Raw genomic sequence first — 115,343 nt, 5'->3', positions numbered from 1 at the left:
CTGCGCACCTCGCTCGCCGCGGCACCGCAGGCGGGCGTGCTGATCGCTCCGAACTTCTCCATCGGCGCGGTGCTGACCATGCGGTTCGCCCAGCAGGCGGCCCGGTTCTTCGAGTCCGTCGAGGTCGTCGAGCTGCACCACCCGAACAAGGCCGACGCGCCCTCCGGCACCGCGGCGCGCACCGCCCAGCTGATCGCGAAGGCCCGTGAGGAGGCCGGCTGCGCCCCGCAGCCGGACGCCACCGCCACCGCGCTGGACGGTGCCCGCGGCGCGGACGTCGACGGCATCCCGGTCCACTCGGTCCGCCTGCGCGGCCTGTTGGCCCACCAGGAGGTCCTCCTCGGCGGCGAGGGCGAGACCCTCACCATCCGCCACGACTCCCTCCACCACAGCAGCTTCATGCCCGGCATCCTGCTCGGCGTCCGCCGCGTGGTGACCACCCCGGGCCTGACGGTGGGCCTGGAAAACTTCCTCGATCTGGGCTGAGGCCGGCAGTCATGGGCGGAAAGTTCACCTACTTCTTCCTCGCCACCGTTCTGGTCCTCGTCTTCGGCGTGGTGGCCATGGAGGGCGTACTGCTCCTGCTGACCGGCGAGCCGGCCGCCATGGGCATGGGCGCGGTGGCCTTCGTGCTGCCCTGCCTCGGCGGCTGGTTCCTCTGGCACAACACCCGCTTCGCGCGCAACGCCCACCGGCTCGCGGCCGTACTGGAGGCGGAGGGCGGCCTCCCGGCCGACGAACTGAAGCGGACCCCCGGCGGCCGCATCGACCGGGACTCCGCCGACGAGGTCTTCACCCGCCGCCAGGCCGAAACCGAAGCCGCCCCCGGCGACTGGCGCACCTGGTTCCGCCTGGCCGTCGCCTACCACGACGCCCGCGACACCCCCCGCGCCCGCAAGGCCATGCAACGCGCGATCACCCTGTACGAGGCCGGCGCACCGGCCTAGCCACGCACCGGCGATACACGAAACGAGGAGGGGCAGGCCGGGGCAGGTCGTGCGGGCCCGGGCCGGCCGGGCGACGAACACCGGCCGCCCCGCCCTGGCCCTCCCCGCAGCCGCTCACACGGGCCCGGCCCTGCAACGACCCACCGCGACCTGCCCCTTTCCGGCACCGGAAGCGCTGGACCCCTCGCCCCGCCGCCACCCGTAGCATTCCGCTACCGGCCGCCCCGGCGTAGCCCCATACCGCGCCGGGACACCCGCCGGGGCACCGCCCGCCGGGACACGGGGCGGGACACCGCCCCGCCGGGGCATCCCCTTCGCTGGGGCACCGCCCGCCGAAACACCCGTCGGAGCACCGCCCGTCGGGGCATCCCCTCGCTGGGGCACCGCCCCGCCGGGCACCGCCCCGCTGGGGCACCGCCCACCGGCGCATCGCCCCGCTGGGGCACCGCCCCGCTGGGGCACCGCCCCGCTGGGGCACCGCCCCGCTGGGGCACCGCCCACCGGCGCATCTCCCCGCTGGGGCACCGCCCGTCGGGGCATCTCCCCGCTGGAGCACCGCCCGCCGGGGCATCCCCCCGCTGGAGCACCGCCGTCGGGACACCCCCGTTGGGACACCCCCGCCGGAACACCTTCCGTCGGGACACCCCCCGTCAGGACACCCCCGACGAAATACCCCCCGCCGGGGCACCCCCGCCGGAATACCCTCCGCCCCCCACCGGTTGCGGCCCGCAGGGGGCGTTTGCGTCCCCTAGGGAATCTGTTCCCCCGCCCCCTAAGGCCCGCCCTCCGCCCCCTACCGCCCGGCCCCTACCCCCGCCGGTACTCCGCCGCCCAGGCCTCCAGCACGTCCGCGGCGCGTTCGAAGGATTCCGGGCGGCCGAGGAAGTCGCCGTTGTGGTCCGTGACCAGGGTCCGCAAGGGTTCGCCCTGGCGCCGCTCGACGAGGAGGGCCTGGCCCTGCACGGTCCGCGGCAGGCCGAGCCAGCGCACCGGCTGCTGGACCGTACGGACCGAAGCGATCGCGCTCCACGGTTCCGTGGCCGTCCGCAGCAGGTTCACCTGGCGCAGGCCCCGGGCGCTGACCCACACACCCACCCGCAGCAGCCGCAGCGCGAGCGCGATGAACAGGGCGCCGATCGCCGCCACCGCGGCCGCCCCGGGCAGCGAGCCGGCCATCGCGATGATCATCGCGGACAGGAACACGAACGACGCGAGCAGCAGAAACACCGCCGCCGCCCCCACCCGCCACGGTCCGGGGCGGTAGGGACGGCGCCAGTGGTCGGGCTCGTCATATGGGAGTGCGGCCTGTTCGGCGGCACCGTTGTCGAGATGGCGGTCGGCCGTCAGAAAGGGCAGGGGCACGGCTGATCCTCACTGGTGGCTGCTCGGCACGCGGGGGCGTACCGATGGAAGCTGTGACCGGTGAGGCTATCGGGACCGGCGGGGCGGAACCACTTGGTCCGCCCCGGCCCCTGACGATCAGCGGTGGGCGGCCTCGGACTGATGCACCCGGTTGGAGGCCGAGCTGTCCTGCTGCAGTGCGGGAACACCGAACAGCAGCGCGCCGGCCAGGCCGCCCACTACTGTCAGTGTGATCAGTGACTGGCCGACGAGCTGGCTACGTGAGAGACGCGCACGCGGCGGGGGAGTGACATTGCTGCGGAACCGGTCTGCCTCTGCGACGAAGGCGAACGGGACGGGCTCGCGCCGGCGGAACATGAGGGGGCTCTCCTAGGAACCTCGTAGTGGGCACTGTCACAGGGATAGACGTCTGCGCCGCCCGTTTGGTGCCCGTTTTCCAAGACTTCTGTGAAAAATATCAACTGCCGCGCGCCGCGCTGCTATAGAGCGTCCCTTTTGCGGCTAACGCGGCATCACGCCGCATTTCCTGGACTGTCAGTGGCGGGTCGTAGGCTGGTCGCGCACGAGGATCGAACGGAAGGAACCGCCGGTGTCGCACACCCCCGCCGAGAGCGCTGAGAGCCCCGAGGCTGCAGCCGTCAGCTTCCGGAGCGAGGTGACGGTCGAGCTGGTCAAGCACAGCGCCGCGGACAGCGACGTGCTCTGGGCGGCCCGGGTCTCCACGGCCGGCGAGCAGTCCCTCGAGGAGCTCCAGAAGGACCCCGAGCGCTCCAAGGGCCTGATCAACTTCCTCATGCGCGACCGGCACGGCAGCCCGTTCGAGCACAACTCCATGACCTTCTTCATCAGCGCGCCGATCTTCGTCTTCCGCGAGTTCATGCGCCACCGCGTCGGCTGGTCGTACAACGAGGAGTCCGGCCGCTACCGCCAGCTGGAGCCGGTCTTCTACGTTCCCGCAGAGTCCCGCAAGCTCGTCCAGCAGGGCCGCCCGGGCAAGTACGAATTCGTCGAGGGCACCCCCGCGCAGTACGAGCTCACCGGCCGCGTCATGGAGGACTCCTACCGCCAGGCGTATGCCGCCTATCAGGAGATGCTCGCCGCCGGCGTCGCCCGCGAGGTCGCCCGCGCGGTCCTCCCCGTCGGTCTGTACTCCTCGATGTACGCGACCTGCAACGCCCGGTCCCTGATGCACTTCCTCGGCCTGCGGACGCAGCACGAGCAGGCGAAGGTGCCCTCCTTCCCGCAGCGCGAGATCGAGATGGTCGGTGAGCAGATGGAGGCCCACTGGGCCAAGCTCATGCCGCTCACGTACGGCGCATTCAATGCGAACGGCCGGATCGCGCCGTAAGGCCCAGGCCGCCGGCCGGACGCCGGGGTGCACGGAGCAGACGTGCGAGGTGTCCGGATTGCGGCATTTTGAGAAGTTCATCTACGCTGAACAGACGGACCCGGCACTGCTTGAACCCCCGAGCAGGCAGTGCCGGAGTCCACATCCCTGCTCCCCAGAGGCGCATCCCACGGTGAGCTACGAGTAGCGTGGGACCCATGGCTCCGACTTCCACACCGCAGACCCCCTTCGGGCGGGTGCTGACCGCCATGGTCACGCCGTTCACGGCGGATGGCGCTCTCGATCTCGACGGCGCGCAGCGGCTCGCCGCCCATCTGGTGGACGCCGGCAACGACGGCCTCGTCGTCAACGGCACCACCGGTGAGTCCCCGACCACCAGTGACGCGGAGAAAGCCCAGCTGGTACGGGCCGTGGTCGATGCGGTCGGCGACCGTGCCTTCGTCGTCGCCGGAGCCGGCACGAACGACACCCACCACAGCCTGGAGCTGGCCCGCGCCGCCCAGGACGCCGGCGCCCACGGCCTGCTCGCCGTGACGCCGTACTACAGCAAGCCCCCGCAGGAGGGCCTGCTGCGCCACTTCACGGCCATCGCGGACGCCACCGACCTGCCGGTGATGCTCTACGACATCCCCGGCCGCAGCGGCGTCCCGATCAACACCGAGACCATCGTCCGGCTCGCCGAGCACCCCCGGATCGTCGCCAACAAGGACGCCAAGGGCGACCTCGGCCGCGCCAGCTGGGCCATCGCCCGCTCCGGCCTCGCCTGGTACAGCGGCGACGACATGCTCAACCTCCCGCTGCTCTCCGTCGGAGCCGTCGGTTTCGTCTCCGTGGTCGGCCACGTCGTCACCCCCGAGCTGCGCGCCCTCCTGGACGCCCACCTCAACGGCGACGTCACCAAGGCCACCGAGATCCACCAGAAGCTGCTGCCCGTCTTCACCGGCATGTTCCGCACCCAGGGCGTCATCACGACCAAGGCCGCCCTCGGGCTCCAGGGTCTGCCCGCCGGACCGCTGCGCCTGCCGCTCGTCGAGCTCTCCCCCGAGGAGACCGAGCAGCTCACGCGCGATCTCGCCGCCGGCGGGGTACAGCTCTGATCAAAGACTTCACAACTGAATACGGACCAACAACCGCCTTATAGCAAGTGCACGAATGTCATGCGCGCCACGTGCCTCTACGGCAGCGTGGCGTGTGTGGTGAGGAGAGTCTTTTGAGTCATCCGCATCCTGAGCTCGGCGCCCCGCCGAAGCTTCCCAAGGGCGGCCTGCGCGTCACCCCCCTCGGCGGCCTGGGTGAGATCGGCCGCAACATGACGGTCTTCGAATACGGCGGCCGGCTGCTGATCGTCGACTGCGGAGTGCTCTTCCCCGAGGAGGAGCAGCCCGGAATCGACCTGATCCTGCCGGACTTCTCGTCCATCAGGGACCGCCTCGACGACATCGACGGCATCGTGCTCACGCACGGCCACGAGGACCACATCGGCGGCGTCCCCTACCTCCTGCGCGAGAAGCCGGACATCCCCCTCATCGGCTCCAAGCTGACCCTCGCCCTGATCGAGGCCAAGCTCCAGGAGCACCGCATCCGCCCGTACACGCTCGAGGTCGCCGAGGGCGAGCGCGAGCGTCTGGGCCCCTTCGACTGCGAGTTCGTCGCGGTCAACCACTCCATCCCGGACGCCCTGGCCGTGGCCATCCGCACCCCCGCGGGCATGGTCGTGCACACCGGCGACTTCAAGATGGACCAGCTCCCGCTGGACCGCCGCCTGACCGACCTCCCGGCCTTCGCCCGGCTCGGCGAGGAAGGCATCGACCTCCTCCTCGTGGACTCCACGAACGCCGAGGTCCCCGGCTTCGTCCCGCCGGAGCGCGACATCTCCAATGTGCTGCGCCAGGTGTTCGCCAACGCCCAGAAGCGCATCATCGTCGCCAGCTTCGCCAGCCATGTGCACCGCATCCAGCAGATCCTCGACGCGGCGCACGAGTACGGCCGCCGGGTCGCCTTCGTCGGCCGCTCGATGGTCCGCAACATGGGCATCGCCCGTGAGCTGGGCTATCTGCGGGTCCCGGCCGGTCTGGTCGTCGACGTCAAGACCCTCGACGACCTCCCGGACGACGAGGTCGTGCTGGTGTGCACCGGCTCCCAGGGCGAGCCCATGGCGGCGCTCTCCCGCATGGCAAACCGCGACCACCAGATCCGCATCGTCCAGGGCGACACCGTCATCCTGGCCTCGTCCCTGATCCCCGGGAACGAGAATGCGGTCTACCGCGTCATCAACGGCCTCACCCGCTGGGGCGCCAACGTCGTCCACAAGGGCAACGCCAAGGTCCACGTCTCGGGCCACGCCTCGGCCGGCGAACTGCTGTACTTCTACAACATCTGCAAGCCCCGGAACCTCATGCCGGTGCACGGCGAGTGGCGCCATCTGCGCGCCAACGCCGAACTGGGCGCCCTGACCGGCGTTCCCAAGGACCGCATCGTCATCGCCGAGGACGGTGTCGCGGTCGACCTGATCGACGGCGTCGCCAAGATCGCCGGCAAGGTCCAGGCCGGTTACGTCTACGTCGACGGGCTGTCGGTCGGCGATGTCACCGAGACCTCCCTCAAGGACCGCCGCATCCTCGGCGACGAGGGCATCATCTCGGTCTTCGTGGTCGTGGACTCCAGCACCGGCAAGATCGTCGGTGGCCCGGACCTGCACGCCCGTGGCTCCGGCATCGACGACGCGTCCCTCGCGGCCGTCGTACCCAAGATCGACGAGGCGCTGGCCAAGTCCGCCCAGGACGGCATCGCCGAGCCCCACCAGCTCCAGCAGCTGGTCCGCCGCGCGGTCGGCAAGTGGGTCTCGGACAACTACCGCCGCCGCCCGATGATCCTCCCTGTGGTCGTCGAGGTCTGACGCGCCGGCACGTAGGCCGTACGAAGGTCCTCAAGTCGGAGCGGGGCGCCCGGATTTGCATCCGGGCGCCCCGCTCCAGTAGGTTTACGGCTCCGCCTGGACGGGAAGCGCCGCACGCCTCGTGCGTAGGACGCCTCTCACCACGGAGCGGAATTCCGGCCCAGAGCAATCTGATAAAGTCGGATCAGCCGAAAGGCAAACCCCCTCCGACGGGAAATCGGACCGAATTCGAACCGGAAACGGCAAGGAATCGGATCTGATAGAGTCGGAACCGCGAAGAAGCCGAAAGGCCGAAACGCACCGGCGAAAATCAGGACCGCGAGGATCTGATAGAGTCGGAAACGCAAGACCGAAGGGAAGCGCCCGGAGAGCCTGGTGAAACAGGCACAAAGGAAGCGTCCGTTCCTTGAGAACTCAACAGCGTGCCAAAAGTCAACGCCAGATATGTTGATACCCCGTCTACCGGACCGGATGGTCTGGTGACGAGGTTCCTTTGAAGAAAAACACAGCGAGGACGCTGTGAACCGAGGGATTATTCCTCCCTCTGGTTCCGCTCAACGCGAGTGTTCACCGGGAGTACCCGGAAGCATTCACGGAGAGTTTGATCCTGGCTCAGGACGAACGCTGGCGGCGTGCTTAACACATGCAAGTCGAACGATGAACCTCCTTCGGGAGGGGATTAGTGGCGAACGGGTGAGTAACACGTGGGCAATCTGCCCTTCACTCTGGGACAAGCCCTGGAAACGGGGTCTAATACCGGATACGACACGGGGTCGCATGACCTCCGTGTGGAAAGCTCCGGCGGTGAAGGATGAGCCCGCGGCCTATCAGCTTGTTGGTGGGGTGATGGCCTACCAAGGCGACGACGGGTAGCCGGCCTGAGAGGGCGACCGGCCACACTGGGACTGAGACACGGCCCAGACTCCTACGGGAGGCAGCAGTGGGGAATATTGCACAATGGGCGAAAGCCTGATGCAGCGACGCCGCGTGAGGGATGACGGCCTTCGGGTTGTAAACCTCTTTCAGCAGGGAAGAAGCGAAAGTGACGGTACCTGCAGAAGAAGCGCCGGCTAACTACGTGCCAGCAGCCGCGGTAATACGTAGGGCGCAAGCGTTGTCCGGAATTATTGGGCGTAAAGAGCTCGTAGGCGGCTTGTCGCGTCGGATGTGAAAGCCCGGGGCTTAACCCCGGGTCTGCATTCGATACGGGCAGGCTAGAGTTCGGTAGGGGAGATCGGAATTCCTGGTGTAGCGGTGAAATGCGCAGATATCAGGAGGAACACCGGTGGCGAAGGCGGATCTCTGGGCCGATACTGACGCTGAGGAGCGAAAGCGTGGGGAGCGAACAGGATTAGATACCCTGGTAGTCCACGCCGTAAACGTTGGGAACTAGGTGTGGGCGACATTCCACGTCGTCCGTGCCGCAGCTAACGCATTAAGTTCCCCGCCTGGGGAGTACGGCCGCAAGGCTAAAACTCAAAGGAATTGACGGGGGCCCGCACAAGCAGCGGAGCATGTGGCTTAATTCGACGCAACGCGAAGAACCTTACCAAGGCTTGACATACACCGGAAAACCCTGGAGACAGGGTCCCCCTTGTGGTCGGTGTACAGGTGGTGCATGGCTGTCGTCAGCTCGTGTCGTGAGATGTTGGGTTAAGTCCCGCAACGAGCGCAACCCTTGTTCTGTGTTGCCAGCATGCCTTTCGGGGTGATGGGGACTCACAGGAGACTGCCGGGGTCAACTCGGAGGAAGGTGGGGACGACGTCAAGTCATCATGCCCCTTATGTCTTGGGCTGCACACGTGCTACAATGGCCGGTACAATGAGCTGCGATACCGCGAGGTGGAGCGAATCTCAAAAAGCCGGTCTCAGTTCGGATTGGGGTCTGCAACTCGACCCCATGAAGTCGGAGTTGCTAGTAATCGCAGATCAGCATTGCTGCGGTGAATACGTTCCCGGGCCTTGTACACACCGCCCGTCACGTCACGAAAGTCGGTAACACCCGAAGCCGGTGGCCCAACCCCTTGTGGGAGGGAATCGTCGAAGGTGGGACTGGCGATTGGGACGAAGTCGTAACAAGGTAGCCGTACCGGAAGGTGCGGCTGGATCACCTCCTTTCTAAGGAGCACTTCTTACTCGGACTTGTCCGGGTCAGAGGCCAGTACATCAGCGAGTGTCTGATGCTGGTTGCTCATGGGTGGAACGTTGACTACTCGGCACACTTGAGAGAACGAGCGTTAGTACTGCTTCGGCGTGGAACGCGGTTCGTTGGTCAAGGGTGTCGGGCACGCTGTTGGGTATCTGAGGGTACGGACTGTGAGTCCGGACCTTCGCGATGCCGGCCCCAGTGAACTCAGCCTTCGGGTTGGGGTGGTGGGTGGCTGGTCGTTGCTTGAGAACTGCACAGTGGACGCGAGCATCTGTGGCCAAGTTTTTAAGGGCGCACGGTGGATGCCTTGGCACCAGGAACCGATGAAGGACGTGGGAGGCCGCGATAGGCCCCGGGGAGCTGTCAACCGAGCTTTGATCCGGGGGTGTCCGAATGGGGAAACCCGGCAGTCGTCATGGGCTGTCACCCGCTGCTGAACACATAGGCAGTGTGGAGGGAACGCGGGGAAGTGAAACATCTCAGTACCCGCAGGAAGAGAAAACAACCGTGATTCCGGGAGTAGTGGCGAGCGAAACTGGATGAGGCCAAACCAGTCACGTGTGATACCCGGCAGGGGTTGCGTGGTTGGGGTTGTGGGATCTCTTTTCTGCAGTCTGCCGGCTGTGGGACGAGTCAGAAACCGTTGATGTAGGCGAAGGACATGCGAAAGGTCCGGCGTAGAGGGTAAGACCCCCGTAGCTGAAACGTCAACGGCTCGTTTAAGAGACACCCAAGTAGCACGGGGCCCGAGAAATCCCGTGTGAATCTGGCGGGACCACCCGTTAAGCCTAAATATTCCCTGGTGACCGATAGCGGATAGTACCGTGAGGGAATGGTGAAAAGTACCGCGGGAGCGGAGTGAAATAGTACCTGAAACCGTGTGCCTACAAGCCGTGGGAGCGTCGGAACAAGGCTTGCCTTGTTCTCGTGACTGCGTGCCTTTTGAAGAATGAGCCTGCGAGTTTGCGGTATGTTGCGAGGTTAACCCGTGTGGGGAAGCCGTAGCGAAAGCGAGTCCGAATAGGGCGTTGAGTAGCGTGCCCAAGACCCGAAGCGGAGTGATCTAGCCATGGGCAGGTTGAAGCGGAGGTAAGACTTCGTGGAGGACCGAACCCACCAGGGTTGAAAACCTGGGGGATGACCTGTGGTTAGGGGTGAAAGGCCAATCAAACTCCGTGATAGCTGGTTCTCCCCGAAATGCATTTAGGTGCAGCGTCGTGTGTTTCTTGCCGGAGGTAGAGCACTGGATAGGCGATGGGCCCTACCGGGTTACTGACCTTAGCCAAACTCCGAATGCCGGTAAGTGAGAGCGCGGCAGTGAGACTGTGGGGGATAAGCTCCATGGTCGAGAGGGAAACAGCCCAGAGCATCGACTAAGGCCCCTAAGCGTGTGCTAAGTGGGAAAGGATGTGGAGTCGCAGAGACAACCAGGAGGTTGGCTTAGAAGCAGCCACCCTTGAAAGAGTGCGTAATAGCTCACTGGTCAAGTGATTCCGCGCCGACAATGTAGCGGGGCTCAAGCACACCGCCGAAGTCATGTCATTGCAGCATTAGGACCAACGTCTGCTGTGATGGGTAGGGGAGCGTCGTGTGCCGGGTGAAGCAGCCGTGGAAACGAGTTGTGGACGGTTCACGAGTGAGAATGCAGGCATGAGTAGCGATACACACGTGGGAAACGTGTGCGCCGATTGACTAAGGGTTCCTGGGTCAAGCTGATCTGCCCAGGGTAAGTCGGGACCTAAGGCGAGGCCGACAGGCGTAGTCGATGGACAACCGGTTGATATTCCGGTACCCGCTTTGAAGCGCCAAACATTGAATCAGGCGATGCTAAGTCCGTGAAGCCGCCCTGAGCTCTTCGGAGCGTAGGGGAGTGGTGGAGCCGACGAACCAGACTTGTAGTAGGTGAGTGATGGGGTGACGCAGGAAGGTAGTCCAGCCCGGGCGGTGGTTGTCCCGGGGTAAGGGTGTAGGCCGTGTGGTAGGCAAATCCGTCACACGTTAAGGCTGAGACCTGATGCCGAGCCGATTGTGGTGAAGTGGATGATCCTATGCTGTCGAGAAAAGCCTCTAGCGAGTTTCATGGCGGCCCGTACCCTAAACCGACTCAGGTGGTCAGGTAGAGAATACCGAGGCGTTCGGGTGAACTATGGTTAAGGAACTCGGCAAAATGCCCCCGTAACTTCGGGAGAAGGGGGGCCATTGCTGGTGATGGAATTTTCTTCCTGAGCTGGTGGTGGCCGCAGAGACCAGCGAGAAGCGACTGTTTACTAAAAACACAGGTCCGTGCGAAGCCGTAAGGCGATGTATACGGACTGACGCCTGCCCGGTGCTGGAACGTTAAGGGGACCGGTTAGTCATGATTCGTCATGGCGAAGCTGAGAACTTAAGCGCCAGTAAACGGCGGTGGTAACTATAACCATCCTAAGGTAGCGAAATTCCTTGTCGGGTAAGTTCCGACCTGCACGAATGGCGTAACGACTTCTCGACTGTCTCAACCATAGGCCCGGTGAAATTGCATTACGAGTAAAGATGCTCGTTTCGCGCAGCAGGACGGAAAGACCCCGGGACCTTTACTATAGCTTGATATTGGTGTTCGGTTCGGCTTGTGTAGGATAGGTGGGAGACTTTGAAGCATCAACGCCAGTTGGTGTGGAGTCATTGTTGAAATACCACTCTGGTCGTGCTGGATGTCTAACCTGGGTCCGTGATCCGGATCAGGGACAGTGTCTGGTGGGTAGTTTAACTGGGGCGGTTGCCTCCTAAAGGGTAACGGAGGCGCCCAAAGGTTCCCTCAGCCTGGTTGGCAATCAGGTGTTGAGTGTAAGTGCACAAGGGAGCTTGACTGTGAGACTGACGGGTCGAGCAGGTACGAAAGTAGGGACTAGTGATCCGGCGGTGGCTTGTGGAAGCGCCGTCGCTCAACGGATAAAAGGTACCCCGGGGATAACAGGCTGATCTTCCCCAAGAGTCCATATCGACGGGATGGTTTGGCACCTCGATGTCGGCTCGTCGCATCCTGGGGCTGGAGTCGGTCCCAAGGGTTGGGCTGTTCGCCCATTAAAGCGGTACGCGAGCTGGGTTTAGAACGTCGTGAGACAGTTCGGTCCCTATCCGCTGTGCGCGTAGGAGTCTTGAGAAGGGCTGTCCCTAGTACGAGAGGACCGGGACGGACGAACCTCTGGTGTGCCAGTTGTCCTGCCAAGGGCATGGCTGGTTGGCTACGTTCGGAAAGGATAACCGCTGAAAGCATCTAAGCGGGAAGCCTGCTTCGAGATGAGGGCTCCCACCTCCTTGAGAGGGTAAGGCTCCCAGTAGACGACTGGGTTGATAGGCCAGATATGGAAGCCGGGTAACCGGTGGAGTTGACTGGTACTAATAGGCCGAGGGCTTGTCCTCAGTTGCTCGCGTCCACTGTGTAGGTTCTGAAGTAACGACCGTTGAGTCATGCTCCGGTTGGTTAACTTCATAGTGTTTCGGTGGTCATAGCGTTAGGGAAACGCCCGGTTACATTCCGAACCCGGAAGCTAAGCCTTTCAGCGCCGATGGTACTGCAGGGGGGACCCTGTGGGAGAGTAGGACGCCGCCGAACAATTCTTCAGCTCCGGTCCCTGAACCCTCGTGGTTCAGGGACCGGAGCTTTTTTGTTCCGATTTTCGGGTGGTGGACGTAACTCGACGTTCACTTCATCTGACAAGGATCCGCCTCATGCGGACTGTGGGAACGCTCAAGTCGGCCGGCGTGCGGGCCGGGGATGAGGTCGTGGTGCCGGCGTACGGTAACGCCGAAGTGGCCCGGGCCGTCGTGGAGTTGGGTGCGGTGCCGGTGTACGCCGAGGTGGATGCGGACAGCTACTGCCTGGACCCGGCGTCGGTGGCCGACGTGGTGTCCAGTCAGACGGTGGCGGTCGTCGCGGTCCACAAGTTCGGGCGGCCGGCGGATGTCGGACGGCTGCGTGAAGTGGCGCAGCGGCACGGGCTGTTGGTGCTGGTGGAGGACGAGGCCGGGGCGGATCCGGCGGGTACGGAGCTGCGGCGGGCGCATGCGGCGTACCTGGACGACCGGCTCAACGGGGTCCGGACGCCGGCGCCGGCGTCGGGGCATCTGTACGCGCAGTACGTGGTGCGGGTGCCGGGGAACGGCCGGCCGGACCGGGACGCGTTCGCACGGACCTTGCGGGCCAAGGGGGTTGGGTGCCGGGTGCCGGTCCAGGCGCCGGTGTACCGGCTGCCGGGGTTGCGGCGGGACGTGTTCCTGCCGGAGACCGAGCGGGCGGTGGACGAGACCCTGTCACTGCCGGTGCACGCCGGGATGTCGCGGCGGGAGCTGCAGAAGATGGTCAGTGCCTGCAATGCGCTGGGGGGATTGCTGCAGCCGGCGTTTTAGCTGCGGGCCGGGGATGGTTCGTGAACGCCGCGGAGTTGGGGTAATATTCTTTCTGTTGCCGGCCCCAATAGCTCAGTCGGCAGAGCGTCTCCATGGTAAGGAGAAGGTCTACGGTTCGATTCCGTATTGGGGCTCAAGAAACAAAGGCCCCCGCCTCATGGCGGGGGCCTTTGTCGTATGGGGCGGCGGGTGAGGGGGTCTCAGTTCGTGCTCAGTTCCGTGCGGCCTCGATATAGGCCAGGCCGTGGGCGCCGGAAATGCCGGTGCGCTCGGGGGCGAGAGTGGCCACCGTCCGCAGGGTGCCCAGGTCGATGACGGTGATGGTGCTGGAGGCGTTTCCGGAGACGTAGGCGTGACGGCCGTCGGGGGAGGAGGCCACGGTGAGGGGGAAGCGGCCCACCTCGACCTCGCCGATCGGGGTGAAGGTTTCCGGGGCGTGGACGGTGAGGATGCCGGGTTCGGGGTCCGGGCGCAGGGCACCGGTGAGCAGTGTGCCGTCGGTGGTGACGTGGACGGGCATGACGTGGCCCTTGGTGGGCAGGGTGCGGACGGTTTCGTCGGTGGCGGTGTCGATGATGTGGAGGGCCGGTTCGGCCGGGTTCCGGGGGGTGACGTCGGCCTTGGGGGTCGCGACGATCAGGTGGCGGCCGTCGGGGGTGAGGGCCAGGCCTCGCTGCCGGGGACCGGGATGCGGTTGATGAAGACGCCGCGGTCGAGGTCGAGGACGGAGACGTACGGGGCCTCCTTGTTGGTGGTGTAGCCGTGCCGGCCGTCGGGGGTGAGGACGAGCCAGTGCGGGCCGGGTGCCATGGCGGGGATGCGGCCGAGGCGGGCGTGGGTGCGGGTGTCGAGGACGACCACGCCGCCGGGCTCGGTGTCGGTGGCCTCGACGCTGACGTAGAGGCGGCACCGGCGGCGGTCCAGGGCCAGGCCGTGCGGGCCGTGGTCGGGGCGGAGGTCGAGGGTCGTGACGACGGTGTGGGTGTCCACGTCGATGACGGTGAGCTCGTGGGAGCGGCCTTCGTTGGCGTCGTAGTAGCCCGAGCGGTAGGTGCTGGTGCAGTACAGCAGCCGGTGGTCCGGGTCGTAGCAGAGTTCGTGGGGTTGCGGGGGGACGTTGAGGACGTCGAGCAGCTCATGGCTGGTGGCGTCGAAGAAGGTGACGGTGGAGCCGGTCTGGCTGACGGCGGCGAGCTGATCCCCGGTGGTGGTGGTCATGGGGCGATCGTGCGCGGGCCCGGGGGAGGACTCCAGTGCAGGGCGGTCAGGGGAGCCCTGCACCGCGCGCAAGGTCGCTGGTGGCCCTGGGCGGGTGTCTGTGGGGGTGTGGGGCGGGTCACAGCGGTGGTGGCCCGCCCCGGGGTCAGCCGGCCTGGGGCTGGGGCTCGGGGACGCGCATGGCGAGGATGGCCATGTCGTCGGAGGCCGGTTCGGCGGCGAAGCGTTCCACGGCGCGCAGGACGCGGGCGGCGACGGCGCCGGCGGTCAGGCCGGTGCAGGTCGTCAGGACGTCGGTGAGACCGTCGTCGCCGAGCATGCGGGCGCCCTCGCGGCGCTCCGTGACGCCGTCGGTGACGCACAGCAGGACGTCGCCCGGGTCGAGGGTGACGGTCTGCTCGTAGAGATCGAGGTCGTCCATGACGCCCAGCAGGGGCTGGGGTTCGGCGGCCGGTTCGACCGTGCCGTCCTGGCGCAGCCGGAGCGGCAGGGGGTGGCCGGCGCAGACCACCTTGAGGAGCGCGCTGCCGTCGTCCTGGGGCCAGAGCTCGCCGTAAAGGAGGGTCAGGAAGCGGCTGCGGGCTCCTTCGTCGAGGATCGCGGCGTTGAGCCGCTCCAGGACGGCGGGGCCGCCGAAGCCCTCGCGGGCGAGCAGGCGGAGGGCGTGCCGGGCGAGGCCGGTGACGGCGGCGGCTTCCGGGCCGGTGCCGCAGACGTCGCCGATGGCGAAGCCGTAGGCGCCGTCGCGGATCGGGAAGAGGTCGTAGAAGTCGCCGCCGACCTCGTTGCCCTCGCCGGCCGCGCGGTAGATGACCTCGACCTCGACGCCGGCGATGTCGGGCAGCTCCGGGGGGAGCAGGCTGCGCTGGAGGGACTGGCTGATGGCCGTGCGCTCGGAGTAGAGGCGGGCGTTGTCCAGGGCGAGGGCGGCCCGGCGGGAGAGGTCCTCGGCGAGTTCGAGGATCTCCTGGCGGAAGTGTTCCTCGGTGGGCTTGCCGAGGGTGAGCATGCCGATCACGCGGTTACGGGCGACGAGGGGCAGCACGACGGTCTCGCCGCCGACCGCGGAGGCGGTGGCGAGGGTGGCGCCGGGGCCGCTGGAGGGGCGGGCGGCGTTGCCCAGGCCCAGGCTGCGCATGGAGGTGCGCAGCGCGGCGTCGTGGGCGGCGTCGCTGGGGCGGTCCAGACGCGGGCGCCGGGGGTGGTGACCGGCTCGGGCGGGTCGACCTTCATCAGGAGGGTCTTCAGTCCGTCGATGCGGTCCTCGTCCTCGTGCAGGACGTACGACAGCTCCGGTTCGGAGGCCTGGTCGGCGACGGTGTAGACCGCGCACCACGTGGCGAGGGTGGGGACCGTCATCTGGGCCATCAGGGCCAGGGTCTGGTCGCGGTCGAGGGTGCCGGCCAGCAGGTCGGACGCCTCGACGAGGAAGGACAGCGAACCGCGGCGGAGCTTTTCGAGCTCGGTCAGGCGGGCGCGTTCGACGGCGAGGGCGATGCGGTCGGCGGCGAACTGGAGGCGGAGGGCCTCTTCGTTGGTGTAGCGGCCGGGGTTCTCGGCGGCCACGCCGAGGGAGCCGGTCAGCCGTCCTTCGACCTTGAGGGGGACGGTGACGACGGAGCGCATGCCCGTGCCGCTGAGCAGGGGGACGGCGCCGGGGACGGCGGTGAGGTCCTCGTGGACGGCGGGCATCCGGGCGGAGCCGTAGCGTCCGGAGCCCGCCTCGACGGGGACGCGGGCGAAGCGCTGGCGGGCGGAGGGCAGGCCGGTGGAGGCGCGGACCTCGAGTTCGGTCTCGTCGTCGGTGGCGAGGAGGAGGTAGGCGGCGTCGCCGTCGAGCATGTCGCGGGCGCGCTCGACCGTGCGCTGGAGCAGGCCGTCGAGGTCGTCGGGGGCCGGGGAGCCGATGAAGACCTCGAACGGGTCGGAGGGGTGGGCCGCCGACGGGGCGCCCTGGCCGGGCTGCGGGGCGGTGTCGCCGACGGGGGCGCGCTGGGGGCTCTGGAGGATCGCGCGTTCGTGGTCGCGGACCAGCAGGCAGACCGTGGAGGCCTCGCCGTCGGCGTCGCGGACGCGCAGGTGGGAGGCGTAGACCGGGACGACCCGGCCGTCGGCGCCGCGCATGCCGTAGGAGCCCTCCCAGCGGGAGAGCTGGAGTGCCTCGGCGATGCCGGTGCCGGTGCCGGGGGTGTGCGGCCAGGCGGCGAAGTCGGTGAGGGGTTTGCCGACGACCTGTTCGGGGTCGTAGGCGAAGAGGTCCTGGGCGTCCTCGTTCCAGAAGCTGATGCAGCCGCCGCGGTCGATCTGGATCACCGCGACGCGGACCCGGCTGTCGGTGACCGGGAGGGCGTCGACGGGGAGGGCGGGGCCGGCGGAGCGGGTGCCGGCGGGGCGCTCGGGGAGGTCGAGCTGGAACCAGACGTATTTCTGGGCGGCGCTGTATTCGACACCCCAGCGGGCGGCCAGGGCGCCGCACAGGAGCAGGCCGCGGCCGCCCTCGCGGTCCGGGTGGACGATGACCTGTCCGGCGTTCTGGAGCGGAATTTCCCGTTCGGGGTAACGATCTGCGACGGAAATCTTCACGCCGACGTCGTTACGTTGACACAGGACGTCCGCGGCGGTGCCGGCGTGCACGACGGCGTTGGTGACCAGCTCGCTGGTGAGGACGACGGCGTCGTCGATGATGTCGGCGCAGCCCCAGCCCTGGAGGGTGTCACGGACGAACGCACGGGCGGTGGCGACCGAGCGCCCGACCGGTTCGAAGGTTGCGGCGGCCCGCGCGGTGATCACTGGTCTCCTCATGCGTGTGTCGGTGATCTGCTCCCCCATGGTCGCGGCGCCCCTCCGGAAATACCTGGTCTGCTCGTGCCACCGCCCGTACGCGAGGTCACGGGGCCGGTGGACAGCCGTATGCCAGGTTACTTACCTTCGCCGCGGCCGAGGATGCCGGTCACGTGTGTTTCCGCCCCAATCGTGCCGTGGGACGGTGTGCGATGCTGCCGAACTGTTATGGCCTGGTTGGGCCATGGTGAAACACTGGGCAAGTATCAAGAGAAAGCCCGGGTAGAACGGTCGACCCTGCGGGAGGGACACGGTGGAGTCTGGCGCAGCGGCGCGGGGCGCAAGCACGCGCGCGAAAGGCGGACGATCCCGGAGCAACGGGACGACCGAGGTGGATACGGCTGCGCTGAATCGGCTGTTGGTCGCTCTGGTTGCCATGCGGGACGGGAACTTCCGCAAGCGGCTCACGGTTTCCGGCGACGGCGTCATGTCGGAGATCGCGGCGGTCTTCAACGAGGTCGCGGACCGCAATCTGCATCTGACCGGCGAGCTGGCGCGGGTGCGCCGGGTCGTCGGACGTGAGGGAAAACTCACCGAGCGGCTGGAGGTCGGCGCCGCCGAAGGCTCCTGGGCCGCGGCCATCGACGCCTCGAACGCGCTGGTCGACGACCTGGTGCGGCCGGTTTCCGAGGTCGGCCGGGTGCTCTCGGCGGTGTCCGAGGGCGATCTGGAACAGCGGATGGATCTCCGCTCGCGCAGTTCGGACAGTTCTTCGGAGCATCCCCTGCGCGGTGAATTCTTGAAGGTCGGCCGGACGGTCAACGGGCTGGTGGACCAGCTCTCCGCCTTCACCGACGAGGTCACGCGGGTGGCCAGTGAGGTCGGTACGGAGGGCAAGCTCGGCGGCCAGGCCCGGGTGCGCGGAATGTCGGGTTCGTGGAAGGACCTCACGGAATCCGTCAACACCATGGCGTCCCGGCTGACCGCACAGGTCCGGGACATCGCGCTGGTCACCACGGCCGTCGCCAAGGGCGATCTGTCGCGCAAGGTGACCGTCCATGTCGCCGGCGAGATGCTGGAGCTGAAGAACACCGTCAACACGATGGTGGACCAGCTGTCGTCGTTCGCCTCCGAGGTGACCCGGGTCGCCCGCGAGGTCGGTACGGAGGGCGAGCTCGGCGGTCAGGCCCAGGTCCCCGGTGTGGCCGGGTGTGGAAGGACCTGACGGATTCGGTCAATCTCATGGCCGGCAACCTCACCGCTCAGGTGCGCGGGATCGCCCAGGTCACCACGGCCGTCGCCAATGGTGACCTGTCGCAGAAGGTGACGGTCAGCGCACGCGGCGAGGTTGCCCAGCTCGCCGACACGATCAACACCATGACCGAAACGCTGCGCACCTTCGCCGACGAAGTGACGCGGGTGGCGAACGAGGTCGGGGCCGAGGGGCAGCTCGGCGGGCAGGCGCAGGTGCCGGGTGCGGCGGGGACGTGGAAGGACCTCACCGATTCGGTGAACAACGCCTTCCGCAACCTGACGGCCCAGGTGCGGGACATCGCGCAGGTGACGACGGCGGTCGCCAACGGCGATCTGTCGCAGAAGGTCACCGTCGATGTGGCCGGGGAAATGCTGGAGTTGAAGAACACCGTCAACACGATGGTGGACCAGCTCTCCGCGTTCGGTGCCGAAGTGACCCGGGTGGCGCGGGAGATCGGCGTCGAGGGTGAGCTGGGCGGCCAGGCGGCGGTGCCCGGGGCGGCGGGGACGTGGAAGGACCTCACGGACTCCGTCAACACCGCGTTCCGCAACCTCACCGGTCAGGTGCGCAACATCGCGCAGGTGACGACGGCGGTCGCCAACGGCGATCTGTCGCAGAAGGTCACCGTCGACGTCTCCGGCGAGATGCTCCAGCTGAAGAACACCGTGAACACCATGGTGGATCAGCTGTCGTCGTTCGCCGACCAGGTCACGCGGATGGCCAGGGACGTGGGCACGGAGGGCCGGCTGGGCGGTCAGGCCCGGGTCGACGGCGTCAGCGGCACCTGGAAGGAGCTCACCGACTCCGTCAACTTCATGGCGGGGAACCTCACCTCGCAGGTGCGGCAGATCGCCCAGGTGACGACGGCGGTGGCGCGCGGTGACCTGTCGCAGAAGATCGACGTGGACGCGCGCGGCGAGATCCTGGAGCTGAAGAGCACCATCAACACGATGGTCGACCAGCTCTCCGCGTTCGCCGAGCAGGTCACCCGGGTCGCCCGGGAGGTCGGTACGGACGGCCGGCTGGGCGGTCAGGCACAGGTGCCCGGCGTGGCCGGCGTCTGGCGCGATCTGACCGACTCCGTGAACGGCATGGCCGGCAACCTCACGGCCCAGGTCCGCAACATCGCCCAGGTCGCCACGGCCGTCGCGCGCGGTGACCTGTCGCAGAAGATCGACGTGGACGCCCGGGGCGAGATCCTGGAGCTGAAGAACACCCTCAACACCATGGTCGACCAGCTCTCCTCCTTCGCGGAGCAGGTCACCCGGGTCGCCCGCGAGGTGGGCACCGAGGGCATCCTGGGCGGTCAGGCCGAGGTGCAGGGCGTCAGCGGCACCTGGAAGGACCTCACCCAGTCCGTCAACTTCATGGCGAACAACCTGACGTCGCAGGTGCGCAACATCGGCGAGGTGACGACCGCGGTCGCCCGCGGTGACCTGTCGAAGAAGATCACCGTCGATGCCAAGGGCGAGATCCTCGAACTGGTCACGACCGTCAACACGATGGTCGACCAGCTGTCGCTGTTCGCGGAGCAGGTGACCCGGGTCGCCCGTGAGGTCGGTACGGAGGGCCAACTGGGCGGCCAGGCCCGGGTTCCGGGCGTCACCGGCATCTGGAAGGACCTCAGCGACAACGTCAACCTGATGGCCAACAACCTGACCATCCAGGTGCGGAACATCTCGCAGGTCTCCGCGGCGGTCGCCAACGGCGACCTCACGAAGAAGGTCACGGTCGAGGCGCGCGGCGAGGTCGCGCAGCTCGCCGACACGGTCAACACGATGGTCACGACGCTGTCGTCGTTCGCCGACGAGGTCACGCGGGTGGCCCGCGAGGTGGGCACCGACGGCATCCTGGGCGGGCAGGCCCGCGTCCCCGGCGTCGCCGGGACGTGGAAGGACCTCACCGAGTCCGTGAACTCCATGGCCAACAACCTGACCGGCCAGGTCCGCAACATCGCGATGGTCACCACCGCCATCGCCAAGGGTGATCTGACCAAGAAGATCGACATCGACGCGCGCGGCGAGATCCTCGCGCTGAAGACCACCATCAACACCATGGTCGACCAACTGTCGTCCTTCGCCGAGCAGGTCACCAGAGTGGCCCGCGAGGTGGGTACGGAGGGCCAGCTGGGCGGTCAGGCGCAGGTGCGGGGCGTGGCCGGCACCTGGCGGGACCTGACCGAATCCGTGAACGAGATGGCCGGAAACCTGACCCGGCAGGTGCGCGCCATCGCCGCGGTCGCCGCGGCGGTCACCCTCGGCGACCACAACGTCCGGATCGACGTGGACGCGGCCGGCGAGATCCTGGAGCTCCAGGACAACGTCAACACCATGATCGCCACGCTCCGCGAGACCACCCTCGCCAACGAGGAGCAGGACTGGCTCAAGGGCAACCTCGCCCGGATCTCCGGTCTGATGCAGGGCCGGCGCGACCTCAAGGACGTCGCCACGCTCATCATGAGCGAGCTGTCGCCCGCGGTCTCCGCGCAGCACGGCGCGTTCTTCCTGGCGGCGCAGCCGGACAGCCAGGAGATCGGCGCGGACGGCGGTGAGTCGGGCGAGTACGAGCTGCGGCTGATGGGCTCGTACGGCTACACCGGGGGCAACATGCCCACCACCTTCAAGCCCGGTGAGACGCTGATCGGCACGGCCGCCGAGGAGAAGCGCACGATCCTCGTGGAGAACGTGCCCTCCGGCTACCTCAAGATCGCCTCGGGACTGGGCGAGGCGCCGCCGGCGAACGTGATCGTGCTGCCGGTCCTGTTCGAGGACAAGGTGCTCGGCGTGATCGAGCTGGCGTCGTTCCAGCCGTTCACCCAGATCCAGAAGGACTTCCTCAGCCAGATCGCCGAGATGATCGCGACCAGCGTCAACACCATCTCGGTCAACACCAAGACCGAGGTACTGCTCAAGCAGTCGCAGGAGCTGACCGAGCAACTCAAGGAGCGCTCGGGCGAGTTGGAGAGCCGGCAGAAGGCGCTGGAGCTGTCCAACTCCGAACTGGAGGAGAAGGCCGAGCAACTGCGGGCGCAGAACCGCGACATCGAGGTGAAGAACACCGAGATCGAGGAGGCCCGGCAGGTCCTGGAGGAGCGCGCCGAGCAGCTCGCGGTCTCGATGCGCTACAAGTCGGAATTCCTGGCCAACATGTCGCACGAGCTGCGCACGCCGCTCAACTCGCTGCTGATCCTGGCCAAGTTGCTGGCCGACAACGCCGAGGGGAACCTCTCCCCGAAGCAGGTCGAGTTCTCCGAGACGATCCACGGCGCGGGCAGCGACCTGCTCCAGCTGATCAACGACATCCTGGACCTGTCGAAGGTCGAGGCCGGCAAGATGGACGTCAGCCCGACCCGGATCGCGCTGGTCCAGCTCGTCGACTACGTCGAGGCCACCTTCCGGCCGCTGACCGCGGAGAAGGGACTCGACTTCTCCGTACGGGTCTCGCCGGAGCTGCCGGCCACGCTGCACACCGACGAGCAGCGGCTGCTGCAGGTGCTGCGCAACCTGCTGTCCAACGCGGTGAAGTTCACCGACACCGGCGCGGTCGAGCTGGTCATCCGGCCGGCCGGCGCGGACGTGCCGGTGGCCATCCGCGAACAGCTGCTGGAACACGGTTCGCTGCGCGACCCGGACGCCGAGATGATCGCGTTCTCCGTGACCGACACCGGCATCGGCATCGCGTCCAGCAAGATGCGGGTCATCTTCGAGGCGTTCAAGCAGGCGGACGGCACGACCAGCCGCAAGTACGGCGGTACGGGGCTGGGCCTGTCCATCAGCCGGGAGATCGCCCGCCTGCTGGGCGGCGAGATCCACGCCCAGAGCGAGCCCAACCGCGGCTCCACCTTCACGCTCTACCTGCCGCACAACCCAGGCGGACTGCCGCCGCAGGGCTACCCGCAACTGGTCGCCGGCGGCCTGGCGATGGACGCGGAGGCACGCGAGACGGAGGCCGGGGCCCAGGAGGCGGAGGAGCCGCCGCGCCGCGAGTTCGGCGGCGGAAGCCTCAACCGGCGCCGTCGGCGGGCGATTTCCGGGTCCCAGCGGCGGTTCGCGCTGCCCGGCCAGCAGCCGTCCGGCCCGCCGCAGCCGGCCCCGCAGGCGCCCGCGCAGCCGGAGCGGCCGGCCGCCGAGGAGCCCTGGCTGGGCAACGGCCAGGACCTCGTCGAGCCGGGCTTCGAGGGCGGCTTCCACGGCGAGAAGGTGCTGATCGTCGACGACGACATCCGCAACGTCTTCGCGCTCACCAGCGTCCTGGAACAGCACGGGCTGTCGGTGCTGTACGCGGAGAACGGCCGGGAGGGCATCGAGGTCCTGGAGCAGCACGACGACATCGTGCTGGTACTGATGGACATCATGATGCCGGAGATGGACGGCTACGCGACCACCGCGGCGATCCGCCGGATGCCGCAGTTCGCCGGGCTGCCCATCATCGCGCTGACCGCGAAGGCCATGAAGGGCGACCGGGAGAAGAGCATCGACTCCGGGGCCTCCGACTACGTGACCAAGCCGGTGGACACCGACCATCTGCTGCTGGTCATGGAGCAATGGATGCGCGCGGAGTGAGGGGGCGTCCAGTATGGACCCGGAATGAGGATCATCGCGTGCTGACGGAGTGTGGCGGCGGACGTGTGGAGGCCCCGGATCCGGGGAACCTTCTCGTCTCTGTCTGCGTTTCTGCTAAGTGCACAGTGACATCGCGGTGACAGGGTGTGGCGACAGGCGGGGTGCAGCTACCATGACCGGCACAAGGACGGGCGGCATGACGGAGTCGTCCCCTGGGGCGGCGTCCGGTTCACTGCCGGGGCGAGGAGGACGGGCCATGGTGCAGAAGGCCAAGATCCTCCTGGTCGATGACCGGCCGGAGAATCTGCTGGCGCTGGAGGCGATCCTCTCCGCGCTCGATCAGACACTGGTGCGGGCATCGTCCGGGGAGGAAGCGCTCAAAGCACTGCTCACGGACGATTTCGCGGTGATTCTGCTGGATGTGCAGATGCCGGGCATGGACGGCTTCGAGACCGCCGCGCACATCAAACGGCGTGAGCGCACCCGTGACATCCCGATCATCTTCCTCACGGCCATCAACCACGGCCCGCACCACACCTTCCGCGGCTACGCGGCCGGCGCGGTGGACTACATCTCCAAGCCGTTCGACCCGTGGGTGCTGCGCGCGAAGGTCTCGGTCTTCGTCGAGCTGTACATGAAGAACTGCCAACTGCGCGAGCAGGCCTCCCTGCTGAGGCTGCAGCTGGAGGGCGGCCGGCCCAGCGCCGACGAGGCGAGGGAGTCCGCGGGGCTGCTCGCCGAGCTGTCCGCGCGGCTGGCGGCGGTCGAGGAGCAGGCGGAGGCGCTGTCCAAACAGCTGGACGAGACCGCGGACGCCGCGGCGGTGGCCACCGCGGCCCATCTGGAGCGCAAACTCACCGGGCTGCGCCGTGCGCTGGACGCCCTGGAGCCGGGGGCCGGGACCCCCGCGGGATGAGCGCGGGGCGGCCGCCGGGCAGCTGACGCCCCTTCATGAGACGGGCGCGCGACACGGATGGGTGAAGGGCCGTGCGCTCGTGTCATGCCCGCGATCGCCTGTAATCTCGTCGCCATGGCCTCACGTACGTCCGGCAAGGGAACCCAGAGCACGGCGGGCCCCTCGAAGCAGCGCGCCGGACAATCCGGGGGCGCGGCCAAGAAGACCGCAGCGAAGAAGGCGCCCGGGAAACCGCCCGCCAAGAAGGCCGCGGCGAAGAAGGCCCCGGCCAAGAAGGCCCCGGCCAGGAAGGCGCCCGCCAAGAAGGCCCCGCCCAGACCGGCACCGTCTCCGACCGGCGGGGTGTACCGCCTGGTCCGTGCCTGCTGGCTGGGGATCGCCCACGCCATCGGGGCGGTCTTCCGCGGCATGGGCCGCGGCGCGAAGAACCTCGACCCGGCGCACCGCAAGGACGGCCTGGCGCTCGGCCTGCTCGGTCTGGCACTGGTCATCGCGGCCGGCACCTGGTCCAACCTCTCGGGTCCGGTCGGCGATCTCGTCGAGCTGCTGGTGACCGGCGCGTTCGGCCGCCTCGACCTGGTCGTCCCGATACTGCTCGGCGGCATCGCGGTGCGGCTCATCCGGCACCCGGAGCAGCCGGAGGCCAACGGACGGATCGTCATCGGACTGTCGGCGCTGGTCGTCGGCGTCCTCGGGCAGGTCGCGATGGCCTGCGGCTCGCCGGGGCGCGGCGACGGCTTCGCGGCCATACAGGACGCCGGCGGCTACCTCGGGTGGGTCGCCTCCAAGCCGCTGATCTTCACCGTCGGCCAGACCCTGGCCGTGGCGCTGCTGGCGCTGCTGACCGTCTTCGGTCTGCTGGTGGTCACCGCGACCCCGGTCAACGCGATCCCGCAGCGGCTGCGGGCGCTCGGCGTGCGGCTGGGCGTGGTGCACCCCGTGGAGGACGTGGCGGGCTTCGACGAGGGCGAGGAGTACGCCGAGGACTGGCGCGAGCAGCCCGCGCGCGGCGCCCGTCGCCGTACCGCCGCGGCGTCCGCGCCGGACGACCCGGACGACATGGAGGAGGCGGCGCTGGCCAAGCGCCGCCGGCCGCGCCGGAGCTCCGTACAGCCCGCCGCGGACCGGCCGATGGACGCGGTGGACGTGGCCGCCGCGGCCGCCGCGGCGCTGGACGGTGCGGTGCTGCACGGGGTCCAGCCCTCCCCGCTCGTGGCCGGGCTCAGCAGCGGCATCTCCACCGAGCACCGCGAGCACGAGGGCACGGAGACCTCGGGGAGAGCGGTACGGTCCCGCCGGCCCGCGGCGCCGGGCCGAAGCCGGAGCCGGCACCCGCCGAGGAGCCGTCCACCGCGTCCGTACCGGACTTCACCAAGGCCCCGCCCGAGCCGTCCGGCGAGCTGCCGCCGCGCGCCGAGCAGCTCCAGCTGTCCGGGGACATCACCTATGCGCTGCCGTCGCTGGACCTGCTCTCCCGGGGCGGGCCGGGCAAGACCCGCAGTGCCGCCAACGACGCCATAGTGACCGCGCTGACCACGGTCTTCCAGGAATTCAAGGTCGACGCCGCGGTCACCGGATTCACCCGCGGCCCGACGGTCACCCGCTACGAGGTCGAGCTGGGCCCGGCCGTCAAGGTCGAGAAGATCACCGCGCTGGCGAAGAACATCGCGTACGCGGTGGCCAGTCCCGACGTCCGGATCATCAGCCCGATCCCGGGCAAGTCCGCGGTCGGCATCGAGATCCCCAACACCGACCGCGAGATGGTCAACCTCGGCGACGTGCTGCGGCTCGCCGACTCCGCCGAGGACGACGACCCGATGCTGGTGGCCTTCGGCAAGGACGTCGAGGGCGGGTACGTCATGCACTCGCTGGCCAAGATGCCGCACATGCTGGTCGCGGGCGCCACCGGCTCCGGCAAGTCGTCCTGCATCAACTGCCTGATCACCTCGGTGATGATGCGCGCCACCCCGGAGGACGTCCGGATGGTGCTGGTCGACCCCAAGCGGGTCGAGCTGACCGCCTACGAGGGCATCCCGCACCTGATCACGCCGATCATCACCAACCCCAAGCGGGCCGCCGAGGCGCTGCAGTGGGTGGTGCGCGAGATGGACCTGCGCTACGACGACCTGGCGGCCTACGGTTTCCGGCACATCGACGACTTCAACGAGGCGGTGCGCGACGGCAGGATCAGTTCGCCCGAGGGCAGCGAGCGGGAGCTGGCGCCCTACCCGTACCTGCTGGTGATCGTCGACGAGCTGGCGGACCTGATGATGGTCGCGCCGCGCGACGTGGAGGACTCCATCGTCCGCATCACCCAGCTCGCCCGGGCCGCCGGCATCCATCTGGTGCTCGCCACCCAGCGGCCTTCCGTCGACGTCGTGACCGGCCTGATCAAGGCCAATGTGCCCTCCCGGCTCGCGTTCGCCACGTCCTCGCTGGCCGACAGCCGGGTCATCCTCGACCAGCCGGGCGCCGAGAAGCTGATCGGCAAGGGCGACGGACTGTTCCTGCCGATGGGGGCGAACAAGCCGACCCGTATGCAGGGCGCGTTCGTCACCGAGGCCGAGGTCCACGCCGTGGTCCAGCACTGCAAGGACCAGATGGCCCCGGTCTTCCGGGACGACGTCACGGTGGGCAGCAAGCAGAAGAAGGAGATCGACGAGGACATCGGCGATGACCTCGACCTGCTGTGTCAGGCCGCTGAGCTGGTGGTTTCCACCCAGTTCGGGTCGACGTCGATGCTCCAGCGCAAGCTGCGGGTGGGCTTCGCGAAGGCCGGCCGGCTGATGGACCTGATGGAGTCGCGGAACGTCGTCGGGCCCAGCGAGGGCTCGAAGGCTCGTGACGTTCTTGTGAAACCTGACGAGCTGGACGGAGTGCTGGCGGTGATCCGGGGGGAGGCTACGGAGTAGCACAGACATCCGGGTCACCCGTACGGAAGAAGCAAGCAACCGTTTCTCCTGCCGACACGTCAAGTTGAGGGAGGCGAGGGAGCGATGCTTCATGATCAACCCGCATGGCACCCCACGGGGCGTTCTGATGGCGTACAAACCCGGCTCTCCCGCTTGCCCGACCCTTTCGCCCCACCCCTAGACTGAACTTCCAGCAGGTGGCTACACGCTCGAAAGGCGCCGCCCGTGTCCATCGGCAACTCCCCCGAAGCAGACCGGCCTTCCGTCGGTCGCGCCCTCCAGCAGGCCCGTATCGCCGCGGGACTGACCGTCGAAGAGGTCAGTACGACGACACGGGTGCGCATCCCCATCGTGCACGCGATCGAGCAGGACGACTTCTCGCGCTGCGGCGGTGACGTCTACGCCCGGGGGCACATCAGAGCGCTCGCCCGCGCCGTCTCGCTCGACCCCGGCCCGCTGATCGCGCATTTCGACGCCGAGCACGGCGGCCGGCCGACGCCGACCGATCTGGCCGCCCCGATCTACGAGGCCGACCGGATCCGCTCCGAGCCGCGCCGCCCGAACTGGACGGCGGCGATGGTCGCGGCGATCGTCGCCGTGGTCGGTTTCGCCGGCTTCACGCTCTTCACCGGCGGCGACAAGAGCGACAACAGTCCGCTCGCCTCCGATTCGCACGCCAAGCCCGCGCCGGCGCCCACCCGTCATCCCTCGACGATCAAGCCACCGCTGCCGGAGCCGTCCGACAGCGCGGTCGCCGGGCTGCCGAAGGACAAGGTGACGATCAAGGTCACCGCCAAGGACGGCCAGAGCTGGGTCTCCGCGAAGGACGCCAACGGCAAGCTGCTGGAGGACAGCCTGCTCAAGCAGGGCGAGTCCAAGACGATCACCGACAAGAAGCGGATCGACCTGGTCCTCGGCAACGCGCCGGTCGTACAGCTGTACGTCAACGGCAAAGAGGTCAAGCAGATCGGTGAGAAGGGGCCCGTCGAGCGGCTCAGCTACACGCCGGGGGATCCCCAGGCGGGCTGAGCGCCGCGTTCCTGAAGTGCGTCCGCCGCCGGGCCCGGGGCTCCTGGACCGGGCGGCGGAGACCTGCGCGAAGGGGGTGTCCGGGACGAAGTAGGCTGAGCCCTATGCCCGAACGCCGTACCGTCGCCCTTGTCACCCTTGGCTGCGCCCGTAACGAGGTGGACTCGGAGGAGCTCGCAGGCCGCCTGGCGGCGGACGGCTGGGAGCTGGTCGAGGAAGCCGCCGATGCCGATGTCGCCGTCGTCAACACCTGTGGGTTCGTCGAGGCCGCCAAGAAGGACTCCGTCGACGCCCTGCTGGAAGCCAATGATCTGAAGGACCACGGCAGAACCCAGGCCGTGGTCGCCGTCGGCTGCATGGCCGAGCGCTACGGCAAGGAGCTCGCCGAGGCGCTGCCCGAGGCCGACGGCGTGCTCGGCTTCGACGACTACTCCGACATCTCCGACCGGCTGCAGACCATCCTCAGCGGCGGCGTCCACGCCTCGCACACCCCGCGCGACCGCCGCAAGCTGCTGCCGATCAGCCCGGCCGAGCGGCAGGGTTCCGCGGGGGTCGCGCTGCCCGGTCACGCCCAGGCCGCCGAGGCACCGGCCGCCCCGCCCGAGGACCTGCCGGAGGGCATCGCGCCCGCCTCCGGGCCGCGCGCCCCGCTGCGCCGCCGGCTCGGCAGCAGCCCGGTGGCCTCGGTGAAGCTGGCCTCCGGCTGCGACCGGCGCTGCACGTTCTGCGCCATCCCGTCCTTCCGCGGCTCCTTCATCTCCCGCCGGCCCTCCGACGTGCTCGGCGAGACCCGCTGGCTGGCCGAGCAGGGCGTCAAGGAGATCATGCTGGTCTCCGAGAACAACACCTCCTACGGCAAGGACCTCGGCGACATCCGCCTGCTGGAGACGCTGCTGCCCGAGCTGGCGGCCGTCGACGGCATCGAGCGGATCCGGGTCAGCTATCTGCAGCCGGCCGAAATGCGACCGGGTCTGATCGACGTCCTGACCGGGACGGACAAGGTCGCGCCGTACTTCGATCTTTCCTTCCAGCACTCGGCGCCCGGTGTGCTGCGGGCGATGCGGCGCTTCGGCGACACCGACCGCTTCCTGGAGCTGCTGGAGCAGATCCGCACGAAGGCGCCGCAGGCCGGTGTCCGGTCCAACTTCATCGTGGGCTTCCCCGGGGAGAGCGAGGGCGATCTGGCGGAGCTGGAGCGCTTCCTCACCGGGGCCCGGCTCGACGCCATCGGCGTCTTCGGCTACTCCGACGAGGACGGCACCGAGGCCGCGTCGTACGAGAACAAGCTCGATCCTGACGAGGTCGCCGAGCGGCTGGCGCGGGTGTCGCGGCTGGCCGAGGAGCTCACCGCGCAGCGCGCCGAGGAGCGGATCGGCGAGACGGTGCGGGTGCTGGTCGACCGGGACGACGAGGAGGACGGTCTCGTCGGGCGGGCCGCGCACCAGGCGCCGGAGACCGACGGTGTCACCCTGCTCTCGACCGGCCAGGAGCTGTCGCCCGGTCGTATGGTCGAAGCAAAGGTGGTGGCGAGCGAAGGCGTGGACCTGGTGGCGGAGGTGCTGTCGGTGGACGGCACGTCGTGTACCGAGGAGGCGGCCAGATGACCGGAGTCCCGGCTTCCGCAGCTGGTGGCCCGCGCACGGCGCCGGCCGTCCGGCCGGCCGGGCTGTGGAACATCGCCAACGTCCTGACGATGCTGCGGCTGGTGCTGGTCCCCGCCTTCGTGGTGCTGCTGATGCACGACAACGGGACCGACCGGGCCTGGCGCGCCTTCGCCTGGGCCGCCTTCGCGATCGCCATGATCACCGATGTCTTCGACGGGCATCTGGCGCGCACGTACAACCTGGTCACCGACTTCGGCAAGATCGCCGACCCGATCGCGGACAAGGCGATCATGGGCGCCGCGCTGGTCTGCCTGTCGGTGCTCGGGGACCTGCCCTGGTGGGTGACGGGCGTGATCCTCTTCCGCGAGCTCGGCATCACGCTGATGCGCTTCTGGGTGATCAAGCACGGGGTGATTCCGGCCAGTCGTGGCGGCAAGATCAAGACATTGGCGCAGGGCACCGCGGTCGGCATGTACGTCCTGGTGCTGACCGGGCCCCTGGCGACCTTCCGCTGGTGGGTGATGGCGGCGGCCGTGGTGCTGACCGTCGCGACCGGACTCGACTACGTCCGGCAGGCCGTCGTGCTGCGCCGGGCCGGGCTGGCGCGGGAGCGGGCCGCCCGGGCCGAACAGGACACCGCCCGGTGACCGGGCCGGGTTCTGCCGCGGCCGGGGCGCTGGAGCTGCTCGCGGGTCGGGGGCAGAGCCTGGCCGTGGCGGAGTCGCTGACCGGCGGCCTGGTGGCCGGCACGCTGACCGCGGTCCCCGGGGCCTCGCGGTCGCTGCGCGGTTCGATCACCGCGTACGCCACCGACCTCAAGCGGGACATACTGGGCGTCGACGGCGCCCTGCTGGCCGCGCGCGGGGCCGTGGACGGTGAGGTCGCCCGCCAGATGGCGGCCGGGGTGCGGCGGGCGCTGGGCGCCGACTGGGGCATCGCCACCACGGGCGTCGCCGGACCGGACCCGCAGGACGGGCAGCCGGTGGGCACCGTTTTCGTCGCGGTGCAGGGGCCGGGCGGTGCCGGCGAGGTGCGCCGGCTGGCGCTCACCGGTGATCGCGACCGGATCCGCCGGGACACCATTGACGCGGTGCTCGCACTGTTGTTGAGCGAACTGACAGAAAATGCGCGGGCACAGGATACGGAACAACACGGGGGGAATGGATGTTTGCAGCCATGAGTGAACACGTACTCGCTCCCGGCACGGCCGCGGCCCGAGGCGGTACGGTGGGGCGAGAAGGATCCGGATCCGAGGTCCGAGGAGGGAGCCAGCGATGATTCTGCTTCGTCGCCTGCTGGGTGACGTTCTGCGCCGACAGCGTCAGCGCCAGGGCCGAACCCTGCGCGAGGTCTCGTCCTCCGCCCGGGTGTCGCTCGGCTATTTGTCCGAGGTCGAGAGGGGGCAGAAGGAGGCGTCCTCCGAGCTGCTCTCGGCGATCTGTGACGCGCTGGACGTGCGCATGTCCGAGCTGATGCGGGAGGTCAGCGACGAGCTGGCGCTCGCCGAGCTGGCCGCTTCCGCGGCCGCGAGCGACGCGGTGCCGGCACCGGTGCGGCCGAAGCTCAATTCGGTGTCCGTCGCGTCCCTGGCCGGAGTACCGGAGGAGCGCGTGACGATCAAGTCCCCGGCCGACGTCGTGGATGTCGTCGCGGCCTGACACACCTGTTCACAGGCGTTCCGGAGCCCCGGCGGGCAGCAGCCCGCCGGGGCTCCGCGCTGTCCGGGGGTTGCGGCGGATCGCCCCGACCCGCTCGGAACGTGCGATTCATTTGTACGATGGCTAAATCGGACAAATGGTCCGAATTGGTGTCGGGATCGTCGCCCGCGGGATGCGCTCACCTGGATCGATCACCCGGACCGGTCGTCATCGGTCACCCGGACCGGTCATCCGGACGGTGCACGGCCCGATCGGGTGCGGTCAGGCTCGATCCCCGTTCGAACAGGAGTATCTGGATGTCTGTCGTCAAGAGCACGCTGTCCGACGAAGCCCGCGGCATTGTGGGGAACGCCCTGCAGGGCGCCCTCGTCGACCTGGTGGACCTCTCCCTCGTCGCCAAGCAGGTCCACTGGAACGTCGTCGGCCCGCGCTTCCGCTCCGTGCACCTCCAGCTCGACGAAGTGGTCGCCAGCGCACGGACGCACATGGACACGGTGGCCGAGCGGGCGGCCGCGATCGGGGTGTCCCCCGACGGCCGGGCCGCCACCGTCTCCAAGACCAGCGGCATCAACGAGGTGCAGGACGGCTGGATCAAGGACGGCGACGTCGTGCGGGCCATGGTGAACGCCCTGGGCGCGGTCATCGGCCGGATGCGCGAGCGGATCATCGCCACCGACGAGCCGGACCCGGTCACCCAGGACATCCTGATCGGCCTCACCGCCGACCTGGAGAAGCACCACTGGATGTTCCAGGCCGAGGCCCACTGACGGTGCCCGTGGTGGCTCCGCGCGCCGCAAACGCGCCGGTGCGCTCTCCCCGCCGACGGCGGGCCCGTCTAGCGTCGGCCGGAGGAGGCAGCCATGGCGTGGCGTGGAACCACGGCCCGCGGACCGGCCGGCCGGCTCCCGGAGGGTGAGTCGGCCGTCCGCCGTCCGCGGGCCGTCCCGGGGCGCCGGATATCCGCGGCCCTCGTCGGCGGGTTGTGGTGGTGTGCCGTGCTCCGGCTGGCGTTCTGGCCGCAGACGGCGGGCCTGGTCGAGGGTGCCGTGGTGCTCGGCGGCTGGGGTCTGAGCCTGTTGCCGGTGCACTGCGTGCCATGGACGGGACGGAACGAGTCCCGGCGCCGGCGGGCCGTGCTCCGGCGGGCCCGGATGATGTTCACCACGGCATGGCGACGCCGCCGTTCGGGCGGAGGATCTGGCCGGTCGTGAAGGACGAGGCGTCCGACGCGAGGTACAGCACGGCGTGCGCGACGTCCGCCGGCTCTCCCACCCGTCCCAGCGGCGACATCCGGATCATCGGTGCCTCCGCCCGCTGCTGCGCCTCCGCGGTGGGGCGGTCGGTCATCGGGGTGCGTATCCAGCCGGGTGCGACGGCGTTGACGCGGATGCCGTGCCGGCCGACCTCGGAGGCCAGCGTCCTGGTCAGCTGCACGACGGCGGCCTTGGCGGCCCCGTAGCAGAGCAGGCCCGGTGCGCCGGTGTCGATCGCGCCGGAGGCCATGGTCACGAGGGAGCCCCGGGTGCCGGTGGCGATCATGGCCCGGGCGGCCTCCTGGCAGCCGTACAGCACCCCCTTGAAGTTGGTGTTCCACACCCGGTCCAGATCCGCGTCCGCGGTCTCCAGAACGGGGGCGGAGTGCATGATTCCGGCGATGTTCGCCATCACGTCGAGCCGGCCGGAGGCCGCGCGGGCCGCCTCGACGACGGCGGCCACCTCGGCCCGGTGGGTGACGTCGACGCGGTGGGCGTACGCGGTGCCGCCGGACGCGGTGAGTGCCGCGGCGGTCGCCCGCGCGCCCCGTTCGTCGAGGTCCGCGCAGTGCACCGTGGCGCCGGCCTCGGCGAGGAGCGCCGCGGTGGCACGGCCTATTCCGTTCGCCGCGCCGGTCACGATCGCGGTGCGGCCCGTGAGGTCGTACGCGGGCAAGGGCATGCGGGGAGGGTAGGCCTGAGCTGACGGGTCGTCAATTCCCTGTGGGGTCGGGCTGGCAGCGGGGGCACCAGTAGGTGACGCGTTCCTCGGCCGCGGGGTCCTGGTCGGCGGAGCGGACCGGCGTACCGCAGCGCAGGCAGGGGCGGCCGGCCCGGCCGTAGACCCACAGCCGGCGGTCCGGGCGGGCGCTGGGCGTGGTGGTACGCGCCGGGCGCCGCTTGTTCGCCTCCAGCAGCTTCTTGGCGAGCGCCGGCGCCCGCTCCGGCGCGGGCAGCTCCCCGACGGGCAGCCAGGGCGAGGCGCGCAGCAGGAAGCACAGCTCCGACTTGAAGACGTTGCCGATGCCGGCCAGATTGCGCTGGTCGAGCAGGGCCTCGCCGAGCGGCCTTTGCGGCGCGTCGAGCAGCCGGCGCAGCGCCTCGGCGGCATCCCAGTCGGGGCCCAGCAGATCGGGCCCCAGATGGCCGACGACCCGCGGCTCCTCGGCGGTCGGCAGCAGATCGAGGACCGGGAGGCGGTAGCCGACCGCGGTGTGCTCCGCCGTGCCGAGGACCGCCCGGATCTGATGGGCCGGCCCGCCCCGCCAGCGCTCGGCGGGACCGTAGATCTGCCAGGCGCCGTCCATCCGCAGATGGGAGTGGAGGGTGAGGCCGCCCTCGAAGCGGGTCAGCAGATGCTTGCCGCGGGGGACCACCGCCAGGACCCCGCGGCCGGTCAGATCCACCGTCGCCAGCCGGGGCACCCGCAGGTCGCAGCGGGTCAGCGGCCGGCCGGCCAGCGCTTCGTGCAGCCGCTGCGCCAGCCGCCAGACCGTGTCACCTTCGGGCATGCCCCCATCATGCCGGTCCGCCGGCGCCGTCAGCCGCGCAGCCGCAGCCCCCGCGGCGTCGGGTGGAAGCCGGCGGACTCCAGGGCGGCGGCGAACGGGGAGGTCAGGGCGGCGGTGCCGTTGATGCGCTCGGTGGTGATCGTGCCCAGCGCGCCGGCGCGGGCGGCGTCGACGAGCGCCTCCACCGCCGTCCGCAGCCGCGGATCCGTCGCACCCCCGGACGGGTCCTGGCCCAGCGGCCACATCAGCAGGGTCTTGCCGCCGCGCTCCATGTAGAGCGTCAGCTCACCGTCGACCAGGACCACCACGGAGCCCGCCTTCCGGCCGGGCTTGTGCGTCGAGCCCTCGGGCGGATCGGGCCAGGACAGGGCGGCGCCGTAGGCATTGGCCGGATCGGCGGCGGCCAGCACCACGGCCCGCGGCGGACCGCCGCGCCGCTGCGGACCGCCGTCCGCCAGCGCGTCGTCGACGGTGCGCTCCCGCTGGGTGTTCACCGCGCGCAGCCGGTCCACCGCACCGTCCATCGCGAACTGGGCGGCGCCCAGCCCCTCGACGACATAGCCGCGGCGGGCCTGGCCGGACTCCTCGAACGCGGCCAGGACGCGGTACGCGGCGGAGAAACCGCCCTCGACCCCCTCGGCCGCGACCGCCCCGCGGGTGACGATGCCGTGCCGGTCCAGGAGCGTACGGGCCAGGGCGTGCGCGCGGTGGGTGGGGTCCGGCTCGGGAGTGGGCAGCAGCGACCAGCGGCCGCCGACGGTCGGCGGACCCGACCGGGACGCCGTGGGGCGGACGCCGCCGTGCCCCGCGGCCATGGCCAGCGATCCGTACCGCCCGCGCGGAACGGCGCGCCGGGCGCGGTGCGCCGTCGAACCGGCCGTACGGCCCGAGCCGAGCAGCGCCCGCAGCGGGGCGAGGGTGTCATTGGTCAGCCGGCCCGACCAGGCCAGGTCCCAGAGCGCATCGGCCAGTTGGGGATCGGTCACCTCGGGGTGGGTGGTGGCCCGGACCTCGTCGGCGAGCTGGCGGAAGAACAGGCCGTACCCGGGGGCGAGCGCGGCCAGCAGCGACTCGTGGAGGGCGCTCGGCTCCAACGGGAGCGGCGGCGGCAGCAGCAGCGGAGCCGCGTCGGCGAGATGCAGCGAGAGCCAGCCGTCCTTGCCGGGCAGCGCACCGGCGCCGGCCCACAACACCTCGCCGGTGGCGGTCAGTTCGTCCAGCATCGCCGGGGTGTAGCCGCCGACGCGGGACGGCAGCACCAGCTTCTCCAGGGCCGACGCCGGCACCGGCGCGCCCTGCAGCTGCTCCACGGCGCGCACCAGCCCGTCGATCCCGCGCAGGCTGTGCGACGCGCCGCCGGACGGCGCCGGCTGGCCGCTCACCGGGGCCGGACGCGGCGCGGAGACGTGCTGCCACTGGGGCAGGAACGCGGCGAGCGCCGCCGGAGGCACCGGCTCCAGCTCCTCGCGCAGCGCGGCCAGTGAACGGCGGCGCAGCCTGCGCAGCACCTGGGCGTCGCACCACTCCTGGCCGATGCCCGCCGGATGGAACTCGCCCTGCACCACCCGGCCGGCGGCGGCGAGGCGGTGCAGCGCGCCGTCCGTGACGGCGGTGCCCAGCCCGAAGCGGGCCGCCGCCTGCTCGGAGGTGAACGGCCCGTGCGTACGGGCGAAGCGGGACAGCAGATCGCCGAGCGGATCCTTGACCGGTTCCGTGAAGGATTCCGGGACGCCGACCGGCAGTGCCGTGCCCAGGGCGTCCCGCAGCCGGCCGGCGTCCTCGACCGCGGCCCAGTGGTCGGCGCCGGCGATCCGGACCGAGATGGCGCGCCGGGCGGCGGCCAGCTCCCGCGGCCACGCCGGATCCGCGCCGCGCTCGACCAGCTCGGCGTCGGTCAGCGGCCCCAGCAGCCGCAGGACGTCGGCCACCCCCTCGGCGTCCTTGACCCGGCGGTCCTCCGAAAGCCACTGCAGCTCGCGCTCCAGCTCGGCCAGCACCTCGGCGTCCAGCAGCTCGCGCAGCTCGGCCTGGCCCAGCAGCTCGGCCAGCAGCCGCGAGTCCAGCGACAGCGCGGCGGCCCGCCGCTCGGCGAGCGGAGAGTCGCCCTCGTACAGGAACTGGGCGACGTAGCCGAACAGCAGCGAGCGGGCGAACGGGGACGGCTCGGGGGTCGTGACCTCCACCAGGCGGACCCGGCGGGCCTCGATGTCGCCCATCAGCTCCGTCAGACCGGGCACGTCGAAGACGTCCTGCAGGCATTCGCGGACGGCCTCCAGCACGATCGGGAAGGACCCGAACTCACTGGCCACCTGGAGGAGTTGGGCCGCGCGCTGCCGCTGCTGCCACAGCGGGGTGCGCTTGCCGGGATTGCGGCGCGGCAGCAGCAGGGCGCGGGCGGCGCACTCGCGGAACCGGGAGGCGAACAGCGCCGAGCCGCCCACCTGGTCCGTGACGAGCTGATCGACGTCGCCCGGATCGAAGGCGACATCGGCGGCCCCCACCGGGGACTGCTCCGGGTCGTACTCCGCGCCGCGCGCACCCAGCCCCGGATCGTCGGCCGCGCCGAACCCGCCGTCCCCGTCGAGGAGGTCGAGGCCCATCAGGTCGGCGTCCGGCAGCCGCAGCACGATGCCGTCGTCGGCGTGCATCACCTGGGCGTCCAGGCCGTAGCGCTCGGCCAGCCGGGAGCCCAGGGCCAGCGCCCAGGGGGCGTGCACCTGCGCGCCGAACGGGGAGTGGATGACCACCCGCCAGTCGCCGAGCTCGTCGCGGAACCGCTCGACGACGATCGTGCGGTCGTCGGGGACATGGCCGCAGGCCTGCCGCTGCTCGGCGAGATAGCCCAGCACGTTGGAGACCGCCCAGTCGTCCAGCCCGGCCGCCCTCAGCCGGCCCCCGGCCTCCTCCGGGTCGGCGGCCCCGATCTCCCTGAGGAACGCGCCCAGCGCCCGCCCCAGCTCCAGGGGACGGCCCAGCTGGTCGCCCTTCCAGAACGGCAGCCGGCCGGGCACGCCGGGGGCCGGCGTGACCAGCACCCGGTCCCGGGTGATGTCCTCGATCCGCCACGACGTCGTACCGAGCGTGAAGACGTCGCCGACCCGGGATTCGTAGACCATCTCCTCGTCGAGCTCGCCCACCCGGCGACCCCCGCCCCCCTTGCCGGAGTCACCGCCGGCCAGGAACACCCCGAACAGGCCGCGGTCCGGGATCGTGCCGCCGGACGTCACGGCCAGCCGCTGGGCCCCGGGCCGGCCCGTGACCGTCTGGGCGACCCGGTCCCACACCAGGCGCGGCCGCAGCTCGGCGAACGCGTCCGAGGGATAGCGGCCCGCGAGCATGTCCAGCACGGACCGGAACGCCGACTCCGGAAGCGCGGCGAACGGGGCCGCGCGCCGCACGACGGCCAGCAGCTCCTCCACGTCCCAGGTGTCCATCGCCGCCATCGCCACGACCTGCTGGGCCAGCACGTCCAGCGGATTGGCGGGCACCCGCAGCGCCTCGATGGCGCCGGTCCGCATCCGCTCCGTCACCACGGCCGCCTGCACCAGGTCGCCGCGGTACTTCGGGAAGACGATGCCCGTCGAGACCGCCCCGACCTGATGGCCGGCCCGGCCCACCCGCTGCAGACCGGACGCGACCGACGGCGGCGACTCCACCTGCACCACCAGGTCGACCGCGCCCATGTCGATGCCCAGCTCCAGACTGGACGTGGCGACCACGGCCGGCAGCCGGCCCGCCTTCAGGTCCTCCTCCACCTGGGCGCGCTGCTCCTTGGACACCGAGCCGTGGTGCGCCCGTGCCAGCAGCGGCGGCGCGCCCTTCGCGGCGCCGGCCTCGGCCATCAGCTCCGCGGGGGAGTGGTGCTCGGGCAGCGCCGTCCCCGTCGTCCGCTCGTAGGCGATCTCGTTCAGGCGGTTGCACAGCCGCTCCGCCAGGCGGCGCGAGTTGGCGAAGACGATCGTGGAGCGGTGCGCCTGCACCAGATCGGCGATCCGCTCCTCGACCTGCGGCCAGATGGACGGCTTCTCACCGGCCTCGCCCTCCCGGACCGGGGCGCTGCCCAACTCGCCCATGTCCTCCACCGGGACGACCACCGTCAGGTCGAAGCGCTTCCCCGACGGCGGCTGGACGATCTCCACCCGGCGCTGCGGCGACAGATAGCGGGCCACCTCCTCCACCGGGCGCACCGTCGCCGACAGCCCGATCCGGCGCGCCGGACGGTCCAGGAGCTCGTCCAGTCGCTCCAGGGACAGCGCCAGATGCGCCCCGCGCTTCGTGCCGGCGACCGCGTGCACCTCGTCCACGATCACCGTCTCGACGCCCGCCAGCGCCTCCCGCGCCGAGGACGTCAGCATCAGGAACAGCGACTCGGGCGTCGTGATGAGGATGTCCGGCGGGCGGTTGGCGATCGCCCGGCGCTCCGCAGGAGGCGTGTCCCCGGAACGGATCCCGACCCTGATGTCCGGCTCCGGCAGGCCCAGCCGGACCGACTCCTGCCGGATGCCCGTCAGCGGGCTGCGCAGATTGCGCTCCACATCGACGGCCAGCGCCTTCAGCGGTGACACGTACAGCACCCGGCAGCGCTTCCGCGGCTCCGCGGGCGGCGGCGCGCTCGCCAGCGCGTCCAGCGACGCCAGGAACGCGGCGAGTGTCTTGCCGGAGCCCGTCGGCGCCACCACCAGGACGTCCGAGCCCGCGCCGATCGCCCGCCAGGCGCCCTCCTGCGCGGCGGTGGGCGCGCGGAACGCCCCGGCGAACCATCCGCGGGTCGCCGGCGAGAACGAGTCGAGCGCTGACTTGGCCATGTTCCCCATCGTGCACCGGACCACTGACAACGCGGCCCCGCCCGGGCGTCGGCGGACCGCCCCCGCCCGCCGTCCGCCCCTCGGACCCCCAGGTCACGGGCGTACGGAGCGGACGCAGAATGGAGACATGATCACGGTCAGCGGCGACGGCGCGGCCGCGGACGGCGCACCCGGCGCGGACGTCACGCCGCGGGCGCGCGGGGAGTGGGCCCGGCACTGGCGCTACCCCGGCCTGCCCGGCCTCGATCTGCTGCGCGCCCGGTACGTACGGCACGCCTTCCCCGCCACGCCCACGCCGGCTACGTCGTCTGCGCGGTCACCTCCGGCATCGAGGAGGTCGGCCTCCAGCAGGGCACCGTCCGGGCCGGCCACGGCGGCATCATCATGATCAACCCCGAGGTCGCCCACACCGCGCGGGCCGGCGCCCCCGAAGGCTGGACCTACGCCACCCTCTACCCGTCGTCCGAGATCGTCGGCGAGATAGCCGATGAGACCACGGCCCTGCGCGGTACCCCGGCCTTCACCGAAACCGTCGCCGACGCCCCCCTGCTCGCCCGCATGATCACCGACGTCCACCGGGCCGCCGAGGCGGGCAACGCGCTCGCCGCCGACAGCCTGCTGCGCCTCACCGTCGCCCGGCTGCTGCGCCGCTACGGAGGCCCCCTCCCGGCCCGCACCCCGCGCAGCGCGGGTACCCGCAACGCGGCCCGCGCCCGTGCCGTACTGGAGGAACGGATGGCCGACCCGCCCTCCCTGGAACAGCTGGCACACGACCTCGGCACCAGCCCGTTCGCCCTGCTGCGGGCCTTCAAGGCCGCCTACGGGATGCCCCCGCACGCCTGGCTCACCGACGCCCGGGTCCGCCGGGCCCGCAGCCTCCTGGAGGCCGGCCGCCCGCCCGCCGACACCGCCGTCGCGGTCGGCTTCACCGACCAGCCGCACCTGAACCGCCACTTCACCCGGATCGTCGGGGTACCGCCCGGCGCGTACCGCAAAGAACGCGCCCTCTGAGCGGCTCGCACCCGGCAGGAGGCGCAAGAACGTACAAGACCACCGGGAGTGCCCCCGCCTACGGTCCCGGACGTGGCAGAACAGACAGACATACGCACCACCGAGGAGGCCGCGCCGCCGGAACCGGCACGGCCCGCCAAATCCGACTCCGCCGTCATCAGGGACGCCCTCGGCGTCGGCATCGCCGTCGGCCTCTCCGGGTTCGCGTTCGGCGTGACCTCGGCCGGCGCCGGCCTCAGCCTGCTCCAGACCTGCGCGCTGAGCCTGCTCGTGTTCACCGGCGCCTCGCAGTTCGCCCTGGTCGGCGCGCTCGCCGCGGGCGGCAACCCGCTCACCGCCGCGGCCGGAGCCTTCTTCCTCGGCGTGCGCAACGCCTTCTACGGACTGCGGCTCTCCGCCGTCCTCGGCTACCGGGCGACGGCCCGGCCCTTCGCCGCCCACTGGGTCATCGACGAAACCACCGCCGTCACCCTGGCCCAGCCCGACCGCCGCAGCGCCCGGCTCGGCTTCACCGTCACCGGCCTGAGCCTGTACGCCCTGTGGAACCTCACCACCCTCATCGGCGCCCTCGGGGCCGAGGCGCTCGGCGACACCGAAGCCTGGGGCCTGGACGCCGCCAGCCCCGCGGTCTTCCTGGCGCTGCTCGCCCCGATGCTGCGGAGCACCGTCGAGCGGGTGGCGGCCGGCCTCGCCGTCGTCCTGGTGATGACCACGCTGCCGCTGCTGCCCACCGGAGTGCCGGTCCTGCTCTCGGCGCTCGCCGCCCCCGCCGTCCTCGTCGTACAGGGCCGCCGCCAACGGGCGCAGGGCACCGGGAACGACACGACACCCACGGCGGACGGCCACGCGCACGACCGCCCCGCCACCGAGGAGAAGCGGGCATGAACGTCTGGATCGCCATCGCCGCCACCGCCGTCGGCTGCTACCTGGTCAAGTACCTCGGCCTCTCGGCGCCCGCCGGCGTCCTGGAGCGCCCGCTCGTCAAACGGCTGGCCGCGCTGCTCCCGGTGGCCCTGCTGGCCGCGCTCACCGCACAGCAGACCTTCAGCGACGGCCACCACCTGGTGCTCGACGCCAAGGCCGCAGGAGTGGCCGCCGCGGCCGTCGCCCTCGTCCTGCGCGCGCCGTTCCTGCTGGTCGTCGGCGTCGCCGTGGCGGTCACGGCAGGCGTACGGGCGCTGGGCGGCTGACGCCCCACTCCCGCCGACGCCCCGCCCCGGTGGATGCCCTCCCCGGCGCGGCTGAGACCGAAGCAGCAGCGGGCGGCCCCCGAGGGAGGGGCCGCCCGCATGCTCACCCAAGAGGTCCGGGCCGGGGGGACGACCGGCCCGGACCAGCCGCTCAGTCCCGCCGCTCAGTCCAGCCGCCGCCCGTACGCCCGCAAGGTCCGCAGCGCCTTCAGCGTCACCATCGGGCGGCTCTCCAGCGCCGTTCCCGGCGCCCAGATCCGCCAGTTCACCGGCCAGCCGCCGTCCTCCTCCTGGAGCGCCAGGAGGTGGTCCAGCGCCCGGTCCATCTCCTCATCGGAGAACCAGCCGCGGGCCAGGGAACCGGGCGACGGCGCATAGTCGTAGGCGAAGTGATGCTCCCCGGGGGCGTACCCCGGCGCCACCGGGACATCCGCCGCCCGCCCCGGATCCAGCAGCACCAGACCCTCCTCCCGCACCACCCGCCCCAGCCGCTCGGCCGCCGCGGCGGCCCGCGGCCGGTCCGGCGCCCCGTCCAGGAACGCCAGCGCCGCCTCCACCTCGTACGGATGGGTCCCCTTCAGCGACTCCACCGCCGCCCAGCAGTAGTCCGTCGCCCGGAAGAGCCAGGCGTGCCACACCTCGTTGCGGTGCAGCGTGCCCACCACCGGGCCGGTCGCCAGGAGGGCGCTCGGCGGATCGTCGACCACCGGGATCCACGGTGCGGCCGGGTAACCGCGCTGGGAGGGGTGCAGCGCGGGCAGCGCTCCCTCGGGAGTCGAGATCTTCGTCAGATAGCGGCAGATCCGCTCCACCTGACGGCCGTCACAGCGCCCGATCAGATCCAGGACCTTCAGGGCGTGCGCGGTGTGCAGCGGCTGGCTCACGGGTCCGCGCAGATCGGGCTCCAGGGCGTGGCCGAAGCCGTCGTCGTCGTTGCGGTACGCGGCGAGCGCGGTCTCCACCGGGTCCGCCCCGCCGCCGAGGAAGTCGTACTCGAAGAGCCGCTGCTCGAGCACCCGGGCGGTCAGCCAGAGGAATCGCTCCGCACGCGCCAGAGGGGTCGAAGGAGGGCTTGCGTTTTCGGCCATGGCCCGACCGTAGGGCCGAATTCCTCCGGCGGCACCGGGTCGCGCACCCCTGCCAGCCCAGGGCGGGATACTGGAGGCATGCGGTTGACGGTCTTCTGGCAGCGGATGGCGGATCATTTCGGCGCGGCGTACGCCGACTCCTTCGCGCGTGATCACGTGATGTCGGGCCTCGGCGGCCGGACCGTCCAGGAAGCACTGGACGCCGGGTGGAGCGCCAAAGAGGTGTGGCGGGTGGTCTGCACCGTCATGGACGTGCCGCCCGAGAGGCGCTGAAGCGGCTGATCCCGAACGTGGACGGAGTTGTCCGCGCGGTGCGCGACACTTGGCCTCGTGCCTGTGTCTGAAGAGATCACCAGCAACGACGTCCCCCGCCCCGAGGACCGGCCGGACGCCCGGTCCGACGCCCGGATGCCGCGCTGGCTGCCGCGCGCCATGGTGCTCGCGCTCGCCCTCGTGGCCTGCTTCCAGCTCGCCACCTGGGGATTCCACCAGCTCATCTCGCTGCTGCTGAACGTGCTGATCGCGTTCTTCCTGGCGCTCGCCGTCGAACCGGCCGTCTCCTGGATGGCGGCCCGCGGAATGCGGCGCGGTTTGGCCACCGGCCTGGTCTTCCTCGGCATCCTCGTCGCCGCGGCAGGCTTCTTCACGCTGCTGGGCTCCATGCTCGCCGGCCAGATAGTCACCATGGTCGAGGAATTCCCGCAGTACCTCGACTCCGTCATCAGCTGGATCAACAGCACCCTGCACACCCACCTCTCCCGGGTCGAGGTGCAGAACAACCTGCTCCGGTCCGACTGGCTGCAGAAGTACGTCCAGGACAGCGCCAACAACGTGCTCGCCGTCTCCGCGACGGTGCTGGGCAGCCTGTTCAACCTCCTGACCGTCGCCCTCTTCTCGTTCTACTTCGCCGCCGACGGCCCCGGCTGCGCCGCGCGCTGTGCTCCGTCCTCCCGCCCCGCCGCCAGGAGGAGGTGCTGCGCGCCTGGGAGATCGCCGTCGCCAAGACCGGCGGTTACCTCTACTCGCGCGGCCTGATGGCGCTCATCTCCGGCCTCGCCCACTACGTCCTGCTGGAGCTCATGGGCGTGCCGTACGCCCCCGCGCTGGGCATGTGGGTGGGCCTGGTCTCCCAGTTCATCCCCACCATCGGCACGTACCTCGCGGGCGCGCTGCCGATCCTGATCGCCTTCACCGTCGACCCCTGGCACGCCCTGTGGGTCTTCGCCTTCGTCGTGATCTACCAGCAGTTCGAGAACTACCTCCTCCAGCCGCGGATCACCGCCAAGACGGTGGACATCCACCCCGCCGTCGCCTTCGGATCGGTCGTCGCCGGCACGGCTCTCATGGGCGCGGTGGGCGCACTGATCGCCATCCCGGCCACGGCCACCCTGCAGGCCTTCCTCGGCGCGTACGTCAAGCGCTACGCCGTTCCCGACGACCTCCGGGTCCACGGCAAGGCCCGCCGCCGACGCGCCGCCGACATCCTCGCCCGGGTGCGCCACGCCGCCGATCGCGAGGACGCCCGGCACCGCGGGAAGGACGCGGCGGAGCAGGACACCTCAGCCCAGCAGGACGCCGCCCGGCAGGGCACGCCGGACGCGGACTGACGCCGAGGACTGCGCCCGGACGCTGCCGGAAGGCCCGACGCGCGCGGACACGGCGCGGCGTGGCGCTTGACACGAAAATCGAACAGCTATTCTCATGAGAGATCCGGCCCGTGATTTCGGGGATTCCGCGAAGTTATCCACAGGCCGGAGCCGGGTCCGGGCGCATTGTCAGTGGCAGGCGTTAGCGTCATGGACGTGAAGCGATCGACTCAAGCAAATCGGGTGGAACCCATGGCAGGCACTGACCGCGAGAAGGCGCTGGACGCCGCGCTCGCACAGATTGAACGGCAATTCGGCAAGGGCGCAGTGATGCGCATGGGGGAGCGGTCGAAGGAGCCCATCGAGGTCATCCCCACCGGATCCACCGCCCTCGACGTCGCCCTGGGCGTCGGCGGCCTCCCCCGAGGCCGCGTCATCGAGGTCTACGGCCCGGAATCCTCCGGTAAGACGACCCTGACCCTGCACGCGGTCGCGAACGCCCAGCGGGCCGGCGGCTCCGTCGCGTTCATCGACGCCGAGCACGCCCTCGACCCCGAGTACGCCAAGAAGCTCGGTGTGGACACCGACGCCCTGATCCTCTCCCAGCCGGACAACGGCGAGCAGGCCCTGGAGATCACGGACATGCTGGTCCGCTCCGGCGCGCTCGACCTCATCGTGATCGACTCCGTCGCCGCCCTAGTGCCGCGGGCCGAGATCGAGGGCGAGATGGGCGACTCCCACGTCGGCCTCCAGGCCCGGCTGATGAGCCAGGCCCTGCGCAAGATCACCAGCGCGCTCAACCAGTCCAAGACCACGGCGATCTTCATCAACCAGCTCCGCGAGAAGATCGGCGTGATGTTCGGCTCGCCGGAGACCACGACCGGTGGCCGGGCCCTGAAGTTCTACGCCTCGGTGCGCCTGGACATCCGCCGCATCGAAACCCTCAAGGACGGCACCGAGGCCGTGGGTAACCGCACCCGCGTCAAGGTCGTCAAGAACAAGGTCTCGCCGCCCTTCAAGCAGGCCGAGTTCGACATCCTCTACGGCCAGGGCATCAGCCGCGAGGGCGGCCTGATCGACATGGGCGTGGAGCACGGCTTCATCCGCAAGTCCGGCGCTTGGTACACCTACGAGGGCGACCAGCTCGGACAGGGCAAGGAGAACGCCCGCAACTTCCTCAAGGACAACCCGGATCTCGCCAACGAGATCGAGAAGAAGATCAAGGAGAAGCTCGGCATCGGCGTCAAGCCGCAGGACCCGGCGACGGAGCCCGGCGCGGACGCCGCGGGCGCGACGACCGACGCGGCCCCGGCGGCTCCGGCCGCGGCGACGAAGAGCGCCAAGGGTTCCAAGGCCGCAGCGGCCAAGAGCTAGCCCGCCATGACACGGCGAACGGAATGGCCGGACAGCGCGGACGGGATCAGCAGCGCTGCCGGTGACGCCGAGACCCGTAGCGGCCGCAGGGGCGGACGTGGCCGTGGCCGTGAGAACGGCGGTGGTTCCGCCCTCGCCTTCGGTGAGGGCGAACCCGCCTCGTCGAGGGCCGAGGCGGGACCACCGCGTACGCCCGAGGAGCAGGCGCGGGCCATCTGCCTGCGCCTGCTCACCGGGAGTCCGCGTACCCGGAAACAGCTGGAGGATGCCCTGCGCCGGCGCGGCATCCCCGAGGAGGCCGCACAGGAGGTGCTGTCCAGCTTCGAGGACGTCGGGCTGATCGACGACGCGGCCTTCGCCGACGCCTGGGTGGAGTCCCGCCACCACGGGCGCGGCCTGGCCCGGCGGGCCCTGGCCCGGGAGCTGCGGACGAAGGGCGTGGACTCGGCACTGATCGATGAGGCGGTCGGCCGCCTCGATTCCGAGCAGGAGGAGTCCACCGCCCGCGAACTGGTCGACCGCAAGCTGCGCACGACCAGGGGCCTGGACCGCGAGAAACGCCTCCGCCGCCTGGCGGGAATGCTGGCTCGCAAGGGCTACCCCGAGGGTCTGGCCCTCCGCGTGGTCAGACAGGCCCTGGAGGAAGAGGGCGAGGACCCTGACCTCCTGGAAGAGCATCTGCCGGGGGACTGACCGGGACCGGTACGAGGGCTACGTCTGTCCTGCCCTTGAGCCGAGGCGGGTGCTCTCCTTGAGCCGAGGGCGGGTGAGCTCCTTGCGCTGAGGTGGGTGAGCTCCTTGAGTCGAGGAGGATGCCCTCCTTGAGTCGAGAGGGGCCCCTTGAGTCCAGGCGGGGGTTCCCTTGAGCCGAGGTGGGTGTGCGGCGGGGACGGCCGGGCTCCGGATGTGGTTGGCGCTAAGGGGGGCACGGGCTTTGGCACCGTCCACGGCCGGCGTTCCGGGACGGTCTGCGTCCGGCACCGCCGGCGGCCGGGCTCCGGCGTGGTCAGCGGTCAGCGGTCAGCGTTCGGACTCCGGCAACGTCGGCGTCCTGGGGCGGTCAGGGCTGGGCGGAAGCGGGGCGGGGGAGTGGGGTGGGTGGGGGCGGGGGCGGGGCCCCGGGGGGAGAGGAAACCCCACTCCGCCCTGAGGGGAGAGGAAACCCCACCCCGCCCTGGGGAGGAAGCCCCACCCCCCATGGCCCACCTCACCGTGGTTTCTCGCCCCCGACCGGCAGGCCCGCTGCGCGCCAGGCCTGGAAGCCGCCGGTGAGGTCGGTGGCTCGGTGGAGGCCCAGCTGGCGGAGGGAGAGGGCGGCGAGGCTGGAGGCGTAGCCCTCGTTGCAGATCACCACGACGGGCAGATCGTGGTGGGTCGCTTCCGGCGCGCGGTGCGCACCGGTGGGGTCCAGACGCCACTCCAGTTCGTTGCGTTCCACGATCAGGGCGCCGGGGATGATGCCGTCGCGGTCGCGTAGTTCCGCGTAACGGATGTCGACGAGCAGGCCGCCCGCCTGCTGGACGGCGGCGGCCTCCTCCGGGTCGACCCGTCGGCCCAGTTGGCGGCGGGCATCGGCGAGGAGGGCGTCGATGGCGCTCATGTCCACTCCTCCGGGCGCTCGACCTCTTCCAGCCGGAGTACCTGGCCGGTGCGGCTGTAGCGGCGCATCAGCGGCAGCGGCGGGTAGTAGGCGTGCACGGAGACCGCGTGGGTGTCCGGTGAGGTGTTGAGGACCTGGTGGACGTGGTGCGGGCCGAAGGCCCGGCCGCGGCCGTCGCGGAGTGTGCGTTCCCGGTCGACGCCGTCGGCGAGTTCCAGGGTTTTCCAGCCCTCGGTGGGCAGTTGGGCGGCGAGCGACTGCTCCGTCAGCTCGCCCGTCGCCGTGGCGAAGGCACCGTGTGAGCCGCCGTGGTCGTGCCAGCCGGTGCCGGTGCCGGGCGGCCAGCCGATCAGCCAGGCCTCACTGCCGCCCGGCCCGTCCAGCCGGATCCACGTCCGCCCTTCCGGGTCGAGCGGCAGCGAGGCGATGAGCGCCGGGTCCGCGGCGGTACGGCGGACGAAGTCGAGGAGTGCGGAGGCGCTGGGCCCACCGTCCTTGCCGGCGGTGTCATTGCCGGGGGCGTGCGGGCGCGCGGGAGTACGTACGTCGGGCACGGAAACCGTCCTGAGTGATCGCGAAGAGGCGCGGCTGCCGGAGAGGGGCAGGCGGCCGCGCGGGAAGAAAATGCGGATCAACAGGACGGACGACACATGCAGCCCGCATAGCGGACCAGGTCCAGATGGACCCTCCGCCAGAACCGCGAGCTGTGGTCAGTCATTCTCGGAGTGAAACACGCTGGTTCGTAACGGGTCAACTGGACGCGACAGCCGACGAGGCAACGGGACGGATCAACGGAGCAGGCCAGCGGAGCAGGCCAACTGGGCGGATCAACTGGACGGGCCAGCGGAGCAGGCCAGCGGAACAGGCCAACGGGACAGATCAACTGGGCGGGTCCGACGGGAGGTCGGGGCCGGGCTCTGTGTCGGTGCTCAGCCAGCGGCTTCCCGGGGAGCCCGCTCCAGCGTCCACGCCGGTGCCCGCCGCGTGGTCCCCTGCGCTCGTTCCCGGGTCGGCGCCGGCGCCGCTGCCCGGCTCGCCCCAGTTCCAGCCCAGTCCTCGTCCGCCCCTCCCTCTTCGTCCCTCTCTTCGTCCTCGTACCGCTCCCGGCCCCCCTCGTCAGCCCCAGACCCCTCGCCAGCCCCGGCATCCTCACCAACCCCAGCACCAACCCCAGCACCAATCCCCTCACCCTCGCCAACCCCAGCACCCTCCCCAGCCCGTGCACGCTCCCGTGCACCCTCCCGGGCGTCACCCCCAGCCCCGTCAGCGCCCCCGGCACCCGCACCACCCCCGGCAAGCCTCGCGTCCCCGGCAAGCCCCGCGTCCCCCGCAAGCCCCGAAAACCCCGCGCCCCCCAGGCCCCCGCCCGCCCATACGCCCCAGGGATCCCTGGGATCCCCGGACCCCCGACGCGTCGTCAGGTGTGCCGCCCGTACCGCCTCCGCGCAGGCGTGGAGTTCCGTCGGGCGGATGCCGGGGGCGAGGGCGGTGACCAGGTGGCCGTCGGGGCGTACGAGGAGGACGGTGTGGGCGGCGGCGCCCGGGTAGGACTCGGTGACCAGGACCTCGGCGGGCATCGGGAGCGCCGCGGCGGCGCTGCTCAGCCGGGGCATGAGGCCCGCCGACTGCCAGTGCCGGCGGTCCCAGACGGTGGTGCCGGGCGCCACCAGCACCACCAGCAGCCCGCGCCCGAGGCGGGTCCGCAGCCGTACCACCGAACCGTCCGGCGCGGTCACCGGGACGTCCGTCACCGGCGCTCCCGGTGGCGTCTCGACGAGCGGTCCGCCGGTGTGCGCGGCGGGCGGTGCCAGCGGCGTGCGGGCGTACACCGGTGGGCGCCCAGCGGGCCGCGGCCCAGGTGGCCGTCGGTCAGCAGCGTGCTGCGGCCGCGTGCGGCGCCGGGCAGGACGGTGCGCCAGCGGGCCGAGCGGCCGTCCCGCAGCAGCGGCAGTGCCTGGTCGGCGGCGCGCAGCCGGGCCGCGACCGCGCCCCGCCGTTCGGCCTGGTAGCTGTCGAGCAGCGTCTCGGTGGCGCCGTGGTGCCAGGCCAGCCCCAGCTTCCAGGCGAGGTTCTCGGCGTCCCGCAGCCCCTCGTCCAGGCCCTGGGTGCCGAGCGCGCCCAGCAGGTGTGCGGCGTCCCCGGCGAGGAAGGCGCGGCCCTGCCGCCAGCAGCGGGCCAGCCGGTGGTGGACGGTGTGCACGCCGGTGTCGAGGAGTTCGTACGGGGGGACCGGCCGGCCGTGGCCGGAGTGCCGGGCGCCGTCCCCGTCCGTGCCGGTGCCGTCGCCGGCCTCGACCGGGTACTCGGTGGTCCAGCCGGCCAGCGAGTCGCGGATCCGGGCGACCAGGGCGTCCGGGGTGACCAGTTCGCGGCCCGGGGGCAGCAGCCAGTCCAGCCGCCAGACACCGTCGGCCAGCGGGCGGGCGGAGACCTCGCTGCCCGGGGCGCCGCCCTGCCGGGGCGGTGAGCGGTGCAGCAGGGCCTCGCCGGGCCAGGGGAGTTCGCAGCGCAGCGCGGCCACCGCGTGCCGCTCGACGGCCGTACGGCCGGGGAAGCGGATGTCCAGGAGCTTGCGCACGGTCGACCGGGGGCCGTCGCAGCCGATGAGGTAACTCCCGCGCCACCACGTCCCGTTGGGGCCGCGGGTGCGGGCGCTGATGCCGTGCTCGTCCTGTTCGAGGTCGGTCAGCCGGCTGCCGGTAACGACCTCGGCGAGCTTCTCCCGCTCCAGTGCCGCGCGCAGCGCGCGGGTGAGGGCGTGCTGGGGGAGGTGGACCGGGAGGTGGCGGCGGGCCCGGCCGCGCCGTCCGTGGGGTGCGGGGCGAAGGCGACGCGTTCCACCAGGCGCCGGCGGCGCATGATCCGCCAGGCCGTCCAGCGGGTGCCGGCGGACTCCAGGGTGGCGGCGCAGCCGAGCCGGCCGACGAACGCCGCGGTGTCCTCGCGGAGGACGGCGGTGCGGGCGGGCCGGGTGTCCTCCTCGCCGGTGGTCTCGTCGAGGACGATGGAGGGGACGCCGAGCCGGGCGAGGGCGAGTGCGAGGGAGAGACCGACCGGCCCGCCCCCGGCGACGATCACCGGGTCCACGGCGCCGCTCCCCGAGGCCGCTGGTACGTACGGGACGTGCGGGAACTGGCAGTTGGAGCCCGGTGCGTGATCACACAGCGTATGCAACCCACTGCGGCCGCTCGCGTCAAGTGACGGAGGCGGTGGCGCCGTTGCCACCGCCTCCGGACGGTTCCGTACCGGCCGCGCGGGCCGTCGTACCGTCAGTCCTTCGCGTCCGCCGGGACGTCGGCCGGGGGTGCGGTCTCCAGGGCGTCGGTGGCGGTCACCGGCTCGCCGGCCGCCGCCACGCCGATCCCGGTCTTCGCCCGCCGGCCGCGCCGCTCGATCCAGTTGGCGAGGGCGGACAGCGCCAGGCACATCGCGACGTAGAGGGAGCCGGTGACGATGATGAACGGGACGTAGGTGTCCTCACCGTTGACGAGGATGTTGGTGCTCATCAGACGGGCGGTGTAGAGCAGTTCCTCGAACGTGATGATGTAGCCGAGGGAGGTGTCCTTCAGCGTCACCACGAGCTGGCTGATGATCGTCGGCAGCATCGCGCGGACGGCCTGCGGGATCAGCACGGTCGTCATGACCTGGGTCTTGCTCATGCCCAGGGCGTAGGCGGCCTCACGCTGGCCCTTGGGCACGGAGTCGATACCGGCCCGCAGCACCTCGGCCTGGACCGAGCCGTTGTAGACGGTCAGCCCGATGACCAGGGCCCAGAACTGCGGCTGGTCACCGCTCAGGCCGAGCGCGTCGCGGTTGGTGAGCAGCAGGACCCAGATCACGTAGATGGTGATCAGCAGCGGGACGGCGCGGAAGAGTTCGATGAACCCGGTCGCCAGCCAGCGCACGGGCTTGTGGTCCGACAGCCGCCCGACCGCCAGCAGGATGCCGAGGACCAGGGAGAGCACCGCGGCGACCGCGAAGACCTCGAGGGTCGTCAGCAGGCCGTTGCGGATGTTGGTGCGCACCCCCGCGTTGTTGAAGATGTCCCACCGCTCGGGCTCGAACTGGCCCGTCGCGTTGAGCCGCATCACCACGAACCCGATCAGGGCGAGTACCGCGAGCCCACCGAGGACGGTGTAGACGCGGTTGCGCATCTTCGCCTTCGGCCCGGGACGTCGTAGAGAACGCTGGCCCCACTCATGCCGTTACCTCACTTCGTTCCGCCCCGCGTGCGCGCGGCCCCCACGTGCTGTCGTTCCGCTCCCGGCCTTCGGCCGGGGGGACCCCCATGTCGCGTCCGTTCACCGGGCGACCCCCATCCGGCGCTCCAGCAGCCGGAAGGCGCCGCTGATGGCGAAGGTGATGACGAGGTAGGCGAGCGCGACCCACAGGAAGATCCAGGCGATCGCATACCCTGGTCGCTGAGCAGCTTGGCGAAGCCGAACAGCTCGGTGACGCTGAACGCACCCGCGATGGCGGAGTTCTTCGTGAGTGCGATGAAGATGCTGCTCAGCGGCGGCAGCACGGTGCGGGTGGCCTGCGGCAGGACGATCAGCCGCAGGGTCTGCGAGAACGTCATCCCGAGGCTGCGCGCGGCCTCCGCCTGGCCCAGCGGCACGGTGTTGATGCCGGAGCGCACCGCTTCGCACACGAACGAGGAGGTGTAGAAGCCCAGCGCCAGCATGGCCAGCACGAAGGGGCTCAGTCCCTTGAAGAGCACCTGGGGCACGACGAACATCGCGATCAGGAAGAGCAGCGTCAGCGGGGTGTTGCGCAGCAGCGTGACCCAGGCCGTTCCGAACGCGCGCAGCGGCGGGATCGGAGAGACCCGGAATCCGGCTATGAGGACGCCGAGCACCAGGGCGATCACCGCGCTCGCCGCGGTGATCGCCAGGGTTCCGAGGAACCCGTCACGGAACGCGGGCAGATGATCGAGGAGTACGTTCATGGGTCTCCGCGGTAGCGGTCATCGGGTCGACGGCGGGCAGGGAAGAGACGGGGTGAAGACAGCGCGCCCCGCACACCCGGCCACGGCGGGCGTACGGGGCGGCGCGGTCAGGAGAAGCGGTCCGGCGCCTCAGTACCGCGGCAGCGGCGTCTTCGGGGCGACGTAGGCCGACCCGGACTTGCCGAGGGTGCCTTGGTACGCCTTCTTGTAGTCGCCGTTCTTGATGTGGTTCTCCAGCGCGGTGGTGATCGCGTCGCGCAGGGCCTTGTCGTTCTTGTCCATGCCGACGCCGTAGGGCTCCTTGGTGAACGGCTTGTTCACCACGCGGAGCTTCGTCGGGCGCTGGGCCGCGTAGCCCTTGAGGATCGCGTCGTCGGTGGTGACCGCGTCGACGTCGCCGTCGATCAGCTTCTTGACGCAGTCCGAGTACTTGCCCAGTTCCAGGGTCTTGGCGCCGTACTTCGGCTTCTTGATCTCCTGGAGCGGGGTGGACCCGGTAATCGAGCAGACCGTCTTGCCGCGGAGCGCGTCCGGGCCGGTGATGGCCTTGTCGTCCTTGCGCACCAGGAGGTCCGCACCCGCGGTGTAGTACGGGCCCGCGAAGCCGACCTGCTTCTTGCGCTCGTCGTTGATCGTGTAGGTGCCGACGTAGTAGTCGACGTCGTGCCCGGAGATCTTGGTCTCACGGACGTTGGAGTCGACCGTGCTGAACTTGATCTGCTTCTCCGAGAAGCCCAGGTCGGCCGCGACCATCTTGGCGATCTCGATGTCGAAGCCGGAGTACTTGCCCGACGAGGGGTCCTGGTAGCCCAGGAACGGCTGGTCGGCCTTGACGCCGATGACGATCTGGCCCTTCTGCTGGGCCTTCTTCAGCACCGCCGAGTTGACCTTGACGTCCTTGGCGACCTTGTACGTGCCGCTGTAGACCTCGCCGCCGGCCGGCTTGTCGCCGGCCGTTCCCGACTCGCCGCCGCAGGCGGTCGCCGTGGCCGCCAGCGCGAGCACCACCGCACCGGCCGCGGCCGTCTTGAGCATCCTCATGGTGAACATCCTTTGGTTCAGCAAGTGTTGGCAATAATGGTGGCCCAACTGCGGCCTCAGTGGTGGAGGATCTTCGACAGGAAGTCCTTGGCGCGGTCGCTGCGCGGGTTGTTGAAGAACTGGTTCGGCTCGGCCTCTTCGATGATGCGGCCGTCCGCCATGAAGACCACTCGGTTCGCCGCGGAGCGCGCGAAGCCCATCTCATGGGTGACCACGACCATCGTCATGCCGTCCGGGCGAGCTGCTGCATCACGTCCAGCACCTCGTTGATCATCTCCGGGTCCAGCGCGGAGGTCGGCTCGTCGAACAGCATCACCTTCGGGTCCATGGCCAGCGCGCGGGCGATCGCCACCCGCTGCTGCTGCCCGCCGGAGAGCTGTGCGGGTACTTGTCCGCCTGGGTGCCGACACCGACCCGGTCCAGCAGGGCGCGGGCCTTCTGCTCGGCGGCCGCCTTGTCCGCTTTGCGGACCTTGGTCTGGCCCAGCATCACGTTCTCCAGCACCGTCTTGTGTGCGAAGAGGTTGAACGACTGGAAGACCATGCCGACGTCCGCGCGGAGCCGGGCCAGTTCGCGACCCTCCTGCGGCAGCGGCTTGCCGTCGATGGTGATGCTGCCGGAGTCGATGGTCTCCAGGCGGTTGATCGTGCGGCAGAGCGTCGACTTGCCGGAGCCCGAGGGCCCGATCACGACGACGACCTCGCCCCGGTTGATCGTCAGGTCGATGTCCTGGAGCACGTGCAGCGCGCCGAAGTGCTTGTTCACGTTGTCCAGCACGACCAGCTGGTCACCCGCCGGCGTGGAACCCTCGGCGTTCTTGGTCACCGATACTTCACTCATCGGCGTACAGCTCCGTCCTCCTCGGTTGGGGAGGACCCTAGTGACGGCTCGCGACCAGCGTCATTACATCTGAGGGGAACTTGAGCATAACGATCCGGTCGCAGCGGGCCACTCACGGTGAAGGGGTGGGGGAGGGGGTGGCCGGCCGGGTTCCGTCGTGGCGCGGTGCCACCGGCGTACCGGCTGGGTAACGGATGGCGGCCGGGAGGTGGCCTGCTCTTGACGCGCGCACCCGCCATCGCCGTAGATGCCCTGTGGCCTGTCCGCACGCACCCGGGAAGGAGGCCCGATGAGACTGCTGCTGGTCGAGGACGACGATCACGTCGCCGCGGCGCTGGCCGCCGTGCTCGCCAAGCACGGCCTGTCCGTCGTCCACGCGCGCAGCGGTGAGGAGGCGCTCAAGGCCCTGCTGCCCGATGCCGCCGAGCCCTTCGCGGTGGTGCTGCTCGACCTCGGGCTGCCCGACCAGGACGGTTTCGAGGTGTGCGGCCGGATCCGCAAGATCAGCGCCACCCCGGTCATCATGGTCACCGCGCGCTCCGACGTGCGCTCGCGCATACACGGCCTCAACCTGGGCGCGGACGACTACGTGGTCAAGCCGTACGACACCGGAGAGCTGCTGGCCCGCATCCACGCGGTGAGCCGGCGGAACGCGGTGCCGCCGGCCGGCGGTGCGGAGCAGCCGGCCGAGGAGGGCGTGCCCGAGGCGCCGCTGCGGCTCGGCGCGGTGACCGTCGAACTCCCCACCCGCCAGGTGTCCGTGGACGGCACCGCGGTGCCGCTGACCCGCAAGGAGTTCGACCTGCTGGCGCTGCTCGCCCAGCGGCCCGGGGTGGTCTTCCGCCGGGAGCAGATCATCAGCGAGGTGTGGCGGACGAGTTGGGAGGGCACCGGCCGGACCCTGGAGGTGCACATCGCCTCGCTCCGCGCCAAACTGCGCATGCCCGCCCTGATCGAGACCGTGCGCGGCGTCGGCTACCGCCTGGTCGTGCCGGCCGCCCCGGCCGCCCCGGCTCCCTGAAGGCCGCCGCGGGCCCGTGCGCACCCGACTCCTTCCGCTCCTCATCGTCCTGATGGCCGGTGTGCTGCTCGCGCTCGGCATCCCGCTCGGCGTCATCACCGCCGGCGTGGAGCAGCAGAAGGTGGTCGTCGACCGGATCGACGACGCCGCCCGGTTCGCCTCGCTCGCCCAGTTCGTCACCGCCCGCCCCGATGCCGACGCCGGGCACAAGACGCCCGAGGAGGACGAGCGGCGCGCCACCCTCCGCACGGAGCTGGCGCGCTACTACGGCCTGTACGGGATCCGGGCCGGCGTCTTCTACCGCGACCGCTCCCAGATGGCCGCCGCCCCCGAGGACATGCCGGTGCCCGGCGACGGGGAGGGCGCCCGGGCCTTCAGCGAGGCACTGGCCGGCCGCCGCAGCCACGACCCGCACCAGATCTGGCCGTGGGACGACGACGGCCGCATCCCGGTCGCCTCACCGGTGATCCGCGACGGCGACGTGGTCGCGGTGGTCATGACCGATTCGCCCACCGGGCAGATGCGCGCCCGGATCCTGCACGGCTGGCTGCTGATCGCGGCCGGCGAGTGCGCGGCGATGCTCGTCGCGGTCGGCGCGGCCTTCCGGCTCACCGGCTGGGTGCTGCGGCCCGTACGGGTCCTGGACGCGGCCAGCCACGACATCGCCACCGGCCGGATGAAGTCCCGGGTCGCCAGCACCGCCGGACCGCCCGAACTGCGCCGGCTGGCCCGCTCCTTCAACGAGATGGCCGACCACGTCGAGGAGGTGCTGGAACAGCAGCGCGCCTTCGTCGCGGACGCCTCCCACCAGCTGCGCAACCCGCTGTCCGCGCTGCTGCTGCGGATCGAGCTGCTGGCCCTCGAACTCCCCGAAGGCAACGAGGAGATCGCCTCGGTGCGCACCGAGGGCAAGCGGCTGGCCCGGGTCCTGGAGGATCTGCTCGACCTCGCCCTCGCCGAGCACACCGCCGCCGACCTCCAGCTCACCGACGTGGCCGCGCTGGCCGCCGAGCGCGTCGACTCCTGGCGCCCGATGGCCGACGACAAGGGCGTCCGGCTGACCTACGAGGGGCAGCCCGCGGTCACCGGCTGGGCCGATCCGGTCGCCCTCTCCAGTGCCCTGGACGCCGTCGTCGACAACGCCCTGAAGTTCACCCCGGCCGGCCGGCCGGTGACCGTACGCGTGGCACCGGACGGCGAGCAGGTGCGGATCATCGTGGCCGACCGCGGCCCGGGGCTGACCGAGGACGAACTGGCGCGGGTCGGTGACCGCTTCTGGCGCAGCAGCCGCCACCAGAACGTCTCGGGCTCCGGGCTCGGCCTGTCGATCACCCGTGCCCTGCTCACCGCGGGCGGCGCCACCATCGCCTACGCCCCGCACCCGCCGAACGGGCTGGAGGTCACCGTGACCCTGCCGCGCACCGCGCCCTGAACAGGCGGGCCGGTCGGCGCCGTGTGCTACCGTCGAAGGACGTTGCAGTTGTGGTACCCATGAACGTTGTGTGCGCCCGGAGGCTGGTAGCCCCGGGCGTTCCTGTTTTCCGGAGCTTTCCGGGCCGTTTCCGGTGTGGGGCGATCATCGCGGCGAAGGGGACCGCACGGTGCGGTTCCCGGTTTGCCCCATGAATGGAGAAAAACATGGCTTCCGGCACCGTCAAGTGGTTCAACTCGGAAAAGGGCTTCGGCTTCATCGAGCAGGACGGCGGCGGCCCCGACGTCTTCGCCCACTACTCGAACATCCAGGCTCAGGGCTTCCGTGAGCTCCTGGAGGGCCAGAAGGTCTCGTTCGACGTGACCCAGGGCCCGAAGGGCCCGCAGGCGGAGAACATCATCCCCGCCTGACGCCCCGCGCGTCCGCCCTGGCCTGCGACGGCACCGTCCGTCGCAGGCCAGGGCGCTTTTTTGGGCCAGGGCGCGCTTCGGGGGTGCCGGAGGGCCTCAGGGCTTCACGGACACGTAGTAGCGCCGGGCGCCCTCGTGCAGCTGCAGCGGATCGGTGAACACCGCCGTCCGCAGGTCCACCTTCTGCGCGGCATGCACCTGACGCCCGATCCAGTCCCGGCTGTCGATCACCGTCCGGGTGATGCCCTGGGTCAGCGCCGCGTCCTCCCGGTCCGTCGTGACCAGCAGGTTCGCCACCGCGATCGTCTTCACCGCCTGCCCGTCCTGGGCCGCGGATAGGCGTCGGCGGGCATCACCGCCGCCCGGTAGTAGCGGGTGCGCTCGCCCTGCCGGTGCAGGCCCTCCGTGAGGTCACCGAGCTGCACCAGCCGTACGGGGAACCGCTCCGCGAGCCGCTGGACCGCCGTCGTCGGCAGTCCGCCCGACCAGAAGAAGGCGTCCAGCTTCCCCTGCTCCAGCAGCTTCGGCATCCGGTCGATGCCCACACGCACGGGCTTGATGTCCCGGTCGAAGTCGAGTCCGGCCGCCTCCAGCAGCCGCCGGGTGATCAACTGCACGCCCGAGCCGTCGGTCCCGACGCCCACCCGTAGGTGCCGCAGGTCCTTGGTCGAGCGCACCGCCGACCGCTTGGGCACCACCAGCTGCATGTAGTCGTCGTACAGCCGCGCACAGGCCCGCAGCCGGTCCGCGCCCGGTTCGCCCCGGAACTGGTAGGTGGCGACCGCGTCAGCCGTGGCGATGCTGAACTCCGCGCGCCCGGATACCAGTTGGCGCAGATTGTCGATCGACCCCTCGCTGCGGACCAGCCGCAGCCGTAGGTCCGGCATGTCGTGCGCCAGGTCCTGCTGCAGCAGCTCGCCGTAGCGCGCGTACACCCCCGTCGGCACGCCCGTCGCCATCGTCACCTGGCCGCTCGGCGCGGGTGTGCTCCCCATGGACAGCAGCCACCACAGCGCCAGCCCGAGCACGACCAGCGCCGCGACGCCTGCCTGGGACGCCCGGTGACCCGGGCGGGGGAGTGCGGTGACCATGGGCGGGATCCTGCCAGGTGCGGGGCGTCGGCGGGAGGGGGCCGGGGCTCCGGTCGACTACGCTCCGCTCGGCCCGTGATCCTTTACGGCGGGCCGCCGGTGGGCGCGCGGGACGCGGAACGGGGGACGAGACATGGGCGACGGGGCACTCATCGCGGCCGTACGGAGCGGGGACGTGGCGGCGGTGGACGCGCTGCTCGATGCCGGTGCCGATCCGGACACCGTCGACGGGGCCGGCACGCCCGCACTCTGTCTGGCGGTGGATGCCTTCGACCTGCCGGTGGTGGAGCTGCTGAGCGGGGCGGCGCGGTTGGACCGGGTGGCCCCCGACGGCCGCACCGCCCTGCTGCGGGCGGTCGACCGCGGGGCGTACGAGATCACGGAAGCGCTCGTCTGCCGCGGCGCGCAGCTCTGGCACAAGGACGGCGCGGGGCGCGACGCCCTGGCGCTGGCCCGCTACTGGCACGAGACGGGAGCCGTGGACGAGTTGCGGCGCAGGAGCGGGCGGACCGGGAGAACTGGGGGGACCGGGAGGAGCGGGCCGGCGGAGCCGGTCCGGCGCAGGACCGTCCGGGGCGCGTTCGGGACGACCTGTGAGGAGCTGTCGCTGGGCGGGCGGCGGGTCCGCACCGGGCACACCGCGATCCTCACCGTGCTGGAGCCGCGGTACGGGGTCCGGCCCGCCTTCGAGGAGTTGCTGTCCCGCGCCCTGGCCGAACCGGACGTCGATCACGAGGTGTGGTGGGCGACGACGTCCGCGGCCCAGCAGCGGCACGATCCGGCCGTCCGGGAGGCGGCGGCCGCCCTACGGGACCGGCCGGATGCGCGGGAGCGGTACTTCGGGGCGGAAGTACTGCGGCTGATCGACCTCTTCGAAGGGAGCGATTCCGAGGAGGGCGACTTCGCGGGGAGTGACGTCGAGGGTGCGTGACGAGGCCCCGCCCGCCGGTCAGGGGCGGGCGCGGACGGGCCTCCCGGCCCGCGGGGAGAAGGCTTCTCCGGCTGGCCCTTACCCTTGAGGAATGACCAGCAGCACCGACCTCAGCCACGTCGTGGGCGTGCCGAAGACCTATGAGATCCGCACCTACGGGTGCCAGATGAACGTCCACGACTCCGAGCGGCTGTCCGGGCTGCTGGAGGAGGCCGGGTACGTCCGTGCGCCCAAGGGGGGCGAGGAGGCCGACGTCGTCGTCTTCAACACCTGCGCGGTGCGGGAGAACGCCGACAACCGCCTCTACGGCAACCTCGGCCAGCTCGCCCCCAAGAAGGCGGCGCACCCCGGCATGCAGATCGCCGTGGGCGGCTGCCTCGCGCAGAAGGACCGCGACACCATCGTCAAGAAGGCCCCCTGGGTCGACGTGGTCTTCGGGACGCACAACATTGGCAAGCTGCCGGTCCTGCTGGAGCGGGCCCGCGTCCAGGAAGAGGCGCAGGTTGAGATCGCCGAGGCGCTGGAGGCGTTCCCCTCCACGCTGCCGACCCGCCGCGAGAGCGCGTACGCGGCCTGGGTGTCGATCTCCGTCGGCTGCAACAACACCTGCACCTTCTGTATCGTCCCGGCGCTGCGCGGCAAGGAGAAGGACCGCCGGCCCGGCGACATCCTCGCCGAGGTCGAGGCGCTGGTCGCCGAGGGCGTCAGCGAGATCACCCTGCTCGGGCAGAACGTCAACGCCTACGGCTCCGACATCGGCGACCGCGAGGCCTTCAGCAAGCTGCTGCGCGCCTGCGGGAACATCGAGGGCCTGGAGCGGGTGCGTTTCACCTCCCCGCACCCGCGCGACTTCACCGACGACGTGATCGCCGCCATGGCCGAGACGCCCAACGTGATGCCGCAGCTGCACATGCCGCTGCAGTCCGGCTCCGACCAGGTCCTCAAGGCCATGCGCCGCTCGTACCGCCAGGAGCGGTTCCTCGGCATCATCGAGAAGGTGCGCGCCGCCATGCCGGACGCCGCGATCTCGACGGACATCATCGTCGGCTTCCCGGGCGAGACCGAGGAGGACTTCGAGCAGACCCTGCACACGGTCCGCGAGTCCCGCTTCGCCCAGGCGTTCACGTTCCAGTACTCCAAGCGCCCCGGCACCCCCGCGGCCGAGATGGACGGCCAGATCCCCAAGGCCGTCGTCCAGGAGCGCTACGAGCGGCTGGTCGCCCTCCAGGAGGAGATCTCCTGGGAGGAGAACAAGAAGCAGGTCGGCCGCACCCGCGACGTCATGGTCGCCGAGGGCGAGGGCCGCAAGGACGACGCGACCCACCGCCTCTCCGGCCGGGCGCCGGACAACCGCCTGGTGCACTTCACCCGGCCCGAGGAGCCGGTCCGCCCCGGCGACGTGGTGACCGTCGAGGTGACCTACGCCGCTCCGCACCACCTCCTCGCGGAGGGCCCGGCGAAGGCGGTCCGCCGCACCCGCGCCGGCGACGCCTGGGAGAAGCGCACCGCCGCCCCGGCCGAGAAGCCCAAGGGCGTCCTGCTGGGCCTGCCCACCATCGGTGCCCCGGCCCCGAGCCCGGCGCCCACCGCGGGCTGCGGCTGCGACTGACCGCGAAGACGGCGGGCCGGGGGCGTTACGCTGCGTGGCATGCTCGTAGCCGCCGCCATCTGCCCCTGCCCGCCGCTGCTCGTCCCGGAGGTCGCCGCCGGGGCCGCGCCCGAGCTGGAACCGCTGCGCGCCGCCTGCCTCGACGCGATCGGCGTGCTCGCCGCGGCCCGCCCGGACCGGCTGGTCGTCGTCGGCCCCGCCGACGAGGTCACCCGCGGCCCGCACCCCGAGGGTGCCGTCGGATCGTTCCGCGGCTTCGGGGTGCCGCTCGACGTGACGCTGGGCGCCGCGGAGGCCGCCGCCGAGCGGCCGCTCCCGCCGTCCCTCTCCATCGGCGCCTGGCTGCTCTCCCGTGCGGACTGGGCCGACGCCCCCGTGGAGGGCCTGGGCCTGGACCCGGCGCAGCCCGCCGAGCGGGCCCTGGCGGCCGGCCGGGAGGTCGCCACCCGCGCGCCCCGGGTCGCCCTGCTGGTGATGGGCGACGGCAGCGCCTGCCGGACGGTCAAGGCGCCCGGCTACCTCGACGACCGTGCCGAGCCCTTCGACGCCGCGGTGGCCCGCGCGCTGGACGCCGCCGACGTCGCCGCGCTGAGCGCGCTGGACGCCCAGCTCGCCGCCGCCCTCCAGGCCTCCGGACGGGCCGGCTGGCAGCTCCTGGCGGGCGCCGCCGAGGGCGCGGGGCTGGGAGGCCGGCTGCTGCGCGAGGAGGCCCCGTACGGCGTGGGGTACTTCGTCGCCACCTGGTCGTAGCCGCTGCGGCGGGTAAGCCACTACGGCCGGGTAAGCCGCTGCGGCGGTGAGCCACTACGGCCGGTCGGTCGGTCACCGGCAGCCCGGTGGCGCGGCCCGCCCTCCTGAGGGGCCTGAGGGGTCGGGCCGGCGACGCCCGCCCCGTAGTGGACACGACACGACGGCCGCGAGGTGGTGAGCCACCCCGCGGCCGTCGTGCGCTGCCCGTCTTTCCGACGCGCGTGAATCACTCCGGCGTCATTTCCGTGCGCCCTCGCCGGACTCGCTGTCCGCCGCGGCCCGGACCGACTGCTGCCGGGGAATCCCGGCGCCCTCCGCGGTCTGCTCCGCCGCGCCGTGCGCTTCCCCGTCGGCGGCCTGCTCGGCGGCCGGTCCGGGTGCCGTCTCAGCGGCCTCTTCGGCGGCCGTCTCGGCGGTCTCCGCACGCTGTCCGTCACCCGTCCCGTCATCGGACACCTCCGGGGCCGCCGCTTCCGCCGCGTCGTCCGCCACGCCTTCGGCCACCGCGTCCGCCGCGGACCCGTCGCCGGCCGCGGCCTCCTCGGCGCCCGCGGACTCCTCGGCCTTCCCGGCCTCCCCGGCCCCCCGGGCTTCGTCGGCGCCCTCGGCCTCCGCCGAAGCGGCCGACTTCGCCGGCTCCTCCGCCTCGGCCGTCACCGACGTTGCGGCGCTCTCCTCCGTCAACGCTTCGGACTTACGGCGGCGAAACCGCGAAAACACGCCCATAACTGCTCCTACGCTCTTCATGTGGGCGAAATCCCCTGCCGCCCGGAGCGGACCGTCGCGCCGCCCACGGGCGCCGGTGCTGCACCGGTTCTCTCGGGACCTCGCAACAGGCAACGACCTCATCGGTGGCCCGTCACGTCGCTCGTTCGAGATGGGTCCGCGATGTTTGGGAGACTGACGTGGTGAACACCGCCGTCCCCGCTCCGCGGGTCATCGCCGTCGTCGGCCCCACCGCGGCCGGAAAGTCCGATCTGGGCGTCGCGCTCGCCCGACACCTGGGTGGCGAGGTCATCAACGCCGACTCCATGCAGCTGTACCGCGGCATGGACATCGGGACCGCCAAGCTCACGCCCGAGGAGCAGCAGGGCGTACCGCACCACCTCCTGGACGTCTGGGAGGTCACCCGCGCCGCCAACGTCGCCGAGTACCAGCGGCTGGCCCGCGCCGAGATCGACCGGCTGCTCGCGGAGGGCCGCACCCCGGTCCTCGTCGGCGGCTCCGGCCTGTACGTACGCGGCGCCATCGACGCCCTGGAGTTCCCCGGCACCGACCCTGCGGTGCGCGCCCGCCTGGAGGCCGAACTGGCCGAACTGGGCAGCGGCGCCCTGCACGCCCGGCTGGCCACCGCCGACCCGGAGGCCGCCCGCGCCATCCTGCCCGGGAACGGCCGCCGCATCGTGCGCGCCCTGGAGGTCATCGAGATCACCGGCCGCCCCTTCACCGCCAACCTCCCCGGTCACGAGGCGGTCTACGACACCGTGCAGATCGGGGTCGACGTCGCGCGCCCCGAACTCGACGAGCGGATCGCCCGGCGGGTCGACCGGATGTGGGAGGCCGGCCTCGTCGACGAGGTGCGCCGCCTGGAGGCCGAAGGGCTGCGGGAGGGCCTGACCGCTTCCCGGGCGCTCGGTTACCAGCAGGTGCTCGCGCAGCTGGCGGGGGAGTGCACGGAAGCGCAGGCGCGTGACGAGACGGTGCGCGCCACCAAGCGCTTCGCGCGCCGTCAGGACTCGTGGTTCCGCCGGGACCCGCGCGTCCACTGGCTCAGCGGTGCGGCCGAGCACCTGGCGGAACTCCCTGAGCAGGCGCTGGCCTTGCTCGAACGACCGGTCACAGCCTGATCACGTCATGGCATCGGGACGCTCCGGCCGTCATCCGGGCCCCTGAGGGCGTGTCATCATCGACCTTCGATCGAGGCGTGCATGCGGCAGTGGGGAGGGCACGTGGCAATGGAGGCCGGCCCTCGCAACCGAGCCCAGCAGCCGGACAACGGCGCTGACACGGACACCGACACGAACACCGACACGGCACCGCTGACCGTCGACGGCCCGCACGGCGACCTGTCCCACGACGGCTTCGCCGAGGACGGTCCGTCCGACGGCGACGCCCTCGGCAGCGACCCGCTCACCCCGTCCGACCCCCTGGGGACCTCGGTACCCCTGGGTCACCCCGATGCCCTGGACGCCACCGGGGCGCTGGACGACGCCGACGGGCCGGACGCCGCCGACGGGTCCGGTGAGGGCGGCGAGTCCTTCCGTGAGCTGCGTCCGCCGCGCCGGCTGCGGCTGTGGCAGCTCGCACCGATCGTCGGGCTGGCGGCCCTCGGCTCGCTGATGTTCGCCTTCCCGCTGGCCTTCGAGTTCGGCGGCGACGGCGGCGCGGTGATCGCGATGCTCGGCCTGCTGCTCTGCTGCTGCGCGGCCGGCTGGGGCATGATGGCCGCCCGCCGCGTCGGCCACACCTGGCCAGGACTCCCCGCCCGCGGCTCCGGCCGCCGCGCCAGCTGGCGGGTGGTGCTCCTGTACGCGCTGGTGGTGGCCGTCCCCGCGGCCCTGGCCATCTGGCGCGTGGCACGACTGCGCTGACGCGCTCCGGCCCGGGCGGCGGTGAGCCCGTCCCTCTCCCGGTGGCGGTGAATCCGTTCCCCTCCGGGTGGGCGAGAACCCGCCCCTCTCCTGGCGGCGGTGAACCCGTCCCTTTCCGGGCGGCGGTGAGCCCGTCCCTCTCCGGGTGGGGGAGAATCCGCCCCTCTCCGGCTGCACGGCGCCCCTGTCCCGGCTGCGTGGCGTCCCTGCCTCGGCTGCACGGCGTCCCTCTGACGGCTGCGCGGAATGCCACGTGTCTCTCCTGGTCTCTCCCGGCTGCTCGGAATGACGCGCTCCTCTTCTCCCCTGCCGCTTTTTCCCCGCCGCCCACCCCCCTTCGGGGGGTGGGCGGGTCAGGAGCGCACCCCCCGGGCGGGTCAGGAGCGCACCCCCCGGGCGGGTCAGGAGCGCACCCCCCCGAGCGCACCCCTCCGAGCAGACCCCCTCCGAGCAGCTCCCTCCACCCCGCCCCCGACCACCCCGCCCCCGACCACCCCTGTCACCCCCGCCCCGTACGATGCAAGGGTGACCAGTACGCAGCGGGTGCCGTTCCTCAAGGGGCACGGCACCGAGAACGACTTCGTGATCGTCCCCGACCCGGACGGCCGGCTCGACCTGCCCGCGGCCGCGGTCGCCCGGATCTGCGACCGGCGGGCCGGCCTGGGCGGTGACGGCGTGCTGCGCGCCGTACGGGCCGCCGCGCACCCGGAGGCGCGCGATCAGGCCGACGAGGCCGAGTGGTTCATGGACTACCGCAACGGCGACGGCTCGATCGCCGAGATGTGCGGCAACGGCGTCCGGGTCTTCGCGCGCTACCTCCTCCACGCCGGCCTGGTCGAGGCCGGCGACCTCGCCATCGCCACCCGAGCCGGCGTGCGCCGCGTCCACGTCGCCAAGACCGGCGACGTCACGGTCTCCATGGGGCGCGCCGAGCTGCCCGAGGAAGGCGTCGTGGTCACGCTCGGCGGCCGCAGCTGGCCGGCCCGCAACGTCAACATGGGCAATCCGCACGCGGTCGCGTTCGTCGAGGACCTGGCCCACGCCGGGGACCTGCTGGCCGTACCGCCGTTCAGCCCCGCCGCGGTTTATCCCGACGGCGTCAACATCGAGTTCGTGGTCGACCGCGGCCCCGGCACGTGGCGATGCGGGTCCACGAGCGCGGCTCGGGCGAGACCCGGTCCTGCGGCACCGGCGCCTGCGCGGTGGCCGTCGCGGCCGCCCGGAGGGACGGTCTGGACCCGGCGACGACCGGAACCCCCGTCACGTACACGGTCGATGTGCTCGGCGGCAGCCTGAGGATCACCGAGCTGACGGACGGCACGGTCGAGATGACCGGACCGGCCGAGATCGTCGCCGAGGGCACCTTCGACCCCTCCTGGCTGGCCGCCGCGCTGGCCTGACTCGGCCCACGGCAGGGAGGTCGGGCGGGGACGCTCCCCGGCCCCTCTGCAAAAACGATTCAGGCCAAAAGATTCGCTCGAACGGGTGATCCGTATCACTCTGAGCGAGAGGTGGACAGCGCTGCGTGATGGGCTCGATAGCATCAAGCACCGGCCCGGGACGCCGGAACTGGCGCGTCCCACCGCCGGTCGACGCTGCCGGAGGTGCCCATGAGCGCAGAGGCCACGAACCCTGGTAACCCTGGAGCAGCGGGCCGCGGGCGCGGCCGCCGCCGACTGGAGCTCAGAGGGCTGCGCCGCATCGGCCGCGCCGCACTCGGCCCGGCCCCCCGCGACGGCCTCCCGCACGCCCTGGAACACGTCGCCAAGGTGCACCGCCGCCACCACCCCGACGCCGACCTGGACACCCTCGCCCGGGCCTATCTGCTCGCCGAGTCCTCGCACCGCGGGCAGCTGCGCAAAAGCGGCGAGCCGTACATCACCCACCCGTTGGCCGTGACCCTGATCCTCGCCGAACTGGGCGCGGAGACCACGACGTTGACCGCCTCGTTGCTCCACGACACCGTCGAGGACACCGATCTGACGCTGGATCAGGTACGGGAACGGTTCGGCGCCGAGGTCTGCTACCTGGTCGACGGCGTCACCAAGTTGGAGAAGGTCGACTACGGCGCCGCCGCCGAGCCGGAGACCTTCCGCAAGATGCTGGTGGCGACCGGCAACGACGTCCGGGTGATGTCCATCAAGCTCGCCGACCGGCTGCACAACATGCGGACCCTCGGCGTGATGCGGCCCGAGAAACAGGCCCGGATCGCCAAGGTGACCCGCGACGTGCTGATCCCGCTGGCCGAACGCCTCGGCGTCCAGGCGCTGAAGGCCGAGCTGGAGGACCTGGTCTTCGCGATCCTGCATCCCGAGGAGTACGCCACCACCCAGGCCCTCGTCCTGGAGTACGCCGGCCGGCCCGACCCGCTCGCCGACATCGCGGAGCGGATGCGCACGGTCCTGGCCGAGGCCGGCATCGACGCCGAAGTCCTCGTCCGGCCACGGCACTTGGTCTCCGTGCACCGCGTACGGCTGGCCCGCCGCGAGCTGACCGGCGCCGACCTGGGACGGCTGCTGGTGCTGGTGGCCGAGGACGCCGACTGCTACGCCGTCCTCGGTGAGCTGCACACCTGCTTCACGCCGGTGGTCTCCGAGTTCAAGGACTTCATCGCAACGCCGAAGTTCAACCTCTACCAGTCGCTGCACACCGCCGTCACCGGCCCCTCCGGGGAAATCGGCGAGACCCTGATCCGCACCCACCAGATGCACCGGGTCGCCGAGGCCGGCGTGATCGCGCTGGGCAACCCGTACGCCCCCACGGACGGGCCCGACGCCCCCGAGGGCGAGCGGGCCGACCCGACCCGCCCCGGGTGGCTCTCCCGCCTGCTGGAGTGGCAGCGCACCACCCCCGACCCGGACACCTTCTGGACCTCGCTGCGCGACGATCTCGCCCAGGACCGGGAGATCACGGTCTTCTGCGCGGACGCGCCCTCGGACGGGGCGGAGGCCACGGACGGGGCGGCCGGCGAGGCCATCGGCCTGCCCGCCGGCGCCAGTTGTGTGGACGCGGCGTACGAACGGCACGGCGAGCGGGCGCACTGTTGCATCGGCGCGCGCGTCAACGGCCGGCTCGCCACCCTCGCCACCGTCCTGCACGACGGCGACAGCCTGCAGCTCCTGATGGCCCCGGACTCCGCCGCCGGCCCCTCGCCGGAATGGCTCGACCACGCCCGTACGCCCGCCGCGCGGCTCGCCATCGCCCGCTGGCTGTCCGGGCCCCAGGGGCCCGCCGTCGGCCCGCAGGGACCCGCCGAGACCCCTTCCGGCCCCTCGTCCGCCGGCCGGCCCGCCCCCTGCGACGAGCACCCCGCGGGGGCCCGCGCCACGCCCGGCTCGGTCCTCGCGGTCGCGGACCTGCCCGGCGCCGCGGTCCGGCTGGCCGGCTGCTGCACACCGGTGCCGCCGGACACCGTCACCGGCTTCGCCGTACGGGGCGGTGCGGTCACCGTGCACCGCGCCCTGTGCCCCGTCGTGGCCCGGATGGCGGCCACCGGACGGCAGCCGGTCGGGGTGCGCTGGCGGGGCGCGGGACAGGGCGCCCACGGCTGCCGGGTCACCCTCATGGCCGAGGCCTTCAGCCGGCCGCACCTCCTCGCCGACCTCACCGAGGCGATCGCCGCCCAGGGCGCCGCCGTGGTGTCCGCCGCCGTCGAACCCCCGCACGAACAGCGCGTGCGCCACACGTACACGCTGCACCTGCCGAACGCCGCCGGGCTGCCGTCCCTGATGCGTGCCATGCGGCAAGTGCCCGGCGTCTTCGACGTGTTGCGGGCCGGACGGGTCCGGCAGACCGCGGCGATGCGCCCCTGAGGGCGGACCGGCCACGGATGGTGACGGCCCGTCGGACGGCTGTGGGCCGTCCGGAGGACGCCCTGCGGGACAGGCGCACGGGGCACCGCCCGTTCGGGTGCCGTTTGACGGCTCGCCCACGGCGGAGGCGGCCGCGTTGGTAGCCGTAGTTCATGTCCCTTCGCTCACGCCGACCGTCCCGCGACCCCGACCGCACCGTCCCCGCGCCGCACCGTGCCCGAACCGGCCGGTTCCGGCGCTCCGGCCGCCGGGCCGCCGCACTCGGGCTGGCCGCCGTCGCCACCCTCGGCGTGGCCGAGCCGCAGCCCCTCGGGGCACAGGGCCTGGGCGACCGGCTCTTCCCCATGCTCGGCAACACCGGCTACGACGTCACGTCCTACGACGTCTCCCTGGACTACTCCGGCCACAACGACCGGCCGATGAACGCCACCACGGAGATCACCGCGCACGCCACCACCGAGCTCGACCAGCTCAACCTCGACTTCGCCCGCGGCACGGTGCGGTCCGTGAAGGTCGGCGGGCTGCCCGCCCGGTACGAGCAGCACGGCGAGGACCTGGTGGTCATCCCGTCGGTCCACGTCTCCCGGGGTCAGCAGGTCAAGATCTCCGTCCAGCACACCAGCGACCCCCGCGGCAAGACCGACGGCGGCTGGCTCCGCACCACCGACGGGCTGGCGATGGCCAACCAGGCGGACGCCGCCCACCGCGTCTTCCCCTGCAACGACCACCCCTCCGACAAGGCGTTCTTCACCTTCCGCATCACCGCGCCCCAGGAGCTGACCGCGGTCGCCAACGGCCTGCCCCTGGGGGCGTCCGGCACCCGCGCGGCACGCCGTACCTGGACGTACCGCACCGCCCACCCCATGGCCACCGAACTCGCTCAAGTCTCCATCGGGAAGTCCAGCGTGCTGTTCAAACACGGACCGCACGACCTGCCGATCCGCGACGTGGTCCCGACCGCGCACCGCGCGGTGCTCGCCAAGTGGCTGGCCAAGACGCCGGAGCAGGTCGCCTGGATGGAGCGCAAGGTCGGGCCCTACCCCTTCGAGGCGTACGGGGTGCTGATCGCCAACGCCCACACCGGCTTCGAGCTGGAGACCCAGACCCTCTCGCTCTTCGAGAAGGACCTGTTCACGGCCGAGCACCTGCCGGCCTGGTACGTGGAGTCCGTGATGGTGCACGAACTGTCACACCAGTGGTTCGGCGACAGCGTCAGCCCGCGCCGCTGGTCCGACGTCTGGCTCAACGAGGCGCACGCGACCTGGTACGAGGCGCTCTACGCCCAGGAGAAGGGCGACAGCCGGGCCAGCCTGGAGACCCGGATGCACCGGGCGTACCAGCAGTCCGACGGGTGGCGGGCCGAGGGCGGGCCGCCCGCCGCGCCCAAGGCCCCCAGCCCCGGCCAGAAGATCAGCATCTTCCGCCCCATCGTCTACGACGGCGGCGCCCTCGTCCTCTACGCCCTGCGGCAGAAAATGGGCCCGGCGGCCTTCGACCGGCTCGAACGCGAATGGGTGGCCCACCACAAGGACGGCGTGGCCGACACCGCCGACTTCACCGCGCTGGCCTCCAAGATCTCCGGGCAGAACCTCACCGGCTTCTTCCAGGAGTGGCTCTACGGCGCCCACACCCCGCCGATGCCCGGCCACCCGAAGTGGCGGCCCGGCGTGGCCGGTGACCTGGGCGAGCCGGTGAAGCCGGGGCAGCCCACGACGGGCGGACAGCCCGGCAAAACCGGCCAGCCGGTGAAGCCCGCCGGAAAACCCGCCGCGCCCGGAAAACCCGCGTGACGGCCCTACCGGGCCGTGCGACCATCATCGGGTCGGCGCCGGCAGCCCGGGAATCTCCGGGGCGTGTCGTACGTTGACACCTACGACAGTCCCGGTGGGGCCGGCCAACTGGTCCCCGTGAGGGCTTCCCAACGACACAAAGGATCAAATGACCTCCTCTTCTTCCCTTCCGCAGGACCGGCAGCGCCTCGCCGAGAGCCTTCGGGCCGACGCCCTGATGGAAGAGGACGTCGCCTGGAGCCACGAGATCGACGGGGAGCGCGACGGCGACCAGTACGACCGCTCGGACCGTGCGGCCCTGCGCCGCGTCGCGGGCCTCTCCACCGAGCTCGAGGACATCACCGAGGTCGAGTACCGCCAGCTCCGTCTGGAGCGCGTGGTGCTCGTCGGTGTGTGGACCTCCGGGACGGTGCAGGACGCGGAGAACTCCCTCGCCGAGCTCGCGGCGCTGGCCGAGACGGCCGGCGCGATGGTGCTCGACGGCGTCATCCAGCGCCGCGACAAGCCGGACCCGGCCACGTACATCGGCTCGGGCAAGGCCCTGGAGCTGCGCGACATCGTGCAGGAATCCGGCGCCGACACCGTGGTGTGTGACGGTGAGCTCTCCCCGGGCCAGCTGATCCACCTCGAGGACGTCGTCAAGGTCAAGGTGGTCGACCGGACCGCCCTGATCCTCGACATCTTCGCCCAGCACGCCAAGTCCCGCGAGGGCAAGGCGCAGGTCTCGCTGGCGCAGATGCAGTACATGCTCCCCAGGCTCCGCGGCTGGGGCCAGTCGCTGTCCCGGCAGATGGGTGGCGGTGGCTCCGGTTCGGCGGGCGGCGGTATGGCCACCCGTGGTCCCGGTGAGACCAAGATCGAGACGGACCGGCGGCGGATCCGCGAGCGGATGGCGAAGCTGCGCCGGGAGATCGCGGAGATGAAGACCGGCCGGGACATCAAGCGCCAGGAACGCCGGCGCCACAAGGTCCCCTCGGTCGCCATCGCCGGCTACACCAACGCCGGTAAGTCCTCGCTGCTCAACCGCCTCACCGGCGCCGGCGTGCTGGTGGAGAACGCCCTGTTCGCCACCCTGGACCCGACCGTCCGGCGGGCCGAGACGCCCAGCGGACGGCTCTACACCCTCGCCGACACCGTCGGCTTCGTCCGGCACCTGCCGCACCACCTCGTCGAGGCGTTCCGCTCCACGATGGAGGAGGTCGGCGACTCCGACCTGATCCTGCATGTGGTCGACGGCTCGCACCCGGTGCCGGAGGAGCAGCTGGCCGCCGTCCGCGAGGTGATCCGGGACGTCGGTGCCACGGACGTGCCCGAGATCGTGGTCGTGAACAAGGCCGACGCGGCCGACCCGCTGGTCCTCCAGCGGCTGCTGCGCCAGGAGAAGCACGCGATCGCGGTCTCGGCCCGTACGGGCCAGGGCCTCGCGGAGCTGCTGACCCTGCTCGACGAGGAGCTGCCCCGGCCGCGGGTCGAGATCGAGGTGCTGGTGCCCTACACCCAGGGCGCCCTGGTCTCGCGGGCGCACGCCGAGGGCGAGGTCCTCTCCGAGGAGCACACCGCCGAGGGCACGGTCCTCAAGGCGCGGGTGCACGAGGAACTGGCCGCCGAGTTCCGCCCGTTCGTACCGGCGGCGTAAGAGCCGGCACGTACGGCCCGCAGATACGCAAAAGGCCCGCTCCGGGAGACCGGAGCGGGCCTTCGCCGTAGTGGTGGCGGCCCGGCGGGACGGTGCCGGGCACCGCCCCACCTCAGCGGATCACTGCTTGTTCGCCCACTTCTTGCTCATGTTGTCGAAGATGGCCTTGGCCTCCGGGCCCAGGTGCGGGCCGGCCGACCAGCGGGCCGGGCGCGGACCCATCGACATGTTGGACACCAGCACCGGCTTGCCGTCGGCACCCTTGATGAACCAGGGGCCACCGGAGGAGCCACCGGTCATGGTGCAGCCGATCCGGTACATGGTCGGCTTGTTGGCGTCCATCGACAGCCGGGTCGGCTTGTCGGTGCAGCTCTGCTGCGCGGCACCGTCGAACGGCGCCTCGGCCGGGTAGCCCTGCGCGGTCAGGCTGGGGATCTTGGCCATCGCCGGGGCGTTGAAGTCGACCTGGTACGCGCCGCCGGCCATCTCCTCCAGCGACTTGCCGCCGGTGCTCTCCTCCGGCTTCACGTGCATCAGCGCGAAGTCGTACGGGGCCATCGGCACGCCCGGAACGGCGCCGCCGTCCTTGATCCACTCGCTGGACGTCGCCATGTCGTCGGCCCACCACTTGCCCGACGGGACGCGCTCCTCGAAGGGCTTGTTCTTCAACTGGCCGGCGGTGCCACCGGTCTTGTTGAAGTTCGGCACGAACATCATGTTGCGGTACCAGCCGCCGTTCTTGCCGGCGTGCACACAGTGCGCGGCGGTCCACACCAGGTTGGACTTACCGGGGTGTGCCGGGTCCTTGACGACCGTGGCGGAACAGCGCGACTCGCCCTCGGGGGTGCTGAACAGCAGCAGACCCACACCGGGAGCGGTGGCGGTGTACGGGGTCTTGACGGCCTGGGCGGGGACGGCGGCCGGCTCAGGATCCGTCTTGCCCTGGTCCTCCGAGATGTCCTCGGGCTTGCTGGGGTCCTTGGGCGGCTTGACCTTCTCGATCTTGTCGGGGTTCCAGAAGTTCTTGATGATCGGGTTGATGAACTCCCCGGCCTCCCGGAGCCACTTGTCCCGGTCCCAGTTCTTCCACTCGCCGTTCTTCCACTTGTCCAGGTCGACGCCGTGTTCCTTGAGCTTGTCCTGGATGTCCTTGGGATCTTGATCGCACCCCCACCCGTGGTGTCCGCCGCGGACTGACTGGGCTTGGCGTCCGCGTTGTCGCTGTCCGGCCCGCAGCCGGTGGCGGTGAGCGCCACTACAGCGGTGAGCGCGGCGGCGGCCAGGACGTTGGATCTGTGAGCGCGGAGCGCTCTCCTCCCGGGGCGGCGGCGGGCGACGGGCGGGAGTATGGGTCGCATGGGTGGGATCCCCCTGATGAATCGAGTGGTGTGGCTTTGAGCGGAGTCGCTCGGTTCCGGAAGTTGTCATGAACCTCAAGATCCGAGCGCAAGACCCCACTATGCCGGTGACGATGGGGACGGCGGTACTCGGGTCCCCGGTTCCAGCCCGTCAAGGATCTTGCTCCGGGCCGTGATCCGGCGTCGCCGCCGTCGTTGGTACGTACGGGGGACGGCCGGGCTGCCCGCCGGCCCGCTCGGTATGCAGCAGCTCACCAAGCAGGAGGACACAACTGCCGTGGCGTTGACCGAAACCGTGCCGGCGGCCGCGCCGCCGGCCCACGAGGGGATCCTGCGCCGACAGTCCCTGCGTGAGTCCGCAGCCCGTACGTACGCGCGCTCGCTGCCCATCGTCCCGGTGCGCGCCCGCGGGCTGACCATCGAGGGCGCCGACGGCCGGCGCTACCTCGACTGCCTCTCCGGCGCCGGCACCCTTGCCCTCGGCCACAACCACCCGGTCGTGCTGGAAGCGATCCGCACGGTCCTCGACTCCGGCGCCCCGCTGCACGTCCTCGACCTGGCCACCCCCGTCAAGGACGCCTTCACCACCGAGCTGTTCGCCACGCTGCCCAGGGAATTGGCCGAAAGGGGGCGGATCCAGTTCTGCGGTCCGGCCGGTACGGACGCCGTCGAGGCAGCCTTCAAACTCGTCCGCACCGCCACCGGCCGGGACGGCCTGATGGCCTTCTCCGGCGCCTACCACGGCATGACCGCCGAGGCGCTCGCCGCCTCCGGGGTGCCCGGGACACCAGCGTGGCCCGGCTGCCCTACCCCTACGACTACCGCTGCCCGTTCGGCACCGGCGGGGAGCGCGGCGCCGAACTCGCCGCCCGCTGGACCCAGAACCTCCTCGACGACCACAAGAGCGGGGTGCCCCGCCCGGCCGGGATGATCCTGGAACCCGTCCAGGGCGAAGGCGGGGTGATCCCCGCCCCGGACGGCTGGCTGCGGCGGATGCGGGAGCTCACCGCGGCCCGGCAGATCCCGCTGATCGTGGACGAGGTCCAGACCGGCGTCGGCCGCACCGGCACCTTCTGGGCGATCGAGCACAGCGGCATCGTCCCCGACGTGCTCGTCCTGTCGAAGGCGATCGGCGGCAGCCTGCCGCTGGCCGTGATCGTCTACCGCGAGGAACTCGACGCCTGGCAGCCCGGCGCGCACGCCGGCACCTTCCGCGGCAACCAGCTCGCCATGGCCGCGGGCCGCGCCACCCTCGCGTACGTCCGCGCCAACGGCCTCGCCGAACGCGCCGGGGAACTCGGCGCCCGGATGCTCGACCGGCTCCGCGCCCTGGCCGGCACCCACGACTGCATCGGCGACGTCCGCGGCCGCGGACTGATGCTCGGCCTCGAACTCGTCGACCCCGGCGGCGACCCCGACCCCGGCGGCGCCCGCCCCGCCCCCCGCACCTCGCCGCCGCCGTCCAGCAGGCCTGCCTGGACCGCGGCCTGATCGTCGAGCTGGGCGGCCGGCACTCCGCCGTCGTCCGGCTGCTGCCACCCCTGACCATCACCGACGAACAGGCGGACGCGATCCTCGACCGCCTCGCCGACGCCATCACGGCGGCGGTCCGCACCAACCCCGGGCCGACGGGCTCGTCCCCCACGACACTGTGAGGCACCACCCCATGAACGAACGCCCCGGCCCCGACGGCACCCCGCCCGCCGAGCGCCACCCCGACCGGCAGCACGGCGCCGGAACGATCGAGTCCGTCCCCCGCCAGCAGCGGCGCGCCCCGGAGGACGCCTGCCACCAGCCGACCCACGAGGGCCCGGACCGGGCCGCCGGTCCGCTCACCGCGCCCGCCCCCTACGACCGCGTCCCCGGCGAGCGTGACCCGCTCGACCATCCGGACCCGGCGGTCGCCGCGGACGCCGCCGGCATCGAGCACCTGCTGCGCTGCTGGCTGCGGGAGAACGGCAGCCCGCGGCCGGCCGGCGGCCGGCTCCGCCTTCCGCTGCCGGCCAGCGCCACCGCCCTGCACATCCCCGTCCGCTACTGGTCGCCCACCGGCTGGCACCGCCTGGGCGCGCCCGGCCTCGAAGGCGCCCCGGCCGGCGCCGCCCCGCTGGACGCCGTCACGCTCGCCGCGCTGCTGCGCCGCGAGGCCGCGCACGGCGGCGACCGGCGGGCCTCGGACGGCGGCGAACACCGCGTCGCCGACGGAGGGGAGCGCACGGCCCCGGAGAGCGAGCCGACCCCGGACGGCGACGGCGCCGAACTCCTCGGCAGGGTCGCCAATTCCGTCCGGAACGTCGCCGCCTTCCTCGCCGACCGGCGGGCCCGGCCCGCCGACGACCACGACGCGCTCTTCCTCGAAGCCGAACAGTCCCTGCTCCTCGGCCATCCACTGCACCCCGCCCCCAAGAGCCGGGAAGGGCTCAGCGACGCCGAGACCCGGGCCTACTCGCCCGAACTGCGCGGCGCCTTCCCGCTGCACTGGATCGCCGTGCACCACTCCGTCGTCGCCACCGACTCCGCCTGGACCGAACGCGGCAAGCCGGTCCCGGCGGAACGGCTCACCGCGCGCCTCGCCGGCGAGGGCCTGCAACTCCCGGACGAGACCGTGCCGTTGCCGCTGCACCCCTGGCAGGCCCGGGAGCTGGCCGGGCGCCCCGACCTCAGCGCCCTCCTCGATGCCGGACTGCTGCACGACCTGGGCCCGCACGGCCCGCTCTGGCACCCCACCTCCTCCGTCCGCACCGTCCACCGCCCCGACGCGGAGGCCATGCTCAAGCTCTCCCTCGGGCTGCGCATCACCAACTCCCGCCGGGAGAACCTCCGCAAGGAACTGGTCCGCGGCGTCGAGGTGCACCGGCTGCTGCGCACCGGACTCGGCGAGCAGTGGCAGGCCGCCCACCCCTGCTTCGACATCGTCCGCGACCCGGCCTACCTCGCCGTCGACGGCCCCGACGGCGAACCCGTCCAGGGCCTGGACGTCGTCATCCGCCACAACCCCTTCACCCGCACCGACGACGCCGTCTGCATCGCCGGTCTCACCTCGCCCCGCCCCTGGCCGGGCCACGCGGGCGTCCGCTCCCGCCTCGAAGACCTCGTCGGCACCCTCGCCGCCCGCACCGGACGCCCCACCGGCGCCGTCGCCACGGAGTGGTTCCTGCGCTACCTCGAAGCGGTCGTCCGGCCCCTGCTGTGGCTCGACGGCACGGCCGGGATCGTCCTGGAGGCCCACCAGCAGAACACCCTCGTGCTGCTGGACCCCGACGGCTGGCCCACCGGCGGCCGTTACCGCGACAACCAGGGCTACTACTTCCGCACCTCCCGCCGCGCCGACCTCGAACGGCGGCTGCCCGGCATCGGCGCCGTGAGCGACACCTTCGTCGCCGACGACGTCGTCGACGAACGCTTCGCCTACTACCTGGGCATCAACAACGTCCTCGGCCTCATCGGGGCCTTCGGGTCCCAGCACCTGGCCCGCGAGGAGATCCTGCTCGCCGCCTTCCGGAGGTTCCTCGCCGACGCCGCCACGGCCCCCGAAGGACACCGCTCCCCGCTCCCCGAGCAGCTGCTGGCCGCCCGCACCCTGCGCTGCAAGGCCAACCTCGCGACCCGGCTGCACGGCCTGGACGAACTCGTCGGTCCCGTCGAAACCCAGTCCGTCTACGTCACCCTGCCCAACCCCCTCGTTCCGTAGGACGCCGATCCGTCCGACCGCAGCCCCCGCCCACCGTCCCCGGCGCCGACGCCCCGCGACCCACAAGGCCACGCGGCATCCGGCCACGAGAGGAGAGCGTCGCCGTGCCATCCACCGATTCCGGCATCGACTCCAGCGCCGACCAGGCCGTCCGCCACCCGCGCACGGCGGAACGCACCACCCGGGGCACCGGCGGCCCCGGGCGGCGGCCGTCCCCCGCCGGCCCGCTCCTCGACGACCTGGCGGCCTGGGGAGCGGCCCGCACACCCGCCGGGCCGTTCCAGCTCGTCCCCGTCCGGCCCGACCGCGACCTGGAGCGGATCACCGCCTGGATGAACGACCCTGCCGTCTCGGCCTTCTGGGAGCTGGCCGGGCCGCCGGAGACCACCGCCGCCCACCTGCGCGGCCAGCTCGACGGGGACGGCCGGAGCGTGCCCTGCCTGGGCGTGCTCGACGGCGTACCGATGAGCTACTGGGAGATCTACCGCGCCGATCTCGACCCGCTCGCCCAGCACTACCCGGCACGCCCCCACGACACCGGGATCCACCTCCTCCTCGGCCGCGCCCACGACCGCGGCCGCGGCCTGGGCAGCACCCTGCTGCGCGCCACCGCCGACCTCGTGCTCGACCGCCGCCCGGACTGCGCGCGGGTCCTCGCCGAGCCCGACCTGCGCAACACCGCGTCCGTCGCGGCCTTCCTGACCGCCGGCTTCCGCTACGCCGACGAGATCGAACTCCCCGAAAAACGCGCGGCGTTGATGGTCCGCGACCGCGCCCACCGCCACCTGCTCTGACCCCGGGGCCGTCCGTCGACGGCCCCGCACCGGTCCGCCGTCCACCCCGCCGCTCCGGTTGTCCCCGTACGAGCCGGGGCGGTCCCGCTTCGAGGAGTCCCACCTTGCCTCCTGAGCCCCAGCCTTCGCAGCACGCCTGGCAGCACGCCGCCCGCCGGCTCTTCGCCAAGATCCTGGCGGAATTCGCCTACGAGGAAGTCCTCGCCCCCGAGCCCGACGGCACCGGCCCGGACGGCGTCCCCCGCTACCGGCTCCCGGTCTCCGACGGGCTCACCTACCGCTTCCGGGCCCGCCGCGGCGCCTACGGCCACTGGCGCGTCGACCCCGACTCGATCACCCCGACACCGACCCCTTCCACTTCCTCACGCACGCCCACGACACCGTCCTGGGGCTGTCCGGCGACACCACCGGCCACCTCATCCGGGAGCTGACCGCCACCCTGGCCGCCGACACCCGGCTCGACGCCACCGCGCTCAGCGCCGCCGACCTCGCCGACCTGGACTACGCCGCCCTCGAAGGCCACCAGACCGGCCACCCCTGGCTCGTCGCCAACAAAGGCCGGCTCGGCTTCTCGGCCACCGACGCGGCGACCTGGGCCCCCGAAGCGCGCACCGCCCGGCGCCTGCCCTGGCTCGCCGCGCACCACGGCATCGCCCATTACCGCGGTATCCCCACGCTGGCCACCCCCGATCGTCTCTACGGCGAGGAACTCACCCCCGCCACCCGCCACGCCTTCGCCCGCGCCATCGCCGACGAGGGCCGCGACCCCGCCGACTACCTCTTCCTCCCCGTCCACCCCTGGCAGTGGGACGAGACCATCGCCCCGCTCTTCGCCCCGCAACTCGCGGACAGATCCATCATCGCGCTGCCCACTGACAACGACCTCCGGCTGCCGCAGCAGTCGATCCGCACCTTCCTCAACATCAGCCGGCCCAAGGCCCGTACGGTCAAGCTGCCACTGTCCATCCTCAACACCCTGGTCTGGCGCGGACTGCCCACCGAGCGCACCCTCGCCGCGCCCGCGGTCACCCGCTGGGTCCACGGCCTGCGCGACGCCGACCCCTACCTGCGCGACGAGACCCGGGTGATCCTGCTCGGCGAGATTGCCTCGGTCACCGTCGAGCACCCCCTCTACGACCGGCTGCCCGGCGTCCCGTACCAGTTCAAGGAGCTACTCGGCTGCATCTGGCGGGAGCCGCTGCACGGCTGCCTCGACCCCGGCGAACGGGGCCGCACCCTGGCGGCCCTGCTGCAGACCGACCCGCAGGGCCGCGCGCTGACCGCCGAGCTGGTGCACCGCTCCGGCCTGGCCCCCCGCGACTGGCTGGCCCGCCTCTTCGCCGCGCTGCTCCCCCCGCTGCTGCACTTCCTCTACCAGTACGGCACCGTTTTCTCCCCGCACGGCGAGAACGCCATCGTGGTCTTCGACGAAAACGACGTCCCCACCCGCCTCGCGGTCAAGGACTTCGTCGACGACGTCAACACCAGCGCCCAGCCGCTGCCGGAGCACGACTCCATGCCGGAGGACGTGCGCACGGTCCTGCTCACCGAACCGCCCGGGTTCCTCACCCAGTTCATCCACTCCGGCCTGTTCGTCGGCGTCTTCCGCTACCTCGCCCCGTTGTGCGCGGACCAACTCGGCGTTCCCGAGCAGGAGTTCTGGTCACTCGTACGGGCGGAGATCCTCCGCCACCACGAGCGCTTCCCCGGCCTGAAGGAGCGGTACGAGACGTTCGACCTGCTCACCCCGCGGATCGAGCGGCTGTGCCTGAACCGCAACCGTCTGCATGTGGACGGCTACCGCGACCGCCACGAGCGCCCGCACGCCGCCGTGCACGGCACCGTCCCCAACCCCCTCCACCATCCGTGACCCGGCGCGGTGTCAGTGGTCCCGCGTAGGCTTGCAGCGCTATGACGAAGCCCTCCCTCCCCGATCTGCTCCACGCCGCCGTCACCGCCGTCGGCGGCACCGAGCGCCCCGGCCAGGTGGCGATGGCCGAGGCCGTCGCCGAGGCCGTCGACGACAGCTCCCACCTGCTGGTCCAGGCCGGCACCGGCACCGGAAAGTCCCTCGGCTATCTGGTGCCGGCGCTCGCCCACGGCGAGCGGGTGGTGGTCGCCACGGCCACCCTCGCGCTCCAGCGCCAGCTGGTGGAGCGCGATCTTCCGCGGACGGTCGACGCGCTGCACCCCCAGCTGCGCCGCCGCCCCGAGTTCGCCATGCTCAAGGGCCGCTCGAACTACCTGTGCCTGCACCGCCTCCACGAAGGCGCCCCGCAGGAAGAGGAGGACGGCCTCTTCGACGTCTTCGAGCAGGCCACACCCACCAGCAAGCTCGGCAAGGACCTGCTGCGGCTGCGGGACTGGGCGGACGAGACCGAGACCGGCGACCGCGACGCCCTCACGCCCGGCGTCTCGGACCGGGCCTGGGGCCAGGTCTCGGTCTCCTCCCGGGAGTGCCTGGGCGCCTCGAAGTGCGCGTACGGCGCGCAGTGCTTCGCCGAGGCCGCCCGGGAGCGCGCCAAGCTGGCCGACGTGGTCGTCACCAACCACGCGCTGCTGGCCATCGACGCGATCGAGGGCGCCCCGGTCCTCCCGCAGCACGAGGTCCTGATCATCGACGAGGCCCATGAGCTGGTCTCCCGGGTCACCGGCGTCGCCACCGGCGAGCTCACCCCCGGCCAGGTCAACCGCGCCGTGCGCCGGGCCGCCAAGCTCGTCAACGAAAAGGCCGCCGACCAGCTGCAGACCGCCGCCGAGACCTTCGAGCGCCTGATGGAGCTGGCCCTGCCGGGCCGCCTGGAGGAGATCCCCGAGGACCTGGGCTACTGCCTCATGGCGCTGCGCGACGCGGCCCGGGAGGTCATCTCGGCGCTCGGCTCGACCCGCGACAAATCGGTCCAGGACGAGGACGCCGTCCGCAAGCAGGCGCTCGCCTCGGTGGAGAACGTCCACGCCGTCGCCGAGCGCATTGCCAACGGCTCCGAATACGACGTGGTCTGGTATGAACGCCACGACCGCTTCGGCGCGTCCCTGCGGGTGGCGCCGCTGTCCGTCTCGGGGCTGCTGCGCGAGAAGCTCTTCGAGGACCGTTCGGTGGTCCTCACCTCCGCCACGCTCAAGCTGGGCGGCGACTTCAACGGCGTCGCGGCCTCCCTGGGCTCTCCCCGGAGGGCACCCAGCGCGAGGACGCACCCCCGTGGAAGGGCCTCGACGTCGGCTCGCCCTTCGACTACTCGAAGCAGGGCATCCTCTACGTCGCCAAGCACCTCGCCCAGCCGGGCCGGGAGGGCAGCCGCGGCGACATGCTCGACGAGCTCGCCGAGCTGATCGAGGCCGCCGGCGGGCGCACCCTGGGCCTGTTCTCGTCCATGCGGGCCGCCCAGGCCGCCGCCGAGGAGCTGCGCGGCCGACTGGACATGCCGATCCTGCTCCAGGGCGAGGAGACCCTCGGCGAGCTGATCCGGACCTTCGCCGCCGACGCCCGGACCTGCCTGTTCGGCACGCTCTCCCTCTGGCAGGGCGTCGACGTGCCGGGGCCGAACTGCCAGCTGGTGGTGATGGACCGGGTGCCGTTCCCGCGCCCGGACGATCCGCTGATGAGCGCCCGGCAGAAGGCCGTCGAGGAGGCCGGAGGCAACGGCTTCATGGCCGTGGCGGCCACCCATGCCGCGCTGCTGATGGCGCAGGGCGCCGGCCGCCTGGTCCGTGCCACGGGCGACCGCGGAGTGGTGGCCGTATTGGACCCGCGGGTCGAGCGGGCCCGCTACGGCTCGTTCCTGCGCGCCTCGATGCCCGACTTCTGGTACACCACCGACCGCAACCAGGTCCGCCGCTCCCTGGCGGCCATCGACGCGGCCGCCAAGGCGGCGGGGGAGAAGCCGGAGCAGTAACGGGCGCGCGAGCCAGGGGTACGGAGCCCTGCTGCAGGTACCGGCCCGGGGTGGGTCCGATACGCGCAGCTCCGATACGCACAGCAGGGCTCCGGGACCGGCGCAGTGGTCCCGGAGCCCGGTCGAGAGGGGTGGGTCAGACCCGCCGCAGTACGGCCACCACCTTGCCGAGGATGGTCGCCTCGTCACCGGGAATCGGCTGGTACGCGGAGTTGTGCGGCAGCAGCCACACATGGCCGTCCTCGCGCTTGAAGCGCTTCACGGTGGCCTCGCCGTCCAGCATGGCGGCGACGATGTCACCGTTCTCGGCGACCGGCTGGCGGCGGACCGTGACCCAGTCGCCGTCGCAGATCGCGGCTTCGATCATGGAGTCGCCGACGACCTTCAGGACGAACAGCTCACCGTCGCCGACGAGCTGGCGGGGGAGCGGGAAGACGTCCTCGACCGACTCCTCCGCGAGGATCGGGCCACCGGCGGCGATCCGGCCGACCAGCGGGACGTAGGACGCGGCCGGCTTGCCGGCGGTCTCCGTCGCGGCGCTGGTGGCCGTCTGGTCCGAACCGCGGACCTCGTACGCCCGCGGGCGGTGCGGGTCGCGTCGCAGGAAGCCCTTGCGCTCGAGGGCCATGAGCTGGTGGGCGACGGACGAGGTGCTGGACAGCCCGACGGCCTGGCCGATCTCCCGCATGGACGGTGGATAGCCGCGCCGCTGCACAGAATCCCGGATCACCTCGATCACCCTGCGCTGGCGGTCCGTGAGCCCCGAACTGTCCGCGCGGATTCCTGGTGGCCGGCCGGGAAGCGATCGGGCGGGCTTCTGCTCTTCGGAGTCCAACGTGGCGTCTTCCATCGGAGGCCGCGGTGCCTTTTGCGGATGTTCGAACCGGCTCTGGGAGTGGCTCTGTGCGGTGATGGTCGCGCTGTCTGCGGTGGTGGTCACGTCGGCCCCTCTCGAAATGTTCTCCCTAGTTAGCCAACGGTAGTTGCTTTCGAAAGGTTGCGCCAAACACACGTTCGAGTGAAATATTCGCTGATTGGCTGACCCGATCAAGTGGCTGGGTGTATGGCCGAGCGACGAATTTTCGCGCGCAACGGAGGGGCCGTGCGGTCGGCCCGATTGTGTCATCCCCGCCCCGCCGCACCCCCTGGTGGGTGGCGTCCCGTACCCTCGTGGGCGGCCGTCCGGCCCGCCCCCCTCGCGACACGCGGTAGGCGGATGTAAGCGGGCCGACACCACATCTAGTGGTTAGATGCGATCGGCCGCCCACAAGTTGTGGTCCCTGGTCCTTCGGGGCGCGGGGATCGCCTATGCTTGGGGCTGCTCCGAGGGCCCATGGGGACCGGCGGAGGTTATTCGTCGTGCGCCGGGATCATTGGCGTACGTACGTCCGTATAGCGAGGGTGAGGAGGGTCGAGCCATGCACTGCCCCTTCTGCAGGCACCCCGACAGCCGGGTGGTCGACAGCCGGACGACGGACGACGGGACGGCGATCCGCCGGCGCCGCCAGTGCCCTGACTGCTCCCGCCGTTTCACGACCGTTGAGACGGCGTCCCTGATGGTGATCAAGCGGAGCGGGGTCACCGAGCCCTTCAGCCGTGACAAGGTCATCGCCGGGGTGCGGAAGGCGTGCCAGGGCCGCCCGGTCACCGAGGACGCGCTCGCCAAGCTCGGCCAGCGGGTCGAGGAAGCGGTGCGTGCGACCGGCAGCGCCGAGCTGTCCACCCATGACGTCGGGCTCGCCATACTGGGCCCGCTGCAGGAACTCGACCTCGTCGCGTACCTGCGCTTCGCGTCCGTTTACCGGGCTTTTGATTCGCTCGAGGACTTCGAGGCGGCCATTGCCGAGCTGCGGGAGCAGCGCGAGCAGGGCCCGCCCGGCCCGGGCTGCGGGAGTGACGGGGAGGCCGACGCGGCCGTTCCCGTGCCCGCCACCGCCGCCGACTGAGCTCGGCGCGCATCCAGACCTGTATCGGGGCGAGAGCAGGGCGCCCCGGTAGCAGAAAGACAAACACCGTGCCACGGAATGCGTGCGCACATATGGGCGTTTGCCCGTATACAGGGAGGCGGAATGACAGAGACGACGAGCGGCCCGGCACGAGGCTCCCGCGCCAAGGGCAGCAAGGCGAGCAAGGGTCTGCGTATCGAGCGCATTCACACCACGCCCGGCGTGCATCCGTACGACGAGGTGGAATGGTCGAGCCGTGACGTCGTCATGACCAATTGGCGCGACGGCTCGGTCAATTTCGAGCAGCGTGGCGTCGAGTTCCCCGAATTCTGGTCGGTGAACGCGGTCAACATCGTCACGAGCAAGTACTTCCGCGGCGCGGTGGGCTCCCCGAGCCGGGAGTCGAGCCTCAAGCAGCTGATCGACCGCGTGGTCAAGACCTACCGCAAGAGCGGCGAGGAGAACGGATACTTCGCCTCCCCGGCGGACGCCGAGATCTTCGAGCACGAGCTGGCGTACGCCCTGCTGCACCAGGTCTTCAGCTTCAACTCCCCGGTGTGGTTCAACGTCGGCACCAAGCAGCCGCAGCAGGTCAGCGCCTGCTTCATCCTGTCCGTGGACGACTCCATGGAGTCGATCCTGGACTGGTACAAGGAAGAGGGGATGATCTTCAAGGGCGGTTCCGGTGCCGGTCTGAACCTCTCCCGCATCCGCTCCTCCAAGGAACTGCTCTCCTCCGGTGGCAACGCCTCCGGCCCGGTCTCCTTCATGCGCGGCGCCGACGCCTCCGCCGGAACGATCAAGTCCGGTGGCGCCACCCGCCGCGCGGCCAAGATGGTCGTGCTCGACGTCGACCACCCGGACGTCGAGGCCTTCATCGAGACCAAGGTGAAGGAGGAGGAGAAGATCCGCGCGCTGCGCGACGCGGGCTTCGACATGGACCTGGGCGGCGACGACATCACGTCCGTCCAGTACCAGAACGCCAACAACTCGGTCCGCGTGAACGACGAGTTCATGAAGGCCGTCGAGTCCGGCTCGAAGTTCGGCCTGCGCGGCCGCCTGACCGGTGAGGTCATCGAGGAGATCGACGCCAAGGGCCTGTTCCGCAAGATGGCGGAGGCCGCCTGGGCGTGCGCCGACCCCGGCATCCAGTACGACGACACCATCAACCACTGGCACACCTCGCCGGAGACGGGCCGGATCACCGCCTCCAACCCGTGCAGCGAGTACATGCACCTGGACAACTCCTCGTGCAACCTCGCCTCGCTCAACCTCCTGAAGTTCCTGCGCGACGACGACCTGGGCAACCAGTCCTTCGACGCCGAGCGCTTCGCCAAGGTCGTCGAGCTGGTCATCACCGCGATGGACATCTCCATCTGCTTCGCCGATTTCCCCACCCAGAAGATCGGTGAGACCACCCGCGCCTACCGCCAGCTGGGCATCGGCTACGCCAACCTGGGCGCCCTGCTGATGGCCACCGGCCACGCCTACGACTCCGACGGCGGCCGCGCGCTTGCCGGTGCCATCACCTCCCTGATGACCGGCACCTCCTACCGCCGCTCCGCCGAACTGGCCGCGGTCGTCGGCCCGTACGACGGCTACGCCCGGAACGCCGACGCCCACAAGCGCGTCATGAAGCAGCACTCGGACGCCAACGGCGCCGCGGTGCGCATGGACGACCTGGACACCCCGGTCTGGGCCGCGGCCACCGAGGCCTGGCAGGACGTGCTGCGCCTCGGCGAGAAGAACGGCTTCCGCAACGCCCAGGCGTCCGTGCTGGCCCCGACCGGCACGATCGGCCTGATGATGGACTGCGACACCACGGGTGTCGAGCCGGACCTGGCGCTGGTCAAGTTCAAGAAGCTGGTCGGCGGCGGCTCCATGCAGATCGTGAACAACACGGTCCCCAAGGCGCTCAAGCGGCTCGGCTACCAGCCCGAGCAGGTCGAGGCGATCGTCGCGCACATCGCCGACCACGGCAATGTCGTCAACGCCCCGGGCCTCAAGACGGAGCACTACGAGGTCTTCGACTGCGCCATGGGCGAGCGCTCCATCTCCCCGATGGGCCACGTCCGCATGATGGCCGCCGCCCAGCCGTTCCTCTCCGGTGCCATCTCCAAGACGGTCAACGTCCCTGAGACGGCCACCGTGGAGGAGATCGAGGACGTCTACTTCCAGGGCTGGAAGCTCGGCCTGAAGGCGCTGGCGATCTACCGCGACAACTGCAAGGTCGGCCAGCCGCTCTCCGCCAAGAAGAAGGAGGAGGAGAAGAAGGCCGCGGTCGAGCCGGTCGCCGAGAAGGTCGTCGAGTACCGCCCGGTCCGCAGGCGCCTCCCTAAGGGCCGTCCGGGGATCACCACCTCCTTCACGGTCGGCGGTGCCGAGGGCTACATGACCGCCAACTCCTACCCGGACGACGGTCTTGGCGAGGTCTTCCTGAAGATGTCCAAGCAGGGCTCGACCCTCGCGGGCATGATGGACGCCTTCTCCATCGCGGTGTCGGTCGGCCTCCAGTACGGCGTCCCGTTGGAGACCTACGTTTCGAAGTTCACCAACATGCGCTTCGAGCCGGCCGGTATGACCGACGACCCGGACGTGCGGATGGCGCAGTCGATCGTCGACTACATCTTCCGCCGCCTGGCGCTGGACTTCCTGCCGTTCGAGACCCGCTCGGCGCTCGGCATCCACTCCGTGGAGGAGCGCACGCGCCACCTGGAGACCGGCTCGTACGAGCCGTCCGAGGACGAGGTCGACGTCGAGGGCCTGGCCCAGTCGGCGCCGCGCCAGATCGACCCGCCGAAGGAGTCCACCCCGGCGGTGAAGATCGTCGAGGAGGCCGCCGCCTCGGCTCCCAAGCAGGCGCACACCAACGCCGAACTGGTCGAGATGCAGCTCGGCATCAACGCCGACGCCCCGCTGTGCTTCTCCTGCGGCACGAAGATGCAGCGCGCCGGAAGCTGCTACCTGTGCGAGGGTTGCGGGTCGACCAGCGGCTGCAGCTGAGCCTGTGACGGGCCGCCCCGGAGAGGTCTCCGGGGCGGCCCGTACGGCCCGCGCGGCGGGCCGGCAGGGCTCAAGGATGTACGGAGGGGACCGGTCGAGCGCCGGTCCCCTCCGGCGTGTTCGGGGCACCGTCGCGGCCGGTCGTCCGGGGGCGGAGCAGAGCGTGCAGGGCCGCGGCGGCCAGCTGGACCACGGCGATGCCGGCCAGGAGGAGGGCCGGCGGCAGTGCGGCCGACGCGCCGACGAGCGTCGCGCCCACGGCTGCCGCGGTGAACTTCAGCCCCCCCCAGGGTGAAGACCTGCGCCCGGGTCCGCGGTGGCGCGTGCGCGGCGCGGATGCGCAGCGTGGCGGTCAGCAACGGGCCGTCGCACACGCCCGCGAGAGCGAAGAGGGCCAGGCCGGCCATCGGGGACGGGACCAGCGCGGCGGCGGCCAGCAGCAGGCCGGTCCCGCACAGCGCGACGGTGGCGAGGCGGTGATCCGGGAGGGGTGGCTGCCGGCGCGCCACCAGCAGCGAGCCGAGGAGCGCCCCGATGGCGAACGCCGTCAACAGGGCGCCGCCTGCCCCCGGGTGTCCCCGGTGGGCGGCGAGCAGCACCGTAGTGGTGGTGAGCCCACCGAGGCCGCCGAACGCCAGACAGGTCGCCGCCGTGATGGCGCGCAGCTCACGGGTGCGCCATACGGCCGCGAGTCCGGCCATGAGGTCCGCGCGCAGCGTGGTGGCCGGTGCGGCGCCGGGCGCCGGCTGTTCCTTGTGCCCGAACGGCAGCCCGCCGGCCAGCACCGCCCCCAGGGCCGCGGCGCCCCCGAGGAGCAGGGTGGCCGCGCCCGGTGAGGCCAGTGCGGCCACCGCGCTGACCACGGCGGGTCCGGCCACCGAGGCGGCGTTGTAGACCGTCGCGTCCAGGGCGTAGGCCCGGTCGCGCGGTCCGCCCGTCGGCAGCAGAACGGCGATCAGGCTGGACAGGCCCCCGGAGACGACCGGGCCGCAAGCGCCGCCGGCCAGGGCGACGCCCAGCGTCACCGGCAGCGGGGCCCGCCCGAGGAGCTGCGACAGCGCGGCGATGGACGCGGCGAAACCGCCCAGCGCCCCGAGGTGGCACAGTCGCAGGCGGCGTACCCGGGGAGCGAGGGCGCCCACCAGGGGAGCCGCGACCACATGTGGCGCCATCCAGGCCGTGAGGACGAACGCGCCCTGCGCCGCGCTCCCGGTTCGGTCCACCGCCAGCAGGACGACCGCCACGGCCATCCCTTCATCGGCGAGGCGGGCGAAGAAGGCGGTGGCCAGATAGAGCGGTAATCCTCTGCGTCCTCCCGGGGTGGCGGGCTGCCGCGGCATACGCATCTCCAGGTTTCCGGTGAGCGGACCTTGGCCCCAAGAATGCGATGTAACGGCTTATTGACACAAGCCGTTACTCTGGAGAGGCGTGAGCGGGACCATGGGTATGCGCCAGGAGCGCGGGGAGCGGGGAGTCCGTGACGGCTGAGGCGGCGGAGGTGCGGCGTGGGTTCCGGCCCGCGGACCGGCTGAAGGATCTGGTGAACGCGGTGCGTGCCGATCCTGGGATCTCCCGGGAGGCGTTGGCCGGGTTGCTCGCGCGCCACGGTGAACGCCCGGAGGACCTCACCGAGCAGGCGTTCACCAGGGAAGACGCCGAGGGGCTGCGGGCGGCCGCGGACCGGCTCGGCGCTCTCCTCGCCGAGCCCGACGTCGACCGGGCCGCCCACGCCATCAATGCGCTGCTGGCCGAATGCGGGGCCCGTCCGCACCTCTCGCGGCACGACGGGCACACCTGGCATCTGCACATCGACCGGGGGGACGACGCGACCTGGGCCGAGTGGTTCATGGCCTCAAGTGCCCTGGCGCTGGCGCAGATCCTCACCGAATACGGCCGGATCCCCTGGGGGGAATGCGCCGCTCCGGGGTGCACCACGCTCTATCTGGGCCTCGGCCCCGGGAGCGCTCGCCGCTATTGCTCGACCGCCTGCGCGTCACGGGCTCGGGTCGCGGCGCACCGCCGCCGCAAGAGGGAGGGCGGATAGCCGCGCCCTCCATGGGGAGCGGCCCTACGGCGTTGGTCCCGTTCCAGTGGGTGCCGCAGGAACGCCTCGGTCAGTGCCCCATCAGCCGGGCGAAGTCGGCCGGTTCGGTGTCGAAGCCGCGGAGTGCGGCGTTGAAGTGCCAGCTGCCCGTCTCGTCCCGGGTGAACTCCGCGACCGTCGTCGCGGTCGACTGCGCGACCTCGGCGAAGCCGTGCGAGGCCAGGTCGGTGTAGCCCTGGCGGATGCGTACGGCCGCGTTGGCGACGTCGCCGAAGGTGATGCGGTCGTCGCCCTGTTGGATGGCCACACCGACGACCACCCGTACGTAGGTCTCGGACAGCCGGTCCAGTTCGAGCGTCATGATCTCGTCCCAGCCGAAACCCTGGCCGGTCCGGCTGTCGCGGTTGAGGTTGATGGTCCCGTCGGGTGACCTGCTGTCGAAGTGCACCAGGTAGGCCGGGTCGCCGTGGGGTGCGTCGGCCGTGTAGGGCGCCGCGACGATGTCGAGGTCATGGTCCGGCGTGCCCATCGGGCTCGGATCCCATTTGAGCGCTACTTCGACCTTCTCGATCCCTTTGTTGAGCGTGCTCACCGGGCTTCCCTTCCCTCGTCCCCCGGGGTGCGGCGCCGCCGACGCGGTCGCGCGGACGGTCCCCCGGGACTTCCCGTTGGTGACCATCGTGCCACGCCCCGTGCCCGAGGGCGCCGGGGAACTTCCCCTGGTCAGAGGTGACTTGATGGCATTCCGGTTGGCTGGAAAGTGCCCTTGGGGCCTCGGGGCGGGTGATGCGTATGCGCCTCAGGTTGCCTTCTGGCTCCAGAGGTGGTGCAGATGGGCGTCGAGGACGTCCAGGGCGGCGGCGGGGGAAAGGTGGCCGATCAGGACGTGGGTGGTGAGGCCGTCGGTGAGGGCGAGGAGTGCGTGTGCCGCCCGCTCCGGTGCTCCGGTTTCGGAGGCCTCGGAGATCAGTCGCGTGAACACCGCCTGCAGACCGGCGTAGTTGTTGCGCAGGATTTCGGCCAGCGAGGGGCTGACGGCGGCCTGGGCCACGAAGGCGAGCCAGACCCGGGCCTCGGCCCGGTGCTCGTCCCGGAGCAGTGCGACCTCGGTCGTGGCGTGGCCCAACGCGGTGCGTGCCGACTGTGCGGGCGAGGCGGTGAGCCGTGCCGCGACCCGCGCGCCGAGCCGCTCGCCGATGTGGCCGAGCGCGAAGACCAGCATCTCCTCCTTGGTGCGGAAGCAGCGCTGGACGGCTCCCATGGACACGTCGGCGCGCGCCGCGACATCGCGCAGCGTCACCCCCTCCAGCCCGCTCTCGTCGGCGAGTTGGCACACCGCCTCGGCGATCTGCCGACGTCGGCTCTCGTGGTCCACCTGCTTGGGCATTCTCTGCGCTCCGGTTTATTCGATGCGGGCGTATCGCTGGCAAGGTTACGATGCCGAACCGATGCAGATGCATCGGAAAGACGAGGTGGTCCGGCACCCGCGGCGGAACGTACGGCGTCCGGGCCCGGGCGCCGAAAGGGGAGAAATGCACAGCGTGTTGTGGAAGCTGACGGCCGCTGCCCAGGCGGCGGCGGTGCGCGACGGAGACGTGTCGGCGGTGGAGCTGGTCGATGCCCATCTGGCACGGATCGGTGAGGTCAACCCGGCCGTCAACGCCGTCACTCAGCTGCTCGCCGAACGTGCCCGGACCGAGGCGGCGGCGGTCGACCGCAAGCGCGCCGAGGGGGTGGAACCGGGGCCGCTGGCCGGGGTGCCGTTCACGGTGAAGGAGAGCACCGCCATCGAGGGCGTACCGACGACCTTCGGCGCGGAGCGCTTCCGTGACCTCGTCGCTCGCGCCGATGCACCCCCGGTGGCAAGGCTGCGCGCGGCGGGCGGCATCCCCATCGGGCACAGCAATATGCCGACGCTCATCCTGGCCGGTGTCCACACCCGGAGCGAGCTGTTCGGGGACACCGCGAACCCCTGGTGCGGGGCGGTCACCCCGGGTGGCACGAGTGGTGGTGACGGCGCGGCCGTGGCGAGCGGAATGGCTCCGCTCGGCCTCGGCAACGACTCCGGAGGGTCGGTGCGCATCCCGGCGTCCTTCTGTGGAGTGGCCGGACTCAAGCCCACCTACGGGCGGTTCGCCGCCGATCACCGCATCGGACCCGATGATCCGCCCCTCGCGGCCCAGCTCCTCGTGACCGACGGGCCGTTGGCCCGGACGGTCGGCGATCTCCGGCTCGCCTACGAGGTACTGGCAGGAGCCGATCCCCGCGACCCGAGGGCGGTACCGGTGCCCCTGTACGGCGAGCCGCTGGGACGGCCCGTCAAGGTGGCGATGGTGACCGACCCGGGCGGGCACGGTGTGCATCCCTCGGTGCGCGAGGCGGTGGAGAGCGCCGCGGACGCGCTCCGGGACGCCGGGTACGAGGTGAGCGAGGTGGCCGATGTGCCGCGGCTGGACGAGGCCCTGGAGGCGTACGCCCGTATGACGCGCACCGAGTTCGCCACCACCTGGCCGGTGGTCAAGCCGCTGCTCGGCGAGGGCGGGCACCGCTACATCGAGCGGGGCATGGCCGAGGTCGCTCCTGTGGGGCTGACCGAGTACCTGCGGCTGACCGGTGTGCGGATGGGCATCCAACGGGCCTGGGCGCAGTTCCTGGAGGTGTATCCGCTGGTCCTGGGCCCGGTGTTCACCGATCCGCCGTTCGCGCCGGGCGAGGAGGTGCGGGACGACGAGGGCTATCGGCGGGTGCAGAGCGCCATGCGGCTGTGCACGGCCACCAGCTTCGTGGGGGTGCCCGCGGTCGCCGTGCCCACCGGAGTAATCGAGGGGCTCCCGTATGGCGTGCAGCTGATCGGCCGCTCCTACCGGGAGGACCTGTGTCTGGAGGCGGCCGAGGCGGTGGAGCGGCGGCTGGGTGTACTGACGCCCATCGATCCCCGCCCGTAAGGAAGTTCGGGGTGGTACGCACAGTGATCCGGATCGGCCCCCGGGCCGTACGATGGCGCGGTGCTGGTCAAGTGGATTCGCCTCACCGTAGTGGACCGTCGAGGGTTCGAGCGGGGGCAGCGGAAATGGGCGGGGCTGCTGGGTGAACCGGGGTTTCGTGGACAGGGCGGCGGATGGAGCCGGGGCCGGCCGGACGTGGCGCATCTGGTCGCCTTCTGGGAGAGCCGGGCGTTCTACGACTCCTTCATGGCCCGCTCGCACGACCGGCTCGCGGCCGCCCAGACCGGCACCTACAAGGATGCCCAAGTCCGGCTCTTCGAGCACGAATTCGATGTGAAGGTGGGCTTCCGTCCCGCGTTCGGCGATGTGGACGTGCTGCGGCTGGCGCACTGCCAGGTGCGCCAGGAACGCGTGGACCACTTCATGCTGATGCAGGAGAAGGTCTGGAATCCGGCGATGGCGGGCTCCCCGGGGATGCTCCGGGGATGCTGGGGCGGGCACCCGGGGAGGAGTTCCTGGTCCTCTCGATGTGGCAGTCGGCGGCGGAACGCGGGAAGTACCGGCCCGAACGGGTGGAGCGGCTGGCGCTGCGGGCTCAGATAGCCGCGGACGTCCGGGCGATCGCGGGGGACGTGGTGCAGCTCGAACCGTCCTGGACGGTGTGACCGGATCGGTCCGCCCCGCCCGCAGGGTCAGGAGCCCGCGTCCGGAGTGGCCCCCACGGTGTCGCCGCCGGCGAACACCCCCGCGCGTGCGGCGGCCAGTGTCGCCGCCACGGCCTGGTCGGCGAGTGTGAGGTCGACCGGCTCCCGGGTGATGAACAGGCGGAAGAAGAGCGGCGCGGAGACGGACCGGACGAGCGCGCCGGCATCCAGCGGCGCGGCCAACTCACCGCGCTCGGCCGCACGTTCCACGAGGGCCTCGCAGCGCGTGAACCGCTCGGCGTAATAGGCGCGCAGTGCCTCCGCGGCCCGTTCCGACTGGAAGCCGGCGGCGATCATCGCGGAGCCCGACGCGGCCACCGCGGGATCGGTGAAGGAGGCGACGACCTCATGGGCGAGCGCCCGCAGATCGCCTTCCAGCGATCCGGTGTCCGGTGGGGTCCAGCTGTCCTCGCCCGCCAGGTCGAGGGCGTCCGCGACCAGGCCCTCGACGTCCTTCCAGCGGCGGTACAGCGTGGTCTTGTGCACGCCGGAGTGCTCGGCGACATATTCGACCGTCAGGCCGGGGTAGCCGTGCTCGGTGAGGCCGGCCAGCACGGCGTCGCGGACCGCGGCGCGGGTGCGGGCGGTCCGGCCGCCGGGGCGGCGGGTGCCGGGGCGGAGGGCTCGGCGCTGCCGGCCTGATCGCGCGCGGATTCTCCAGTCAATTGCAACTCCAGTTGCGTTAGGTGGGTGTGCTGTGCCATCATGAGCGTAACGCAACGAGGGTTGCGTTTGTCGGGGGAGGTTGTATGCCCACTCAGATCTCATTGCACGACATCACCAAGTCCCATGGCGAGCGCCTGCTGCTCGACGGCGTCTCACTTCGGTGCGCCCGGCGAACGCGTCGGGATAGTGGGGGAGAACGGCGCCGGGAAGTCGACGCTGCTGCGCCTGATCGCGGGTGTCGAGCAGCCGGACGGCGGCCATGTCGTGCTGACCGCTGACGGCGGTATCGGATACCTCGGACAGACCCCCGATCTCCCGCCGGACCGCACCGTCCAGGACGCGATCGACGCAGCCCTGGCCGACCTCAGGGACCTGGAGCGCCGGCTCCGCACTCTGGAGAGCGGACTCGGCGACGCCCCGGCCGCCCGGCTCGACGAATACGGCGATCTGCTCACGCTGTTCGAGCTGCGCGGCGGTTATGAGGCCGACGCCCGCGTCGAGGCGGCCCTGCACGCCCTCGGGCTGGAAGGGCTGGGCCACGACCGGCTGCTGGGCAGTCTCTCCGGCGGCGAGCAGGCCCGTCTGGGCCTCGCCTGTCTCATCGCCGCGGCCCCCGAGGTGATGCTCCTCGACGAACCGACCAACCACCTCGACGCCGCCGCGCTCGACTGGCTGGAAGGCGCCCTGCTCGCCCACCGGGGCACGCTCCTTGCCGTCTCGCACGACCGGCTCTTCCTCCAGCGGATCGCCACCGCGATCGTCGAGGTCGACGCCGACCGTCGGGGACTCGTCCGCTACGGCGACGGCTACGGCACCTTCGTGGCGACCAAGGCCACCGCCCGCCGGCGCTGGGAGCAGGAGTACGCCACATGGTGCGGAGAGATCGCCCACCTCACCGATTTCGCAGCCGGCACGGCGCACGGCGTCGCCCCGGGCCGGGCCATCAAGGACGGCAACAAGATGGCGTACGACCGGGCCAAGGGCCGGGTCCAGGCATCGGTGTCCAGCAGAGTGCGCAACGCCCAGGAGAGGCTGCGCAGACTCAGGGAAGACCCGGTCCCCAAGCCGCCGGAACCGCTCCACTTCCGGGCGGCCCCGGGCCTCGGCAGCGCCGAGGGCACCCTCGTCGAGCTCGACGGCGTACGGGTCGGGGACCGGCTCGCCGTGGACTCCCTCAGTGTCACGGCGGGGGAGCGGCTGCTCATCCACGGCCCCAACGGCGCCGGCAAGACCACCCTGCTCAGGGTCCTGGCCGGGCTCACGGCACCGGACAGCGGCACGGTGCTGCGCCGCGGACGGATCGGCTTCCTCGCCCAGGAAATACCGGTCTCCCGCCCGGCCGAGCCGCTGCTCGACGCCTTCCGCCGGGGCCTGGCCGGCCATCCGGAAGAGCTGGCCGATCTGCTGCTGTCCTTCGGGCTGTTCGGCGAACGCGATCTCCAGGTGCCTGTCGGTGCACTCTCGGCCGGTCAGCGGCGTCGCCTCGCGCTGGCCCGGCTGCTGGCCCGCCCGGCCGACCTGCTGCTGCTCGACGAACCCACCAACCACCTGGCCCTCGACCTGGTCGAGGAGCTCGAAGCGGCACTGGCGGCCTGGCCCGGTGCGCTGGTCATGGTCACCCACGACCGACTGCTCCGCCGACGCTTCGGCGGCCGCCCCTTCGAAATGCGCAACGGCCGCCCGGCCCTGGTCGCCGCCTGAGCCTGCTGCCTGCCGCGGCCACCGCCGCGATCGGTGCGGGGCCGAGCCGAAGGCGGCGCCGTCCGCCTCCCGCCCGGCCGTGTTTCGCGTCCGCGTTTCCCGTCCGTGCGCATGCCGTATGCACCGGCGGGCGTCCATGCCGACCCGATCGACGGGCGAGCCGGGACCGGCCATCGAGTCCGGATCGGCTCATCGAGTCCGGACTGGCGCATCGATTCCGGACCGGCCCACCGAGTTCGGACCAGCCCAATGAGGCCGGACGCCGCCACCACCGCCGCCACAACCGCCGCCACCGCCACCGGCGGCGACCGCCGGCGCCGGCGCGGCCGTGTCCTCGGCTCCCCGCGCGCCGGGCCACACCGACACCGAACGCCCCGGACACTGCCGCGACGACTGCCGCGACGACAGCGGCGACGGGCCGCGTGCGGCATGTACAGGGCAGGCGTTTTAGGCTGGCCGCATGGCTCGCCCCCGACGCATCGTGCTCCTCCGGCATGGCGAGTCGGAGGGGAACATCGACGACTCCATCTACGAGCGGGAACCGGATCACGCCCTCTCCCTCACCAAGACGGGGCGGCGGCAGGCGGAGGAGGCCGGTGGCCCGCTCCGCGAGTTGTTCGGCGAGGAGCGGGTCTCCGCCTACGTCTCGCCCTACCGGCGCACCCACCAGACCTTCCGCGAGCTCGCCCTCGACCCGGGGAGGGTCCGCGTGCGCGAGGAGCCGCGGCTGCGCGAGCAGGACTGGGGGAACTGGCAGGACCGCGACGACGTACGGCTGCAGAAGGCGTACCGGGACGCGTACGGCCACTTCTTCTACCGCTTCGCCCAGGGCGAGTCCGGTGCGGACGTCTACGACCGGGTCGGGGCGTTCCTGGAGAGCCTGTGGCGCAGCTTCGAGGACCCGAACCATCCGCCGAACGTCCTGATCGTCACGCACGGTCTCACCATGCGGCTGTTCTGCATGCGCTGGTTCCACTGGACCGTCGCCGAATTCGAGTCGCTGTCCAACCCGGGCAACGCCGAATGGCGCACCCTGCTGCTCGGTCCGGACGGCCGCTACACCCTCGACCGGCCCTTCGAGCGCTGGTGTGAACCTGAGCCTTATGGCATCACCGGTTAAAGTGCACACCGATGACCCCCGACCACCGTGACGCAGACCGCTGTGCGCGGGCTCTGGCGAGCCTGCGCGGACTGTCCGTGGGCGATGCCCTCGGATCCCAGTTCTTCGTCCCCGCCCACTATCCCGCCCTCAAGCGCCGCGAGCTGCCGCCCACCCCGTGGCAGTGGACCGACGACACGGAGATGGCCTGCTCCGTCCTGGCCGTGCTCGTCGCGCACGGCCGGATCGACCAGGACGCCCTGGCCGCCTCCTTCGCCGACCACCACGACTTCGACCGCGGCTACGGCCCGGCCGTCAATCGCCTGCTCCGGCTGATCCGCGAGGGCGGCGACTGGCGCGAGCTGTCGTCGGCGCTCTTCAACGGCCAGGGGTCCTGGGGCAACGGTGCCGCCATGCGCATCGCCCCCTGGGCGCGTGGTACGCCGACGACCCCGAGCAGGCCACGCACCAGGCGGAGATCTCCGCCTACACCACCCACCAGCACCGCGAGGCCGTGGTCGGCGCCATGGCCGTGGCCGCGGCGGCCGCCCTGGTCGCCGACCCGAGCCGGCGGACCGGCCCCGAGGAGCTGCTCGACGGGGTGCTGGAACTGATCCCGCGCAGCGCCGTACAGGCCGGACTCCGCCGGGCCCGGGACATGCTCGACTACGCCGACTCCGGCACCGTCGCCGCCGTCCTGGGTTGCGGCCGGCGCACCAGCGCCCATGACACCGTGCCCTTCACCCTGTGGGCGGCCGCCCGCCATCTCGGCAACTACGAGAAGGCCTTCTGGACCACCGTGCGGGCCGGTGGCGATGTCGACACCACCTGCGGCATCGTCGGCGGGATCGTCGCCGCCGCCCCCGCCGGCGCGCCCCCTGCGGCATGGCTGGAGGGCACCGAGCCCCTCCCGTCCTGGGCCCCCACCCTCGAAGACTGACCGCACCCACTGCGCTGACCGCACCCACTGCACTGGCCGCTCCTACTGCACTGACCGCACCCACTGCACGGACCGCACGCCGACCCACACCTGCCCCGCGACGCCGCACCACCGTGACGCCGCGCCCCGGTGCCCCGTGAGCTGATCCGCCCCGGTACCCGGCTGAGCTCCGGACGCGGCCGCCGGCGCCAACGCGCGGCGCGAACCCACCACTTCGCCCTGCCCGCCCGCGTCCGAGAGAGCGAACGGCAACGATCCGCCGGGCCCGGAAGGCCGCACACCGGCGGCTCACGTACCCATCGGTAGGGTCACCCGCCCGATCCGTCCGCTCCCGCACCGCCGCGGATTGCGGCCAGGTGTGGATCCGATGCGGAACGCTCGGCCGAATAGGCGTAATCTGGCTGGCGCCATGCCGTACGAGCCCCCCACCCATACCGTCGAGCGATCATTGCGCGCCACGACGGGCGCCAAGATCGTTGCAGGGATCGACGAGGTCGGACGCGGAGCCTGGGCCGGACCGGTCAGCGTCTGCGCGGCCATCACCGGACTCCGCCGACCGCCCGACGGACTCACCGATTCCAAGCTGCTGACCCACAAGCGCCGCGCCGAACTGTGCGCCGTGCTCGGTCAGTGGGTCACCGCGTACGCCCTGGGGCACTCCTCGCCGCAGGAGATCGACGAGCTGGGGATGACCGCGGCGCTTCGGCTCGCGGCCGTACGCGCCCTGGAGGCGCTACCGGTCCGTCCGGACGCGATCATCCTCGACGGCAAGCACAACTACCTGGGCACGCCGTGGCAGGTCCGCACGGTCATCAAGGGGGACCAGTCCTGCATCGCGGTTGCCGCCGCGTCCGTGCTCGCCAAGGTGCAGCGCGACGCGATGATGGCCGAAGTGGGCCTGGAATACGCCGACTTCGACTTCGCGGCCAACGCCGGCTACCCGTCGCCGACCCATCGCATCGCCCTGGAGGAGTACGGACCCACGCCGCACCACCGAGTGTCGTGGTCCTACATGGACGCGCTGCCCCGGTGGCGGCATCTGAAGAAGGTGCGCATCACCCCCGAAGCAGCCGCTCTGGAAGCCGGCGGCCAACTCGGCTTCGACTTCTGAGCGGTGCGGGCATCAATTCGGTACCCGATGACGTGTCCCGCACTTACGTTTGATAGACATCCCTTTATGCCTCTCATCCCCGAGGAGCCTCAGATTCACGAGAGTGTCCCGGGTCCCCGCGCAACTCCGGCCGCCGGCCGTACCGCGCCGACCCCCCGTCCTGTCCCTGGCCCCGGTCCCCGCCCCGCGCCGCCGCGCGGTGCTCCCGCGGCCAGTGCCCGTCCGGGCAAGCCCGGACCCGCTGCCCCGCCGCGTGGGCCTGTCGCCGCTCCGCCGGCGCAGCGCACCGGCTCCCCGCAGCCCCCGGTCGGCACGACCGGCACGGCCGGAGCGCAGCTCCAGCTGATTCCGGCGCCCGCCGCCGGGGCCATCGACGCCGCCGACGAAGCCGTCGACCTGCTGCTGGACTCGGGGCGTGCCCCGGGTGAAATCCTGGTGCTCACCACGGGTGAGACCCACCCGTGGGCCGCGCACGAACTGTCCTTCGGCGAGGCGTCCTACTGGGCCCAACACGACGCCGTGGACGACGTGTTCTACGCGGACGCCGGGGCCGAGCGTGCCACCGGCCGCCCCGTCGTGGTCGTCGCCGTCAACGGCGGCACGGACGAGGTCGCCGCGCGGGCGCTGCCGTCGGCGATGGCCCGCGCCGGAACGCTGTTGATCGTCTGCGGCGACCCGCAGCAGATCAACACCGCCCTCGGCGCCGGCGTCTGACCGCTCCGGCTCGCGGCAGCCCGTCGGCCCCAAGGCCGTCGGGCTCGCCTGCGTTCCCGCACGGCCCCAGCCGCGCTCCCGGGTACGAGTCTCGCGTCCTTCCACGGCTCGCGCCTTGTCGTACGGCAAGTTTTCCGCGTACGGCCGGTGTTTTCGTGCGGTCTTGCGCTCCCGTACGGCGCGAGGTGATCTCAGCGTGCCGCCGTGTGCCGGTGGGCCTCCGGTGCCCCGCCACCGGTGCTCCGTGGTGCCGGCCGGCCCTGCGCGACGACCGTGGCCGTACGGGATGTGTCCGGGCGCGGTGCCGTGCTGCGGCGCGCCGCGGCGAAGCCCACTCCCGCAGGACGGGCTTCCGTGCCCCGCTTTTCCTTGGCCGAAGGGCCGGGACGGCGGCCGCCCCGGCCCTCGCCCAGGACTTGCCAGCGCTCGGGGGTCAGCGCGATGTACGCGCCGCAGCGCAGACCGTGCAGCGTGCAGGCGTCGCGCAGCCCCCACATCCACGCTCCGTCGGTCTCCGTCCAACGGGGGTCCCCGTCACGGCAGTAGAGCAGCACAGCCGTCCGGACCGGGGCGCGCAACCGGAGGTCGTGTGGGATCACCCGGCGCAGATGCACCAGCAGGGCATTACGGAATTCCCATCCGTCGGGGGCGGCCGCGGGCTCGGTGAACGACGCGCTGGCCGTCACCCGACCCTGCGGATCGAGCACCGCCACGATCGCCGTCGACGTCCCCGGACGATGCCGCTCGTGCAGACCGGCGACGACCTCACGGGGATTGCGCAGCAGGGGTATACCTGCCGAGGCCCACTCGGCGGGCTCCAGCATCCGGCCCAGCCGGGCGGCGGGATCGGTCAATGAGGGCGGCGAAAGGCGCGGCGGCGGGACGAAGTCGAAGGTCACGGGTCCTCCCTTCGTCCACGCGTCAGCGCATCGGCCGGAGTCCTGGCGTCCGAGTGCCAGGGCATGACCGAGCGTGACCGCGGAACGGCCGGTACGGGGAAGCACCTCCAATTCTTGCGGTCGTACAGGCATGCGGGCAACGAGCAATTCCCTCAGGAGACTGGAATCGCGCCATGTGTGGCGAATGTTCCCTGCTGTCGCACCCGTGAGCCGGCCCCGGCCCCAGGCGTCGGCAGCGGACCCCCGACGACCACGGTTCCACCGGGCGGCCGTTGATCACGTCCGGACCTTCACCTACGCCTGCACGGCGAGGACCAGCGGAAACACCCCCTCGGCTCCAGCCTGGCGCAGCAGACGGGCGGCCACCGCCAGCGTCCAGCCGGTGTCGGCGTAGTCGTCCACCAGGAGCACCGGACCGCCCACGGACGCGAGGCTCTGCGCCAGCTGCGGCGGTACGCCGAGTGAGCCGTGCAGCGCGCGCAGCCGCTGGGCGCTGTTGCTGCGCGGAATCCTGGTGTCGGCGCCGTCCTCCTCCGATGCCACCACGCCCAGGAACGGCATCCGGCCGACCGCCGCGATCCGCTCGGCCAGCGAGCGGATCAGCTGGGGCCTGGTGCGCGAGGAGAGGCAGACCACCCCCACCGGGCGGGCCGGGGCGTCCGCCTCCCCGGAGGCCCAACCGCCGGGCCCCTTCGCCCAGTCGGCGAGGACCGTGACCACCGCGGAGGCCACATCGTCCGGAACCAGACCGTCCGGTGCCTGTGCCGCGAGCATCGGTCGCAGCCGATTGCCCCAGCCGATGTCGGAGAGCCGGCCCAGGGCCCGGCCGGTCGCGGCCAGCTCGCCCGCCGGAATGCGCCCCTTGAGGTCGAGGCCGACGGCCGGCAGCCCCGTCGGCCACATCCGCCGCGGCTCCACCTCCACGCCCGGACGCCCCAGCTCACCGCGCGCGGCATCCAGCGACGCGGCCGACACCTCGGCGGTGAACCGCGCCCCGGCGCAGTTGTCGCACCGTCCGCAGGCGGCCGCTGCCTCGTCGTCCAACTGCCGCCGCAGGAACTCCATCCGGCAGCCGGTCGTGGTCGCGTAGTCGCGCATCGCCTGCTGCTCGGCCTCGCGCTGCCGCGTCACCCACGCATAGCGCTCCGTGTCGTACGCCCAGGGCCGGCCCGTGGAGATCCAGCCGCCCTTGACGCGCTGCACGGCGCCGTCCACGTCGAGCACCTTGAGCATGATCTCCAGGCGCGAGCGGCGCAGTTCGACCTGCGGTTCCAGGGCCGGCAGTGACACCGGCCGGCCGGCGGTGGCCAGCACGTCCAGGGTCTGGCGCACCTGTTCCTCGGGAGGAAAGGCCAGCGAGGCGAAATACTTCCAGATCGCCTCGTCCTCCCGGCCGGGCAGCAGCAGCACCTCGGCGTGCTCGACGCCACGGCCGGCCCGGCCCACCTGCTGGTAGTACGCGATCGGTGACGACGGCGAGCCCAGATGCACCACGAATCCCAGATCGGGCTTGTCGAAGCCCATGCCCAGCGCGGAGGTGGCGACCAGCGCCTTGACGCGGTTGGCGAGCAGATCGTCCTCGGCCTGCTGGCGGTCGGCGTTCTCGGTCTTGCCGGTGTACGACGCGACCGTGTGCCCGCGGTGACGCAGGAAGGCGGTGACTTCTTCGGCGGCGGCGACGGTGAGGGTGTAGATGATCCCCGAACCCGGGAGCTCGTGCAGATGGTCCGCGAGCCAGGCCAGCCGGTGTGCGGCGTCCGGCAGCGGCAGCACACCCAGACTCAGGCTCTCCCGGTCCAGCGGACCGCGCAGCACCAGCGCCTCGGCCGTCCCCTCACCCGTCCCGAGCTGTTCGGCGACATCGGCGGTCACCCGCGCGTTCGCCGTCGCGGTGGTGGCGAGCACGGGCACGCCCGGCGGAAGATCGGCGAGCATCGTGCGCAGCCGCCGGTAGTCGGGGCGGAAGTCGTGGCCCCAGTCGGAGATGCAGTGCGCTTCGTCGACCACCAGCAGCCCCGTCGCCGCCGCGAGCTTGGGCAGTACCTGATCACGGAAATCGGGATTGTTGAGCCGCTCGGGGCTCACCAGCAGGACATCCACCTCACCCGCCGCCACCTCGGCCTGGACGGTGTCCCACTCCTCGGTGTTGGCCGAATTGATCGTGCGCGCGCGGATCCCGGCCCGAGCCGCCGCGTCCACCTGATTGCGCATCAGGGCGAGCAGCGGAGAGACGATCACGGTCGGTCCGCTGCCGCGCTCGCGCAGCAGCGCGGTCGCGACGAAATAGACCGCCGACTTGCCCCAGCCCGTGCGCTGCACGACCAGCGCGCGACGACGCTCGGCGACCAGGGCCTCGATCGCCCGCCACTGGTCCTCGCGCAGCCGGGCCGTACCGCCGGGATCGCCGACGAGCCGGGTCAGGACGGCATCGGCTGCGGCACGCAGATCTTCGTTGCTCATGCCCCCATGCAACCCGATGCCACTGACAATGCGCGAACCCCCGCCCGAGCCTGTGGATAACTCGTCACCCAGAGTTATCCACAGGGGTCGCGGCGCAGCGGCCGATCGCGAGATCTTCGAGTCATGAATCCGCAGAGCGAACCGCGAAAGCGCAAGACCGACCCCAACTCGCCGATTTCTCCGGAGACTTCCGAGACGTCCCCGCCCTCCTCCGGCGCACCCACCCCTCCGAATCCTTCGACCGCCTCAACCCCGTCCACGTCAACCACGCCGCCCACGGCACCCACCCAGCCCACCCCTTCCCACTCCCCGACGTCCTCGACACCCTTCAACCCTCGCCCCCTCCCACCCCCTCGATCCCGGGTCCGAGTCCCTCTCCGGAGTCCTCCCACGCGCCGGCCGATCCCCGGCCCACCGACCCTGCAGACCCCAGCGAGACCTCCCGCCACGCCGGAGCACCCGACGCCCAGCACCTCTCCGTACCGACACCTGCCGAAGCACTTCCGGAGCCGTCAGAGGAGTCCCAGGTCACCCTGCGGGGCCCGGCCGAGCTGGCCGACGCGCTGCCGTATTTGATGGGCTTCTATCCGGACGACAGCGTGGTCCTGGTCGCGCTGCACGGTGAGCGAGGACGGTTCGGCGGCCGGGTCCGGCTCGGTATTCCGGCGGACCGGACGCAGTGGACCGACGTCGCCGACCAGCTCGCCGAATGCCTGATCCCGGCCGGTCAGGACGCGTCCACGCGGCCCACGGCGATCATCGTCTACCTCTGTCAGGAGCCCGCGGCGGGCGAGAACGGCCGCGACGTCAGGGACCGGCTCCAGCCGTTCGCCCAGCGGCTGCGCACGGCCTGCGGAGCGCTCGATGTCCCCGTCCTCGAAGCCCTCTGCCTCTCCAACGGCCGCTTCTGGTCCTACTGCTGCCCCGACTTCCGGTGTTGCCCCGCGGACGGCACCCAGATGGTGATGCCGGGCACGTCGGTCATGGCCGCGGCGGCCGCCTACGCCGGAATGCAGGTGCGCGGTTCCCTCAAGGAGATGGAGGCCAGGCTGCGGCCACGCACCGGGCAGCGGGCCGCCGAACAGGAAAGGGCCCTGGACGCGGCGGCCCAGGCACTGCTGCCCCGGATGCTCCGGCCGGACGGCGCGGCGGTCGTTCGGAAGGACACCCTCGAACTGGCCGCCGCAATGATCCACCGCTTCCGCCAGGACACCCCCGCGGGCAGCAACCGGGCCCGGGACGCCTGCGACGACGCACTGATCACCAACGCCGAGGCGGCCAGCCTCATCCTCGGGCTCCAGGACCGGGTCACCCGTGACCGGGCGGCGGAGTGGATGGACGGCACGGCCGCCGCCCCCGCCCTCCGCCTGTGGCGGGCCCTCGCCCGGCGCTGCGCCGGAAGCTACGCCGAGCACGCCACGGCACCGCTCACCCTGGCCGGATGGGTCAGCTGGTCAACGGAGGACGGTCCCTCGGCGCGGGTGGCCCTCGGGTGCGCCCTCTCGCTCGACCCCGACTACACCTTCGCCCAGTTGCTGCACCGCGCGATCAACGAGGGGCTCGACCCTGAGCCACTGCGCCGGTGCCTGCGCGAGCAACACGAGGAGGCGGTGAGCACCGCGAGCTGCGCGCCCACCTCCGGTGCGAAGCGATCCCGGTCCGCCAAGCGCCCGGCGCCCGGCCGTGCCGCGCCCTCCGGGCGTCCTCGGGGACCGCGCGGCGGTACGGGCCCCGGGGCGCGTACGACCGGGGGACGTGGCGGGCGGCGGAGTGGTCATGACGACCGGAGCCGACGGTGACCGCCCGGTCGTCGTGCGGCCGGCGTGACCTGGGCGCCGGCCGGAGCGTTCACCTGTATGGCGCAGGCCGTACGAAGCCCCGACGTCACCAGGGAGCGCAGAGCGTGCCAGGCATCGTCCCCCCTACCCGAGCTGCCCGCCGGCCATCCCAAGAGCGGCGTCCGGCGCCGCCCCGGGCCCCTCAACCGCAGCCCGTCCACGCCTCGCTGGTCTGCGTGGCACTGCCGGCCCTGGCGGTGTCCCCCGCATCGGGACAGCTGACCGGCCAGGGCCTGGAGGGCTTCTACCGGGACGGACGGCGGGTCCTGTCCCACTGCGAGCTGCGGGTCGCGGGCGGTGAACCGCTGGTCGTCCAGGGCCGGATGACCGCCGCCGACCGGGCCAGGTTCGTCGGCACGATCCGCAGAACCGGTGAGCGGGGCCCGGACCCGGACATCCGCATGGAGCGGCTGCGGACGGCCGACGGTACCGAGCGGATCACCTTCCTGAGCAGCGCGAACCGGCCCGTCAGGCTGCCGGTGGAGATCCGGCTGCAGACCGACCTGGCGGAGCTCGGAGCCGTCGCCGTCGGCCTCCCGGGCCCCGAGCTGCGCGCCGCCGTCCACGGCTCCGGCCTCCGCTGGTCCGGGCCGGGAGTCCACGCGGTGGTGACCGCCGATCCGCCGCCCGAGGACGCCCTGGCGTCGGCCGGGCTGCTGCGCTGGGATCTCGAACTCCCGGCCGGCGGCCGCCGCACCATCGAGCTGCGCGCCGCACTGGAGCAGACGACCACCGGACCGGGCAGCGGCCCCGCCGGGCACCGTCGCGCCGGGAACGCCCGCATCCCCGGCCCGCGGAGCGGCACGTTCGCACCACGCACGCGTGTAGACCGGCCGCCCCGCCCCTGGCTCGCCACCCGGCTGGAGTGCGACGACCACCGGGCCGACGCCCTCATGGCGGCCGGCCTGGACGATCTGTACGGCCTGGCGATGCGGGACCCGGCGACGCCCGCGGACGTCTATCTCGCGGGCGGCTTCCCGTGGCGCTGCGGGCTGGCACCGGCCGAGGCGCTGTGGGCCGCCAGAATGCTGCTGCCCTTGGGCACCCGGCTCGCCGCGGGCACCCTACGGGCGCTCGCCCGTAGCCAACAGGCCGCACCAGGGCCGGATTTCGGCCGAATTCCGGGAGCCCTGCGGGACGCGGGACCGCACGCCCCGCCGAGCTGCACGGGTATCGAGGCGACCCTGCTGTTCCCCGCCGTGCTCGCGGAGGCGCGCCGCTGGGGACTGCCCGAGCCGGAGACCGCACGGCTGCTGCCGGCCGCGGAACGGTGTCTGAGATGGCTGCGGATCGTCTCCGACCCGGTGGGCCGCGCCCGCAGCGGCTACATCCCCGATCCGGCGCCCGACGGGCCGTACCGCTGCGAGACCCAGGCCCACGCCCATCGGGCCGCCCTCCTGGGCGCGGATCTCCTCGACGCCTGCGGCTCCACCGACGCCGTGGCCCTTCGCGAGTGGGCCGCGGACCTGCGCACCCGGTTCCGCCAGGACTTCTGGTTGGAGGACCGGGCCGGCGGCCGCCCCGCCGCGCTGCTCACCGCCGACGGCCGGCCCGTCCCGTACCTCGGTTCCACCGCCGCTCACCTCCTCGACCCCGGCCTGCTCGGCGGTGGTGCCCTCGCCCCCGGCCTGCTGGACGGGGCCCAGACGGACCAGCTGGCCAGACTGCTGAGCGGGCCTTCCATGGACTCCGGGTGGGGGCTGCGCGGACTGGGTGCCAAGGAGAGCGGCTACAACCCCTTCGGCCACCGCAGCGGTGCGGTGCGCGTCCACGAGTCGGCGATCGCCGCCGCCGGACTGGCCGCGGCCGGCCACGAGCGCGCCGCCGCAGCCCTGACCCGGGGCGTCCTCGACGCGGCGGAGAGCTTCGGGCACCGCCTCCCGGAGATGTACGCGGGGAGCAGCGCACGGCCGACGGAGCCCCCGTGCCGCACCCGGCGGCCTGCCGCCCGGCAGCGGTGTCGGCGGCCGGCGCGGTGCACATACTGATCGCCCTTGCCGGACTGCGCCCCGATGTCCCGGCCGGCACGGTGTCCGTGCGGCCGCTCGGCACGACCCCGCTCGGCGCGATGCAGCTCACCGGGCTGAGCGTCGCCGAGCAGCCGTTCGCCGTACGGATCAGCAGACTCGGCATGGGCATGGTGGAAGCGGCCGCGGAGGGTCTGCAACTGCGTTCGTGAGGTACTGCGGGCCTGTTTATCGTCAGGCGGACGACTATGATCACGCCATGCCTCCCTACGACCCGTCGGCCTTCCCGCCTTTCGCTGTCACCGTCGACCTGGTCGTGCTCACCGTGCGCCGCCACGCCCTCTGCGCGCTGGCCGTGCGCCGCGGTGAGCCGCCGTTCCAGGGCCGCTGGGCGCTGCCCGGCGGATTCGTCCGGGCCGACGAGGACCTCGAGGCAGCGGCCGCCCGGGAGCTGGCCGAGGAGACCGGTCTGCACGCCCAGACCCCGACGGGTCCGACGCCCGCGTACGGCGCCCATCTGGAACAGCTCGCCACATATGGCGATCCGAAGCGGGATCCCCGGATGCGGGTCGTCAGCGTCGCGCATCTGGTCCTCGCACCGGACCTGCCCGCTCCCACGGCCGGCGGTGACGCCCGGAGCGCCCGCTGGGCGCCGGTCGAGACCCTGCTGGAGCCGGACGACACCCATGCCCGCGAGGGCGAGCTGGCGGCCCCGCTCGCCTTCGACCATGCCCAGATCCTCACCGACGGGGTGGAGCGGGCCCGCTCGAAGATCGAGTACTCCTCGCTCGCCACGGCCTTCTGCCCGCCGGAGTTCACGGTGGGGGAGCTGCGCCGGGTCTACGAAGCCGTGTGGGGGGTCGCCCTGGACCCCCGGAACTTCCACCGGAAGGTGACCGGCACCCCGGGATTCCTGGTGCCGACGGGCGGCACCACGACGCGTCAGGGCGGCCGCCCCGCGCAGCTCTTCCGGGCCGGCGGCGCGACGCTGCTCAACCCGCCGATGCTGCGCCCCGAGGTCTGAGCACGGCCTTCGGCCTTCCCGGTGAGGACGGCCACGGGCCGCTGTTCCCTCCTGTGCCCGCGCACTGCAGAAACCGACACGATTGAACAATTACGAGAAAATAGGACATATTCCGATACCTTGTCCGGGTCGGGCCGCTTGTGTCGCCCGTGGCCGGCGCCCGGTCGCTCACTGCCTGCGGCTCGCTTCTCCCGGCGGGCGACTCCTGCGGCCAGCGGGTCCCGGTCGCGCTCCGGCCTGCATCGCGGCCTGCGTCGCGCCCGCTCAGGTCACTCGCGTCGACGGCTTCGCCGTCGGGTGCGCCCCTCGATGTCGTCGCCCCGGGTGAGCATCTCAACTCACCTGCCGAGTAACGCCGGTGGCGCGGAGAGGCGCGTGATTTGAGATGCGGAACGGGTCGTCATCCGGTGTGGTAAATGCCTGTTGATGCCGCTGTTCCGCGTGTGAAATTCCTTGATTTCACGGAGTGGTTGCGCGGTGGCCGTCAAGTGGCGGTCCGGAATCGACCGCGACATATCGGTCGTGAGAAGTGGCTCGGCTCAATCCGTAGGCAGCGCGCCGTTGTTGCGGTCAACCGGCTCTGGCCTGCGGAGATGTCGTCATGACGCGCTCCGACTCTCCGTTCCGGTCGAGTAAGGCGCCTGTTTTGGCGCCCTGTTGTTACGCATGCTGTTCGTAACTCGCCCTGGGCGGCGCATTTCCTTCCGATAAAGCGTCAATTCAGAGATGGGGGGCGATCACCCTTTCGTGTGCTTTTCACCAAAGACCTCAAGGGTGTTCAGGGTGTCGCCGACAAAGGATGCGTGAGTACCCTTGCGCACACCATGATGACCGCGGCTCGCCCCGGCGACACCGGCCTCGCAGGCCCGGGCGAGCTTGACCGCTACCCCTACGCCAACGCCGCCAACGCCGCGAACACCGGCAACACGGCCGGCCCGGAGCGTGCCGAGCGCGTTCCGCAGGTCTGGGACGGCTCCGAGGCCGAGATCGGCCGGGTCGGCCGGCGCGCGGCCGGCAGCCGCGGCCGCGGCCTGCACGGCCAACTCGTCCAACAGCTCGGCCAGATGATCGTCTCCGGTGATCTCGGCGCCGACCGTCCGCTCGTCCCCGAGGAGATCGGCCAGCGCTTCGAGGTCTCCCGCACCGTCGTCCGTGAGTCACTGCGCGTCCTCGAGGCCAAGGGGCTCGTGAGCGCGCGCCCCAACGTGGGCACCCGGGTGCGTCCGGTCAGCGACTGGAACCTCCTCGACCCCGACATCATCGAGTGGCGCGCCTACGGCCCGCAGCGTGACGACCAGCGCCGGGAGCTGTGCGAGCTGCGCTGGACGATCGAGCCGCTGGCCGCCCGCCTCGCCGCCGGGCATAGCCGGGAGGACATCCAGCAGCGGCTGGCCGACATGGTCGAGATCATGGGCCACTCCGCGGCCCAGGGCGACACCATGACCTTCTCCCGCGCCGACGCCGAGTTCCACTCCCTGCTGCTCCAGCTCGCCGGCAACCGCATGCTGGAGCATCTCTCCGGCATCGTCTCCGCCGCCCTGCACGTCTCCGGCGGATCCGCCGGCGGCTGTGAGCGGCCGGTCGAGACGTCCGTGGGCCAGCACATGCGGGTGGTCGACGCCATCGGCGCCGGCGATGCCACGGCGGCCGAATCCGCGATGCGCCAGCTCCTCGCCGCCCATGGCGAGGCGGCCGGCCAGGGCTCCGGGACGCCCGTGGACCACGTCGTCCCCGCGCCCCGCGAGCACTGAAGGCCGTACCCGACCGCGTACGGAACGTAGGCGCCGCGCGGCCCCGTGCCCTGCGTACCCCTGGGCGGGGCACGCCGTACGCGGCGAAGGCGCACTCGCTCGCCGGATCCGGGGCGTCGACCGGATCCGGCGGCAGATCTCGGGAGGATTGCATGTCATATGACAGGGAATGGGTCGTTATGGGGTGTGACTCGGGCCACGCAGATTGGGCGTAACGCTCTCCCGGGAAGCGCGATGACTTAAGAGGTGATAGCCGAGGAGGGAATACGAGCGGCGTTCGTGACGCTGTTCAACTCCCCGGTTGCCCCTGCGCCGTCGGTCCATCCCCACCGGCGGTCGTCGGCTCCGATCCACACTGGACGGGGTCGGAAGCCGTTTCCATCGTTCCGAGAGGTTGTTCGTGTCGGCCAGCACATCCCGTACGCTCCCGCCGGAGATCGCCGAGTCCGAGTCTGTGATGGCGCTCATCGAGCGGGGAAAGGCAGATGGGCAGATCGCCGGCGATGACGTGCGTCGGGCCTTCGAGGCTGACCAGATTCCGCCAACCCAGTGGAAGAACGTTCTGCGCAGCCTCAACCAGATCCTCGACGAGGAGGGTGTGACGCTGATGGTCAGTGCCGCAGAGGCGCCCAAGCGCACCCGCAAGAGCGTCGCAGCGAAGAGTCCGGCGAAGCGCACCGCCACCAAGACCGTCGCGGCCAAGACCGCCACGGTCAAGAAGACCACCGCCGCCGCCCCCGCCCCCGTGGCGGACCCGGCCGGTGAGTCCGAGTCCGCGCCTGCGAAGAAGGCAGCGGCGAAGAAGACGACCGCCAAGAAGACGGTCGCGAAGAAGACCACGGCCAAGAAGGCCACCGCGAAGAAGACCGCGTCCAAGAAGGACGTCGACGAGCTGCTCGACGACGAGGTGACCGAGGAGACCCCGACGCCCGGCAAGGGCGAGGGCCCCGAGGGTGCCGACACTCCGGAGAACGCCGGCTTCGTCCTGTCCGACGATGACGAGGACGACGCCCCCGCTCAGCAGGTCGCCGCGGCCGGCGCCACCGCCGACCCGGTCAAGGACTACCTCAAGCAGATCGGTAAGGTCCCCCTCCTCAACGCCGAGCAGGAGGTCGAGCTCGCCAAGCGCATCGAGGCGGGCCTGTTCGCCGAGGACAAGCTCGCGAACTCCGACAAGCTCGCGCCGAAGCTCAAGCGTGAGCTGGAGATCATCGCCGAGGACGGCCGCCGGGCGAAGAACCACCTTCTGGAGGCCAACCTCCGTCTGGTGGTCTCCCTGGCCAAGCGCTACACCGGCCGCGGCATGCTCTTCCTGGACCTGATCCAGGAGGGCAACCTCGGTCTGATCCGTGCGGTCGAGAAGTTCGACTACACCAAGGGCTACAAGTTCTCGACCTACGCGACGTGGTGGATCCGTCAGGCCATCACCCGCGCCATGGCCGACCAGGCCCGTACGATCCGTATCCCCGTCCACATGGTCGAGGTCATCAACAAGCTGGCCCGCGTCCAGCGCCAGATGCTCCAGGACCTGGGCCGCGAGCCCACCCCGGAGGAGCTGGCCAAGGAACTCGACATGACCCCGAGAAGGTCATCGAGGTCCAGAAGTACGGCCGCGAGCCGATCTCGCTGCACACCCCGCTGGGCGAGGACGGCGACAGCGAGTTCGGTGACCTGATCGAGGACTCCGAGGCGGTCGTGCCCGCCGATGCAGTGAGTTTCACGCTCCTGCAGGAGCAGCTGCACTCGGTTCTGGACACACTCTCGGAGCGGGAGGCCGGCGTCGTGTCCATGCGCTTCGGTCTCACCGACGGCCAGCCGAAGACGCTGGACGAGATCGGCAAGGTCTACGGCGTCACGCGTGAGCGGATCCGTCAGATCGAGTCGAAGACGATGTCGAAGCTGCGTCACCCGTCGCGCTCCCAGGTGCTGCGGGACTACCTCGACTAGTCGAACCGCCCGGCCCGTACAGCGCCGTGAGCCCGGTCTCTCCAATGGGGAGGGGCCGGGCTCGCCGCCGTCCGGGTGCGCGGCGCAGCCGTTTGGGTCACTCTGGGTGGGCGACAGCTGTCCCACAGTCAGGAGTCCGTATGCGTCCGACCGCAGGCGCCGTTCTCGGAGCCCTCGCACTGGTCCTCACCCTGCCGGTGCCGGCGGCCGCGGACGAGTCGGTGATCGGCGGGAAGCCCGCGCAACTGTCCCAGAGTCCCTGGGCGGTGGCGCTGGCCTCCCACCAGCGCTTCGGGGCCCAGCGCTCCGGTCAGTTCTGCGGTGGGGTGCTGGTGGGGCACTCCACGGTCGTGACGGCCGCGCACTGCCTGGGCAAGGAGGTGCTGGGCGTCCCCTGGCAGCAGGTCCGGGACCTGCGCATCGTGATCGGGCGCGACAACCTCACCGGCGGCGGGGGGCAGGAGGTCAAGCCCGCGAAGGTCTGGGTGAACCCCCGCTATGACAGCTGGACCAATGAGGGCGACATGGCCGTCCTCACGCTCCCGAGGCCGGTACGGAACCGGACCATCCCGATAGCGGGGCGGAATGACCGGGCCTACCGGCCGGGCAGCCGGGCCACGGTCTACGGGTGGGGAGACACCACGGGCGAGGGCCGCTACGCGTCACGGCTGCGCTCGGCGCACGTCAACGTGCTGCGCGACGCGGTCTGTGCCCGCGCCTATCCGGGCACCGCGGACGGAACGTATCGGTCCCGTTCCATGCTGTGCGCGGGGGAGCCGGACGGCGGGCGGGACGCCTGCCAGGGCGACAGCGGCGGACCGCTGGTCGTCCACGGGCGCCTGGTGGGGCTGGTGTCCTGGGGGACCGGCTGCGGTCAGGCGGGGAGGCCGGGGGTCTACACCCGGGCCTCGGCGTTGCTTCCGGCGGTCTCGGCACATGGTGCGGGCTGAGCCGCCGCGGGGAGCCGGCAGAAAACCGGGGCGTGCCAACGAGTGCGGGCGGCCCCCCGGTGGTGCCGGGGTGACCGCCCGCCGCACGGCGCAGGGCCGCTGCTCGCTCGTCGTGGATGCGAAGTGTCAGCGTTCCTCATCGGACGCGGACGCCGGAGAAGCGTTCAGCCGCTCCGTCTCGTCCTGTATTTCCGCGGCGATCTTCTTGAGTTCTGGCTCGAACTTGCGACCGTGGTGGGCGCAGAAGAGCAGTTCTCCGCCGGACATCAGGACGACGCGCAGGTATGCCTGGGCGCCGCAGCGGTCGCAGCGGTCAGCGGCCGTCAGCGGGCTCGCGGGTGTCAGAACAGTAGTCACGTCGCCTCTTCTCTAGCTCGACGAGCTGTCGTACCAGGGTCAACATCCAACCAGGCCGAAAACGTTCCCGCTCGTGCCTTTTCCTCGAAAAAAATTCTTCGAGGGGGCCGGGTGCTGCCGGGTGGCGGCGAATGAGCCGTATTGCTTGGTGGTCTGATTCACGTTGGGTGCTGGGTCTGTCCCCCCGGCTGGCTTGCCGGTTGTTGATGAGGACGTGCCCGGAGCCTAAATGGTTCATGCCTCGAAGGGAACGTGATGTGCACGTCACTCGGACGTCACCCCAACGAGCGATCGAACGCACGAGCGAAATTCTACTACCATGAGCATGCTTACGGGTGGCGTCACATCGGCTCTACCAGGCCTCGGTACCCTCTGACCGGCGACACCGCCACAACCGAGTCCGCGGAATGCGGACTGCCAGAAATTCAGCGAGGAGCGAACCGCGTGACCGCCGAGATGTCCGTGCCGTCCACCGCAGTGCTGACCGGGGCAGACCGGGACGGTTCCAACTACACCGCGCGGCATCTGCTCGTCCTGGAGGGCCTCGAAGCGGTCCGCAAGCGCCCCGGCATGTACATCGGCTCCACGGACAGCCGCGGTCTGATGCACTGCCTCTGGGAGATCATCGACAACTCCGTCGATGAGGCGCTCGGCGGCTACTGCGACCACATCGAGGTGGTCCTCCACGACGACGGGTCCGTGGAGGTGCGCGACAACGGCCGCGGCATCCCCGTGGACGTCGAGCCCAAGACCGGGCTGAGCGGCGTCGAGGTCGTGATGACCAAGCTGCACGCCGGCGGAAAGTTCGGCGGCGGTTCGTACGCGGCCTCCGGCGGTCTGCACGGCGTCGGCGCCTCGGTCGTCAACGCCCTCTCCGCCCGGCTCGACGTCGAGGTCGACCGCAACAGCAAGACGCACGCGATCAGCTTCCGCCGCGGCGTCCCCGGCATCTTCACGGAATCGGGCCCGGACGCCCCGTTCGACCCGGCCAACGGCCTGCACAAGGGCAAGCGGATCCCCAAGACCAAGACCGGCACCCGCGTCCGTTACTGGGCCGACCGGCAGATCTTCCTCAAGGACGCCAAGCTCTCCCTGGAGACGCTGTACGCCCGCGCCCGCCAGACCGCCTTCCTCGTCCCGGGCCTCACCCTGGTCGTCCGCGACGAGCGCGGCCTCGACGGCGCCGGCAAGACCGAGGAGACCTTCCACTACGACGGCGGCATCAGCGAGTTCTGCGAGTACCTGGCGCAGGACAAGGCGGTGTGCGACGTCCTGCGGCTCAGCGGGCAGGGCACGTTCAAGGAGACCGTGCCGGTCCTCGACGACCGCGGCCACATGACCCCCACCGAAGTCACCCGGGAACTGGGCGTCGACATCGCGCTGCGCTGGGGCACGGGCTACGACGCCACGCTCCGGTCGTTCGTCAACATCATCGCCACCCCCAAGGGCGGCACCCACGTCTCCGGCTTCGAGCGCGCGGTCACCAAGACGGTCAACGAGGTCCTGCGGTCGAGCAAGCTGCTCCGCGTCGCGGAGGACGACGTCGTCAAGGACGACGCCATGGAGGGCCTGACGGCGGTCGTGACCGTACGCCTCGCCGAGCCGCAGTTCGAGGGCCAGACCAAGGAGGTGCTCGGCACCTCGGCCGCCTCCCGGATCGTCGCCCAGGTGGTGAGCCGGGAGCTGAAGGCGTTCCTGACGTCCACCAAGCGGGACGCCAAGCAGCAGGCGCGCGCCGTTCTGGAGAAGGTCGTCGCGGCTGCCCGCACCCGCATCGCCGCGCGCCAGCACAAGGAGGCGCAGCGGCGGAAGACGGCGCTGGAGTCCTCCTCGCTGCCGGCCAAGCTCGCGGACTGCCGCAGTGACGACGTCGACCGCAGCGAGCTGTTCATCGTCGAGGGCGACTCCGCGCTGGGCACCGCCAAGCTGGCCCGGAATTCCGAGTTCCAGGCGCTGCTGCCGATCCGCGGCAAGATCCTGAACGTCCAGAAGTCGTCGGTCTCGGACATGCTCAAGAACGCCGAGTGCGGCGCCATCATCCAGGTCATAGGGGCCGGTTCCGGCCGTACCTTCGACATCGACGCGGCCCGCTACGGCAAGGTCATCTTCCTGGCCGACGCCGATGTCGACGGCGCCCACATCCGCATCCTGCTGCTGACCCTGTTCCAGCGCTACATGCGCCCGATGGTCGAGCAGGGCCGGGTCTTCGCCGCCGTGCCGCCGCTGCACCGCATCGAGCTGACCAACCCCAAGAAGGGGCAGGACAAGTACATCTACACCTACTCGGACAACGAGCTGCGCCAGACCCTGCTGGAGCTCCAGCGCAAGAACGTCCGCTACAAGGACAGCATCCAGCGCTACAAGGGCCTGGGTGAGATGGACGCCGACCAGCTCGCCGAGACGACCATGGACCCGCGCCACCGCACCCTGCGCCGGATCAACATCAGCGACCTGGAGGCGGCGGAGAAGACCTTCGATCTCCTGATGGGCAACGAAGTCGCCCCCCGCAAGGAGTTCATCACCAACTCCGCGGCCACTCTGGACCGTTCCCGGATCGACACCTGAGCGGTCGCTGAGCCCGGGCGGGCGTCTCTCCACCCCAGGTGGAGCGGCGCCCGCCGCGCTTTCCACCCGGGCCCCACCCTGGCTCCGATCCGCGCGGCGGCCACTCTCCGTAGCGTCGGGGACGTCGGAAAATCCCGTCTCCCGGAGGCTCAGGTCATGAGCGGCCTGCTCAACATCGTGGCGATCGCCGCGGCTGTCGTGTTCGTGTTCATCAAGCAGTTCAGCGCCCAGCGCATCACGTCCGAGGGCAAGAAGTGGTGGCTGATCCCCGCCGTCCTGGCCTTCCTGGCGCTGCGCGACCCCGGCCTCCTGGACCCCGCCCACCGGACCGCGTCCGCCGTCCTGCTGGCCGTCGGGCTCCTGATAGGGCTGGGCTGCGGTGCGGGCTGGGCCTGGACGACGCGCATCTGGACGGACGCGGACGGGGTGGTGTGGACCAAGGGCAGCTGGGCGGCGGCCGGCGTGTGGCTCTGCGCCATGGTGCTGCGCGGCGGCCTGATGGCCATCGCCGGGGCCATGGGCGTCCATCAGGGCACCCCGGCGATCATGCTCTCGGTCGCCGGCATGCTGCTGACCCGGACCGGGGTCACCACCTGGCGGGCCCAGGCCTTCCAGCGGACGTACGGTGTTCCTGTCGCGGGCTGAGGCCCCGGCGCGCCCGATACCGCCACCCACCGACCGAGGACCGTACGTGCTGCCCCTGCCTTGACGAGCTGGCCCCTGCGGGAGTCGCTGTCCCGGGAAGGCATGAGCGGCGCCCGGTTGTGGATCGGCCGGTCGGTGCGCGTCCTGGTCGTCGCGGGGCTGACGTGGTCCACGGTGGCCGGGCCGCACTTCCGGGGCTGGGCACTGGTGGCGGCGCTCGCGGGGGTCGCCACCACGCTCGTGGCGTTCCGCGCCTTCTTCCGCGTGACGCGCGAGCGCCTTCTCTGGCCGTCCGTCGGCCTGTTGCTCGTCCTGGAGGCCGCGGCCTTCGGCTTCTCCTTCGCCGGTGCCCGGACGCCGGCGATCGTCCTGTGGTGCGCCTGCGCCATCACCGCGATGGAGCGGCTGCCGCTGGCCGTCGGCGTGCTGTGCTCGTCGGCCGCGCTCGCCGCTTACGCCGTGATGAACACCGACAGCTGGCTGACGACCATCACGACCACCGCGGGCCTGGCCCTGGCCGGCTACGTCATCCGCCTCGACGCCGAGGCGCGCGGCAACGCCCAGCGGCTGCTGGCCCAGGAGCGGGCGGCCCGCAAGGCCGAGGCGGAGTCGGCGGCACTGGCCGAACGGGGCCGGATCGCGCGGGAGATCCACGACGTCCTCGCCCACAGCCTGAGCGCCCAGTTGGTGCATCTGGAGGCGGTGCGGCAACTGATCCAGCGCAGTCCCGACCTGGAGGCGGACCGCGCACAGCTCCTGGAGCGGGTCGTGGCGTGCCGGGGGATGGCCCGGGAAGGGCTTGACGGCACCCGTGAGGCGCTTTCCGCCCTCCGCGGGGAGATGATCCCGGTCGAGGACCTCCTGCGCCGCCTGACGGCCGCTGAGGGCGCTCGGCTGGACGTGACGGGCGAGCCCCGCGTGCTGCCGGCCGAGGCGGGCCTCACGGTCCGCAGGGTCGCCCAGGAGGCGCTCACGAACGTGCGCAAGCACGCCCCGGGGGCGCGGGTGCGCGTGCGGCTGGACTACGGGGCGGACGACGTGGGGCTCGAAGTGCGGGACGACGGGGGCCGCGGACGGTCCGCCGAACTCTCCGCGAGCGGTTCCGGGTACGGTCTGCTCGGGATGCGGGAGCGTGCCGAACTCCTCGGCGGAACGCTGGAGTCCGGCCCTGACGAGGAGGGCTTCGTGGTGCGGTTGCGGGTGCCCGCATGACGGCACGTACGGTGACGCGGGTCGTGGTCGCCGATGATCAGACAGTGGTGCGCGAGGGAATCGTGATGCTGCTGGGGCTGCTGCCGGGCATCGAGGTCGTCGGTTCGGCGCCGGACGGCGAGGAGGCGGTCCAACTGGTCGCCCGTTACGCCCCGGACGTCGTCCTGATGGACCTGCGCATGCCCCGCTGCGACGGGGTCGAGGCCACCCGCCGGATCCGCGCGGAGCACCCCGGCACCCAGGTCGTGGTGCTCACCACCTACGCCGACGACGACTCGCTCTTCCCCGCCCTGCAGGCCGGCGCCCGCGGCTATCTGACCAAGGACGCGGACGGTGACGAGATCGTCCGTGCCATCGACGACGTGCTTTCCGGTGAGGCGGGCCTGTCGCCGAAGATCCAGCGCCGTCTCCTGGAGCGCTTCACCGAGCCCGCCCACACCGTGCCGCAGCCGCCGGCGGAGCCCCCGGACGGGCTGACCGCGCGCGAGGTGGAGGTGTTGCGGCTGGTCGCCGAGGGGTTGTCGAATCCGGAGATCGCCCGCACCCTGCACGTTTCCACGGCGACCGTGAAGACCCACATCAACAATCTCTTCGCCAAGGCGGGGCTGCGCGACCGGGCTCAGGCGATCCACTACGCGTACCGCCACGGGCTCGCACAGCCGCCCGGGTAGTTCCTGGTGGTCCATCACCTGATGGGGTGAAGGGTCCGCAAGCGTGCGTCCGGGATCTTCCTTTCTGTCCACCCTTGGGCGGCACGGACAACCAACCCGTGCACCAAG

General features: G+C 71.3%; 69 protein-coding genes, 1 tRNA gene, 3 rRNA genes and 20 pseudogenes (1 of these 93 only partly in view). 65 read left to right on the top strand and 28 right to left on the bottom strand.

What is annotated here, in order from left to right; translation table 11 throughout:
• Window positions 1-486 carry the 3' portion of a 4-hydroxy-tetrahydrodipicolinate reductase gene (gene dapB / locus OJ254_RS00720; protein WP_261955363.1) on the top strand. The gene continues 267 nt to the left of window position 1, outside the view, so only the last 486 of its 753 coding nucleotides appear in the window; the start codon falls outside the window, past its left edge; it ends in the stop codon at window positions 484-486.
• Between the two features lie 11 nt (window positions 487-497).
• Window positions 498-947 carry a tetratricopeptide repeat protein gene (locus OJ254_RS00715; protein WP_265360833.1) on the top strand — a complete coding sequence of 150 codons (450 nt, stop codon included), beginning with the start codon at window positions 498-500 and terminating at the stop codon, window positions 945-947.
• Between the two features lie 807 nt (window positions 948-1,754).
• Here the strand turns inward: OJ254_RS00715 and OJ254_RS00710 are convergent.
• Both OJ254_RS00710 and OJ254_RS00705 read right to left on the bottom strand, forming a co-directional pair.
• A complete protein-coding gene (locus OJ254_RS00710; protein WP_265360832.1) occupies window positions 1,755-2,309 on the bottom strand; it encodes a PH domain-containing protein in 555 nt (184 codons plus the stop codon).
• A gap of 117 nt (window positions 2,310-2,426) precedes the next feature.
• Window positions 2,427-2,666, bottom strand: a complete 240-nt coding sequence (locus OJ254_RS00705) for a hypothetical protein (protein WP_265360831.1) — start codon at window positions 2,664-2,666, stop codon at window positions 2,427-2,429.
• A 232-nt stretch (window positions 2,667-2,898) separates the two neighbouring features.
• On the opposite strand from OJ254_RS00705, the gene thyX reads away from it, so the two are divergent.
• The 8 genes from thyX (at window position 2,899) to OJ254_RS00665 (ending at window position 13,219) form a co-directional block, all read left to right on the top strand.
• Window positions 2,899-3,657 carry an FAD-dependent thymidylate synthase gene (thyX, locus tag OJ254_RS00700; protein WP_265360830.1) on the top strand — a complete coding sequence of 253 codons (759 nt, stop codon included), beginning with the start codon at window positions 2,899-2,901 and terminating at the stop codon, window positions 3,655-3,657.
• Window positions 3,658-3,854: 197 nt separating this feature from the next.
• A complete protein-coding gene (gene dapA, locus OJ254_RS00695; RefSeq protein WP_238575590.1) occupies window positions 3,855-4,754 on the top strand; it encodes a 4-hydroxy-tetrahydrodipicolinate synthase in 900 nt (299 codons plus the stop codon).
• Window positions 4,755-4,867: 113 nt separating this feature from the next.
• Entirely contained in the window at window positions 4,868-6,553 is a 1,686-nt protein-coding gene (locus tag OJ254_RS00690) for a ribonuclease J (RefSeq protein WP_265360829.1), read from the top strand.
• A 589-nt stretch (window positions 6,554-7,142) separates the two neighbouring features.
• Window positions 7,143-8,671: ribosomal RNA gene (locus OJ254_RS00685) — 16S ribosomal RNA — on the top strand.
• Window positions 8,672-8,977: 306 nt separating this feature from the next.
• A 23S ribosomal RNA gene (locus OJ254_RS00680) occupies window positions 8,978-12,098 on the top strand.
• Window positions 12,099-12,174: 76 nt separating this feature from the next.
• Window positions 12,175-12,291, top strand: a 5S ribosomal RNA gene (gene rrf / locus OJ254_RS00675).
• The 16S, 23S and 5S rRNA genes sit together here, the layout of an rRNA operon.
• A gap of 116 nt (window positions 12,292-12,407) precedes the next feature.
• Window positions 12,408-13,085 carry a DegT/DnrJ/EryC1/StrS family aminotransferase gene (locus OJ254_RS00670; protein WP_265360828.1) on the top strand — a complete coding sequence of 226 codons (678 nt, stop codon included), beginning with the start codon at window positions 12,408-12,410 and terminating at the stop codon, window positions 13,083-13,085.
• 61 nt (window positions 13,086-13,146) lie between these two features.
• Window positions 13,147-13,219 (top strand) — tRNA-Thr (locus OJ254_RS00665).
• A 77-nt stretch (window positions 13,220-13,296) separates the two neighbouring features.
• Here OJ254_RS00665 and OJ254_RS00660 read toward each other — a convergent pair.
• The 3 genes and pseudogenes from OJ254_RS00660 to OJ254_RS00650 all read right to left on the bottom strand — a co-directional run bounded on the left by OJ254_RS00660 (window position 13,297) and on the right by OJ254_RS00650 (window position 17,093).
• The gene (locus tag OJ254_RS00660) at window positions 13,297-13,605 is read right to left on the bottom strand and encodes a YncE family protein (protein WP_265360827.1); all 309 of its coding nucleotides are present in this window, start codon (window positions 13,603-13,605) and stop codon (window positions 13,297-13,299) included.
• 116 nt (window positions 13,606-13,721) lie between these two features.
• Complete coding sequence (locus tag OJ254_RS00655; RefSeq protein ID WP_265360826.1) at window positions 13,722-14,303, bottom strand: YncE family protein; 582 nt, start codon at window positions 14,301-14,303, stop codon at window positions 13,722-13,724.
• 145 nt (window positions 14,304-14,448) lie between these two features.
• Window positions 14,449-17,093 (bottom strand): annotated as a pseudogene (locus tag OJ254_RS00650) (SpoIIE family protein phosphatase).
• Between the two features lie 409 nt (window positions 17,094-17,502).
• Here OJ254_RS00650 and OJ254_RS31310 point away from each other — a divergent pair.
• From OJ254_RS31310 to OJ254_RS30785, 11 genes and pseudogenes are all read left to right on the top strand, one after another.
• A complete protein-coding gene (locus OJ254_RS31310) occupies window positions 17,503-18,309 on the top strand; it encodes a HAMP domain-containing protein (protein WP_423835795.1) in 807 nt (268 codons plus the stop codon).
• Between the two features lie 17 nt (window positions 18,310-18,326).
• The gene (locus tag OJ254_RS00645) at window positions 18,327-22,901 is read left to right on the top strand and encodes a HAMP domain-containing protein (RefSeq protein WP_423835794.1); all 4,575 of its coding nucleotides are present in this window, start codon (window positions 18,327-18,329) and stop codon (window positions 22,899-22,901) included.
• Between the two features lie 256 nt (window positions 22,902-23,157).
• A complete protein-coding gene (locus tag OJ254_RS00640; protein WP_261955354.1) occupies window positions 23,158-23,817 on the top strand; it encodes a response regulator in 660 nt (219 codons plus the stop codon).
• Window positions 23,818-23,931: 114 nt separating this feature from the next.
• Window positions 23,932-26,729 (top strand): annotated as a pseudogene (locus OJ254_RS00635) (DNA translocase FtsK).
• Window positions 26,730-26,954: 225 nt separating this feature from the next.
• Complete coding sequence (locus OJ254_RS00630; RefSeq protein WP_265360825.1) at window positions 26,955-27,758, top strand: helix-turn-helix domain-containing protein; 804 nt, start codon at window positions 26,955-26,957, stop codon at window positions 27,756-27,758.
• 104 nt (window positions 27,759-27,862) lie between these two features.
• Entirely contained in the window at window positions 27,863-29,362 is a 1,500-nt protein-coding gene (gene rimO, locus OJ254_RS00625; RefSeq protein ID WP_261955351.1) for a 30S ribosomal protein S12 methylthiotransferase RimO, read from the top strand.
• A complete protein-coding gene (gene pgsA / locus OJ254_RS00620) occupies window positions 29,359-30,009 on the top strand; it encodes a CDP-diacylglycerol--glycerol-3-phosphate 3-phosphatidyltransferase (protein WP_265360824.1) in 651 nt (216 codons plus the stop codon). Before rimO ends, pgsA begins: the two co-directional genes overlap by 4 nt.
• The gene (locus OJ254_RS00615; RefSeq protein ID WP_265360823.1) at window positions 30,006-30,542 is read left to right on the top strand and encodes a CinA family protein; all 537 of its coding nucleotides are present in this window, start codon (window positions 30,006-30,008) and stop codon (window positions 30,540-30,542) included. The genes pgsA and OJ254_RS00615 overlap by 4 nt, the downstream gene beginning before the upstream one ends.
• A 94-nt stretch (window positions 30,543-30,636) precedes the next feature.
• On the top strand, window positions 30,637-31,020 hold the full coding sequence (locus OJ254_RS00610; protein ID WP_030415589.1) for a helix-turn-helix domain-containing protein: 384 nt from the start codon (window positions 30,637-30,639) through the stop codon (window positions 31,018-31,020).
• 296 nt (window positions 31,021-31,316) lie between these two features.
• The gene (locus OJ254_RS00605; protein WP_265360822.1) at window positions 31,317-31,787 is read left to right on the top strand and encodes a Dps family protein; all 471 of its coding nucleotides are present in this window, start codon (window positions 31,317-31,319) and stop codon (window positions 31,785-31,787) included.
• Window positions 31,788-31,976: 189 nt separating this feature from the next.
• Window positions 31,977-32,231 (top strand): hypothetical protein, encoded by a 255-nt coding sequence (locus OJ254_RS30785; RefSeq protein ID WP_423835990.1) that lies wholly within the window; start codon window positions 31,977-31,979, stop codon window positions 32,229-32,231.
• On the opposite strand, the gene OJ254_RS00595 is transcribed toward OJ254_RS30785, so the two are convergent.
• Genes OJ254_RS00595 through OJ254_RS00585 form a run of 3 tightly spaced genes read right to left on the bottom strand, consistent with a single transcriptional unit; the run spans window position 32,179 to window position 38,589 of the window.
• Window positions 32,179-32,955, bottom strand: a complete 777-nt coding sequence (locus tag OJ254_RS00595; protein ID WP_265360821.1) for an SDR family NAD(P)-dependent oxidoreductase — start codon at window positions 32,953-32,955, stop codon at window positions 32,179-32,181. The two genes, OJ254_RS30785 and OJ254_RS00595, sit on opposite strands and share 53 nt — an antisense overlap.
• 31 nt (window positions 32,956-32,986) lie before the next feature.
• The gene (locus OJ254_RS00590) at window positions 32,987-33,784 is read right to left on the bottom strand and encodes an Fpg/Nei family DNA glycosylase (protein WP_265360820.1); all 798 of its coding nucleotides are present in this window, start codon (window positions 33,782-33,784) and stop codon (window positions 32,987-32,989) included.
• 29 nt (window positions 33,785-33,813) lie between these two features.
• Window positions 33,814-38,589, bottom strand: a complete 4,776-nt coding sequence (locus OJ254_RS00585; protein ID WP_265360819.1) for an Lhr family helicase — start codon at window positions 38,587-38,589, stop codon at window positions 33,814-33,816.
• Between the two features lie 130 nt (window positions 38,590-38,719).
• Here OJ254_RS00585 and OJ254_RS00580 point away from each other — a divergent pair.
• The 3 genes and pseudogenes from OJ254_RS00580 to OJ254_RS00570 all read left to right on the top strand — a co-directional run.
• Window positions 38,720-39,594 (top strand): annotated as a pseudogene (locus OJ254_RS00580) (AraC family transcriptional regulator); the annotation flags it as partial.
• Window positions 39,595-39,672: 78 nt separating this feature from the next.
• The gene (locus OJ254_RS00575; RefSeq protein WP_423835793.1) at window positions 39,673-40,485 is read left to right on the top strand and encodes an AzlC family ABC transporter permease; all 813 of its coding nucleotides are present in this window, start codon (window positions 39,673-39,675) and stop codon (window positions 40,483-40,485) included.
• Window positions 40,482-40,790: an AzlD domain-containing protein gene (locus OJ254_RS00570; protein ID WP_265360818.1), complete on the top strand. Its 309-nt coding sequence runs from the start codon at window positions 40,482-40,484 to the stop codon at window positions 40,788-40,790. The genes OJ254_RS00575 and OJ254_RS00570 overlap by 4 nt, the downstream gene beginning before the upstream one ends.
• Before the next feature lie 164 nt (window positions 40,791-40,954).
• On the opposite strand, the gene OJ254_RS00565 is transcribed toward OJ254_RS00570, so the two are convergent.
• Window positions 40,955-41,878: a hypothetical protein gene (locus OJ254_RS00565; protein ID WP_265360817.1), complete on the bottom strand. Its 924-nt coding sequence runs from the start codon at window positions 41,876-41,878 to the stop codon at window positions 40,955-40,957.
• A gap of 78 nt (window positions 41,879-41,956) precedes the next feature.
• On the opposite strand from OJ254_RS00565, the gene OJ254_RS00560 reads away from it, so the two are divergent.
• From OJ254_RS00560 to recX, 4 genes and pseudogenes are all read left to right on the top strand, one after another.
• Window positions 41,957-42,151, top strand: coding sequence for a DUF3046 domain-containing protein (locus OJ254_RS00560; protein ID WP_265360816.1), 195 nt, complete (start codon window positions 41,957-41,959; stop codon window positions 42,149-42,151).
• A gap of 75 nt (window positions 42,152-42,226) precedes the next feature.
• Window positions 42,227-43,485: pseudogene (locus tag OJ254_RS00555) on the top strand (AI-2E family transporter).
• A 231-nt stretch (window positions 43,486-43,716) separates the two neighbouring features.
• Window positions 43,717-44,838: a recombinase RecA gene (recA, locus tag OJ254_RS00550; protein ID WP_265360815.1), complete on the top strand. Its 1,122-nt coding sequence runs from the start codon at window positions 43,717-43,719 to the stop codon at window positions 44,836-44,838.
• A gap of 6 nt (window positions 44,839-44,844) precedes the next feature.
• Window positions 44,845-45,531 (top strand): recombination regulator RecX, encoded by a 687-nt coding sequence (gene recX / locus OJ254_RS00545; protein ID WP_265360814.1) that lies wholly within the window; start codon window positions 44,845-44,847, stop codon window positions 45,529-45,531.
• Window positions 45,532-46,045: 514 nt separating this feature from the next.
• Here recX and OJ254_RS00540 read toward each other — a convergent pair.
• The 8 genes and pseudogenes from OJ254_RS00540 to OJ254_RS00510 all read right to left on the bottom strand — a co-directional run bounded on the left by OJ254_RS00540 (window position 46,046) and on the right by OJ254_RS00510 (window position 53,267).
• Window positions 46,046-46,438 (bottom strand): rhodanese-like domain-containing protein, encoded by a 393-nt coding sequence (locus OJ254_RS00540; RefSeq protein WP_265360813.1) that lies wholly within the window; start codon window positions 46,436-46,438, stop codon window positions 46,046-46,048.
• A complete protein-coding gene (locus OJ254_RS00535) occupies window positions 46,435-46,992 on the bottom strand; it encodes a cupin domain-containing protein (RefSeq protein WP_265360812.1) in 558 nt (185 codons plus the stop codon). Before OJ254_RS00535 ends, OJ254_RS00540 begins: the two co-directional genes overlap by 4 nt.
• A 77-nt stretch (window positions 46,993-47,069) precedes the next feature.
• Window positions 47,070-47,156, bottom strand: a complete 87-nt coding sequence (locus tag OJ254_RS30780; protein ID WP_311044721.1) for a putative leader peptide — start codon at window positions 47,154-47,156, stop codon at window positions 47,070-47,072.
• 685 nt (window positions 47,157-47,841) lie between these two features.
• Window positions 47,842-49,525, bottom strand: a pseudogene (locus OJ254_RS00530) (FAD-dependent monooxygenase); the annotation flags it as partial.
• Window positions 49,526-49,707: 182 nt separating this feature from the next.
• Window positions 49,708-50,639, bottom strand: a pseudogene (locus tag OJ254_RS00525) (amino acid ABC transporter permease).
• A gap of 100 nt (window positions 50,640-50,739) precedes the next feature.
• Window positions 50,740-51,386: pseudogene (locus tag OJ254_RS00520) on the bottom strand (amino acid ABC transporter permease).
• Window positions 51,387-51,515: 129 nt separating this feature from the next.
• Window positions 51,516-52,427, bottom strand: coding sequence for a glutamate ABC transporter substrate-binding protein (locus tag OJ254_RS00515; RefSeq protein ID WP_265360811.1), 912 nt, complete (start codon window positions 52,425-52,427; stop codon window positions 51,516-51,518).
• A 56-nt stretch (window positions 52,428-52,483) separates the two neighbouring features.
• Window positions 52,484-53,267 (bottom strand): annotated as a pseudogene (locus tag OJ254_RS00510) (amino acid ABC transporter ATP-binding protein).
• 289 nt (window positions 53,268-53,556) lie between these two features.
• Here OJ254_RS00510 and OJ254_RS00505 point away from each other — a divergent pair.
• The 3 genes from OJ254_RS00505 to OJ254_RS00495 all read left to right on the top strand — a co-directional run bounded on the left by OJ254_RS00505 (window position 53,557) and on the right by OJ254_RS00495 (window position 56,130).
• A complete protein-coding gene (locus OJ254_RS00505) occupies window positions 53,557-54,288 on the top strand; it encodes a response regulator transcription factor (RefSeq protein ID WP_265360810.1) in 732 nt (243 codons plus the stop codon).
• 16 nt (window positions 54,289-54,304) lie between these two features.
• Entirely contained in the window at window positions 54,305-55,720 is a 1,416-nt protein-coding gene (locus OJ254_RS00500) for a sensor histidine kinase (RefSeq protein WP_265360809.1), read from the top strand.
• 206 nt (window positions 55,721-55,926) lie between these two features.
• A complete protein-coding gene (locus OJ254_RS00495) occupies window positions 55,927-56,130 on the top strand; it encodes a cold-shock protein (protein ID WP_030288153.1) in 204 nt (67 codons plus the stop codon).
• Between the two features lie 96 nt (window positions 56,131-56,226).
• On the opposite strand, the pseudogene OJ254_RS00490 reads toward OJ254_RS00495, so the two are convergent.
• A pseudogene (locus OJ254_RS00490) lies at window positions 56,227-57,221 on the bottom strand (TAXI family TRAP transporter solute-binding subunit).
• A 133-nt stretch (window positions 57,222-57,354) separates the two neighbouring features.
• Between OJ254_RS00490 and OJ254_RS00485 the strand changes: the two are divergent.
• The 3 genes from OJ254_RS00485 to OJ254_RS00475 all read left to right on the top strand — a co-directional run bounded on the left by OJ254_RS00485 (window position 57,355) and on the right by OJ254_RS00475 (window position 60,511).
• On the top strand, window positions 57,355-58,152 hold the full coding sequence (locus tag OJ254_RS00485; RefSeq protein ID WP_265360808.1) for an ankyrin repeat domain-containing protein: 798 nt from the start codon (window positions 57,355-57,357) through the stop codon (window positions 58,150-58,152).
• Between the two features lie 91 nt (window positions 58,153-58,243).
• Window positions 58,244-59,761, top strand: coding sequence for a tRNA (N6-isopentenyl adenosine(37)-C2)-methylthiotransferase MiaB (miaB, locus tag OJ254_RS00480; protein WP_265360807.1), 1,518 nt, complete (start codon window positions 58,244-58,246; stop codon window positions 59,759-59,761).
• 39 nt (window positions 59,762-59,800) lie between these two features.
• Window positions 59,801-60,511 (top strand): class III extradiol ring-cleavage dioxygenase family protein, encoded by a 711-nt coding sequence (locus tag OJ254_RS00475; protein WP_265360806.1) that lies wholly within the window; start codon window positions 59,801-59,803, stop codon window positions 60,509-60,511.
• Between the two features lie 237 nt (window positions 60,512-60,748).
• Here the strand turns inward: OJ254_RS00475 and OJ254_RS00470 are convergent, their stop codons facing one another.
• The gene (locus OJ254_RS00470; protein ID WP_265360805.1) at window positions 60,749-61,195 is read right to left on the bottom strand and encodes a hypothetical protein; all 447 of its coding nucleotides are present in this window, start codon (window positions 61,193-61,195) and stop codon (window positions 60,749-60,751) included.
• A gap of 224 nt (window positions 61,196-61,419) precedes the next feature.
• On the opposite strand from OJ254_RS00470, the gene miaA reads away from it, so the two are divergent.
• The 6 genes and pseudogenes from miaA to hflX all read left to right on the top strand — a co-directional run bounded on the left by miaA (window position 61,420) and on the right by hflX (window position 70,340).
• Window positions 61,420-62,358 carry a tRNA (adenosine(37)-N6)-dimethylallyltransferase MiaA gene (gene miaA, locus OJ254_RS00465; protein ID WP_265365000.1) on the top strand — a complete coding sequence of 313 codons (939 nt, stop codon included), beginning with the start codon at window positions 61,420-61,422 and terminating at the stop codon, window positions 62,356-62,358.
• A gap of 108 nt (window positions 62,359-62,466) precedes the next feature.
• Complete coding sequence (locus OJ254_RS00460; protein WP_265360804.1) at window positions 62,467-63,102, top strand: hypothetical protein; 636 nt, start codon at window positions 62,467-62,469, stop codon at window positions 63,100-63,102.
• A 525-nt stretch (window positions 63,103-63,627) separates the two neighbouring features.
• Window positions 63,628-64,502, top strand: a pseudogene (gene dapF / locus OJ254_RS00455) (diaminopimelate epimerase).
• Window positions 64,503-64,712: 210 nt separating this feature from the next.
• Complete coding sequence (locus tag OJ254_RS00450; protein ID WP_265360803.1) at window positions 64,713-66,914, top strand: RelA/SpoT family protein; 2,202 nt, start codon at window positions 64,713-64,715, stop codon at window positions 66,912-66,914.
• A 152-nt stretch (window positions 66,915-67,066) separates the two neighbouring features.
• Entirely contained in the window at window positions 67,067-68,704 is a 1,638-nt protein-coding gene (locus tag OJ254_RS00445) for a M1 family metallopeptidase (protein ID WP_265360802.1), read from the top strand.
• 148 nt (window positions 68,705-68,852) lie between these two features.
• Window positions 68,853-70,340 carry a GTPase HflX gene (gene hflX, locus OJ254_RS00440; protein WP_265360801.1) on the top strand — a complete coding sequence of 496 codons (1,488 nt, stop codon included), beginning with the start codon at window positions 68,853-68,855 and terminating at the stop codon, window positions 70,338-70,340.
• Window positions 70,341-70,460: 120 nt separating this feature from the next.
• On the opposite strand, the pseudogene OJ254_RS00435 reads toward hflX, so the two are convergent.
• Window positions 70,461-71,698, bottom strand: a pseudogene (locus tag OJ254_RS00435) (trypsin-like serine peptidase).
• A gap of 277 nt (window positions 71,699-71,975) precedes the next feature.
• Here OJ254_RS00435 and OJ254_RS00430 point away from each other — a divergent pair.
• The 5 genes and pseudogenes from OJ254_RS00430 (at window position 71,976) to OJ254_RS00410 (ending at window position 80,076) form a co-directional block, all read left to right on the top strand.
• Window positions 71,976-73,353 (top strand): annotated as a pseudogene (locus OJ254_RS00430) (diaminobutyrate--2-oxoglutarate transaminase family protein).
• A gap of 11 nt (window positions 73,354-73,364) precedes the next feature.
• The gene (locus tag OJ254_RS00425; RefSeq protein WP_265360800.1) at window positions 73,365-75,389 is read left to right on the top strand and encodes an IucA/IucC family protein; all 2,025 of its coding nucleotides are present in this window, start codon (window positions 73,365-73,367) and stop codon (window positions 75,387-75,389) included.
• 104 nt (window positions 75,390-75,493) lie between these two features.
• On the top strand, window positions 75,494-76,183 hold the full coding sequence (locus tag OJ254_RS00420; RefSeq protein ID WP_265360799.1) for a GNAT family N-acetyltransferase: 690 nt from the start codon (window positions 75,494-75,496) through the stop codon (window positions 76,181-76,183).
• Window positions 76,184-76,287: 104 nt separating this feature from the next.
• Window positions 76,288-78,053 (top strand): annotated as a pseudogene (locus OJ254_RS00415) (IucA/IucC family protein).
• Between the two features lie 41 nt (window positions 78,054-78,094).
• Window positions 78,095-80,076 (top strand): annotated as a pseudogene (locus OJ254_RS00410) (ATP-dependent DNA helicase).
• Between the two features lie 136 nt (window positions 80,077-80,212).
• Here the strand turns inward: OJ254_RS00410 and lexA are convergent.
• On the bottom strand, window positions 80,213-81,016 hold the full coding sequence (lexA, locus tag OJ254_RS00405) for a transcriptional repressor LexA (protein ID WP_265360798.1): 804 nt from the start codon (window positions 81,014-81,016) through the stop codon (window positions 80,213-80,215).
• Between the two features lie 478 nt (window positions 81,017-81,494).
• On the opposite strand from lexA, the gene nrdR reads away from it, so the two are divergent.
• Both nrdR and OJ254_RS00395 read left to right on the top strand, forming a co-directional pair.
• Entirely contained in the window at window positions 81,495-82,022 is a 528-nt protein-coding gene (nrdR, locus tag OJ254_RS00400; RefSeq protein ID WP_265360797.1) for a transcriptional regulator NrdR, read from the top strand.
• 123 nt (window positions 82,023-82,145) lie between these two features.
• On the top strand, window positions 82,146-85,025 hold the full coding sequence (locus tag OJ254_RS00395; protein ID WP_265360796.1) for a vitamin B12-dependent ribonucleotide reductase: 2,880 nt from the start codon (window positions 82,146-82,148) through the stop codon (window positions 85,023-85,025).
• 70 nt (window positions 85,026-85,095) lie between these two features.
• Here OJ254_RS00395 and OJ254_RS00390 read toward each other — a convergent pair.
• Window positions 85,096-86,365 (bottom strand): annotated as a pseudogene (locus OJ254_RS00390) (MFS transporter).
• A 137-nt stretch (window positions 86,366-86,502) separates the two neighbouring features.
• Here OJ254_RS00390 and OJ254_RS00385 point away from each other — a divergent pair.
• Entirely contained in the window at window positions 86,503-87,069 is a 567-nt protein-coding gene (locus OJ254_RS00385) for a CGNR zinc finger domain-containing protein (RefSeq protein ID WP_265360795.1), read from the top strand.
• 70 nt (window positions 87,070-87,139) lie between these two features.
• On the opposite strand, the gene OJ254_RS00380 is transcribed toward OJ254_RS00385, so the two are convergent.
• Both OJ254_RS00380 and OJ254_RS00375 read right to left on the bottom strand, forming a co-directional pair.
• Window positions 87,140-87,748, bottom strand: coding sequence for a TerD family protein (locus tag OJ254_RS00380; RefSeq protein ID WP_341483528.1), 609 nt, complete (start codon window positions 87,746-87,748; stop codon window positions 87,140-87,142).
• A gap of 120 nt (window positions 87,749-87,868) precedes the next feature.
• Window positions 87,869-88,456, bottom strand: coding sequence for a TetR/AcrR family transcriptional regulator (locus OJ254_RS00375; RefSeq protein WP_265360793.1), 588 nt, complete (start codon window positions 88,454-88,456; stop codon window positions 87,869-87,871).
• Window positions 88,457-88,601: 145 nt separating this feature from the next.
• On the opposite strand from OJ254_RS00375, the gene OJ254_RS00370 reads away from it, so the two are divergent.
• Window positions 88,602-90,014: an amidase gene (locus tag OJ254_RS00370; RefSeq protein WP_265360792.1), complete on the top strand. Its 1,413-nt coding sequence runs from the start codon at window positions 88,602-88,604 to the stop codon at window positions 90,012-90,014.
• Between the two features lie 60 nt (window positions 90,015-90,074).
• Window positions 90,075-90,679, top strand: a pseudogene (locus tag OJ254_RS00365) (YdbC family protein).
• 27 nt (window positions 90,680-90,706) lie between these two features.
• On the opposite strand, the gene OJ254_RS00360 reads toward OJ254_RS00365, so the two are convergent.
• A complete protein-coding gene (locus tag OJ254_RS00360) occupies window positions 90,707-91,384 on the bottom strand; it encodes a TetR/AcrR family transcriptional regulator (RefSeq protein WP_423835989.1) in 678 nt (225 codons plus the stop codon).
• 83 nt (window positions 91,385-91,467) lie between these two features.
• Between OJ254_RS00360 and OJ254_RS00355 the strand changes: the two are divergent.
• The 5 genes and pseudogenes from OJ254_RS00355 (at window position 91,468) to OJ254_RS00335 (ending at window position 96,949) form a co-directional block, all read left to right on the top strand.
• Window positions 91,468-93,085, top strand: a pseudogene (locus OJ254_RS00355) (ABC-F family ATP-binding cassette domain-containing protein).
• 460 nt (window positions 93,086-93,545) lie between these two features.
• The gene (locus OJ254_RS00350) at window positions 93,546-94,205 is read left to right on the top strand and encodes a histidine phosphatase family protein (protein ID WP_265360791.1); all 660 of its coding nucleotides are present in this window, start codon (window positions 93,546-93,548) and stop codon (window positions 94,203-94,205) included.
• Window positions 94,206-94,216: 11 nt separating this feature from the next.
• Window positions 94,217-95,124 (top strand): annotated as a pseudogene (locus tag OJ254_RS00345) (ADP-ribosylglycohydrolase family protein).
• Window positions 95,125-95,533: 409 nt separating this feature from the next.
• On the top strand, window positions 95,534-96,235 hold the full coding sequence (locus OJ254_RS00340; RefSeq protein WP_265360790.1) for a ribonuclease HII: 702 nt from the start codon (window positions 95,534-95,536) through the stop codon (window positions 96,233-96,235).
• A 66-nt stretch (window positions 96,236-96,301) separates the two neighbouring features.
• Window positions 96,302-96,949, top strand: a complete 648-nt coding sequence (locus tag OJ254_RS00335; protein ID WP_265360789.1) for a hypothetical protein — start codon at window positions 96,302-96,304, stop codon at window positions 96,947-96,949.
• Window positions 96,950-97,140: 191 nt separating this feature from the next.
• Here the strand turns inward: OJ254_RS00335 and OJ254_RS00330 are convergent, their stop codons facing one another.
• Both OJ254_RS00330 and OJ254_RS00325 read right to left on the bottom strand, forming a co-directional pair.
• Window positions 97,141-97,848, bottom strand: coding sequence for a hypothetical protein (locus OJ254_RS00330; protein ID WP_423835792.1), 708 nt, complete (start codon window positions 97,846-97,848; stop codon window positions 97,141-97,143).
• A 294-nt stretch (window positions 97,849-98,142) separates the two neighbouring features.
• Window positions 98,143-100,308: a RecQ family ATP-dependent DNA helicase gene (locus tag OJ254_RS00325; protein ID WP_265360788.1), complete on the bottom strand. Its 2,166-nt coding sequence runs from the start codon at window positions 100,306-100,308 to the stop codon at window positions 98,143-98,145.
• Between the two features lie 575 nt (window positions 100,309-100,883).
• On the opposite strand from OJ254_RS00325, the gene OJ254_RS00320 reads away from it, so the two are divergent.
• From OJ254_RS00320 to OJ254_RS00295, 6 genes and pseudogenes are all read left to right on the top strand, one after another.
• Window positions 100,884-102,107, top strand: coding sequence for a DUF4192 domain-containing protein (locus OJ254_RS00320; RefSeq protein ID WP_423835791.1), 1,224 nt, complete (start codon window positions 100,884-100,886; stop codon window positions 102,105-102,107).
• Window positions 102,108-102,322: 215 nt separating this feature from the next.
• Window positions 102,323-104,325 (top strand): annotated as a pseudogene (locus OJ254_RS00315) (glycogen debranching N-terminal domain-containing protein).
• A gap of 47 nt (window positions 104,326-104,372) precedes the next feature.
• A complete protein-coding gene (locus OJ254_RS00310) occupies window positions 104,373-105,137 on the top strand; it encodes an NUDIX hydrolase (protein WP_265360787.1) in 765 nt (254 codons plus the stop codon).
• 749 nt (window positions 105,138-105,886) lie between these two features.
• Window positions 105,887-106,888: a FadR/GntR family transcriptional regulator gene (locus tag OJ254_RS00305; protein WP_279349397.1), complete on the top strand. Its 1,002-nt coding sequence runs from the start codon at window positions 105,887-105,889 to the stop codon at window positions 106,886-106,888.
• A 400-nt stretch (window positions 106,889-107,288) separates the two neighbouring features.
• A pseudogene (locus OJ254_RS00300) lies at window positions 107,289-108,835 on the top strand (RNA polymerase sigma factor).
• Between the two features lie 140 nt (window positions 108,836-108,975).
• Window positions 108,976-109,785 carry a serine protease gene (locus OJ254_RS00295; RefSeq protein ID WP_265360785.1) on the top strand — a complete coding sequence of 270 codons (810 nt, stop codon included), beginning with the start codon at window positions 108,976-108,978 and terminating at the stop codon, window positions 109,783-109,785.
• A 126-nt stretch (window positions 109,786-109,911) separates the two neighbouring features.
• Here the strand turns inward: OJ254_RS00295 and OJ254_RS00290 are convergent, their stop codons facing one another.
• On the bottom strand, window positions 109,912-110,142 hold the full coding sequence (locus tag OJ254_RS00290; RefSeq protein WP_030412880.1) for a DUF7455 domain-containing protein: 231 nt from the start codon (window positions 110,140-110,142) through the stop codon (window positions 109,912-109,914).
• A 444-nt stretch (window positions 110,143-110,586) separates the two neighbouring features.
• On the opposite strand from OJ254_RS00290, the gene OJ254_RS00285 reads away from it, so the two are divergent.
• The 4 genes from OJ254_RS00285 to OJ254_RS00270 all read left to right on the top strand — a co-directional run bounded on the left by OJ254_RS00285 (window position 110,587) and on the right by OJ254_RS00270 (window position 115,235).
• Window positions 110,587-112,707 carry a DNA gyrase/topoisomerase IV subunit B gene (locus tag OJ254_RS00285; RefSeq protein WP_265360784.1) on the top strand — a complete coding sequence of 707 codons (2,121 nt, stop codon included), beginning with the start codon at window positions 110,587-110,589 and terminating at the stop codon, window positions 112,705-112,707.
• Between the two features lie 156 nt (window positions 112,708-112,863).
• Window positions 112,864-113,352, top strand: a complete 489-nt coding sequence (locus OJ254_RS00280) for a DUF1453 domain-containing protein (RefSeq protein WP_265360783.1) — start codon at window positions 112,864-112,866, stop codon at window positions 113,350-113,352.
• A gap of 102 nt (window positions 113,353-113,454) precedes the next feature.
• Complete coding sequence (locus OJ254_RS00275; protein WP_265364996.1) at window positions 113,455-114,564, top strand: sensor histidine kinase; 1,110 nt, start codon at window positions 113,455-113,457, stop codon at window positions 114,562-114,564.
• The gene (locus OJ254_RS00270; protein WP_261955290.1) at window positions 114,561-115,235 is read left to right on the top strand and encodes a response regulator transcription factor; all 675 of its coding nucleotides are present in this window, start codon (window positions 114,561-114,563) and stop codon (window positions 115,233-115,235) included. The genes OJ254_RS00275 and OJ254_RS00270 overlap by 4 nt, the downstream gene beginning before the upstream one ends.
• Window positions 115,236-115,343 lie beyond the last annotated feature (108 nt).

Source organism: Streptomyces endophytica (genome assembly GCF_026153355.1).
GTDB lineage: Bacteria > Actinomycetota > Actinomycetes > Streptomycetales > Streptomycetaceae > Streptomyces > Streptomyces endophytica.
The sequence above is the reverse complement of the archived record's forward strand: the minus strand, read 5'-3'. Positions and strand labels throughout refer to the sequence as shown.

Excerpts from the sequence above, each read along its gene's own strand:
- OJ254_RS00715 (WP_265360833.1), top strand. The coding sequence starts at position 498 with ATGGGCGGAAAGTTCACCTACTTCTTCCTCGCCACCGTTCTGGTCCTC.
- OJ254_RS00705 (WP_265360831.1), bottom strand. The coding sequence starts at position 2,666 with ATGTTCCGCCGGCGCGAGCCCGTCCCGTTCGCCTTCGTCGCAGAGGCA.
- dapA (WP_238575590.1), top strand. The coding sequence starts at position 3,855 with ATGGCTCCGACTTCCACACCGCAGACCCCCTTCGGGCGGGTGCTGACC.
- OJ254_RS00670 (WP_265360828.1), top strand. The coding sequence starts at position 12,408 with ATGCGGACTGTGGGAACGCTCAAGTCGGCCGGCGTGCGGGCCGGGGAT.
- OJ254_RS00660 (WP_265360827.1), bottom strand. The coding sequence starts at position 13,605 with ATGCCCGTCCACGTCACCACCGACGGCACACTGCTCACCGGTGCCCTG.
- OJ254_RS00655 (WP_265360826.1), bottom strand. The coding sequence starts at position 14,303 with ATGACCACCACCACCGGGGATCAGCTCGCCGCCGTCAGCCAGACCGGC.
- OJ254_RS00645 (WP_423835794.1), top strand. The coding sequence starts at position 18,327 with ATGGCCGGCAACCTCACCGCTCAGGTGCGCGGGATCGCCCAGGTCACC.
- OJ254_RS00640 (WP_261955354.1), top strand. The coding sequence starts at position 23,158 with ATGGTGCAGAAGGCCAAGATCCTCCTGGTCGATGACCGGCCGGAGAAT.
- rimO (WP_261955351.1), top strand. The coding sequence starts at position 27,863 with ATGCCCGAACGCCGTACCGTCGCCCTTGTCACCCTTGGCTGCGCCCGT.
- pgsA (WP_265360824.1), top strand. The coding sequence starts at position 29,359 with ATGACCGGAGTCCCGGCTTCCGCAGCTGGTGGCCCGCGCACGGCGCCG.
- OJ254_RS00610 (WP_030415589.1), top strand. The coding sequence starts at position 30,637 with ATGATTCTGCTTCGTCGCCTGCTGGGTGACGTTCTGCGCCGACAGCGT.
- OJ254_RS00605 (WP_265360822.1), top strand. The coding sequence starts at position 31,317 with ATGTCTGTCGTCAAGAGCACGCTGTCCGACGAAGCCCGCGGCATTGTG.
- OJ254_RS00595 (WP_265360821.1), bottom strand. The coding sequence starts at position 32,955 with ATGCCCTTGCCCGCGTACGACCTCACGGGCCGCACCGCGATCGTGACC.
- OJ254_RS00590 (WP_265360820.1), bottom strand. The coding sequence starts at position 33,784 with ATGCCCGAAGGTGACACGGTCTGGCGGCTGGCGCAGCGGCTGCACGAA.
- OJ254_RS00585 (WP_265360819.1), bottom strand. The coding sequence starts at position 38,589 with ATGGCCAAGTCAGCGCTCGACTCGTTCTCGCCGGCGACCCGCGGATGG.
- OJ254_RS00570 (WP_265360818.1), top strand. The coding sequence starts at position 40,482 with ATGAACGTCTGGATCGCCATCGCCGCCACCGCCGTCGGCTGCTACCTG.
- OJ254_RS00565 (WP_265360817.1), bottom strand. The coding sequence starts at position 41,878 with ATGGCCGAAAACGCAAGCCCTCCTTCGACCCCTCTGGCGCGTGCGGAG.
- OJ254_RS00560 (WP_265360816.1), top strand. The coding sequence starts at position 41,957 with ATGCGGTTGACGGTCTTCTGGCAGCGGATGGCGGATCATTTCGGCGCG.
- recA (WP_265360815.1), top strand. The coding sequence starts at position 43,717 with ATGGCAGGCACTGACCGCGAGAAGGCGCTGGACGCCGCGCTCGCACAG.
- recX (WP_265360814.1), top strand. The coding sequence starts at position 44,845 with ATGACACGGCGAACGGAATGGCCGGACAGCGCGGACGGGATCAGCAGC.
- OJ254_RS00540 (WP_265360813.1), bottom strand. The coding sequence starts at position 46,438 with ATGAGCGCCATCGACGCCCTCCTCGCCGATGCCCGCCGCCAACTGGGC.
- OJ254_RS30780 (WP_311044721.1), bottom strand. The coding sequence starts at position 47,156 with ATGACTGACCACAGCTCGCGGTTCTGGCGGAGGGTCCATCTGGACCTG.
- OJ254_RS00515 (WP_265360811.1), bottom strand. The coding sequence starts at position 52,427 with ATGAGGATGCTCAAGACGGCCGCGGCCGGTGCGGTGGTGCTCGCGCTG.
- OJ254_RS00505 (WP_265360810.1), top strand. The coding sequence starts at position 53,557 with ATGAGACTGCTGCTGGTCGAGGACGACGATCACGTCGCCGCGGCGCTG.
- OJ254_RS00495 (WP_030288153.1), top strand. The coding sequence starts at position 55,927 with ATGGCTTCCGGCACCGTCAAGTGGTTCAACTCGGAAAAGGGCTTCGGC.
- OJ254_RS00485 (WP_265360808.1), top strand. The coding sequence starts at position 57,355 with ATGGGCGACGGGGCACTCATCGCGGCCGTACGGAGCGGGGACGTGGCG.
- miaB (WP_265360807.1), top strand. The coding sequence starts at position 58,244 with ATGACCAGCAGCACCGACCTCAGCCACGTCGTGGGCGTGCCGAAGACC.
- OJ254_RS00475 (WP_265360806.1), top strand. The coding sequence starts at position 59,801 with ATGCTCGTAGCCGCCGCCATCTGCCCCTGCCCGCCGCTGCTCGTCCCG.
- OJ254_RS00460 (WP_265360804.1), top strand. The coding sequence starts at position 62,467 with ATGGAGGCCGGCCCTCGCAACCGAGCCCAGCAGCCGGACAACGGCGCT.
- OJ254_RS00450 (WP_265360803.1), top strand. The coding sequence starts at position 64,713 with ATGAGCGCAGAGGCCACGAACCCTGGTAACCCTGGAGCAGCGGGCCGC.
- OJ254_RS00445 (WP_265360802.1), top strand. The coding sequence starts at position 67,067 with ATGTCCCTTCGCTCACGCCGACCGTCCCGCGACCCCGACCGCACCGTC.
- hflX (WP_265360801.1), top strand. The coding sequence starts at position 68,853 with ATGACCTCCTCTTCTTCCCTTCCGCAGGACCGGCAGCGCCTCGCCGAG.
- OJ254_RS00425 (WP_265360800.1), top strand. The coding sequence starts at position 73,365 with ATGAACGAACGCCCCGGCCCCGACGGCACCCCGCCCGCCGAGCGCCAC.
- nrdR (WP_265360797.1), top strand. The coding sequence starts at position 81,495 with ATGCACTGCCCCTTCTGCAGGCACCCCGACAGCCGGGTGGTCGACAGC.
- OJ254_RS00395 (WP_265360796.1), top strand. The coding sequence starts at position 82,146 with ATGACAGAGACGACGAGCGGCCCGGCACGAGGCTCCCGCGCCAAGGGC.
- OJ254_RS00380 (WP_341483528.1), bottom strand. The coding sequence starts at position 87,748 with ATGGTCACCAACGGGAAGTCCCGGGGGACCGTCCGCGCGACCGCGTCG.
- OJ254_RS00375 (WP_265360793.1), bottom strand. The coding sequence starts at position 88,456 with ATGCCCAAGCAGGTGGACCACGAGAGCCGACGTCGGCAGATCGCCGAG.
- OJ254_RS00370 (WP_265360792.1), top strand. The coding sequence starts at position 88,602 with ATGCACAGCGTGTTGTGGAAGCTGACGGCCGCTGCCCAGGCGGCGGCG.
- OJ254_RS00350 (WP_265360791.1), top strand. The coding sequence starts at position 93,546 with ATGGCTCGCCCCCGACGCATCGTGCTCCTCCGGCATGGCGAGTCGGAG.
- OJ254_RS00340 (WP_265360790.1), top strand. The coding sequence starts at position 95,534 with ATGCCGTACGAGCCCCCCACCCATACCGTCGAGCGATCATTGCGCGCC.
- OJ254_RS00335 (WP_265360789.1), top strand. The coding sequence starts at position 96,302 with ATGCCTCTCATCCCCGAGGAGCCTCAGATTCACGAGAGTGTCCCGGGT.
- OJ254_RS00325 (WP_265360788.1), bottom strand. The coding sequence starts at position 100,308 with ATGAGCAACGAAGATCTGCGTGCCGCAGCCGATGCCGTCCTGACCCGG.
- OJ254_RS00320 (WP_423835791.1), top strand. The coding sequence starts at position 100,884 with ATGGGCTTCTATCCGGACGACAGCGTGGTCCTGGTCGCGCTGCACGGT.
- OJ254_RS00310 (WP_265360787.1), top strand. The coding sequence starts at position 104,373 with ATGCCTCCCTACGACCCGTCGGCCTTCCCGCCTTTCGCTGTCACCGTC.
- OJ254_RS00295 (WP_265360785.1), top strand. The coding sequence starts at position 108,976 with ATGCGTCCGACCGCAGGCGCCGTTCTCGGAGCCCTCGCACTGGTCCTC.
- OJ254_RS00280 (WP_265360783.1), top strand. The coding sequence starts at position 112,864 with ATGAGCGGCCTGCTCAACATCGTGGCGATCGCCGCGGCTGTCGTGTTC.
- OJ254_RS00275 (WP_265364996.1), top strand. The coding sequence starts at position 113,455 with ATGAGCGGCGCCCGGTTGTGGATCGGCCGGTCGGTGCGCGTCCTGGTC.
- OJ254_RS00270 (WP_261955290.1), top strand. The coding sequence starts at position 114,561 with ATGACGGCACGTACGGTGACGCGGGTCGTGGTCGCCGATGATCAGACA.